Origin of the sequence: Pseudomonas sp. 24 E 13 (assembly GCF_900004715.1) — a bacterium.
GTDB classification, from domain to species: domain Bacteria; phylum Pseudomonadota; class Gammaproteobacteria; order Pseudomonadales; family Pseudomonadaceae; genus Aquipseudomonas; species Aquipseudomonas orientalis_A.
Window position 1 is genome coordinate 1 of record NZ_CVTO01000156.1, and the last position, 112211, is coordinate 112211.

Genomic DNA, 112211 nt, shown 5'->3' on the forward strand with positions numbered 1-112211 from the left:
GCGCCGACCTGCTGGCGCAGATCCTCACCCAGCGTGGGTGTGACGTGAAAGACACCGAAGTCGCTCCACCTGAGCCGCTGTTCCTGCCGATTGCCGAATTCGAGACCGAGCTGCTGCCACCCGCGCCTGCGCCGTTCCCTGACGAAGACATCATCGCCCAGCAACGCCAGCAGCATTTCGAAAGCGGCTGGGTACGGCCGATTGTCCTGAATGCGGGCCAACCCGTCGCTGAACCCGGCCCGGCGCCGCAGCCCCGCCCGCTGCATCTGCCGATTGCCGAGTTCGAGCTGGACTTGTTGCCACCGCCCGCGACCCCGTTCACCGAACAGGACCTGGTCGAACAACAGAAGGCCCTGGATTTCGACTACCACTGGGCGCGTCCGTTGATCGTCAACAACCTGCGCCTGGCCGCCTGACGCTTAGCGACACACCCACCAGCGTCCCATGTCCAGATGAAAATGGTTACGGTGTGCAGCGTTGTAGTCGGGGCTCAACACCCCGTTGAACGCGTTACACGCGCTGTCACGCACCTGACGCAGAAACCGTGCGTCAGCGTCGTCGCCCGGCCAATCCTTGAGCACACTGATACGGCGTCCATCGGCCAGGCGAAACCCGGCGATATCCAGGGCATTGGCCGAGGCGTGCTGACTGAGGCGGCCTTCGGCGCGGTTGTAGATATTGCGACAGGCAAAACTGCCCAGGTGATCGACCCGCGTCACCGCCTCGCCATAGATCGCCTGAGCCGCCGGCTGCAGGCTGTGCCGCTCGAACAACGCAAAGGCTACGGCCAACGGGCAACTGGCCAGAAAACTGCTGCTCAAGCCCACCTCCCCGCCCTGTACCCGCAATGTGTTGCGCAACGGGCAGGCGGCGCCGGGGGCTGAGTCCGCCTGGCGGGTCACCCGCAACCCCGAGGTTTTCAGCACTTGGTCGCACAGCAACGGATCATCCTGCAACCGCCCCAGCTTGTAGCGCGTCAACAGGTTCGGACTGGCGCGTACATCCAGCGGCGCCCAGGGGTTCCACTCGTCCGGCACCGGCACCCAGCCCCGCCATGCGCCCACCGCAACAGCGCCGCCGAGCACCAACAACGCGCCCATCCACCCGATCGACCGCACGGCTTAGCCCTTGAAGAATTGATTGGCCTGGTCGAACGGCATCTTGCGTTCGGTAAAGGTGAAGGTGCCCGATCCATAGACCTCCTGCGCCGCCCGATAAAACTCGCCATAGGCCGCCAGGGCCAGGGCCGAGCCCACGCTGATGCGCCGCACGCCCAGCTCGCTCAACTGCGCAACGCTGAGGTTCAAGCCACCGGACATCAACACGTTAACCGGCTTGGGCGCGACGGCCTTGACCACCGCCAACACCTCTTCGGCACTGCGCAGGCCCGGCGCATACAGCACATCGGCGCCCGCCTCGGCGTAGGCTTGCAGGCGGCGAATGGTGTCGGGCAAATCCAGGCGGCCATGCAGGAGGTTTTCTGCGCGCGCTGTCAGCGTGAAGGGAAAGGCCAGGCTGCGGGCAGCGGCAACGGCAGCCTCGACGCGCTCGACGGCCAGGTCGAAGGGGTAGATAGGGTCGGCGGCAACGCCCGTGGCGTCTTCGATGGAGCCACCGACGATACCGGTGGCGGCGGCTCGCAGAATGGTCTGGGCACAGCCTTCTGGAGTGTCGCTGAAACCGTTTTCCAAGTCGGCGGCGACCGGCAGCGCAGTCGCCCGGACGATGCTGCCGGCATTGCCCAGGGTGTCCTCCAGCGACAGCGCGCCTTCGGCATCCGGCCGCCCCAGGCTGAACGCAAAGCCCGCGCTGGTGGTGGCCAACGCTTCGAAGCCAAGGCTGGCAAGCATGATGGCGGAACCTGCGTCCCACGGGTTGGGCATCACAAAGGCACGATCACGTGTGTGCAGGGCTTTGAAGGTTTCGGCGCGAAGGGTTTGGGCATCCATGACGGGCTCCTGGCGGGGAAAAGAGCCCTAGAGTAACCCCAGTTGCTCCGCCACGGGTTCTCGATGCAAGGTCGCCAGCGGCGCAAGCCCCGGCAGACGTGCCATCAACTGGTCATGGAAACGCAAGGCCAATTGGGCGGCGAGGCGGTTGTCCGAGGTGTGCAGGAACATGTAGGGGGTGCGCCCCTCTTCGATCCAACGGGCGATCTTTTCGACCCAGGGCATCAGGAACGGATCGTTGGCTTCAAGTTCGGGGTGCCCGATAAAGCGCACTTGGGGACATTGAGTCAACGCCGCCGGGCGCGGTGGCACCCTGGGCTTTTTCGATTGGGCATGCAGGACGGCCGCCGAGGTGGAGGTGCAACTGAACAGCGCACGCGAATCGAGGCACACGCGCTCGACGCCACGATCACGCAACAGGCGGTTGAGCATGCGCTCGGCCTCGCCTTTGGCGAAGAACTCATCGTGACGCACTTCAACCGCCAGTGGACGGTCAATGCCATCGAGGAATCCGGCCAGCTCTCCGAGACGCTGCGGGGTAAAACCCTTCGACAGTTGCAGCCACAACGGCGACACACGCTCGCCGAGAGGGCTCATCAAGCCGATAAAGTTTTCCGCCGCCGGCAGTTGTTCGCGCAAGTCACCGGCATGGCTGATATCACCTGGGAATTTGGCGGTGAAGCGAAAGTCATCGGGCATGATGTCGGCCCAGCGCTGCACGGTTGCGGCCGAGGGTCGAGCATAAAAAGTGGTGTTGCCTTCAACGGCGTTGAAGACCTGGGAATAGAGGCCGAGGTAATCGTTGGCGCGTGCATCGGCGGGGTACAGGTACTCGCGCCAGGCGTTTTCACTCCAGGACGGGCAGCCGATGTAGTAAGGCAGGCGCATCAGATGTGGATATCGAGACCCAGCACTTCCATATCCCATTCGACAAAACCGGCGGTGGTCAGGTAGCTGGCCAGGGCCGTCGCGACGCTTTTGCTCATGGAGCGGGGGAAGACCATGTCTTGCTGACGGGCGGGAAGACCGCTGATGCGTGCTTGAGTGCCGGCCTGCGCGTCGGACTGGACTTCGATGAAGTCCGGCGAGTCCTCGACGGAATCGTCCACCGTCGCGTTAGCCTTGCGCGGCTTACGCTTGATCGGGTACGACTGTGAGGAAAAGCCATCAATACGCATGGACGCGAACTCGCTATCAATAGTGGCATTTTAGTGGCGCAATCCGTAACGCGCAAATGCTCTGGTGATAACTAGAACACATAATTGGTAAAAGGTTTAAAAACCGCTGCAAATTCTGACGATTGGCGAAATTTGCCTCAAAATGCCATCATTTTTGACGTCAAATAATCCCGCGTTCCGCCTTGGTTTGCGCAACCTTATCGCGCAAGTACACCGGCGCCGCCTGATCAGCGGCAATGGCCTCGCCACGCTCGAATGCAAAGCGCGCCAAGGTCAGCAAATCCTCTGCATGGGGCAGCATCGCAGGGTCCTGGCCGACCAGCTGAACGCCGATCCGCTCGCCATACCCCCAGCCGGTACCGGCGCCGAACCACTCACCGCTGGCATCTTGCGGCAACACCGATGACTCCGGTGCCTGCACGGCCTCAACGCCCACCAGGCGCATTTCACCGGCGCTCTCGCGATAGCACCCCCAATACACTTCATCCATCCGCGCATCGATCGCCGCCGCCACCTGGGAAGTACCGTGTTCACGCAGCGCACGTTGGGCCAGCACCGCGAGGTTGGACACCGGCAACACCGGACGCTCCAGCGCAAACGCCAGGCCCTGCACCACGCCAATGGCAATGCGCACGCCGGTAAACGCGCCGGGGCCACGGCCGAAAGCGATGGCATCCACGGCGGCCAGGCTGGTGCCGGCGTCTTCCAGCAGTTGCTTGATCATCGGCAACAGCTTCTGCGCGTGCAGGCGCGGGATCACCTCGTAGTGGCTGGTTACTTTGCCATCGTGCAGCAAGGCAACCGAGCAAGCTTCAGTCGCGGTGTCCAGGGCCAGCAGGGTGCTCATGGGTGTGGGTGTCCAAGTCGAAAAAAGTGCGCCAGTATAAACAACAACGGCCCGCAAGCGGGCCGTTGTCAATGCAGCCGATCAACGCATCAGCTCAGTGCTTGCAGCACCTTGGCTGTAATCGCCTCCACGGAGCCGACGCCAGGGATATGGCTGTACTTCGGCTTGCCCTGGGCAGCGGAGAGCTTCTGGTAGAAGTCCACCAGCGGCTTGGTCTGGGAATGGTAGACCGACAGGCGATGACGTACGGTTTCTTCGGTATCGTCCTTGCGCTGCACCAGGTCTTCACCGGTGACATCGTCCTTGCCTTCAACCTTCGGTGGGTTGTAGACGACGTGGTACACGCGGCCCGAGCCTTCGTGCACGCGACGACCGGCAATGCGCTGGACGATTTCTTCGTCCTCGACGGCGATTTCAACCACGGCGTCCAACTCGACACCGGCTTTGACCAGGGCTTCAGCCTGGGGAATGGTGCGCGGGAAGCCGTCAAACAGGAAACCGTTCTTGCAGTCTTCCTGGCTGATGCGTTCCTTGACCAGGTTGATGATCAGGTCATCGGAGACCAGGCCACCGCTGTCCATCACACTCTTGGCGATCAGGCCCAGCTCGGTGCCGGCCTTGACGGCCGCGCGCAGCATGTCGCCGGTGGAGATTTGTGGAATGCCGAATTTTTCAGTGATGAACTTTGCCTGAGTACCTTTACCGGCCCCGGGAGCTCCCAGCAGAATGACGCGCATCGATGTGCTCCTCAATTTTTTATAGAGATGACGCTCGGATTCGCCGCGTGGGGCCAATCTCGTAAAAATGTGGTTCCAGGCCGATCAAACGGCCAAAGGCTGATCAAGATACACAGCGGGCCCTTGCCACACAAGCCGCCCAAAGTAGGAGAAACCCGCGCCAGGCGTGCGTCGGCCAACGGGTTTGCCTGAGCGCAACCCCGCCCCTCAAACAACGACCGCCCTTTTCCGGGCGGTCGTCGCAGTTCATTCGCAAGCCGTTGAGAACACGCGAAAAACCTCAACCGGTGTTGCGCAAACCTGCGGCAATACCGGCTACGGACACCAGCAGCGCCTGTTCCAGAGGGCTGTCCTGCGCCGCTTCGCGTTGGCGCGAGCGGGCGAGCAATTCAGCCTGCAACAGATGCAGGGGGTCCAGGTAGGTGTTGCGCAGGCGGATGAACTCCAGGGTGTCCGGGCTGTGGGCCAACAGTTGCGACTGGCCGGTCAGGCCAAGCACCACCTCGCAGGCCTGCGACAATAGGTCGCGTAAATGCGCGCCCAATGGCAGCAAGTCAGGCTGCACCAGGCGCTCATCATAGAGCCGGGCGATATCGGCGTCGGCCTTGGCCAGCACCATTTCCAGCATATCGATGCGGGTGCGGAAGAACGGCCACTGTTCGCGCATCTGCCCAAGCAACTCACCCTCGCCGCGCTCCAGGGCCTTGCTCAATGCCGCTTCCCAGCCGAGCCAGGCGGGCAGCATCAAGCGGGTCTGGGTCCAGCCGAAGATCCATGGAATCGCGCGCAGGCTTTCAATACCGCCGGCACGCCGCTTGGCCGGGCGGCTGCCCAACGGCAAACGGCCCAGCTCCTGTTCCGGTGTGGACTGGCGGAAATACTCGACGAATTGCGGATTTTCCCGCACCACCGCGCGGTAGGCGCTGACGCCGTCGGCCGCCAATTCGTCCATCAAGTGACGCCAGGCCGGTTCCGGGGGCGGTGGTGGCAACAGCGTGGCTTCGAGCACTGCGGCCAGGTAGAGGTTGAGGTTCTGCTCGGCAATGTCCGGCAGGCCGAACTTGAAGCGGATCATCTCGCCTTGTTCGGTGGTGCGGAACCGCCCCGCCACCGAGCCCGGCGGCTGCGACAGAATCGCCGCATGCGCCGGGCCACCGCCACGGCCGACGGTGCCACCGCGACCGTGGAACAACAGCAACTCCACTTGCTGCTCACGGCAGATGTCCACCAAACGCTCCTGCGCCCGGTACTGCGCCCAGGCGGCGGCGGTGGTGCCGGCATCCTTGGCCGAGTCCGAATAGCCGATCATCACTTCCTGCGGGCCTTGCAACCGCGCGCGATAGCCCGGCAGCTGCAACAACCGCTCCATCACCGGCCCGGCGTTATCCAGGTCGGCCAGGGTCTCGAACAGCGGCACCACACGCATTGGCCGCTGCACGCCGGACTCTTTGAGCAGCAATTGCACCGCCAGCACATCCGAGGCGGCACCGGCCATGGAAATCACATAGGAGCCCAGCGATGCGGCCGGTGCAGCGGCGATTTCCCGACAGGTGTTCAAGACTTCCGCCGTGTCTGCCGACGGCTTGAAATAACCCGGCAGCAGCGGTCGACGATTGTCCAGTTCCTTGCTCAGGAAGTCGATGCGCGCTTCTTCGTCCCAGTCCTCATAACGTCCGAGGCCAAGGTAGTCGGTGATTTCAGTCATGGCCGACGCATGGCGAGTGGAGTCCTGGCGCACATCCAGGCGTACCAGGAACAGGCCAAAGGTCACGGCGCGGCGCAGGCAATCGAGCAACGGGCCATCGGCGATCACGCCCATGCCGCACTCATGCAGCGACTGATAGCACAGTTGCAGCGGACCGAGCAGGTCGCGATTGTCCTGCAACACCTGCTCCGGTGCCGCTGCGGTGCCATTCAACGAGGCATGGGCCCACTGGCGCGTGGCGCGCAGACGTTCGCGCAACTGCTTGAGCACCGCACGGTAGGGTTCGACGCTGTCTCCCGCCTGGGCCTGCAATGCCGCGCTGGCCTGTTGCATGGACAACTCGGAGGCGAGTTGATCGATATCGCGAAGATACAAATCCGCCGCCATCCAGCGCGCCAGCAACAGCACTTCACGGGTGACCGGCGCGGTGACGTTCGGGTTGCCGTCACGGTCGCCGCCCATCCACGAGGCAAATCGAATCGGCGCCGCCTCAAGCGGCAGGCGCAAGCCGGTTGCGGCATGCAAGGCCTGGTCGGCCTTGCGCAAATAATTCGGGATGGCCTGCCACAATGAATGCTCGATGACGGCAAAGCCCCATTTGGCCTCATCCACCGGCGTAGGCCGCACGCGACGGATTTCCTCGGTGTGCCAGGCCTCGGCGATCAAGCGTTGCAAACGTTCACGGATATGCTCGCGTTCGGCACGGGTAAGGTCACGGTGATCCTGCAGCGCCAGTTGGGCGGCGATCGCGTCGTACTTCTGGATCAGGGTGCGACGTGCGACTTCGGTGGGGTGGGCGGTGAGCACCAGTTCGATTTCCAGCCGCGCCAATTGGCGCGCCAGGGATTCATCGCTGTGCCCTTCACGCTGCAGACGGGCCAACAGTTCCGGCAACACGCGGGACTCGAAGGGCGCAGGTTGCGACTCATCGCGCCGGTGAATCAACTGGTACTGCTCGGCAATGTTGGCCAGGTTGAGGAACTGGTTGAAGGCCCGGGCTACGGGCAGCAGTTCGTCTTCCTGCAGTTGATTCAGGCTCGTGCTGAGTTCATCGCCCGCGCCGCGCCGGTCAGCCTTGGCGCCTTTACGGATCTGCTCGATCTTGTCGAGAAAATCACCGCCGTATTGCTCTGCAATGGTGTTGCCCAACAGTTCACCCAGCAGGTGAACATCCTCACGCAAGCGTGCATCGATATCACTCATCAGCCACTCTCCAGCCAGAAATCCGGGACGCGCAGGGGGTCCAGAGTGCCGTCGGCGCAGGTTTCTGACAAGACACTTTAAACCTTGCCGCTTCCCGCTAGTCTCAACATCAGGTCGCCGCGTTATGCACACCGGCGGCTGGACACTCATTATTGAGGTTGCCATGAAAATTCGAGACCTGCCCCAGCATTGGGAAGAGACCGCCAAGGGTCAACTGACCAAAACCGAATACGCCATTCATCTGGATGTGGAGGCCGCCGCGAGACTGGCCGCCCTGGCCGAGATGTACCCCAAGCGTCACGCCGAAGAACTGCTCGGCGAGCTGATCGGCGCCGCCCTTGAAGAATTGGAAGCCAGCTTTCCCTACGTCCAGGGGCAGCAGGTGATTGCCACCGATGAGGAAGGCGATCCTCTGTACGAAGACGTTGGGCCCACACCGCGATTTCTGACCCTGTCACGCCGCTATCTGCATGATTTGTCAGCCGGTAATGACGAACAGCAGCACTGATCACTGTTTTACCCACCCCAATTTAACCCCTGTATTCCGGGCCTTTCAGCGGCCCGGAGTACCGTTGTGCGTGGTGAAAGTTCCAATTTTCTAGAGCTGACCAATCAGTCAGATATTTTTTTAGGCAAATCGCCATCTTCGCTGAACTTTTGAAAAAAGCCTCCGGTCACAGCCAGTAAGCCATCACTTGGAACGCTCGTTTGAACTGGCGTCATGTGCTTTACCGCCGGGCCCGCAAACGAACACCAAGATGGATTTTGATGTTTTTCAGGAGCTACCCAATGGAGTTGAAGACGATGAAGACCAGCACTGCCAAATCCTCGTTTAACCACCTGCGCGGGCTTAAATTGGCCGCGCTGGCAATCGGCACCAGCTTCGTTCTGGCAGGTTGCGCCGGTAACCCGCCGACCGAGCAGTACGCAGTGACCCAGTCTGCGGTCAATAGCGCGGTCAGCGCCGGCGGCACCGAGTTCGCAGCCGTGGAAATGAAGTCGGCCCAGGACAAGCTCAAAGAAGCTGAAATCGCCATGCACGACAAGAACTACGACAAAGCCCGTATGTTGGCTGAACAAGCCGAGTGGGATGCTCGTGTCGCTGAGCGTAAGGCCCAGGCTGCCAAGGCCGAGCAAGCGGTGAAGGATTCCCAGAAAGCAGTTGATGAGTTGCGTAAGGAAGGCATGCGCCCAGCTGCTATCCAGCAGAAGTAAGCCGCTGCCCCTTGATTGCATCGCACCTGATATCGAATTGAAAGGACGACACGACTATGCGTAAACAATTGATGATCCCTGCCCTGTTGGCGATGAGCGTTGCCCTGGCAGCCTGCTCCACTCCGCCGAACGCGAACCTGGAAAACGCACGGACCAACTTCACGGCCCTGCAAACCAACCCGCAGGCGACCAAGCTCGCAGCCCTTGAAACCAAAGACGCCAGCGAGTGGCTGGACAAGGCAGACAAGGCCTACCGCGACAAGGAAGACGAGAAGAAAGTCGACCAACTGGCTTACCTGACCAACCAGCGTGTAGAAGTGGCGAAAGACACCATTTCCCTGCGTGAGTCCGAAGCCAAGCTGAAAAACGCTGGCGACGAACGTGCCCGCGCCCTGCTGGACGCCCGTGACGCGCAGATCAAGCAACTGCAAAACAGCTTGAACGCCAAGCAAACCGATCGCGGCACCCTGGTGACTTTCGGTGACGTGCTGTTTGCCACCAACAAGTCCGACCTGAAATCCAGCGGCCTGGTCAACATCACCAAGCTGGCTCAGTTCCTGCGCGACAACCCGGACCGTAAAGTGATCGTCGAAGGCTACACCGACAGCACCGGTTCCGACTCGTACAACCAGAGCCTGTCCGAGCGCCGCGCCGCTTCCGTACAGCGCGCACTGGCCCAGCAAGGCGTGGACATTTCGCGCATCGTGACCCAGGGTTACGGCAAGGAATACCCGGTTGCCGACAACGGCAGCGTCTCCGGCCGTGCGATGAACCGTCGCGTCGAAGTGACCATTTCCAACGACAACCAGCCAGTCAAGCCACGCTCGTCCGTTGCTAACTGATTGATTGAAGCGGCATAAAAAAACCCACCTTATGGTGGGTTTTTTTTCGGCTCGTCGAACTGTACGGTTCGACCGGTATCTTCAGCCGGCATTTGAATCTGCGGGCCCGCCTGCTTGTCTGCCTGGCTCTCAAGCCTGTTGCGGCGAGCAGCTTCCTGTTCAATCGCCACATGCTGCCTTGCCATGATCAGCATATTTTCCAGCACTGGAATCTTGAATTCCATCCTCGCCTCAAACCGTGTGAGTGACAACGCTTTGTGTGGTATCTGACGAAATAAGGTTCCAGGCATTCCTGCCCAGACCGACGACTGGCCATCCGATGCACGAAAAAAAACCGCCCCTGCAGGCTAATGCCGTTCAGTTAAGGCTTTTTGTAGGAGCGAGCTTGCTCGCGAAAAACCACAGGCGCCGCGTTCAACCAGGAAACACGCGTTATCGTTGACGTTTTTCGCGAGCAAGCTCGCTCCTACAGAGGGCGATGTACGCTTAACTGAACAGCATTAGCCCCTGCAGGCGGCTTTTCCATGAGGCTTGATCAGTTGCCGATTTGGCCTGAACCTTGATAGTCCGGCTGCTGGATCTGCCCCTGCCCCTGGCCCGCGCTCTGCCCACCGCTTTGGCCATCTTCGGCACCTTGACCGCCCTGGGCACCTGGAGCGCCCTGCGCACCGCCCGCCTTCTGCGCGAGCAACTTCTTCAGCAGCTCCTCCAATTCCTTGAGGGGATCTTCACCACCGGCACCACTATTTCCCTGGCTGCCTTGAGAACCTTTGGCTTTAATATCCTGGATCTGCTTTTGTACATCTTTAATCTGCTGGTCGAGGCCTTGCGAGCTTCCCTGGCCATTGCCAGCGCCGCCCACACCCCCCATGCCGCCCATGCCACCCATGCCACCCATGTTCCCGCCGCCCGAGATACCGTTGATTCCTGCCATAAATGCTAACTCCAACCTATGAATTAAGGGACCGATCAGCCTTGCCAATCAGTGAATAATCAGTGGTGGGTGAGTCAGGATGGTTCCGGCCTGTCGAGTGGCTGACATGCGTGAAATCAATAGTCTGTAAAGACTAGGGTGGTTTCCCACGGCTGGGAGGCAGAATTCACTGTTGCAGTTGCGGAGTTTCTTGCCCGATGCAACGCACTGCCTGTTTCTTGTTGTTCACCAGTACGCCGCTCAAGCCTTTCTGGTCGGTATCGAACATCACCAGCACACCGTCCACACACTGCGCCACTTGAGCGGCGGGGGTCAGTGAGACTTTGTAATCCTCCCCCGGCACGGTCTTGAGCATCGTGAATTCACTGAGCAGCAGCGCATCTTCCGGCTTGGCGAAGTGCAGGTAGCCGTAGTACCACAAACAGCCGACCGTACCGATGATGGTGCCGATCCCTGTGAGAATCAGCGGGATCATGTTGCGCTCTTCACTCATTGCGGGCTCTCTGATGGGTCAACCTTGGAAAGGGGGTAATTCGGTATTTCGCCCAGACGCCGCAGGCCGTTGAAATGCTGCGGGTCATCCAGGTAACGCAACATGACGGTTTGCCAGGTCTTGTCGGCAAACGTCTGCACATGCCCGCCTCGCGTCAGCTGCAGCACCCTGGGCGGCGGCGCCGCTTGGTACAGGCGTATGCCGTTGGACAAGGGCACGATCGGATCATCCAGGCTGTGAAACAGCAGTTTGGGAACGCCCTTGAGCTGGGGCATGGCGTTGATCGCGCTGTCGGCGTCAGGTACCAGCCAGGACAGAGGGACCTGAAACGGCCATGTTAACCAGGATGTGCTCAGGGCAAATTGTCCCACGTCACGATAACTGGCGGGCACACCGTCCAATACCAGGGCCTTGAGCCGGGACTGGCGCTCGGGGTGAGCCGCCAGATAATGCACCGCCAATGCGCCGCCCAGGCTTTGGCCAAGCACGACCAACGGCTGCCCCTGGGCTTCGGGCGCCTGATCCAGCCAACTGAAGGCTGCGTCCACGTCCTGGTAGATAGCCGGCAGTGACGGCTTGCCTTGCGAAAGCCCATAACCGCGATAGTCGAGCAACAGCACCTGGTAGCCCTGCTCCGGCAACCACCAACTGCCGCCCAGATGCCACGCCAGGTTGCCGCCGTTGCCGTGCAGGTGCAGCACCGTGCCTTTGAGGGGCACGCCAGGCTTGGCCGGCAGCCACCAGGCGTGCAGTTTCACGCCGTCGGCAGTGGTGAGGGTGACGTCGCGATACGCCAGGTGGGCTTTTTCCGGCGTGAACGGCAGGCCGGGCTCGGGGTAGAACAGCAGGGAGCTGCAGCCGTTCAATGTGAGTAGCAGGCACAGAATGCCGAGGATTCTCATCCGTTGAGCCTCGTGAGTGAGATGAAATGGGCGGACGTGGGAGATCCCAGGTGAGTCGACGTCCGGTCAAAGGATATTGGAATAGTCCGCCTCGATCCGGTCCAGGCTCAAATGGTTGAGGAAGTTGGAAAAGCACATCCAGGCCGCCAGTGCGTTCATGTCGCGAAACTGTTCGGGCAGGTACTTGGGCGGCACTACCAGGCCTTCGTCGACCAGTTGGCGCAAGGTGCGCATATCTTCGAGCGTGGTCTTGCCGCAGAACAACAACGGCACCTGTTCCAGCTTGCCCTTGCGCACGGCCAGCTGGATGTAGTTGTAGACCATGATAAAGCCCTTGAGGTAGGACAGGTCCTTGGTGAACGGCAGGCCGGTCGGCACCGAGCCACGGAACACTCGACTGGCGTTGCCGTAGCTTTCCGCCATTTCAAAACCCTGCTCGCGGAAGAACTCGAACACCTGCAGGAAGTCGGCGCCCTCCTCCACCATATGGATGGCGCGGGTGCGGTTGGTCAGTTTGCGCAGCCGGCTGGGGTAGGAGGCAAACGTGATGATCTCCATCAGGATCGCCAGGCCTTCCTGGGTCACGGTGGACGAGGGCGGCCCCTTGGACAGGAACGTGCAGATCGGCTGGTTCTGGCCATTGAGGGTGGTGCCCACATGCACCAGGCCTTCGTGCACTTCCAGGGCGCGCACGTCACGCTCGTTGAACATCGCGTCGGCGCGGATCTTGATGTAGTCGGCGCCCGCCGCTGCGTCGGCGACGATGCCATCGGACTCGAATACGCGGATGGTCTCCTCGGCCTCGCCGAATACCTTGTTCAAGCGGGTCTGCAGCAGGCTCACCGCATCCTTGGCGGTCAGGGTCTTGGCTTCGTCCTTGAGGTCGCCCCGGCCATCGATGTTGTTCAGGTAGTCCGAAAGCATCAACCCCAGGTCCGCCAGCGTCGGGTCGCCGGCGTGGAAGGCGTCGGAAGCGGCGCCGTAGAGTTCCTGGGAAATCAGGCCGAAGTCCTCGGTGCCACGGGCTTCGAGCATCCGCACGACCATGCGGTACTCCCGGCACATGCGGCGCATGATCTGCCCCACCGGGCTGAACTGGCCGAGGCGGCGGGTAATGTCGCGCTCGATGTTCTGGAACTCCAGCTTGACGGCGCTGGAATCGAACGACAACGGCCGGTTCAGGTAGTAATCGCGATCCACGGCGGGCATGGCCTTGCCCTTGGCCTTGAGAAAGCCCTGGCGAATGTTCTCGTCCCACTTCACCGCATCAAGGACGCGGATCGGTGTTTGCGCCAGCACAATGCGATCGGACAAGCTGCGTATCGTCTGCTGGTAATCGTCCACCCGGTGCTTCCTCTTTGAACGTGGCCTTTCTGGTATCAGACTGAAGCCAATACCAGGTGCATGTAACGCTTGAGTATCTCCAGCATTTCTTCACCGGTCAGCGGCTCTGCGCCGCCCAACAGGCCCTGATATTCCATCCGACTGATAATCGCCGTCAACACCTTGGCATCCTGCTGCGGCTCGCGGGAGCCCAAGACCTGGAAAAACTGCCCGGTGCCTTGCAGCAGGATCTGTTGGTGGGAGCGTACCAGTTCGGCAAGGCGCGGATTGAGCAAGGCTTCCTGGCGGAAGGCCTGCTCGGCCATCAGGTATTCGCGACGGTTGATCAGTTGGCGCTGCACATAGTCGGCGGTCAGTCGCGCAATGTCATCGGCCAGCTGCGAGCGCGACGCCGGACTGCCGTCGCCGTAAGCGACCATCTCGCGCAGCAGGCCTTCGTTGCGCACCCACAGCTTGCCCATGAACGCGGCGCTGCGTTCGACGTATTGGGCGAAGGTGTCGGTGAGCAGGTCATCGATATCCTTGAAGTAGTAAGTGGTGGCCGACAACGGCACGCCGGCCTCCGCCGCCACGGCCCGGTGCCGCACGGCACGTACGCCATCGCGTACCACGATGCGCATGGCCGCATCGAGAATGTCCTGCCGGCGCTGTTCACTGCCCCGGCGGCTGGCCTTGCGGCCTTGGTACTGGACGCTATCGGCCACGGCAGCGGCAACGCCGGCGGCGCCTTCTTGAGCCATTACGCGGTTCACCACATTTCCCTCTTCTAAGTGTGACGCGCAGCGTCACAGGATGCATTTCCACGCAGAGCGTGGGAACGAGCAACCGATCAACAAAACCTGGCGCTGTTTGTTTGACGCGAATTTACGCCACATAAAAAAGCCGCCTTATAAAAGGCGGCTTCGGATTTCGCTACGGTTACGCTTGTGGCCGCATGTGCGGGAACAAGATCACATCGCGGATCGACGGCGAGTTGGTCAACAGCATCACCAGCCGGTCGATGCCGATACCTTCACCGGCGGTGGGCGGCATGCCGTATTCCAGGGCCCTTACGAAGTCGGCATCGTAGTGCATGGCTTCGTCATCACCGGCGTCCTTGTCGGCCACCTGGGCCATGAAGCGCTCGGCCTGATCTTCCGCGTCGTTAAGCTCGGAATAGGCGTTGGCGATTTCACGGCCGCCAATGAACAATTCGAAACGGTCGGTAACGTTCGGGTTGTCGTCGTTACGACGCGCCAGCGGCGACACTTCGAACGGGTACTGGGTAATGAAGTGCGGCTGTTCCAGCTTGTGCTCCACCAACTCTTCGAAAATCATCACCTGCAACTTGCCCAGGCCTTCGAAGCCCAGCACTTTGGCGCCGGCCTTCTTGGCGATGGTGCGAGCCTTGTCGATGTCGTTCAGGTCGTCAGCGGTCAGCTCAGGGTTGTACTTGAGGATCGAGTCGAACACCGACAGACGCACGAACGGCTCGCCGAAGTGGAACACTTTGTCGCCATAAGGCACGTCAGTGCTGCCCAGCACCAGCTGCGCCAGTTCACGGAACAGTTCTTCGGTCAGGTCCATGTTGTCTTCGTAGTCGGCGTAGGCCTGGTAGAACTCCAACATGGTGAATTCAGGGTTGTGCCGAGTCGAGACGCCTTCGTTACGGAAGTTGCGGTTGATCTCGAACACCTTCTCGAAGCCGCCGACCACCAGGCGCTTGAGGTACAGCTCCGGCGCGATCCGCAGGAACATTGGCAGGTCCAGCGCATTGTGGTGGGTTTCGAACGGCTTGGCTGCGGCGCCACCGGGGATGGTCTGCAGCATCGGCGTTTCCACTTCCAGGAAGTCACGCTGGGCCAGGAAGCTGCGGATGTGGGCGATGACCTGCGAACGCACGCGGAAGGTCTGGCGCACGTCTTCGTTGACGATCAGGTCAACGTAGCGCTGGCGGTAGCGCTGCTCGGTGTCGGTCAGGCCGTGGTGCTTGTCCGGCAGCGGGCGCAGGGACTTGGTCAGCAGGCGCACGCTGGTCATCTCGACATACAGGTCGCCCTTGCCGGAACGGGCCAGGGTGCCCTCGGCTGCGATGATGTCGCCCATGTCCCAGGTTTTCACCGAGGCCAGGGTTTCTTCGGAAAGGGTCTTGCGGTTGACGTAGACCTGGATGCGCCCGGTCATGTCCTGGATCACCATGAACGAGCCACGGTTGAGCATGATGCGACCCGCCACCTTGACCGGGATCGCCGCTTCTGCCAGCTCTTCCTTGGTCTTGTCCGCGTACTCTTTCTGCAGGGCATCGCAGTAGTTGTCGCGGCGGAAGTCGTTGGGGAAGGCGTTACCCTTGGCGCGCTCGGCAGCAAGCTTTTCCTTGCGCAGGGCGATCAGGGAGTTTTCTTCCTGTTGCAGGGCTTGCGGGTCGAGTTGTTGGTCGCTCATGTCTTAAATTTTCCATCAGGTTCGTTGTCCCCGGCCAGTGGCCGGGGATCGCCTACAATCTTTACAGCCCCGATTTCAGGCTGGCTTCCAGGTATTCGTCGATATCGCCGTCGAGCACCTTGTCGCAGTCGCTGCGCTCGATGTTGGTGCGCAAATCCTTGATCCGCGACGCATCGAGCACGTAGGAACGGATCTGGTGCCCCCAGCCGATGTCCGACTTGGTGTCTTCCAGCGCCTGGGACGCGGCGTTGCGCTTCTGCATTTCCTGCTCGTACAACTTGGCCCGCAGCATTTTCATGGCGGTGTCCTTGTTGGCGTGCTGGGAGCGCTCGTTCTGGCAGCTGACCACGGTGTTGGTCGGTACGTGGGTGATACGCACGGCCGAGTCGGTGGTGTTTACGTGCTGGCCACCGGCACCGGAGGAACGGTAGGTGTCGATGCGCAGGTCGGCCGGGTTGATCTCGATTTCCACCTTGTCGTCGATCTCCGGGGAGACGAACACCGCCGAGAAGGACGTATGGCGACGGTTGCCGGAGTCGAACGGGCTCTTGCGCACCAGGCGGTGCACGCCGATCTCGGTACGCAACCAGCCAAAGGCGTATTCACCCTTGATGTGCACGGTCGCGCCCTTGATACCGGCCACTTCGCCGGCGGACAGCTCCATGATGGTCGCGTCGAAACCGCGCTTGTCGGCCCAGCGCAGGTACATGCGCAGCAGGATGTTGGCCCAGTCCTGGGCCTCGGTGCCGCCGGAACCGGCCTGGATATCCAGGTAGGCGTTGTTCGGGTCCATTTCGTGGCTGAACATGCGACGAAATTCAAGCTTGGCGAGGTTTTCCTCGAGACGGGCCAGCTCGGCGACAACATCGCCCACGGCGCTTTCGTCATCTTCCTCGACGGCCATGTCCAGCAGGTCACGGCAGTCGGCCAGGCCGGTGTTCAGTTCGTCGAGCGTGTCGACGATCTGCGCCAGCGCAGCGCGCTCGCGCCCCAGTTCCTGGGCGTACTCAGGTTTGTTCCAGACACTCGGATCTTCAAGCTCGCGATTGACTTCGGTCAGACGCTCATGCTTTTGATCGTAGTCAAAGATACCCCCGAATAGTTTCGGAGCGCTCGGACAGGTCCTTGATGGTGTTAAGGATCGGGTTGATTTCCATGGCGGGCAGCACTCGTTGGCGAACTTTTGAAAGCCGGCGAGTATAACGGCAAACGCCTGGAAACGGCAGTCCACCCGGCCGAAAAGGCCAAGGTTTGTACACAATCCCAAGACCGATGAAGAGCCCCCTCCCACGGGTTGGCGATACCCCGCGTTAGAAAACCAGCACTACTACTAGCCAAAACTACTAGCCAAAACTGACCGTTCATCTGTTTATACAAATATTCTGAAAATCAAAATTAGGGACTGCTTGGAAGACCACAAACCAGCCCACTTCAACAAAAACAAACAATTAGGTTTCTTTCAAAATTATCCTAAGACTTGAACTGCAAACATACAGGAATACAAACACACCAGTTTCAGAACCGTCTTACAAAGCCTCCTACAGACATCAAGTCAAACCAAAACGCCATCAGTTTTTAATTCCGCCCCTCTCAAATAAGTTTGATCAAAGCAACTGAGATTTTTCTTCAGGACGAACAAACTTTCGAACCCGATCACGCTTACATACGGACGGAGAGACCCCATGGCACAACAAGGGTGGCAGCCAGGACAACCGTTACAACTCAAACCGACAATAATTACCGCCGGGAGACGAAATACTTATTGGGGTGGTGAAGGTGGAGGCTACGTAGGAAGTGGAGATGGGTGGGGCCTTCAAGAGGGGCCACGTCGAGGCGAAGGAGACCGTAGCCGCTTCAAGCATTTTGACTTCCCTAGCACCACCGCCGATTTCATTGGAGAGCAAAAGTACAACCAATCCTTGATTGACGCAGAGTACAGTGCACGGTTTGCGACGCTCGCCGCTGAAACTGAACGCGAACTCGCAGAAAAACAGCAAGCAGCGAAACTTTCACAGCCACTCACAGAAAGTGCCTCAGCCATTATCGATCAAAAAATCACATTTGAAATAATCGACGCAAAAAAAACCAAATACACACGTACTGCACCACTCATTTATGGGCTCTATGATCAAAGCCCTTTTTACCTGATGGAAAACCTAACCTATACAAAGCTACGTGAAACACTTGCCTCTTCTGACCCGATAACAAATCTGGGCGGCGCGTACGCACTTTACGACAACGTATGGAGGGCCGCACAGGAACTCAAGGCTCTCTCGCTCTCCATAGATATTCTGACTAAAAAACTTTCAGGGCTGGCAAAGACCAGGCAAGCGCTGGAGACCCACTTAGCCGAACATGATCCCGCCTGGACGAATTTACACATTGAGTATCTGAAGACCATTGCAGATGAATTGGACATTCACGTGCAGTTGCTGCCGGAATACCTGCAGGTGGAACTCGCTTCTCTTGCCGGTTCGGTCGTTGGATTGACACCCGACCAAACCCTCATGCTTTACAAAACCACGCTGGACAAAATGATCGAAGAAACGATGGCTGCGATCAAACCTATTGATCCACCGTTAGCCATAAACCAGAACGGGTTGATCATTTACTACGCCGCAGCCAACCCACTGGTTACACCGCCATTGAGCAAACCTGAGCTTGAAGGGCTGAAACAACTTATTTATCTGCAGCAGAACACCACGCTTGGCGTGAAATGGCTCAGTCATCATGATTTTGTGCTCAAGTCAGAGTCCGCGAGGTATCTGGCCAATGCCTCCAATGCAATCAGTGACCTCGCAGAACGTGCGCAGCAGGTAGCAACGGCGCAGGCGCGTATTGAAGCGGTACGAGTAGCCAATACCTATCGCCTGTCGGGCCCCGCTTCTGCGACTCAAGCGGTAGTCATGACCTCAGTTGGGACTATCGCTACAGCGGAAGGGATTACTGTCACGCTGCAAGCCGCCATTCGTGCAGCCGTGGCCGCATTGACGGAGTTGGTTGCCAGTACCTCCAGTGGCTTAATGGTAGGTGTTTCAGCTCTGATCTATTCCCCAAAACTCGCGAATGGAGAGCTTCCAGAGCGTTATGCGCTTGGCACACCGGTCTCAACCTTCGTAGCAGACCTTAACGAGTCAACGATAACCTCGGCAGTCAACGGCACAATTGACCTTCCGGTTCGCATGAGCTCGAAGACGGCTGCGGATGGGCGCTCACAAGTATTCGTGGTCAACGCCGACGGTACAAGCGTGCCTTCCAAGGTCAAGGTGGTTGCTGCGACCTATGATCCAGCGCAGAAGGTGTACACCGTTACTACGGGTGACGCTCCACCAAAATTCTTGATCTGGACACCTGTCGTCGTCCCTGGGAATAGCTCAACAACACTGCCCGCTAATCAGTCTGAGCCGTCCATTTATATTGGTGCTACGGTCACTCCGGTTGAAGGCAGAATTGATTCGTTTCCAGGAGTCAGTGAGGCGAGCTTTGATGACTTCATAACAGTCTTCCCTATAGATTCAGGACTACCTCCGCTCTACATAATGTTCAGGGATCGGCGGGAAGATCCCGGAATTGTGACAGGTGGCGGGCAAGCTGTAACGGGTTCTTGGCTAGGAGCGGCCTCACAAGGTGAAGGTGCCCCTATACCATCGCAAATTGCCGATAACTTAAGAGGCCAGGAATTTAAAAATTTCAGAGCGTTTCGCGAAGCCTTCTGGAAATCGATTGCGAACGACTCGGAACTGGCGAATCAGTTCAACCGTCAAAACCTACTAAGAATACTTAACGGCAAAGCCCCATATACGAGCAAACTTGAGCATGCAGGAAAATCTGGTAAATTCGAGCTCCACCATAAGATATTCATCTCCAAAGGCGGAGAAGTTTTCGACATAGACAACATCTACATAGTCACTCCAAAACTCCACAAACAAATTCATGGCAAAGGTGATTAGGATGAAAACTTCAATTTCCGAGTACACAGAAACCGAATTTTTAGAATTCGTAATTTCCCTTTGTGACGCGAGTGCTCGTACTGAGGAAGAAGATGACGAAATGCTATTAGAGTTCACGCGCCTTACAGAACATCCTGACGGATCAGATCTCGTCTACTATCCAAGAGCTGACAGAGAAGACAGCCCGGCGGGCATTGTAGAAGAAGTTAAACAGTGGCGTGTGGCTAATGGCAAGCCTGGATTTAAAATAGAATAATCTCTCTGCTACCTCCTGCCATCGACTCTACATAGATGGCGGGCTTCTTCGTCCAACCACGTTCATGTGCACTTAATTTGGATGAATACCAAGCTCACAATGTGGGAGGGAAGCCCCTCCCACATTTAATGGGTTACAGTCTGAACTCACTCGATGCCGACTTGATTACGCCCATTATGCTTGGCCATATACAGTCCCTTGTCCGCCGCCATGATCAACTGCCGGCAATCGGTGCCCTGTACGGGTGTCAACGTCGACAGGCCAATGCTGATGGTCAGGCTCGAACCTTCCGCCGGCGCGATATGCGGGATTTTCAGGGCGGCCACCGCCATGCGCAGTTTTTCCGCCACCAGCCGCGCACCGCCCGGCGAGGTGTTGGGCAGCACCAGCGCGAACTCTTCGCCGCCATAGCGTGCCGGCAGGTCCGAGGGACGGCTGCTGGCTTCGCGGATGGTATTGGCGACTTTGCGCAAGGCCTCGTCACCCTCGACGTGGCCAAAACTGTCGTTGTAGGTCTTGAAGAAGTCCACATCGATCATCAGCAAGGAGAGCTGGGTCTGGTCGCGCATGGCTCGGCGCCATTCCAGTTCCAGGTATTCGTCGAAGTGGCGCCGATTGGACAGCCCGGTCAGGCCATCGGAGTTCATCAGCCGTTGCAGCACCAGGTTGGTGTCCAGCAACTGTTGCTGGCTGACCCGCAGCGCACGGTAAGCCGCGTCGCGCTGCAACAGGGTCATGTAGGAGCGCGAGTGATAGCGAATGCGCGCCACCAGTTCGATATTGTCCGGCAGCTTGACCAGGTAATCGTTGGCCCCGGCCGCAAACGCTGCGCTCTTGATCAGCGGGTCTTCCTTGGTGGAAAGCACGATGATCGGGATATTCGCCGTGGCCGGGTGATTGCGATACTCGCGCACCAGGGTCAAGCCGTCGAGGCCGGGCATGACCAGGTCCTGCAGGATCACGGTCGGCTTGATGCGAATTGCCTGCGCGATCGCCTGGTGCGGGTCGGCGCAAAAGTGGAAATCGATGTTTTCTTCATGGGCCAGGCCGCGCCGCACAGCTTCGCCGATCATGGCCTGGTCGTCGACCAGCAGCACCATGGCGGCGTTTTCGTCGGTCTTGAAGTCGTCAAGTTGTAGATCATTCATGTGCGGTCACCTGAATTACGCCTGCAAACCAGCACGGCGGGAGATTGTCGATCATGTTGCAAAGACCTCCTGCAATCGCGGCGCAATTCTTTCCAGTGGGCGAATTTCAACAGCGGCGTCAATCGCCGCCGCTGCTTTGGGCATTCCATACACCGCCGAACTCGACTGGTCTTGGGCGATGGTCAAATATCCTTGTTCGCGCATCAACTTGAGGCCCTGGGCGCCGTCGCGCCCCATGCCGGTCAGCAGTACGCCGACGGCGTCACCGATCCAATAGCTGGCGACACTTTCGAAAAATACGTCGATGGACGGCCGGTAAATCTCGTTCACCGGCTCTGCGGTATAGGCTAGCGTGCCATTTTTCAACAAGCGAATATGGTGGTTGGTACCGGCCAGCAAGACCACGCCGCTCTGCGGTGGCTCACCCTCTCGCGCCAGGCGCACCGGCAGGCCGGACGCACTGCTCAACCACTCGGCCATGCCCGCGGCGAACACCTGGTCCACATGCTGGACCAGCACGATGGCGGCGGGAAAGTTGCGGGGCAATCCCTTGAGCAGGACTTCCAGAGCAGCCGGGCCGCCCGCCGAAGATCCGATCGCCACCAGGCTCTGGCGTTTGCCGGTGCTGCGCTCGGGCGCGGTTTCGGCGCGCACACGGCTACCGCGCTGGCCGATCAGCCAGCCGATATTGAGGATCTTGCGCAACAACGGGGCTGCCGCATCCCTGGGGTTGCCCACGCCGAGTGCCGGGGTGTCCACCACATCCAGGGCGCCGTGGCCCATGGCTTCGAACACCCGGCTCATATTGGCCTGGCGGTCGACGGTCACCAGCAGAATCGCGCAGGGCGTCTCGGCCATGATCTGCCGCGTGGCCTCCACGCCGTCCATTACCGGCATGATCAAGTCCATCAGGATCAGGTCCGGCAGCCGTTCGGCACAGCGCTGTACCGCTTCCAGGCCATTACTGGCCACCCATACCACCTCGTGCGCGGGTTCCAGGTTCAAGGCGCGCCGCAACGCCTCGACGGCCAGGGGCATGTCATTGACGATCGCAATCCTCATGCCCGGGCGCCCCCGATCAGCTCAACCACGGCGTCGAGCAAGGCATCGTCGTGGAAGCTGGCTTTGGCCAGGTAATAGTCGGCGCCGGCGTCGAGGCCTCGGCGTCGGTCTTCTTCCCGATCCTTGTAGGAAACCACCATCACCGGCAACGATTGCAGGCGACTGTCACGGCGCAAGAGTGTGACCAATTCAATACCGTCCATGCGGGGCATATCAATATCAGTGATAAGCAGGTCGAAATCCTCGGAACGCAATGCGTTCCAGCCATCCATGCCATCGACCGCAACGGCCACTTCATAACCGCGATTGAGTAATAACTTGCGTTGCAGCTCACGCACGGTCAGCGAGTCGTCCACCACCAGCACCCGCTTGCGCGGTGCTTCGGTGGCCTGCTGGGTGCGCCGGGCGATGCGTTCCAGGCGGCCGGTGTTGAGCAACTTGTCCACCGAACGCAACATGTCCTCCACGTCGACGATCAGGACCACCGAGCCATCGTCGAGCAAGGCGCCGGCGGAAATATCCTGGACCTTGCCCAGGCGATCATCCAGCGGCAATACCACCAGGGTGCGCTCACCGATAAAGCGCTCGACGGCGATCCCATACACGGCATCGCGCTCGCGTATCACCACCACTTTCAAGGTATCGCCAGGGGTTTGCCCCGGTGGACGCTGCAACAGCTGACTGGCGGCGACCAGGCCGACATGCCGGCCCTCGTGCCAGAAATGCTGGCGACCTTCCAGTTGCACAATGTCCTCGGGCGCCAGGTCGCACATGCGTTCGATGTGTGCCAGCGGGAAGGCGTAGGCCTCTTCACCGACCTCCACCACCAGGCTGCGCACCACCGACAAGGTCAACGGCACCTCAAGATGAAAGCGACTGCCCTGCCCCGCCGTCTGCTCCAGCACCACGGCGCCGCGCAGTTGACGCACCATATGCTGCACCGCATCCAGGCCGACGCCGCGACCGGACACTTCGGTCACCTTGTCGCGCAGGCTGAACCCCGGCAGGAACAGGAACGTGAGCAGTTCTTCCTCGCTCAGGCGCAACGCGGTCTCCACGGGGGACAGGTGCCGGTCGACAATGGTGCCGCGCAGGCGCTCAAGGTCGACGCCGTTACCGTCATCGCTCAACTCCAGCACCAGCAAGCCGGCTTGATGGGATGCGCGCAGGCGAATCAAGCCTTCCGCCGGCTTGCCCGCCAGCAGCCGCTGCTCGGGCATTTCGATGCCGTGATCGACGGCATTGCGTAATAAATGCGTGAGTGGCGCCTCGAGCTTTTCCAGCACATCGCGGTCGACCTGGGTCTTTTCGCCCTCGATCTCCAGGCGCACTTGCTTGCCCAGGCTGCGGCCAAGGTCACGCACCATGCGCACCTGCCCGGCCAGCACATCGGCAAACGGGCGCATGCGACAGGCCAACGCGGTGTCGTAAAGCACCTGGGCGCGCTGGCCGGCCTGCCAGCCGTACTCGTCCAGCTCGGCGTTCTTCTGCGCCAGCAGCGCCTGGGCCTCACTCAACAAGCGGCGGGTATCGGCCAGGGCTTCCTGGGCTTCAAGATTCAGGTCGATGACCTTGAGGTGACCGTCCAGGGTATCCAAGGCGCGCAGGCTGTTGCTTTGCAGGCGCTTGAGGCGCTGCAGGCTCGCCAGGTAGGGCTTGAGTCGCTGGGTTTCCACCAACGATTTGCTGGACAGGTCCAACAGGCTGTTCAAGCGTTCGGCCGTGACCCGCAGCACGCGCTCACCGCCTTCGGTCATGCGTTTGCCGTGGCGCGGCGGCTCGCTGATGACGGCGGGCGCCGGCTCAGGTTCGGGCGCCGGCGCTTCGATCACCGGCATGGGAGCCGGTTCGGGTTTCGGCGCGACCATGGCGCTGGGTTGCGACGGGTCCAGCAAGCGCTCCATCAGCGCCACATAGGCCTGGATATCCGCCGCCCCTACGTTATTGCCCGGGGTGGCGATGCGCATCAGCAAATCCGTACCCTGCAGCAACGCGTCGATATGTTCGGGCTGCAGGTACAAGCGCGCTTCCTGGGCGCTGACCAGGCAGTCTTCCATGACATGGGCCACGCTGACGCCGGCATCCACCCCGACAATCCGCGCCGCGCCCTTGAGCGAGTGCGCGGCGCGCATGCAGGCCTCAAGCTGGTCGGCCTGGGTCGGGTTGCGCTCCAGTGCCAGCAGGCCTGCACTGAGCACCTGGGTCTGCGCATCGGCTTCCAGACTGAACAGTTCCAACAGCGAGGCATCGCGCATCTGGTCGGGGGTCATGCGAGGCTCCGGGTCACGGCGGACAACAATTGAGCCTCGTCCAGCCAACGCAGGCTGCGGCCTTTCCACTGCAATACACCCTGGGTGAAACGCGCGCTGGCCTGGGTACCGGAGGCCGACGCGGCGCTCAAGGTGCGCTCATCGATGGCATGGATGCCATCCACTTCGTCCACCGGCACGACCACCGGGCCATCCTGCGCCGCAATGATCAGCATGCGCGGCATGATGCGCCCGCCGGTGGCGCCGGTATTGGCGCTGTCCAGGCCGAGCAGTTCCACCAGCGACAGGCAGGCCACCAATGCGCCGCGTACGTTGGCCACGCCCAGCAAAGCCCGGGAGCGCTGGTGCGGCAAGGAGTGGATCGGTTGCAGGGGCGCGACCTCCACCAGGCAACGGGTCGCGATGCCCAGCCACTCCTCGCCGAGGCGGAACATCAGCAAGGAGCGGGTGACCACCTGGTTGTCGAGCTCGCCGGCGGCTTGCGCGGGACGCTCGTCCTGCGCCAGCGCATAGCGGTCGAGCAGGCGCGTGGCCGCGGCCGAATACACCGAGCAGTTACGGCAATGGATGTGCTCCACCAGCAAGGGGCAGGATTTGTCGCCATGGATGCCGATGCGGTTCCAGCAGTCGTCGATGGCTTGGGTGTCGGCCAGGGTCAGGTCCAGGCCAGCGGTATCCAGCGCGTCAGGGCTACTCATCGTTTGGACTCACTGTCAGCTCGCTCGCTACGCGCGGCGCGCGCCTGCAAACGACGCGCCCCCGCACTGTCGCCCTGGGACTCGAGCAACGCGGCCAGGTGCATCAAGGCCTGCGGATGCTGCGGTTCCAGGTATAAGGCTTTACGGTAATACCCTTGGGCTTGCGGGGCGTTGCCGGCTACATCGCTGAGCAAGCCCAGCCAGTAGAACACCTGGGCCACCGGCGGATGGCTGCCCAGATAGCGTTCGCACGCAGCGCGGGCCTCGGCACTCTTGCCCTCATTGGCCAAGGTGGCGATCTGGTTGAGCAGCTCGCCGGCCTCCGTATGCGCTGCCTTGACCGGCGCCGCCTGGGCGCCAACCGTACTGAACGGGCGCGGCTTGAGCGTAACAGGCGCCGCACTGCGCGGCGGCGTGGGTGCCGGTATCGGTGCAAACACCGGGGCTGGCGCGACCGACTCCGCGTGCCGGCTGAACGCAAAGGATTGCGGCACACCAATCGAACGCATGCCATGGCGTCCCAGCAGGCTGCCTTCGGCCGGGCCGATAAACAACACGCCGTCCACGTGGGTCAGTTCCTTGAGCACATCGAAGACTTGCTTCTGGGTGGGCTGATCGAAATAGATCAGCAGGTTGCGACAGAACACAAAATCATAACTGGACTCATTGGCCAACAGCGCCGGGTCGAGCAGGTTGCCGACTTGCAGGCGTACTTGCTCGCGCACCCGGTCGGCGATGCGGTAGGCGCCGCCGTCTTCAGTGAAATGACGGTCGCGAAATTCAAGGTCGGCACCGCGAAAGGAGTTCTTGCCGTACACACCGCGGCGGGCACGCTCCACGGACAACGGGCTGACGTCCATCCCTTGCACTTTGAACTGGTGCGGCGCCAGGCCGGCGCCGAGCAGGGCCATGGCAATCGAATAGGGCTCTTCGCCGGTGGAACACGGCAGGCTGAGAATGCGCAAGGCGCGCATCTGCTTGATCTCGGCCAGGCGTGCATGGGCCAGGCGGGCCAGGGTCGCAAAGGACTCGGGGTAGCGGAAAAACCAGGTCTCGGGAACGATCACCGCTTCGATCAGCGCCTGCTGCTCATCGTGGGAGCTTTGCAGGAGCTGCCAGTACGCGTCCGCTGTGGGCGCCTGGGACAGCTGGCAACGCTGGCGCACCGCACGCTCAATGATCGCCTCGCCCACCGACGCGACGTCCAGGCCGATACGTTCCTTCAGGAAGGCCGAGAAGCGCGGATCACTGCTCATAGGCTCAACTCGCTGGAAAACAGCAACGCACGCACGTCATCGCTCAACAACTCGGCCACGCCGATCCATTGCATCAAGCCCAGCGCATCTTCGCGCACCGGCCCCAGGTAGGGCGCCTGGCGGTTATCCAGGCCATAGGGCTGGAACTCGGCGGGGTCGCACCGCAGGGTGTCGGTGGCCTGCTCCAGGATCAGGCCCAGCCACCGCGCCTGGCTCCCGGCTTGTGGCTGATAATTGACCAGCACCAGCCGCGTACTCGTACGGGCCTGGGCCACGGTACCGAAGGTCAGCGCGCTCAGGTCGATCACCGGCACCAGCGCGCCGCGATGGGCAAAGATGCCCGCCACCCACACAGGTGCCTGGGCGATGGGTTTGAGCGGCAGGCGCGGCAGTACCTCGACCACTTCCGTGGCCTTGAGGGCAAAGCGCTCAGTGCCGATGTGGAACACCAGGAACAACGCCTTTTTCGCTGCCGTAACGGCGCCGCGTTTAGCCGCGAAGTCGCTCATCAGACTTTGAAACGCGACACGCCGCTGCGCAGACCCACCGCGACCTGGCTCAGTTCATCGATGGCAAAGCTGGCCTGGCGCAGGGACTCGACGGTCTGGCTGCTGGCATCCCCCAACTGCACCAGCGCGTGGTTGATCTGCTCGGCGCCGGTGGCCTGGGCCTGCATGCCTTCATTGACCATCAACACCCGCGGCGCGAGGGCCTGCACCTGGTGGATGATTTGCGACAGTTGCTCGCCCACTTGCTGCACCTCGAACATGCCGCGGCGCACTTCCTCGGAGAACTTGTCCATGCCCATCACGCCCGCCGACACCGCCGACTGGATCTCGCGCACCATCTGCTCGATGTCGTACGTCGCGACGGCGGTCTGGTCGGCCAGGCGACGTACTTCGGTAGCGACCACGGCAAAACCGCGCCCATACTCACCGGCTTTCTCGGCTTCGATGGCAGCGTTGAGGGACAGCAGGTTGGTCTGATCAGCCACTTTGACGATGGTCACCACCACCTGATTGATGTTGCCGGCCTTTTCATTGAGGATCGCCAGCTTGGCGTTGACGAGGTCGGCGGCGCCCATGACCGAATGCATGGTTTCTTCCATGCGTGCCAGGCCCTGTTGACCGGAACCGGCGGCGACCGAAGCCTGGTCGGCGGCGGTCGACACTTCGGTCATGGTGCGCACCAGGTCCTTGGAGGTCGCGGCGATTTCACGCGATGTGGCGCCGATTTCAGTGGTGGTGGCGGCGGTTTCGGTGGCCGTGGCCTGTTGCTGCTTGGAGGTGGCGGCAATCTCGGTCACCGAGGTGGTGACCTGCACCGACGAACGCTGCGCCTGGGAAACCAGCGCGGTCAGCTCGGTCATCATGTCGTTGAAGCCGGTTTCGACCATATTGAATTCGTCATTGCGCTCCAGGTTCAGGCGCTTGCTCAGGTCGCCCGTGCGCATGACTTCGAGGATATCGACGATGCGCTTCATCGGCGCCATGATTGCGCGCATCAACAGCAGGCCACACAGCGCGGCGGCAAGCACCGCCAGCAGCAGCGAGACGCCCATGCTGATCTTCGCGGCCTCGACCGCGTCATCGATAGCGGCGGTGGCCTCGTCGGCGACCTGCTTGTTCTGTTGGATGATGTCATTGAGCTTCATGCGGCCCGCTACCCAGACAGGCGTCAGTTGCTCGCTGAACAACCTGACGGCCTCGGCGGCGTTGTTGCTCTGCTGAGCCTGGAGCACTTGGGCAAGGATCTGGTTGTAGTTCTGATGCATTTTTTCGAAGGCATCGAACTCGCTGCGGTCCTGGGTGAAATTGATCGTCTGTGCGTAGTCGGCCATGTATTTCTCAAGGCGAGCCTCGAAGGACTTGTAGTCCTGCTTGTCCTCCTCGGAAATGCCCTGGTTTTTGTGGATGCCCACCAATTCCTGGGTTTGCAGGTAGCTGTCGACCCAGGCGCTGCGAATCATCGAGCTGAAAAACACGCCAGGCACAGCGTCATCGCGCACGGAGCTCTCACTGGTTTCGATTTTCAACAGGCGCGAATACGAGAGCACGACCATCAGCAGCATGATCGCGATAATTACCGCAAAGCTCGCCAAAATCCGTTGGCGCAGGGTCCAGTTCTTCACAGTAATTCCTCGCAGATCCATTCAAATGGAGGGGAGTATAGCTGAGCGATGGCGTGTATTAACCAATGGTTTGCGGGGACACTGCAGGCGCCCTGGCGCTTGGAACCAAGCCGGGTTTGAAGGTGGGAGCAGGCCCGCTCCCACCTGTGGACAGGTAGGCGGTTTTATTCGAGGTTAAGGCGCACCTGTTTCTCCAGCTCCGCCTTCAGGCCCGGCTCCAGCTTCAGCTGGCGCGCCAGTTCGTCCAGGTAGGCCTTCTCCATGAAGTTTTCCTCGTCCACCAGCATCACACTGGCGATGTACATCTCGGCGGCCATTTCCGGAGTACCGGCGGCGCGGGCGACATCGGCCGGGTCGAGGGGTTTGTTCAACTCGGCGTGCAGCCAGGCTTGCAGTTCGCGGTCATTGTCGAGCTTGGTGAACTCGCCTTCGATCAACGCCCGCTCACGCTCATCCACATGCCCGTCGGCCTTGGCGGCAGCGACCAGCGCCTTGAGAATGCCCTGGCTGTGTTGCTCGACCTGGGCCGGCGGCAGACGATCAATGGTTTGCGGCTCGCCCTGGGGCGCGTTGGCTTGCTGCGCCTGCCAGTTGCCGTAGGCTTTGTAGGCAATGACTCCCAACGCGGCCAGGCCTCCGTAGGTCAGAGCCTTGCCGCCGAATTTGCGCGCCTTTTTATTGCCCAGCAGCAAGCCCATGGCGCCAGCCGCCAATGCACCACCGCCTGCACCACCGAGCAAACTGCCGAGCCCGCCACTGCCAAGCAGCCCGCCAAGGGCGCCTTTGTCAGCTGATTGACGCTGGCCGCCGGCCTTGTTCTGCAACATATCCTGGCCAGACTTGAGCAACTGATCGAGCAATCCACGGGTATTCATTCGTAGCCTCCAGACACTTGGGTTCGTAGGACCAATAGGCCCCCAGCGTAAAACTAAGTGCCAAAAACGCTCTATCTAGAGTGCTTCCAGATGTAACGCCCTGCCCTGGCGTCGGAAATGTCTTGTTGCACAGCGGCGCCATCATGCTGCCATCAATGATTTTTCCTTCACCATCGAACCGCTTAAGCTATCCGGCGTCTGTTTAATGTCCGTTGCGTTTGGCCGAAGGCATGTCCGAACCGTTATTTCTGATCCGTTACGTGCCAGGAACGGCGCGGGATTCGCTCACGACAGGTTGTCTCTATGCACCGCAGGAATTTGCTCAAAGCGTCCATGGCCATTGCGGCCTACACCGGTTTGTCGGCCAGTGGCCTGCTGGCCGCGCAGGCCTGGGCCGGGAACCGTGCCGCCGACGGCAAGGCCGTAGCATTCGATTTCGACACGCTCAAGGCCCAGGCCAAACAGCTCGCCGGCGCCGCCTACAAAGACACCCGGCAAGTGCTGCCGCCCACGCTGGCAACCATGACCCCGCAGAACTTCAACGCCATTGGCTACGACGGCAACCATTCGCTGTGGAAGGAACTGAACGGGCAACTGGACGTGCAGTTTTTCCACGTCGGCATGGGCTTCAAGACGCCGGTGCGCATGCACAGTGTCGACCCCAAGACCCGCGAGGCCCGCGAAGTGCATTTTCGCCCTTCGCTGTTCAAATATGAAAAAACCACGGTTGACACCAAACAGCTGACCGGCGACCTGGGCTTCTCCGGGTTCAAACTGTTCAAGGCACCGGAGCTTGACCGCCATGATGTGCTGTCGTTCCTGGGTGCCAGCTACTTTCGCGCCGTCGACTCCACCGGCCAGTACGGCCTGTCGGCGCGCGGCCTGGCGATCGACACCTACGCGAAAAAACGCGAGGAGTTCCCCGACTTCACCCAGTTCTGGTTCGAAACCCCGGACAAGGATGCCACCCGTTTCGTGGTCTACGCCCTGCTCGATTCCCCCAGCGCGACCGGCGCCTATCGCTTCGATATCGACTGCCAGGCCAATCAAGTGGTGATGGCGATCGATGCCCATATCAATGCGCGCACCGCCATCGAACAACTGGGCATTGCAGCCATGACCAGCATGTTCAGTTGCGGTACCCACGAACGCCGGATGTGCGACACCATCCACCCGCAAATCCACGACTCGGACCGCCTGGCCATGTGGCGCGGCAACGGCGAGTGGATTTGCCGTCCGCTGAACAACCCGGCGAAGCTGCAGTTCAACGCCTTCGCCGACACCAACCCCAAAGGCTTCGGCCTGGTGCAGACCGACCACGAGTTCGCCAGCTATCAGGACACCGTGGACTGGTACAGCAAGCGCCCCAGCCTCTGGGTAGAACCCACCACCGCCTGGGGCGAAGGCTCGATTGACCTGCTGGAAATCCCGACCACCGGGGAGACCCTGGATAATATCGTGGCCTTCTGGACCCCGAAAAAACCGGTGATGGCCGGTGATTCGCTCAACTACGGCTACAAGCTCTACTGGAGCGCCCTGCCGCCGGTGAGCACGCCGCTGGCCCAGGTCGACGCGACCCGTTCGGGCATGGGCGGATTTACCGAAGGCTGGGCCCCAGGCGAGCATTACCCTGAGGTGTGGGCACGCCGCTTTGCGGTGGACTTCAAGGGCGGTGGTCTGGACCGTTTGCCAGCCGGCACGGGCATCGAGCCGGTGGTCACCTGCTCGCACGGCGAGGTAAAAGACTTCAGCGTGCTGGTGCTCGACAACATCAAGGGCTATCGCATTCTGTTCGACTGGTACCCCACCAGTGACAGCGTGGAGCCGGTAGAGCTGCGTCTGTTTATCCGCACCCAGGACCGTACCCTGAGTGAGACTTGGCTGTATCAGTATTTCCCGCCTGAGCCGGGCAAGCGTAAATACACCTGAGACGGCGGCCCACCCCTCAAAACCGCGACACGGTTTTCATCGCCCCAATCAAATACCGCATCGCAACCTGATCGCTCTCGGTCAGGGTGCGATAATGCGCCAGCAGTTCGACTTCATCCGAACTCAACCTGCGGCCACGCAAGGACATCCTGCGGATCAGAAAAGACGCCATCACACCCGCTACACCATAGGACTTGGCCATGGACTGCTTCTCCTGATATCGATCCAATACTCCTGCTGCCCATTATCCGCGTGACGTGAAGCGGACTGACTTCCTGGGCCGAAAATCAGGCTTACCTTAAGCGTAGAAACAATCTGGTTACGTGTGGGATTTTTTTAGAGTATTCACTTAAATAATTGCGTCGGTAATAAATACCTACAACCCTTTCTCACGCCTTCACCGACCACTCAGATCGATCTGCGTCATCACCACGAGCAAAAAAAACCCACCGTGTCAGGGTGGGTTGTGTGGGCATACGCTAAGGGTCAATCCCTGAGATCCGATTCATGAATCGGCTGGTCGCGGTGCGTCGCCCGTTGATATTGCGCCGGCCAGATCGCCTTGCGCCCGCCCAGGTCATCGTCGGCATGCAGCGGCCAGTACGGGTCGCGCAACAATTCGCGGGCCAGGAAGATAATGTCGGCCTGGCAGGTGCGCAGGATGTGTTCGGCCTGGGCCGGTTCGGTGATCATGCCGACCGTGCCGGTGGCGATGCCCGACTCTTTGCGTACCCGCTCGGCAAAGCGCGTCTGGTAACCGGGGCCGGTAGGGATTTCGGCGTTGGCGGCGGTGCCGCCGGAGGACACGTCGATCAAGTCCACGCCCAGGTCCTTCAGGCGGCGCGCCAGTTCCACGGTTTCATCGGGGTTCCAGCCGTCTTCCACCCAGTCGGTGGCTGACACGCGCACAAACAGCGGCAGGTTCTGGGGCCAGACTTCGCGCACCGCGCGGGTCACCTCCAGGACCAGGCGGATGCGGTTTTCGAAGGAGCCGCCGTACTGGTCCTGACGCTGGTTACTGATGGGCGACAGGAACTGATGCAGCAGGTAACCGTGGGCGGCATGGATCTCCACCACTTCGAAACCTGCGGCCAGGGCACGCTTGGCGGCGGCGACAAAATCGGCGATCACTTGGCGGATCTGTGCCTCATCCAGCGGCTTGGGTTGCGTGTGCTGAGGGTCGAATGCGATAGGCGACGGGCCTACCGGCACCCAGCCACCGTCCTCTGGCTTGACGCTGCCATGCTTGCCGATCCACGGCCGATAAGTGCTGGCCTTGCGCCCGGCGTGCGCCAATTGAATACCGGCCACCGCGCCTTGCGCCGCGATAAAGCGTGTAATGCGTTGCAACGGTTCGATCTGTTCGTCTTTCCACAACCCCAGGTCCTGGGCGGTGATGCGGCCATCGGCGGTCACGGCGGTGGCTTCGGTGAAGATCAGCCCGGCGCCGCCCACGGCACGGCTGCCCAGATGCACCAGGTGCCAGTCGTTGGCCAGGCCATCATCGCTTGAGTATTGGCACATCGGTGATACCGCGATGCGGTTCAGCAGGGTGAGTTGACGCAGGGTATAGGGTTCGAGCAGCTGACTCATGGCGCACCTCTTCGGGTTCTGTGGGCAAGCTCCAAGGCTCTCTTCATGGTGCTTAGAGCCTAGTCGACAACGAACAATCGCACTGGGTTCAGAGGTAAAGAGTTCAGAGGTAGGGTTCAGAGGTAGGGTTCAGAGGTAGGGTTCAGAGGTAAACCGGGAGCCGATTGCCGGCCCCCGTGCTGCAGCGCCTTACATCTCGACCTGGGTGCCCAGCTCGATCACCCGATTGACCGGGAGTTTGAAGAAGCGCAGGTTGCCGTTGGCATTCTTCAACATGAACGCGAACAACGCTTCGCGCCAGCGCGCCATGCCTTTGATACGCGAGGCGATCACGGTTTCGCGGCTGAGGAAGTAGGTGGTGCGCATCGGGCTGAAATCCAGTTCGTCCAGATGGCACAGTTTCAGTGCCTCGGGCACGTCCGGCTCATCGGTAAAACCAAAGTGCAGGATCACCCGGAAGAACCCTTCGCCATAGGCGTCCACTTCGAAACGCCGCGTCGCGGGCACACGCGGGATGTCTTCGTAGACCACCGTCAGCAGCACCACCTGCTCGTGCAGCACCTGGTTATGCAGCAAGTTGTGCAGCAGCGCATGGGGCACGGCATCGGGCCGGGCTGTGAGGAAGACCGCCGTGCCCTGCACGCGATGGGGCGGCTGCACGCGGATACTGCCGATAAATATCGGCAGCGGCAGGCCGCCCTCGTCGAGGCGCTCGACGAGCAATTGCTTGCCGCGCTTCCAGGTGGTCATCAGCACGAACAGCACGATCCCCGCCAACACCGGAAAGGCGCCGCCCTGGATGATCTTCGGCACGTTGGCGGCAAAGTACAGCCCGTCCACCAACAGACAGCAGAGCAACACCGGCACCGCCAGCACCGGCGGCCATTTCCACAGCAGCAGCATCACCGCAGACACCAGGATCGTGGTCATCAGCATGGTGCCCGTCACCGCCACGCCATAGGCGGACGCCAGCGCACCGGAGGATTCAAAACCCAGCACCAGCAGGATCACGCCCACCATCAGCGACCAGTTCACCGCGCCAATATAGATCTGGCCCTGTTCGGCGCTGGAGGTATGTTGAATGTGCATGCGCGGGATATAACCCAGCTGGATGGCTTGGCGCGTCAGGGAGAACGCACCGGAAATCACCGCCTGGGAGGCAATCACGGTGGCCAGGGTCGACAGCACCACCAGCGGAATCAGCGCCCAGCTCGGCGCCAGCAGGTAGAACGGGTTGCGCGCCGCTTCCGGATCGCCCAGCAACATGGCGCCCTGGCCGAAATAGTTGAGCACCAGCGCCGGCAGCACCAAAATGAACCAGGCACGGGCGATGGGTTTGCGGCCGAAGTGGCCCATGTCGGCATACAACGCTTCGGCGCCGGTCAGTGCCAGCACCACCGCGCCGAGGATGGCCACGCCGATGCCGGGGTGAGCCTCGAAGAAGCGCACGGCCCACATCGGGTTCATGGCGCTGAGCACCTCAGGGTGCAGGGTGATGCCATACACGCCAAGGCCGCCCAGCACCAGGAACCAGGTCACCATCACCGGCCCGAACAGTTTGCCGATGCGGTCAGTGCCGTGTTTCTGGATCAGGAACAGCGCCACCAGAACCACCAGCGCGATGGGCACGACCCATCGTTCCAGGCCGTCGAACGCCAGCTCAAGGCCCTCCACGGCCGACAACACCGAAATCGCCGGGGTGATCATGCTGTCGCCGTAGAACAGCGCCGCGCCGCACAAGCCGCACACCACCAGGAAACTGCGCAATTTCCTGCGCTCCCCGGCCGCACGACGTGCCAGGGCGGTCAGCGCCATGATGCCGCCTTCGCCCTGGTTGTCGGCACGCAGCACGAACAGCATGTATTTGATCGACACGACCCAGATCAGCGACCAGAAGATCAGTGCCAGGATCCCCAACACCCCGTCATGGTTGACCTGCACCCCATAACCGCCATTGAACACCTCTTTAAGGGTGTAGAGCGGGCTGGTCCCGATATCGCCATACACCACCCCGACCGCTGCTACCAGCATGCCAATCGGCTTGGCGTTCGAATGCTCGGCACCCGCTGCCTGACTACTTGCCTGACCCATCAACCACTCCTGCCCTTTGACCTGAGGTCGCTTATAAACAACGTGCTAAAACTGACCGTAGCATGCGCTGTTTTACTTCTCGTAACAGACGTTTTGTTGACCTTCGGATTTTACCTACGCGCAACGGCGCGAAGCATAGCGCAGCGCTGGTCGCATTTCTCTGCATTAAAACAGGCGTCTTTTTGCCTGCATTGACGTCACTGAGTACCAACGCTACGTTTTCGCGTGTTAAAGGCACCGTGATTCCGACGTATGGGTGGCCGGGCGTCACGCTTGGAGCAAAAAGCGTTTGCTCGGTTTTGACGGGTTGATCCATACTCAAGACGTAGCCACAATGTAGCTACGTTTTTGATAGGGAGTCACGATATGTCTGCATTACTGAAAACCACTGATGTGCGTTGTCGCATAGACGAGGATTTGAAGGAGCGTGCCACTGCTGTGCTCAATGCCTGTGGGCTTAGTCTCAGTGACGCCATGCGTCTTTTTCTCCGTCAGGTAGTGACGACGCAAGGGCTGCCTTTCGAGGTACGCATCCCTTCGGAGAAAACCGCTCGCGCCATGAAGCAAGCGCATGCTATCCGTCGCCAGTTCGACTCGATCGATGACATGCTAAGGGACGCCGATGGCGAAGCAGGAGAAGAAGCAAAAACGCGCTGACATACCCAAGCAATGCGCACAGACACCTGAGTTTAAAAAATCCTGGGAGCGCTATAAACGCGCCGGGCGTCGAGACATGAGTGAGGTCAGGGTAGTGATGGTTTCGCTTTTTTTGGGCGAACAACTACCCGCCGAGTATCGAGACCATGCGCTTACCGGAAACTGGGACGGGTTCAGAGAATGCCATATTGGTGGTGATTTCCTGCTGATATACGAACATTCGCGGGCTGACCTGATCACCTTTGTGGACTTGGGGAGCCACGCTGAATTATTTGCTTAGGCATTGGGGTATTGAACAGCACAGCGCTCGTCGCATTTCCCCGCATAAAGCTGGTCAAGCGCGCTGCCCGCCCTTCACGGTGGCGGCGTCATTCGATACCGAGGTTAGACATGTCCACCACCATCGAAAAAGCCAACCCCAAGGTTGGCTTTGTTTTCCTGGGTTGCCCCTAAGATCTTTACTCTACACTTTCATTTTCTTGATCTTTAGTAACACCCCCTTAAAGGCAAGGCCATAGGCGGTTAGCAAAAATGGGATAGAATGAAGGCTGACGGAGGAATACAGAGTGAACAAAGCAGCTCAGCAAAAAAAACATACCCGAATTACGCACGGCAAAATGGTGTCAGTGACCATTCGTGGCCGGAACGGAAGCTTCAAGGCTCTCCTTTCAAGCGCGGACGATGTGGTTGAACGGCATGTCACGAAAAGCCTCTCGAGCAGCGTGTTGAATCAAAAAGACTCAACGCATCGTCCAATGCGTGCGCCCCACCTGTCGGGCCTTGAACGCGATCTGGAAGAGTTGAAGAAGGTTGTTGCAGCACTGGCCGTGCGCTCTGTCGCGCATGAAGAGAAGGCCGCTGATTTTGATGTCGAGGGCATAACCGTGCTTGACGCCAACACAGCGTACAAACTGCTAGATAATCCCCCTGAGCCCACTGACACACTCCGCAACCTGCTGGCCTTGCGCTAAGGGCTTTCAATGGATTTCATCACCGTCGACTTCGACAGGTCGATTGACCGCTCTGCATTTGATTGCGGGCCGCACCCAGCCTTGAACACGTACATTGCCCAGCACGCAGGGCAAGACCAAAAGCGAAACGTCTCCCGCACATTCATGTACGTCGAAGATGGGGCACTGCTGGGCTATTACACCCTAGCGAATGCCTCTGTAGCCCTGCAAGAGTTAAGCGATGACCAAAAAAAGAAAATGCCTCGGTATCCTATGCCGGCAGTGCTTTTGAGTCGTCTGGCGATCGACAAGGGCACTCAAAGCAAGGGACTCGGCCAGAGATTGATGTCTGACTTCTTCCGTCGCGTGTACACGGTTTCCAAGCAGTCTGGTGTAGCGTTTGTGATCGTCGATGCAAAAGACCAAGATGCTGCGGATTACTACCAGCGTAAGTTAGGGTTTGTGCCATCCACGAATAACCCCCTTCGCTTGGTACTTTCTACCGCAACCTTCATCCAGACGTTAGAAAGTAACTTGCCGCAGGCATAGCTCGTACCTGGTCATCCACAGGCCAGCAATGTGCACATTTGTGCAAACCGGTGAACCTGGAACATTTGGCGATAGACCACGTAAACCGTGGTCTTCCTTCTCCCAAGCCATCTACCAAGCTTTGACTTAGAGCGCCTTTGCGCAAAAGAGCTCGCCAGCAGTGCTTTGGCTTATGCGGTGAATAAAGCGTCTTGAAGAGTCAGGCAACGTTTAAGCGAGAGCTTTATGTGCATATGCTGGTCACACCGATGCGGTGCAAGGGCGTGCCGCTTACACCTCAAGAAAGGCGTCGTTACCCGCCCATAGCAGGAGACATGCGCGTAGACTCGGCGATATCCGGCGAGTTAGGGCGCAGCTCTAATATCCGATGCATGTACGGATAATTGCCGATCTAGCGCTCGTCGCATTTCCCCGCATAAAGCTGGTCAAGTGCGTTGCCCGCCGCTAGAATTGCGCACTTTTTGATCAGAGGCGCACCAAGCGCCCGTCCGCTGCCTGCCCTTCACGGTGGCGGCGTCATTCGATACCGAGGTTAGACATGTCCACCACCATCGCAAAAGCCAACCCCAAGGTTGGCTTTGTTTCCCTGGGTTGCCCGAAAGCTCTGGTCGACTCCGAGCGCATTCTCACGCAACTGCGCATGGAAGGTTATGACGTCGTCTCCACTTACCAGGACGCGGACGTGGTGGTGGTCAATACCTGTGGTTTCATCGACTCGGCCAAGGCGGAGTCCCTGGAAGTGATCGGCGAAGCCATCAAGGAAAACGGCAAGGTCATTGTGACCGGCTGCATGGGCGTGGAAGAAGGCAATATCCGCAACGTCCACCCAAGCGTGCTCGCCGTGACCGGCCCGCAGCAGTACGAACAGGTGGTCAACGCCGTGCACGCCGTGGTGCCACCGCGCCAGGACCACAACCCGTTGATCGACCTGGTGCCGCCGCAAGGCATCAAGCTGACGCCGCGTCACTACGCCTACCTGAAGATTTCCGAAGGCTGCAATCACAGCTGCAGCTTCTGCATCATCCCGTCGATGCGCGGCAAGCTGGTCAGCCGCCCGGTGGGCGATGTGCTGGACGAGGCCCAGCGCCTGGTCAAATCCGGCGTGAAAGAGCTGCTGGTGATCTCCCAGGACACCAGCGCCTACGGCGTCGACGTGAAGTACCGCACCGGTTTCTGGAATGGCGCGCCGGTGAAAACCCGCATGACCGAACTCTGCGAAGCGCTCAGCAGCCTGGGCGTGTGGGTGCGCCTGCACTACGTTTACCCGTACCCGCACGTGGACGAGCTGATTCCCTTGATGGCCGCCGGCAAGATCCTGCCGTACCTGGACATCCCGTTCCAGCACGCCAGCCCCAAAGTGCTCAAGGCCATGAAACGCCCGGCCTTCGAAGACAAGACCCTGGCGCGGATCAAGAACTGGCGCGAGATCTGCCCGGAACTGATCATCCGTTCGACCTTTATCGTCGGCTTCCCCGGTGAAACCGAAGAAGACTTCCAGTACCTGCTGGACTGGCTGACCGAAGCCCAGCTGGACCGCGTCGGCTGCTTCCAGTACTCGCCGGTCGAAGGCGCGCCGGCCAACCTGCTGGACCTGGCCGTGGTGCCGGACGACGTCAAGCAGGACCGTTGGGAGCGTTTTATGGCGCACCAGCAAGCGATCAGCTCGGCGCGCCTGCAACTGCGCATCGGCAAGGAAATCGAAGTGCTGATCGACGAAGTCGACGAGCAAGGCGCGGTCGGCCGTTGCTTCTTCGATGCGCCGGAAATCGACGGTAACGTGTTTATCGACGATGCCAGCGGTTTGAAGCCGGGCGACAAGGTCTGGTGCACCGTGACCGATGCCGACGAATACGACCTGTGGGCGCAAAAGCGCGACTAAAGCTGTAAAAAATTGAAAAAGCCCTGCTTCTGGACAAGATGCGGGGCTTTTTTAGGTCTATCGTTTTGCCCATTGTTACCTGATTAAAAAAGAGACCGCAGGCATGCGTGAGCATTCGGTTATCCACACCCCCAACAATAGCGATTACCCCGAGCTGGCGAGGATCTGGGAGGCCTCGGTGCGCGCCACTCATGACTTTTTGCCGGAAAGTTACATTGTGTTGCTCAAAGAGCTGGTGCTGACGCGCTATCTGGATTCAGTGATGCTCGTGTGTACCAAGGATTCGAGCCAGCGCATCACTGGGTTTGCCGGCGTAGCGGCGGGCAAGGTGGAAATGCTGTTTATCGATCCGCTGCACCGTGGCCAGGGCCTGGGGCAGCAATTGCTGCGCTACGCGATCAACTGCATGAATGCCGATGAGCTGGATGTGAATGAGCAGAATCCGCAGGCGCTGGGTTTTTACCTCAAGCAAGGCTTTGAGGTGATCGGACGCACGGAGCACGATGGCCTGGGCCAGCCCTATCCGTTGCTGCATCTGCGCCTGCGCCAGCAGCAAATACGCAGTGGCTGAAATGGGGCCGGGATTAACCGGCGCCAGGCAGGTACAATAGCCGCCCCCTTTTGTTACGGCCCTTGTCATGACTGACCCCATACGCCTCTCCAAACGCCTTATCGAACTGGTCGGTTGCTCCCGTCGGGAGGCTGAGCTGTTTATCGAAGGCGGCTGGGTCTCGGTGGACGGTGAAGTGATCGACGAACCGCAGTTCAAGGTCACCACCCAGAAGGTCGAGCTGGACCCCGACGCCAAGGCTACCGTGCCGGAACCGGTGACCATCCTGTTGCACGCCCCGGCGGGGATGGATGCCGAGACGGCCATGGCGTCGATCAGCGCCGAAACCTTGTCGGAAGAACACCGCTTCAGCAAGCGCCCGCTAAAAGGCCACTTCCTGCGCCTGACCGCCAGCGCCGACCTGCAAGCCAAGGCCAGCGGCCTGCTGGTGTTCACCCAGGACTGGAAAATCCTGCGCAAGTTGACCGCCGATGCGGCCAAGATCGAGCAGGAATACGTGGTGGAAGTCGAAGGCGACATGGTCGCCCATGGCCTCAACCGCCTGAACCACGGCCTGACCTACAAAGGCAAGGAGCTGCCGGCCGTGAAAGCCAGCTGGCAGAACGAAAACCGTCTGCGCTTTGCGCTGAAAAACCCGCAGCCAGGCGTTATCGCGCTGTTCTGCGAAGCCGTTGGCTTGAAAGTCGTCGCGATCCGCCGCATCCGCATTGGCGGCGTGTCCATTGGCAAGGTGCCGGTGGGCCAGTGGCGTTACCTGTCCGGCAAAGAGAAGTTTTAGGCCGTTACCCTTTTCCCGACACTGCCTGACTGGGCGGTGTCTACCCGCTGAAAACCAGGATTGCCCACCATGATTCACAACGACGTACTGCGCAGCGTGCGCTACATGCTCGACATCAGCGACAACAAGATGGTCGAGATCATCAAGCTCGGCGGCATGGACGTGACCAAGGAAGACCTGCTCACCTACCTCAAGAAAGATGAGGAAGAAGGCTTTGTGTTCTGCCCGGATGAGGTGATGGCGCATTTCCTCGACGGCTTGGTGATTTTCAAGCGCGGCAAGGATGAAAGCCGTCCGCCGCAGCCGATCGAAACCCCGGTGACCAACAACATCATCCTGAAAAAACTGCGCGTGGCCTTCGAATTGAAGGAAGACGACATGCACGCCATCCTCAAGGCCGCCGAGTTCCCGGTGTCCAAGCCCGAGCTGAGCGCGCTGTTCCGCAAGTTCGGTCACACCAACTACCGCACCTGTGGCGATCAGTTGTTGCGCAACTTCCTCAAGGGTCTGACGCTGCGGGTCCGTGCGTAAGCCATGAGTTATCAGGTCTCGCCCATCGGCTTCGTACGCTCCTGCTTCAAGGAGAAGTTCGCCATCCCGCGTCAACCGCACCTGGCCCCGGCCGCCCGCGGTGTGCTGGAGCTGGTGGCGCCGTTCGATGGCGGCGAGGCGGTGCAGGGACTGGAGCAGGTCAGCCATGTGTGGCTGCTGTTTCTGTTTCACCAGGCGCTCGAAGACACGCCACGCCTGAAAGTGCGACCGCCGCGCCTGGGCGGCAATACGTCCATGGGCGTGTTTGCGACCCGCGCCACCCATCGCCCCAACGGGATTGGCCAGTCAGTGGTCAAGCTGGACAAGGTGGAAGCGGGCCGGCTGTGGATTTCCGGGATCGATTTGCTCGATGGCACGCCGGTGCTTGATATCAAGCCGTATGTGCCGTACGCCGATATCGTCGACACGGCCACCAACAGCATCGCCAGCGGTGCGCCGCCCCTGATTGGCGTGCAGTGGCTCAAGACCGCGCTGCAACAGGCGCAGGGCCATGCCCAGCGTCTGGGTGAGCCGTTGGTGGAGTTGATTGACCAGTGCCTGGCGCAAGATCCACGGCCGGCGTACCAGACGCCCGGGCCGGAGCGCGAATACGGCGTGCAGTTCTGGGATGTAGATGTACGTTGGCACTATCCCGAGGCAGGGATGATTTGCGTATTGGAAGTGGTGCCTGCTGGATAAACCGGAACCCAAATGTGGGAGGGGGCTTGCCCCCGATAGCAGTGTGTCAGTCAACTCATCTGTGACTGATCCACCGCAATCGGGGGCAAGCCCCCTCCCACATTTTTTTGATCGCGTTTATTTTTCGACGAACGCACGCTCAATCAGATAGTCACCGGGCTCACGCATGCGTGGCGAAACCTTCAGGCCGAAGCTGTTCAGCACTTCGCTGGTTTCGTCCAACATGCTCGGGCTGCCGCACAGCATGGCGCGGTCGTCCTCGGGGTTGATCGGTGGCAGGCCGATGTCGCTGAACAGCTTGCCGCTGCGCATCAGGTCGGTCAGGCGACCTTCGTTTTCGAACGGCTCGCGGGTCACGGTCGGGTAGTAGATCAACTTGTCACGCAACGCCTCGCCGAAGAATTCGTTCTGCGGCAGGTGCTCGGTGATGAACTCGCGGTAGGCGACTTCGTTGACGTAACGCACGCCGTGGCACAGGATCACTTTTTCGAAGCGCTCGTAGGTCTCCGGGTCCTGGATCACGCTCATGAATGGCGCCAGACCCGTACCGGTGCTGAGCAGGTACAGGTGCTTGCCCGGCTTCAAATCGTCAAGCACCAGGGTGCCTGTCGGTTTTTTGCTGATGATGATCTCGTCGCCTTCCTTCAAGTGCTGCAACTGGGAAGTCAGCGGGCCATCCGGCACCTTGATGCTGAAGAACTCCAGATGCTCTTCCCAGTTCGGGCTGGCAATGGAGTAAGCGCGCATGAGCGGGCGGCCATTGGGCTGTTGCAGGCCGATCATCACGAACTGACCGTTCTCGAAGCGCAAACCCGGATCGCGGGTGCACTTGAAGCTGAACAGAGTGTCGTTCCAGTGATGAACACTGAGGACACGCTCGTGGTTCATGTTGCTCATGTACGGGGGACTCCTGGAAATGGGTCTGCGCCAAATGTGAAGTGCGCAATTGCACAGCATTCTAATGGCGGCGACAATATCTGTTAACTGGATTATTAAGATAAGGGTTATCGGTTATATCGATATGCGATTTACTCTCCGTCAACTGCAAGTCTTCGTCGCCGTCGCCCAGCAGGAAAGCGTGTCCCGCGCTGCTGGCCTGCTGGCCTTATCTCAATCCGCCGCCAGCACCTCGATCACCGAGCTGGAGCGTCAATCCAGCTGCCAGTTATTCGACCGCGCCGGCAAACGCCTGAGCCTCAACGCCCTCGGTCATCAACTGTTGCCCCAGGCGGTGGCACTGCTGGACCAGGCCAAGGAGATCGAGGACCTGCTCAATGGCAAGTCCGGCTTCGGCTCACTGGCGGTGGGCGCCACCCTGACCATCGGCAATTACCTGGCGACCCTGTTGATCGGCAGCTTCATGCAGCAGCATCCCGAGAGCCAGGTGAAGCTGCATGTGCAAAACACTGCCCATATCGTGCATCAGGTGGCGCATTACGAAATTGACCTGGGTCTAATCGAAGGCGACTGCAGCCACCCGGACATCGAGGTGCAAACCTGGGTGGAGGATGAGTTGGTGGTGTTTTGCGCACCCCAGCATCATTTGGCCAAACGTGGCGTGGCCAGCATGGATGAGCTGACCCATGAAGCGTGGATCCTGCGCGAACAAGGCTCGGGCACGCGCCTGACGTTTGATCAGGCCATGCGCCATCATCGCAGCGCATTGAATATCCGCCTGGAGCTGGAGCACACCGAGGCGATCAAACGGGCAGTGGAATCAGGTCTGGGGATTGGCTGCATTTCGCGGCTGGCACTGCGCGATGCGTTCCGGCGTGGCAGCCTGGTGCCGGTAGAAACCCCGGATTTGGACCTGGCCCGGCAGTTCTACTTCATCTGGCATAAGCAGAAATACCAGACCTCGGCGATGCGCGAGTTCCTGGAGCTGTGCCGCGCGTTTACCGCCGGGGTTCAGCGCAGCGACGAAATCGTACTGCCGAGCATCGCCTGATCGTCAGATCAGAATCACCGCCCACACCAGCGTGATCATGGTCAAGGCCACGAATTGCGCGGCGCTGCCCATGTCCTTGGCGTTTTTCGACAGTGGGTGGCGGTCCAGGGAGATGCGGTCGATGGCCGCCTCCACTGCTGAATTGAGCAATTCGACGATCAGGGCCAACAGGCACACGGCAATCAGCAATGCGCGTTCGACGCGGCTGACCTGCAGGAAAAAACTCAACGGAATCAGGATGACGTTCAGCAGCACCAACTGACGGAACGCCGCCTCGCCGGTGAAAGCCGCGCGCAGGCCATCCAGGGAATAGCCCCCTGCGTTGAAAATACGTTTGATACCGGTTTGACCCTTGAAAGGCGACATAGATGTAGGCAACTGAACCAAAAGGAGTGGGAAAACTAGAGCACGCAAAGTCAAAAAAGCGTGAATCGGTAACAGCTTAATGCTGCGAAATTGACTCAAGTTGTTGCAGGAGTAACGCCGCCTGGGTGCGCGTGCGTACGCCCAACTTGCGGAAAATAGCGGTGACATGGGCCTTGATCGTCGCTTCCGACACGCTCAGCTCGTAGGCAATCTGCTTGTTCAACAGGCCTTCGCAGACCATGGTCAACACGCGAAACTGCTGAGGCGTCAAGCTGGCCAGGCCATCACGGGCCGCCTTGGCTTCCTCGGACACGTTGATTTCTTCAAATGCTTGCGGTGGCCAGGACACATCACCGTCCAATACCGTGCGCACAGCCTTCTGGATATCTTCCATCGCACTGGACTTGGGAATGAAGCCGCTGGCGCCGAACTCCTTGGAACGCACCACCACGTCAGCCTCTTCCTGCGCCGAGACCATCACCACGGGTATCTGCGGATATTGCCCGCGCAGCAGCACCAGCCCCGAAAAACCGTAGGCGCCGGGCATGTTCAGGTCGAGCAGCACCAGGTCCCAGTCGGATTTTTCGGTCAAGCGGGCTTCCAACTCGGCAATGCTGGCGACTTCGACCAGTCGCACATCCGGGCCAAGGCCCAGGGTTACGGCCTGATGCAACGCACTGCGAAACAGCGGGTGGTCATCGGCTATCAGGATGTCGTATGTGGCCATTGATTAAATGATCCTGTTTTTACGGGAGCCCTGATGGGTTCAGGGTTCACCAGTACACAAGGCAACGGCCAGGCAGCCATCGCCACGGGGCACGCTCAACGTCAAAAACACGCAAAACAACGTCGAAAAACCAAGGTAGCGCCCCAATCGGCGCCCAGCATGCCCAGCGCAGCCTGGGGGGTCAAGCACTACGCCCATGGGGATTTTAGCGGGTTGCGTGATTAAGGTGCCATCATGCAAACGTCGATGGGTCATACCGCCGGGATATAGGGCGCCAAACGTGTGTGGACAATGTCCGTCTCATCCACAGGCAACTGAAACTTGGCGGCCAGGTAGTGCGTGCTGAAAACATCGAGGTAGGCGTCCAGCACTTCGCTGGCGGCCTGATCACCGGCTAACTCCAGGCACAACGCGGCCACCTCGGCGGTGCAGAAATGATCATCACGCTTGGAACGGCGCAACTTGTAACGTGACAACTGCTCCGGCGCCAGGCTCAGCACCGGCAGATGTTCCAGGTACGGGCTCTTGCGAAACATCTTGCGCGCTTCGCTCCACGTGCCGTCCAGCAAGATGAACAGCGGGCGCTTGCCCTCCTCTGCATCCACCACGCTGACCACCCGTTCAGGCGCCACGAATTCCCCGGGAAACACGATGTACGGTTGCCATTGCGGGTCGGCGAGCAGGGTGAGCAGAGCCGGGTCGACCTCGGTCCGCGACCAGGCAAACGCGCTGGTGTCGTCAATGACATCGGCGATCAGCCAGCCGGTGTTGCTGGGTTTCATCGGTTCGACGTCGTGCATCAACAGGCACATCGCCGATTTGGCCTGAACCGTTGGTCGCCACGCGCACAGGCAGTATTCGGGAATCACTCGGCAGCCGGTGCACCGCTCGGCGCGCGATCCCCGATTCAGGAACGGCCTGACGGCCCGGGCCAGGCGCTGGGTGCGCAAGCGGGAGACAGCGTGGCTCATTGGATACGCCACAGAAACGGGTCAATCGACACGGGATAACTCGAAAGCAATTGGAGTGGGCGCAGTTTACCAGCGATACGCCTGGCTGTAGTGGCCGGCGCTCACCTATAATTGCGCGCCACTGAACGCACAGCGCAGTGGCTGGTCTATGCACCAGTAACCGAATCAGGAGAATTTGATGCTGCGTTCCATGCTGCGCCTCGTTGCCCCATCCGTCGCTATTGCGCTGGCCTTGCCCATGGGCGCCCACGCGGCCTCGCTGCTGGAGGCTCAAATGAACCGTAAGCTGCAAAGCGTCGCGACCGAAAGCAACAAGGACCTGCCCCGGGAAATCGATGAGAAAACCCTGGAAGTGGCCTACACCGTTGAAGGTATGCAACTGATCGATCATCTCAGCGTGCAGCCAGACCGCGCCGAGCAGATGCGCGCCAACCCCAAGGCCGTGTATTTCCAATTGGGCCGCAGTGTCTGCACCAACCCAGGCTACCGCGAGCTGATGGCGAAGGGCGCGGTCATGCGCTACGAAATCACCGAGAACAAGACCAACCGTCCTGTCGCATCGGTCAAGTTCGCCGAAGCCGACTGCCCGGCTCCGTCCAAGAAGAAAAAGTAACCCTGCCTTGCATCTTGCGCGTTGCTGCCCGGTGACGCGCCACTCCCCCGCTCCAGCGCCCGCCTGCAGCTGAACGCCGTGATCAATCACCAATAAGCGGTTGCCAGCCAAGGGTTTTCCAGCCCATGATCAGCTCATCCCATGCGCCCGCCAGAGCAGTCTTCCCTGCTGTTCTGTAATACTTTCAGGGCAAAAGAGGCCTGCCCTCCTGCGGCAAGCAACGACACATGCAGTGTCGTGCCCCCCTGACGACACGCGTCGGCTGGCCAGGCCCTGTGAAGAAGGAGAAAGTTGAATGCCTTATGAATCGAATGCCTCCCTGCTCGATCTTTTTGAACACAACGGTACCGACCTCACGCAGCAGGTTGACGCGCAGCTCCAGCTGGTCGCGCCAAACAGCCCGAACATTCCCCTTTATCGCGATATGATTCTCACGGTCCTGCGCATGGCGCAGGACGACCGTGACCGCTGGAATGCCAAGATCACCCTGCGTGCGATCCGTGAGCTGGACCATGCTTTCCGCGTGCTCGAACAATTCAAGGGACGACGCAAGGTGACGGTGTTCGGTTCCGCACGCACGCCGATAGAAAGTCCCCTGTATGCATTGGCTCGAGAGGTCGGCGCGGCATTGGCACGTTCCGACCTGATGGTCATCACCGGCGGCGGTGGCGGCATCATGGCTGCGGCGCATGAAGGCGCGGGCCTGGAGCACAGCCTGGGGTTCAACATCACCCTGCCGTTTGAACAGCATGCCAACCCGACCATCGACGGCACCGACAACCTGCTGTCCTTCCACTTTTTCTTTACCCGCAAACTGTTCTTCGTCAAGGAAGCCGACGCACTGATTCTGTGCCCGGGTGGTTTTGGCACCCTGGACGAAGCCCTGGAAGTGCTGACCCTGATCCAGACCGGTAAAAGCCCGCTGGTACCCGTGGTGCTGCTGGACGCACCAGGCGGCGGGTTCTGGCAAGGCGCCCTGGACTTTATCCGCAGCCAGTTGGAAGCTAACCGCTACATCCTGCCGACCGACCTCAAGCTCATACGCCTGGTCTACAGCGCAGAAGAAGCCGTGGACGAGATCAACCGGTTTTATGCCAACTTCCATTCAACCCGCTGGCTCAAGCGTGAGTTTGTAGTGCGTATGAACCATCCGCTCAGTGATCAAGCCCTGGCCCATCTGCAGGAAGAGTTTGCCAGCCTTCGACTGAGCGGAGAGTTCCAGCAGCTTGCCTACACAGGCCAAGAACACGACGACCCCAGGTTCAGTCATTTGACGCGGCTGGTCTTCAATTTCAATGGCCGAGACCAGGGGCGTTTGCGCGAGTTGGTGGACTACATCAACTTGCCGGAAAATTGGGTGCAGCCTCAGGGTGAGGTACAACAGCGAGGGGTGCCACAGCCTGCGTGATTTTTTGCAGGCGAAAAAAAGGCCCACTATTTTCATAGTGGGCCTTTTGTTTGATCGTTCCCACGCTCTGCGTGGGAATGCCACCTGGGACGCTCCGCGTCCTGCTTTCAGCGAAAAAATCAGGCACCTGCGCAATGGTGACGCGGAGCGTCACGGGATGCATTTCCACGCGGAGCGTGGGAACGATCAGTCAGGCTTTTGTTTTGCGTTCAGTCGTCCATATCACGGCCGCTTAGCAAGCGACTGATCATGTCCATCGAAAACCCGCGATAACTCAGGAAACGCCCCTGTTTCGCACGCTCCCTGGCGTCAATCGGCAGATGCCCAGCAAACTTGCGCCGCCAAGTCTCTTCCAACTGCGACTGCCAACTGATACCGCACTCGCGCAAAGCAAGGTCGATATCGGCACGTTGCAGGCCACGCTGGCTCAACTCTTCGCGAATCCGCGCTGGGCCATAACCGGACCGCGCGCGGTAGGACACAAAGCTTTCGAGGTATCGGGACTCCGACAACAGCCCCTCTTCCGTCAACCGGTCAAGGGCTATTTCGATCATTTCAGGCTCTGCGCCGCGCTGACGCAATTTACGCGTCAGCTCGACTCGACCATGCTCGCGGCGAGCAAGCAAGTCCATTGCAGTGCGCCGAACGGCGACGAGTGTATCCAGTACAACAGTCATCGTTTGCTTCAGATGTCAGTGTCGGCTTCTTCCATCTCGTCAACCGGCTCGCGGTTGGCGGCGGCCTTGACGTCCGGTGCTGGGGTGAGCAGCTTGTCGCGAATCTGCTTCTCAAGCGTGGCAGCGATATCCGGGTTGTCTGCCAGGAACTTGGCCGAGTTGGCCTTACCCTGACCGATCTTGCTGCCGTTGTAGGCATACCAGGCACCGGACTTCTCGACAAAACCGTGCAGCACGCCCAGGTCGATCATCTCGCCGTTCAGGTAGATGCCTTTGCCATAAAGAATCTGGAACTCTGCCTGACGGAAAGGCGGGGCCACCTTGTTCTTCACGACTTTAACGCGGGTTTCGCTACCGACAACCTCGTCACCTTCCTTCACCGCGCCGGTACGACGGATATCCAGACGGACCGAAGCGTAGAACTTCAGCGCGTTACCACCGGTGGTGGTTTCCGGGCTGCCGAACATCACACCGATTTTCATACGGATCTGGTTGATGAAGATCACCAGGCAGTTGGCGTTCTTGATGTTGCCGGTGATTTTACGCAGCGCCTGGGACATCAGACGGGCTTGCAGGCCCACGTGCATGTCGCCCATTTCGCCTTCGATTTCTGCCTTCGGTACCAGCGCTGCCACGGAGTCGACCACGATCACGTCGATGGCGTTGGAACGCACCAGCATGTCGGTGATTTCCAGGGCTTGCTCACCGGTGTCCGGCTGCGAAACCAGCAGGTCGTCAACGTTGACGCCCAGTTTGCCGGCGTATTCAGGATCCAGGGCGTGCTCGGCGTCGACGAACGCGCACGTGGCGCCCATTTTCTGAGCCTGGGCAATCACCGACAGGGTCAGGGTGGTTTTACCGGAAGATTCAGGACCGTAGATCTCAACGATACGGCCTTTTGGCAGGCCGCCAATGCCGAGCGCGATATCCAGACCCAGAGAGCCAGTGGAAATAGCCGGGATCGCCTGACGGTCGTGATCGCCCATACGCATTACGGCACCCTTGCCGAATTGACGTTCGATCTGACCCAGGGCCGCAGCCAAGGCTTTCTTCTTGTTGTCGTCCATTAAAGTCCTCACGTAATCAATAAGGCCTGACGGCCAACACCTGTATAAGTAGACAGTATTGTTCCACAAAGATCGAAGATCGCCTACCCCTGATTGTCTATTTCTGCTGCAGCTCGTCGCAACAAGCCTTCGAGCGCGGCCTTTACCGTTTGTCGACGGACCTCGTCGCGGTTGCCGGGAAAGTGCGCACGTTCGGCCGTGACCTCATCGCCCACGCCAAACGCCAGCCATACCGTGCCCACCGGCTTGTCCGGCGAACCGCCGTCCGGGCCCGCCACGCCGCTGACCGCCACGGCAAAGCGCGCCAGGCTTTTTTCCTGCGCCCCTCGCGCCATGGCTTCCACCACTTCCTGGCTGACGGCGCCGACTTTGGCAAACAGCTTTTCCGACACATTCAGTTGCCGGGTCTTCTGGCGGTTGGAATAGGTGACATAGCCCGCCTCGAACCATGCCGAACTGCCCGGAATCCGCGTAATGGCTTCGGCAATACCGCCGCCGGTGCAGGACTCGGCGGTGGTGACATGGGCATTGAGCACCTGCAAACGGCGCCCCAGTTCAGCAGCCAGTTGAGTGATTTCCTTCACGGTCGTCTCCAGGATTGGGCGGGGGTTCGCCTACCCTACAGCAGCCCATCGGCCATGCAAGTTGCAGAGTGCATCAAAAGACTAACGCGTGACGGCTCGCACATAGGCCTGACAGGCACCCAAGGCGATCAAGGCGTTATCGCCGTCGTCGGTGATGCGGATAATTCGTTGAGCATGCGCCGGGTCAAGTCGGGCGCGTGGGGCTGCATGAACCACGCCGCCGGGGGTGGTGGCGGCTGGCACTGGCGTGCAGCCGGCGGTATCGGTGGCGTCGAGAAGGACTGACAGCCGCACATCAGCAGTGGCCAGGCGGTCGCGCAGAGCAGCTTGGTGACGTTGGGCATCGCTCAACTCCTGAGTGTGTTGTTGGTCGCTGGCAGCGAGTTGGCGCTCCAGGGCCAGGCGCTTTTGCTGTTCTGCCTGTTGCTGTTCGAACGCGGCCTGCTGTTGCTGGCTGAGCGCCAGCGCCTGCCCGGCCGCCTGACGCTCCAGCTGCGCGCCATAGCGCCAGGCCTGTACTTGCCACACCAATGCAAGCAGCAGGCAAACGCCGACCCAACGCAACGTGCCTAGCCAACGCATAGCACCGCCTTCGCCCTCTCCCACAATTGCACGCGCGCCTGCAGGCCATTAAGGCCGCCGTTGATACGCCGGGTAATGGTGGTGAATTGATCTTTATCCGCCAGCTCGTTGAGGTCGTTGCTGTGCCAGAACCAGGCGGCGGACTCACACGCCCACTGCGGTTGTTCCAGCAATTGCGGTTGTTGCAACAGGCGCTCATCGCCAAACAGTGCCTGGCTGCATGCCAGGTAGTTGCGCCGCCCCGTGACCTGAATCAGCCCCCTGCCCCGGTATTTCTGGCCATCGCCATCCGCCTCGGGGGTATTGCCCAGGCGGGTGGCCAGGGTGCCGGTGTCGTACTTGCTGAGGTATTGATCGCTGCCCAGTTCGCGTACGTAGCGCAGTTCGGCGGATTCGTGACCGATTTGGGCGAGGAAGGCGGCAATGCGCCTGGCACTGTTGAGCTCGTACCGCACGAAGGCTGCATTTAACGGGGACAAAAAAATGCCCGCTCGAAGGCGGGCTCCCGGCATCACATCAAGAAGCTGGGTAAGGGTAATCTGCATGGGATCTACTCTGAAAAAATGTCTACACCGACAAACCACTGGCCTGGATCGTGCTTCGGTAGCCGCCGGTGCGTTTACCGCTGGCCGTCACCGTCTTGATCGACCAGCGTCCCTGCATGAAGCCCGGCCACGACTCGTCCAGCAGCAGCAAGCCCTCAGCGGCCAGCGACGGGTTACCGGGGCACACCACATCGATCTGCAGTACTTCTCGGCCCACACGGCGCATCTCGCCCTGCGCCGCCGAGCGCGCTTCGTCCTCGCTTGGATAACGCTGCGCCACCACCTTGAACGGTGCGATCCCCAGCTCTACCACCTGCTTTTTGCCGCCCGCCGCATCCCACCAGGACGTCTGCACGCCTTTATATTTGGCGCGACTGGTTTCGGTAAGGGTGGCGCTGATGAAGGCGTGGTCGCCCGGGTGATTGTCACGGGTGACGGACAAGCGCACATCCGGCAGCGCCTTACCCGACAAGGACTTGATCTGACCCTTGCGCCCGAGCACATAGAGCGCGTCCACAGGCTTGGCCACTGCATCGAAGCGTTTGGCCAGCCGGGTCAGAAATGCCATGTCACTTTCGTGGGTCTGGTCGATATGCGCGATCCGCTCGCCATCAAGCTCAGGCGCCACACGCGGGGAAAACCCGTAGCGACTGGTCAATTGACGAAACAGTGCACCCAGGGTTGTCGGCCCATGGCTGACGGTGCGGCGCTGTTTGAACCCATGCTCATCGAACGGCGCCGCCGTGGCCACCAGCACCAGGCGCATCGGGAACAGCGACGGCTTACGCTGAGTGATCTTGAACATGCCCTTATCCAGCAGGCCGGACTCCAGATAACCGACGCGCAAGCCGACTTTCCCGCCCAGATCGGGCAGGCCTTCAAGGCCCTCGATGTCGAGAGTCAACTTGAGTTGGTCGGACACAAATCCCGCCGTGTCAATATGCTCCCACTCCAATAGCCGCTCGTTGAACAAGGCGGCATTGGCGCCGTAAAGCTCCACCACCGGTGTGAATCCAAGTGCCATGATCGCTCCTTAATCCCAGGCTGAAACCGGCCGACTCGCGACAGGTTTTGCATCCAGTTCGGGCACCAGCACACTGACGCCGGCCGGCAATATTGCGCCCTTCTCCGCCAGCTCCGGATTCAAGCGCCACAGCGCCTCCTCCGCAGCATCATCACAGCGGCCGAGCTCTCGGTAGAGCAGCAGGTTTACCGAATCGCCCGCAATACTTCGCACTCTACGCATTGACGAACTCCTCCAATACCAGCGACCAGGCGATCGCCATGGCGGTGCCGTCGTCGATGACGCTGGTTTGTTTTTCGCTGATCGACTTGATGGTCCACAACCCCCAGTTGCGCCCCAGGCCGTCCACCAGAGGCAACGGCACGCGCAGGTCCTGCAGGGCCCGCAGTTCATCCAGGCGTTGCATGCCATTGGCCCGCGCGGCCTTGCCGCCCACTGCCAATGTTTCGAGACCCTGCCCCACCTGGCTGGATTTGGGTTTGCCGGCGATGATGTCCAGGCTGACCCACCCACCACTGCTGCCACGATCGAGGCTGTCGTAGGCGAACCCGCGGGACAGCCCGAAAATAAACGTGCCCAACACCATCTGTTGTCGCATCACACAGCTCCATCGGTCAGTGCTGCGCCACGTCGCGTCGCCAGCAGGTTGTCCATCGACAGCGGCGTAAATTGCGCTTCGATCTGTTGCACCACGAGTGTCGCCAATTGCTGATAGCTGGCTTGTTCCGGCGCGTTGATAGTGATTTGCGGGGCAAAATTGATTTGACGGTTATCGGCTTGGGGGTTGTTGAGGTTGTGGCTGACATCCGTGGGAGACGGCAAGCGATCCCCGGAACCCATTACTTTCTCGGCAAGCCATGCCCCCACGTCACTGCCGACAAACGTACCGACGGCGCCGCCCACCACGTTGCCGATCGCGCCACCGGCGACGCCGCCCATGACCCCGCCCAGCACCGTACCGGCACCCGGCACCACCGAACCGATCACCGCTCCGGCAAGCGTGCCGACCGCTCGGCCAATCGCCATGCCGGCGAACTCACCGGCAACGCCACCGGCGACGGCGCCGCCTACCGAACCCACGCTGGAGCCCAGCGCTTGACCCGTATTCCCCGTCAGCGCGCCCTGTGTGACATCAACTCCGGCCTGTGCCAGCACCAACCCCAACGAAGCCTGTCTGGCGACTTTGCCGGCCTTCTCCGTTTTGCTTGACCGGTCAGGACCGGACGCCGAACCCGGCGTGGGTTTATCTGTAGGGGTGTCGTCACTGCGAGTGTGCTGCGGGCGGGCGGAAGGGTCAGCGGCAGGTCCTTCGCGGAGAATTTTCCCCGCGACCTTTTCAAACACCTTGTCCTTCACGGCATCGAACACGCCGGAAAGCACAGCCCCCAGTGCAGCCCCTGCCACCGTGACGGCGGCGGTGGTGTGAGGCAGCGCTTCAGCCAAGCCACTCACGCCGTTGACCAAACCGGTCATCGCTGTCAGCGAGGCATCCACGGCGGGCGCCAGGGCCACATCGGAGGCAGTTTGCAAGCGCGTGGTACTGGCCTCATAGGCCTGCCGTCGAGCCTGGGAGGAATCGGCGCGAATCGCTGCAACGCGCTGAACAGAGCCTTGATCGCCTAACGCCGAGGTGGCGTAGGTGGACGTTTCGGCCACCTGCGAAAAGGCGTGTTTAACGCTGTCAATAATCGGCACCAGGCTCAGAATCGACTGGTTACCGTCGAACAGTTGCGCCGCCAGCGCCGCCTGCTTTTCAGCCGGTTGTGACTTGAGGGCCTCCAGCACGGTAACCAGGGTCTGCGGGGCATCCTGTTTCATGCCACCGGCCAGCTCTTTGGGATCAAGCTTGAGCGCTGCCCAGGCACTGCGCTGCGCGGGAGAAGCGCTGTCGCCTTTGGCCAGGGCGAGACTGATTTTTTCCAGCCCGAGCTCCGCAGCACCTTTGCTGTTACCGGCACTCAACAAAACCGCCGAAAGCGCTGCCGCCTGCTCGGGAAGCATGCCCGCAGTCGTTGCGGCGGCGCCGCGACGTTGCACGATCGCTGCAATGTCCGCTGACTCGGCCTTGAGCGAGACATCGTTGCCCAGCACATTTGTCGCGTCAGCCAAATCCAGGGCTTGGGCGCGGTCAAGGTGCATAGACTCACGCCATCCGCCGATGAGTTCGCTGGCATGCTTCACATCGATTTTGAACGCCGTCGCCATGATCGCCGCGTCGCGGGCGAATTGCTGCAAGTCTGCCTGGCGCCCGGCTTGGTCGATATTGCCTGACGCGTCAACTCGCTCGCTGCCGATACCCGACTTGGCCGCAACGTACTCGACCTTCGCCAGGTCCACCGCGCTCGCGCCGCTGGCCGCCACCATGGGCTCGGTCGCCATGGCGAGGTTGGCTTCGCGCATTGACTTGCGCTCACGCCCGACGAAGTGCAGCAGTTGGTCCAGGTCGGTCATCGCGGCATCCAGTGCCTGCGATGGCGTACCTGCGGGGGCCGCCGTGCGGGTGCTCGTATCGCCCGTGCCCGCCGCCTCGATGGCGTCGGCTTGCCGGGCGTCCATCATCTTGAGCAATGAGGCGTTGAACAGCTCAAGCGTGTCCACAAGCCGCGCCTGACCTTCAGCCAAATGGTTGATCTGCAGGCTGGCATCGGCCAATGCCAACACCAGGTTCGCGGCACCTCCCGGCACCGCCTCAGCCGGACTCGCCAGGGTTTGCGCGATGGGGTTGAGGCTGGCCTGTGCGCCGGCCATTTCGGGTGAGCGCTGAATCATCACGCCGTCCCTGGCGATGGCTGACTCAGCGCCTTTATTACTGTCTGCCATCCCGCTCTACTCCTGTTTAACGCCAAGGCGATTGATCGCGATGTCGTAGCGGCGCAATGCCTTGCCGGCGTCCCAGTCGAGGATTTCCGCTTCGGTTACTGAGTAAACCAGCGGTACTACATCGAGGATCACTTCGATGTCGCGTTCCGAAAGAAGTCCGCCGGTTTGTTTAAAAAATCGTCGATGCGCCCCTGCAGTTCGGTCCAGTCGGGCACGGTCAAGCCGGCGAGATCGGGAATCATCAGGCCGGCGCAATGGGCGGTGATGAACTCGGCACGTTCTTTGTTGGTGGGCAGTTTTTTCATCACTTTGGTGGCGCGCAGGGCGGGCATTTCCAGGGTGACGTGGGTGAGCGTGCGACCGCTTGCCTGAAGGGGAAGCAGCAGCGCGACCTGCTCGCTGGTCAGCGATTGGCGCGGCACATCGGCCTGATCGAGAAAAAACGATGCAGGCTGGGTCGACATCTCGTGTACGTATTGCGCAATGCTGACGTAGTCCGGGCGCTTGAGTTGGTCGAGTTCTTTTTCCGACAGGCCGGTGGCGAGCTTGGCCAGTTCGAAAAACTGCTCATCTTCATCGTCGCCAGCGCGCGCCAGGGCTTCTTTCTGTGGCGCGTAGAACAAGGGTTTGAGTTGAATCTGCTCGATCACGGCACCGGTGTCGGCGGTGATCGGGGAGAGCAGGACGTGTAGCGCAGGCATCCAGGCCATGGGGTGATTCCTTGATCAGGTATGGGGGCGAGCGAACCCGCCCCCGGGGGGTTACGGCATCAGCACGGCGCGGCGGGCGTCGCCGAGAATGTCGACGCCGTTGAGCACGAACTTCTGGGTACGCACGTCGATATCGATCACCGAAATGCCGTTTTCCAGACGGTTATAGGTACGGCAGGACAGTTCCAGGGTGGTGACGGGCTTGGCATTCATCGTCAGCGCGGTTTCGGTCAGCGACTTCAACTTGCCGCCCACGGTGTGGTAGGTGAAGTAGGTCTTGCCATCCTGATCCTGCCCGGCTTCGCGCACGTTCAACAGGATGTCATCGCCCCGCGTGACGCCAAGCGCCAGCAACACTTCTGCACCCACCCCTTGCAGTACCAGGGTTGCGCCCATCACCTTGGCGCTTTTGGCCACCTCCTCGGCGATGAAGCGCCCGCCAGTCATCGGGTCCATTTCGAACTCGATCTTCGGCGGCGTAAAGGAATCGACCGTGGCCGACAACGGCAGGCCTTGGAGGGTGGCCGCAATGGCCTGTCTGACTCGGTTGGTAAACATTAGAGAACGTCCTCCAGGAACTGCTCGATGATTTCATCGCGGGCGTTGAGTTGATAAACCATGTGTTCGTTCGGCGCGTAGCGGCCGTAGTCGATGACGATGAACCAGGTGCCGTTCTTGTACTTCTCGACGCTGTTCAACTCCGGGTGCAGGTAGACGCTGCCGCCAGGGATGGTTTCGTCGGCCACCAGGGTTTGCAGCCAGTCGTTGATGCGCTTGACCTCCTGGTCCATGAAGGATTTGGTGAGGTTCTTGGCCATGGCCTTCTGGCCGGCCTTGACCAGCTTGCGGCTGATGGCGTCTTCCAGGCCGACGTAGCTGATGAATTTGCCGGTGATGGAACGGTTGCCCAGCAGCGAGAAACCGCCGAGCACCGTGCGGGCGTAGTAGCTCACGCCATAACGGTTGAGCAGGTCGCCTTCGGTGGAGGTGTCGAGGATGTTGTACTCGACGACGCGGGAAACGTCTTCGGCGAAGGTCACCTGATTACCCGGGCTTTCCCACTGCTTGACCTTGGCCAGCGCAGCGATGGCCAACGAGGACGGCGACAGGAACACGTTCTTTTTCGCAGCCTTGGAATACACCGACGGCATGTTGTGCACCAGCAGGCAACGGTCGAAGCCCAGGTCTGCACCGCCCAGTTCGCCGCTGTAGGTCACTTGGTCGGCGACCGAAGCGTCCTTGCCATCGAGTACCACACGGGCCTTGATGCGCTTGCCGAAGGAGGCGAACTCGCCGGCCACGGCCTTGGTGCCGGTGAAGCCCGGGGCACCGATGATGGTCAGGTCTTCAGGCACGCTGCTCAGGGCAGCCAGGCCGAGTTTGCGACCGGTGACCGGGTCGTTGCCGCCGATCACATTGTTGAGCGTGTCGGCCGGGGTGGCGCCTTCTTCGACAATCACCACGTAGACCGGCACCTTGACCACTTTGAGGATCTGGTACACCGCCTGGAACAAGGTGCCCGACTCGCTACCAGTCGGGTCGAGCAGCGCCTGGGTGGTGAAGCTGTTGATACGAAACGGCGCGTTTTTCGGGATCGATGCATGGGCATTGGGGGCAGTGCCCACCAGGCCGATGACATTATCGCCCAGGCCACCCATGGCCTCGGGCGACTCGGTGGCATTGACGGTGATGCCGTTGTGCTCGAAGTTCAAAACCTCAGCCATGATTATTCAGCCTTCTTGGGGGTGGAATTGAGGACGCTGGTCAGTTCCAGGCGGCCGGCGGTGCGCAGGGCGGATGCTTCGACGTCCAGCAATTCAAGCTCCTCGCCAGCGGTGGACCAATGGCCGTTACCGATGGGAAAAGGGATGAGGACGGTGTAGGTTTGGCGCGTGGGCATGGGTAGGATTCTCCGGGTGAGAAATGCCTAAGCCCCTGCGGGAGGGGCTTAGGAGAGGCGAAAAAAAACCGCTTTCGCGGTGGGGGTCAGGTGCGATCAGGCAAGGGGTAGAGCGCCTTGATTTCGGCGACTTTGTCGCGCCAGGCCTTCTCTTTTTCGGGGGTTTCGTCGTATTGCCATTCCAGAAACAGAGGATCGGCTTCGGTTACATAGAGTGTGCGACGTGCCGCGATAGAGTTTTCAAGCTGGACGGTTCTAGCGGCCTCATTACAAAGCGCTGTCGCTTGATCAGCGGAAAAGCCGAGACTTTTAAGAATTTCGGGATCAGCTGGAATATTAATTAACTGCTCGCCGCCGGGTGTGACTGCGGACTTGATGGAAATAGTCATTTACGCCCCCTTCGTCGCGTAGATTTTGTCATTGTCATAAGCGTACGCCATGCGTTTTTCCGGCAATGTAGCGCCCAAGACCGCGTCGGCCTCTGAAAGACGATATGGACGAACACACCAACGGATTTCCCAATCACCTTGGCTACTTTCGCCCATAGCCACTTCAGCGTCCAAGCGACTGAAGCCAATAGCGCCCGGGAACGATTTGTTAACGGTGTAGCTCAACCCGCCGCGCAGATAAAGACCCGAGTGAATGGACGACTGAATAATCTGCCCATCGTACACATTCAAGTACAAAGGTCTAACACCCGTTACGTGTCGAGCAATACACGTCATCCCGAAACTGATACCTCGGACCGTTTCACGGTAAGTCTGCGAAATACGTTTTACCGTCAGGTAGTTTCCGTCTCCACTCCATATATGCCCGCACCCCTCCATCTGCAGATTCAACCCCGCAATATGGACGATCCCGCTCCCAAACGGCCAAACACCAACATCGCGATTGTAGATACGAGAAAACGTGACCTCAGTCTCGCCGCTATCATTACCGGGCATCGTCCACCACACCGGGTAGAACGTATCCGTCGGCAATCCCGTCAAATCAATATCCTGACTGTAGAGCGCGCGACCGTTGATATCTTTTGCCTGGACAGTGCTGCGCCAGGCAGTGAATTGGCTGGAAGCGGCATCCACCTGGGCATTTATTTTCCCAATCTGATTAGTCACCGTTTCCGTGAGCTTATTGCACGCATCCACAACCTTCGTAATAGTCGTTTCAATTCCCATCATTGACTCCCTGTCAGTTAATCTTTCCAGCACTTTTGTCAGTGCAACTACTTCGCTTCAAGATGCATCACTCGAAACATCAAATCCACGTGCCGCGACATATTGCCCACCGACGCGGCCGCCATAATGGCGATCTCCTCAGCCAGCAACACATTCAGGTTTTCACTGCCCACTACAATCGTCACGCTATCAGCCGGCAACGGCGAAATATCCAGCGTGAACTTCTGCAGTACCCGAGCCGCCGCTGCTTTATACGTCAGCAACTTCCCCGCTACGGAATACACCGCCAGCAAGGTCCCACTGGCGAGGTAAAAGCCGAACTCGCCAATTTCATACTCATCGTCGCCGTCAAACAGCGCGGCCATCCTGAGTTGGCGCTCGCCCAGGTCTTCGTAATCCACAATGGCGACCCGTTGGCGCTCATCGCGCAAGGCCACTTCCGTGCCATCGGGGTTGTAGCGGCCGGTACCGGCGCCGATGTGGGTGATTTCGCCTTTTAGGCCCTGGTTCCTGGCCTGCAGCACTTCATCCAAACCCTTGGAAGTGAAGCGCACCAGGCGCGTGATTTCATCTGTCATGGCTGCGCCCTGAGGTCGTAGTCGTTAATGGTGTAGTGCCGGGCAACCCCGGCACTGTTAAGCCGGGCGCCAAGCCCGAGTTCCGGCAGCACGCCTTCAAGCAGCAACTCGCCATCGTTGAACGGGGCGTGAGTGGCGCTGCTGAGGGAGAACGCACCGTGTACTTTCATTTCGGGCAAGGCGCCGGGCGGGCTGTCTTCGCCGATGCTTAAACCAGGATCAGCCGCGCCAGCCAGTCGCACACCCTGGGAGGTTTCATGCACGATCGTAATCGTGGCCTGATCCCGCTCGCTTTTGGCCGCGTTGACACGGCGGATCAGCCGGTTGTGGTCGCCACTGGACCAACTGCGCCCAATGATCGCCTGCACGTCAAAGGTGTACGGCATACCGGTTGGCCGCTGCTGATACCAGGCGCTGATGTTGGGAGTAAACCCCAGTGACTCCACCGCATGGCTCAAGGCCTTGGGTGTGCCGGCCTGGCGCTGGATCTGCCAGGACAAGGCCACGGTCAGGCGCTTTTCCGATTCGCTGGCTTGGGCATCCCATTCGCTGACACCTCGGTCGGCGGCCAGGTAAGGCAGAAATTCGCTGGGGGTTTGCAGCGGGTTCATCAACGCTGGAAACGGCGGTGCGACCCGGTCAAGCAGCTTGCCGAACCCTGTATCCAGCGCTTTTTCCAGCGGTGAACTGTTGGCCGGCAATAAACTCGCTTTGGGTTCACTCATAGCGTACGCACCTCCACCTCGACACCTGTGCAATACGGGGCCTGGAACGCGCTGCTGACAATCGGCGCCAGCGGCTCCAGGATTTGCAGTTGCGCCGCCCCTGCACTGTGAATGGCGTAGTCGATCCAACTCGGGTCGACGCGCCCTTCCAGGCGATGGCAGGAGTCAGCGTAAGTCTGCAGCAGTTGCTGCGCCGCCATTTGGGTCAAACCCGAGTCTGGCCCGGCGTTGATCCTGGCGATGACGCGAATCTTGTAGGGTTGAATCTGTGCGCCCTGGACGGTGACGAGATCGGTTTCCGGGCATACATCAGGCCGTGCGAAATGTCGGCGCACACCGTCAAGCAAATCGGCGGATGGGGTACCGTCGCCGTCACGCGACAGCACGGTGACCATCACTTCGCCGGGCGCGATGCGTCGGCCGTTACCGTCCTTGACCTGGGCCGCATAGCCGTCCGGATCGAAGGTGTAGTTGACGGTCACCACGCCCGGCGATGCGCTCTGGACCTTGACCGCCGGCCGCTCGCCGAGGGTGAACACTTCGCGGCGGTACTGCATCCGCGAACCCGCCGCCGGGGCGTGGGGTGCCAGGTAGTAGCGCAGGCGGGCATCGTCGTCGCTTTCAAGGATCGGCGGCACCGGCGGGAAAGCCGCAGGGTCACCGGGATCGAGTACCTGGCGTTCCAGACCCATATCCCCCAGCCGTGCATCCAGGTTACTGCCGGTGGCCCACCACGCCAGCATCTGCTTGATGCGAGCATTGTATTTGCGCTCATGGGTTTGCAGGCGCACGCAGAAAGCTTCCAGCGCCAGGGTCAGCAGCTCGCTTTCGTTGTCGAGGCTGACCTTGAGTTTGGCCGCGCTCTGCGGCGCACTTGCTGCAACGTAGTCGACCACGAAGGCCTTGAACTCGGCCAACAAGGGTTCGAACTCGTCAACCGCGATAATCGCCGGCTCGGCCAGTTGGTTCTGGCCAGGGATCAGCATGCTCATGTCACGACCTCAAAGGTTTGTTGGCGGTTTTTCCAGGTGCCGGCAAAGCGCAGCAGCAGGCCGGCGCCCTGGCGGGTGGCGACGATGACCTGGGGCTGAAAGTCGCCGATGCCGTTCTGAGCGTTGTAGAACGCCTGGGCGGCATGGCTCTGGGCGAGCAGCAGCAGGTCGTCGCCCAGGTTTTGTCCGAGCAACTGCGGGATCAGCGAGCCATACAGCGGACGCTTCTGCCGTGTGCCAATGGGCGTGGTCAGCGCTCGGGTGGCGCGCTGGACGAATTGCAGCCAGTCATCGACGGCCGCCCCGGTGTTGCGATCGATGCCAATCATGGAGTGTCCTTGTCAGGGGCTGATGACCCGACCTTGGTGGTCTATCACCGGGCCGCTGAAGTGAGCACCGCCGGCATCCAGCAACAGTGCGGTGCCGCCGATTTGCAGGGTGATGCCCTGCGGGTTGAGGGTCAGGCTGGCGGCGCCGACCTTGAGGTCGACCTGTTCGCGAGAACCGGTGACCATCGTCGGCCCGTTGGCCCAGTTGAAGGTGTGGCTGGCGTCGTCGTAATCGCTTTGGGTACCGTCTTGATGGCGTCGTCGGGTCACCGAGGGAACCGTCGAGACTGGCGGAAAGAGACTACTGTTGAGGCCGAAAAGAGCCACGGACTGCGCCCCCCCTTCCCCACCGCCGTAGTTGAGCAACAGACATTGCTCGCCTACGGACGGAATACGGGTTTCGGTTTGCGCACCGGCGCTGGGGTTGAAAAAGCGGATGGCCGGCGTGAGCAACTCACCGTGGCTGACCCGGCAGGTATTGCTGGCGGCGTCGACCTGTTGGCAAACGCCAATCCGGCAGAAGCTTTCAGCGCGGCGGTACAAGTCCTCCAGCTGAGCCTCCATCTCCGCCAGCCGCTCGACGATTGGCCCCAGTTGCATGCGTAACAGCGCGTCGAACATGGGCTACTCCGCCAGTGGTCTGTATTGATCGGGGTCATCGATGTTCAAGACGTCCCAGGTACAGGCAAACAGCGGTTGGCCCGTAGGATCGTTGAGTAACTCGGGCCCGAGATAGAGGGTTTGAGTGAAGGAAACAGTCCAGGTGTCGTAGTCCGTCGCTACGGTGGAAACCCTAGAAGGAGCGGCGACCATATTCGTCGGCAAATCGCACTGGGACTGAGGCAAGTTCCAACGGTTGTCCAGCACCAGGTCCATCAGTTGGCTGGCCAGGTCACAGGCATCGAACGGCAATGCGCCGGGGGCAACCATGGCCCTGAGCGAAATGGCCAGGACATGGGCCTTGCGCCCTTCGCGGGAGCGAATGCCCGGACCGTTGCCTTCAACCGTGATCATGACGCCGGTATTCTCCAGGTCACTCTGGAAGTCCCGGTGGCTGCCGACCTTGAGGTCCGGGTAGGCCGCATGCAGCGCCGCGCCGATAGCCTGGGGTAGTTGGGATGGCTTTTCGATAAGGGTCATTTGGGTAGCGTCCTTGCGGTTACTGCGGGTCCTGACGAGACCCTTCATTGATCCCGATGCGCTTGGCTGCCCAGCGCTCATACAGGCCGATGGCCACGTCGGCGCCGGCCATGGCGGTCAGGCAACCAATGGCGCCGGCAGTCCAGATCGACATACCGGCGGCATAACACAGCATCAGGGCCGAAACCCCGCAGACCATGCACGCGCCGGACCTGAGCGCCAGACGGCGGATCAACGACCAGCCGCGGGCGCCCTCCTTGTCGGCGCGCCACATCTCTCCGGAAACGCCGCCGACCAAGGCCAATATGATCACCAGCCAGATAGGCATTTCCGCTAACGCTTGTTGTTCGTTTGTCATGTCACGCCTCCTGGCTGAGCACTGAATAGTCCGTTTTTCAATTACACACACTTCGATAGGTAGGCATTCCAAAAAGCCCGGTAGCCCGGGCTTTTCAGTAATGATGTCCTCGGACTTTCGGCGCTACTGGCGCGGTACGGTCCTTTCCTGAATGTTTTTCCGACCACGATCCCTGTCTGCCGGATAACTGTTTCTGGTGCTTTACGCTGCACACCCGGGTCAGTTGCCAACCCTCTGAACCGTTAAGGCCGGTTCATCGCTGCCTGTTTTTGAAGCTGGGTGAAACTAAAGAGCGTCGGCATCCTTGCCGGTGTTGCCTGGCATCCCTGCCACCGCTTCGATGGCGTCCTTGCCGATGTTGCGTGCCTTCCTTGTCTTCCTTGGCGGCATCCTTGCCGCCTCCACCAGGCCTTGTTGGCTGGCTTGAGACGAATAATATGCATGTATGCATATACAGTCAATGCATAAATGCATTTATTTTTCCGGCGAATATGCATTGGCGCATTCAAAGCCTTATGTGCTCGGGGTTTGGAGGTGTGCTGCAGGCGAAAAAAAACCCGCTCATGGGCGGGTTTCGTCTTACGCGATGAGGTTAGCGGGCGTACATCCCCCACCAGAAAACATGACCGAGGATGCTGATCTGCTCATCCTGAATATCCTGGAAGCTATAGTCTTCATCCGGATGCTCATCACGGTTGAAGCTGCGCAGGCGAATCCCGGAAGGCAGACGGTAGAGCTGCTTCACCCGTAGCTGGCCATTATGATTGATGGCATACAGGTCACCATCGACGATGTCGCCAATCCCGCTCTTGCCGGCATTGACCCCCACCGTCGCGCCATCGCGCAGCACCGGCAACATACTGTTGCCGCGCACCGTCACGCATTTGGCCTGATCGAACTGCACGCCGTTATGCCGAAGGCTGCGCTTTCCAAAGCGCAGGCTGGCTTTCTCACTTTCCTCGATGACGAATCTTCCTGATCCAGCAGCCAATTCAACCTCGCGCAGAAAGGGGATCGACACCTCGTCATCATTAACGGGCGTGTCGTCGTCCCACAGGCTTATGTCCTTGAGCTCCGAATGCATCGGGTCGCGCCCATCATCTCGCAAAGCACCCATACCGGCACCGGCGCGCCCACGCAGGTGATCGGTGCTGACGCGGAAATACTCGGCGATGCGAGAGATGTGTTTGTCCGACGGGTCAACGATCTTGCCGCTGAGGATCCGGGACAGTGTGGATTGAGGCACACCGGTGCGTCGGTGAAGCTCCGTGGGGGAGATCCGATCGCGATCCAGCAGCTCTTTCAAGACGATAGAAACGTTGCGTTTTTGCATAACGCGGATATTGCCGGGAGTCTTGAACGTTGGCAAATGCTAATTTGCATATTTATGCATTAAACAAACAATTTTGTTTAGATTGAAACAAAATACTGTATATGCAAACAGTTAATTGCTTTCTATCATTCAGAACCGCTTGATATCGCCGCAGGGTAGCCTGATGCCACACCGAGCGGATGGACAGGCGCCCTTGCTTATCGACAATTCAGGGCCTATGTATAAGACTCTGGAACAACATGGCCAGCAACGACGGAGGTGCTCATGGCTTATTCAGCGCTAGCTGTCGCTAACGCCTTCATTGAACGCGCGAAGGAAGGCAAGCTTTCGGGCCTGACGCCCATGAAGCTGCAAAAACTGCTGTTCTACACGCAGTCCTGGCATCTGCGTGAACGGGATCAGCCGCTCATGGATGACCACTTCGCCCGCTGGCAATATGGCCCGGTCATCCCGTCGCTGTACCATGAGTTGAAATCCTACGGCAGCCGTCCGGTCACCTCGCTGCTCAGCAATTTGAAGCCGGACGACGAAGACATCATCTTCGTAACACCGAGGATTCCCGACAGTGACACCTATGCCCACCGCCTGATTGATCGGATCATCAGCAAATACGGCAAATGGTCAGGCACCCAACTGTCCAACCTTTCCCACGAGAACGGCACAGCCTGGGCGCTCAAGGGCGCCGACGGTTCCGCCATCGACTGGCAAGACATGGCAGCACTCATTCATCCCAAGAGTCGCATCCGTGAGTGAAGAACTCGACAGTCTGGAACTCACCCTACCCCCCGAGGCAGGACCTGACCAGGACTCACAAGCCGGTGGCGAGCAAGCCATAGGCACCGATGATGAAAGAAACCAGAACCTCAAAGACCAGAAGGCCGAACGGCAACTGCGCAAGAAATATGCGGGGCGTGCGTTCTGGTTTGCTGCCTGCGGAGTGATCTTCTGGGCGGTACTGCTGGTGTGGAATGGGTGGTCGACGTATTACTCGGGTAAGGCGCCGTTCTCGGATAACGTGCTGATTGCCATCACCACGGCGACTTCAATCAATTTGTTTGCGGCGTTTCTTGGGGTGATCAGAGGGTTGTTTCCGGCAAGTGGGCGTAGATCCAGATAGCCTGTTGAACCGCGCGGTAATTCCAACTTTGAAGGATTAATATGCTGCGAAAAAGCCAGATCATCACTCTCCCGGCATTGATCGCATCGGTACTTTTACTCACAGGCTGTCCGCCACCTGCTGAATTCACACAGTGGCGGCGTACCTCCACGAACGTCGATGATGTTAAGGCTGCGATGGCGGAATGTGGTGACCCTGTAGGCGGCTCATTGACTCAATTACCCATAAATGAACAGGTACTCCAGTTTCAATGCATGCAACTTCTGGGTTTTAAGCGTAAAGACGGTTTTGAGTTCTGTGATGTCATGAAAGACACTCCGGCCTGCGTTGAAGCAAAAAAAGGTCGTCCACTAAGCGTGTCCGAGCTTGAGGCTTTGCCGTTTAAAGATGATGACGGTTTCTACCCGATAAAACCCGATTCTGGCCGGTTTGAAGACATGCAGGTCACCTGGCGTAAAGTAGGCGCATCGACGCACCACTCCGTGCAACTGGTCAATGATAAAGAAGCGCTACCGGTCATGTACGCCTGCGGATACCCAAAACCGCTGGGGTCGAACCTGGCCGTCGCCAGCATCGGGCGCACAGCCAAGGCACAACGCTGCATGATTGATCATGGTTTTGAACCGAAGAATAAAATGATTCTGGTCTGCCTGCCTTATCCCACCGTGACGGGTTGTAAAAATGGCGCTGGAGAGAATGAGTGATCAGAGCGATAAATCGCTGAGTTTATGGCGGTGTTACTGCTTGGTGATTTGGCGCGTACTGCTTTCAGGGCGCCCGGTAGCTAATCATTCAGAAACGCAGAAATAGACTTAGCTGAAGTCAAGCGACTCGAAAACTCCTCCCGTAGCCTCACCCGAGGAGATGCAGACTTTGAACGGATACCAGCAATCGTCTACATACCATCCCTCCCCTGTAATAATCCCATCCGCGAGCGAGACTTGGATATTTCTAATCCCGTCCAAAGACAGGCGCTCAGAGCACCAGACCTCAGCCTCGCCTTTAACAAGCCTGAGCCACAACCCATTTGAAACAAGAACACTGTCTAATTCTGGAATGCTGACCAAATACTCGATATCCCCACCGAAATGCTTCAAGAGAACGCCGCTACGAATGTCCACGATATAACCCTGACCACCGGCAACTATCATCACATGGAAAGTTGAACCCAGCTCCAGAACGCAACTGAAGCGGCAAAAACCCGGTTGAAAATTCCCCACCCAAGAAGGCATCGCCTCCGGCGAGAACCTGATGACGACTCCTTCACTATGGTGCCCTTGGCCGGTAGCGCTGAACTGTAAAGGAAGAGGTCCTTCGCCTGGTAGCCCAGCAAGAATCTGATACTTCAGGGTACTCGTCATAAGTTTCCGGGTTGCGAAATTCAAACTAGTCGAATCATGACATTACCTGCCACATCGTTCTAGGAGGCGTGATTTGCCAATGGTGCCTACTGGAGAAAAGTGGACGCATCTATTTCCAGGACACAATTTTCCCAGTTGCACCCTCCCTATCACCACGCTACCCTTCCATTCGTCGCTGCCAATTCAGCGATCGGGCCTGAGAACCCGGCAAGATGCAGGCGCAAAGCGCCCCCAAACCCGATCTGCAGGCGTTTTTTTTCGCCCATCATTTCGTGCAATGGCGGCTGTGCGTGGGAGACCTTCGGGTCTGCCGGGTTCCTGTATCTCCGGTTTCTCAGCCTGCGCACAGCTGCCACCCATTCGCCTGAGAACGAACGTGGTAGCTCTCACTTGATATGGGAGTTTTACCGATGACTGCTACAAATCCGCCTGCGTTAACCACCCTCGGCGTCACCCCCTTCTCCTTTCACTCCGACCAGCCTCTATTCCGCGTCAACAGCGGTGTTTCCCTGCAGGAAGCCTTGCATCACGCCTCCGATCTTCTCCATGTCGCCAAGCTGCTCGCAGAAGATGCGGCGATGACCAAGGAGACGGACCGTTACGCATGGGCGTCGCATTACTTGCAGGAGATGGTCAAGGCGGTGATTTATGATGTGGTGAAGGTGTTGGATTCCCCCAACAACATTCCGTAAGGGCCGATAAAAAGAAGGGGGCGGTGTATTTGAATGGACGCGCTGCGCCCTTCTTCTATTTCTACCTGGCCGTTTGCAACCTGCGAACCCCCGACCTCGCGTGTTAACCTTGCGCCCATTGCAACAAATGCTGGGCCAAGCGCCCCCTTTGCCCCATCACTTTCAACGAATTTGCCTACTACCCAATGAGTAAAAACACCTCCGATCTGTCCTCCCACACGCCAATGATGCAACAGTACTGGCGCCTGAAAAACCAGCACCCTGATCAGTTGATGTTCTATCGCATGGGCGACTTCTACGAGATCTTCTACGAAGACGCGAAGAAGGCCGCCAAGCTGCTGGACATCACCCTGACCGCGCGCGGGCAGTCGGCGGGGCAGTCGATTCCGATGTGTGGGATTCCTTACCATTCATTGGAAGGTTATCTGGTCAAGTTGGTGAAGCTGGGCGAGTCGGTGGTGATCTGTGAGCAGATCGGCGACCCGGCCACCAGTAAGGGGCCGGTGGAACGGCAGGTGGTGCGCATTATTACGCCGGGCACGGTGAGTGATGAGGCGCTGCTGGATGAGCGGCGCGATAACCTGATCGCTGCGGTGTTGGGCGATGAGCGTCTGTTCGGCCTGTCGGTGCTGGATATCACCAGCGGCAATTTCAGCGTGCTGGAGATCAAGGGCTGGGAGAACCTGCTGGCGGAGTTGGAGCGTATCAATCCGGTGGAGTTGTTGATTCCGGATGATTGGCCCAAGGACTTGCCGGCAGAGAAGCGCCGTGGGACCAAGCGTCGTGCGCCGTGGGATTTTGAGCGTGATTCGGCGCTGAAAAGTCTGTGCCAGCAGTTCTCGGTGCAGGACCTTAAAGGCTTCGGTTGCGAAACCCTGACCCTGGCCATCGGCGCTGCCGGCTGCCTGCTCAGCTACGCCAAGGAAACCCAGCGCACGGCCCTGCCGCACTTGCGCAGCCTGCGGCATGAGCGGCTGGATGATACCGTGGTACTGGATGGCGCCAGCCGTCGCAACCTGGAACTGGATACCAACCTGGCGGGCGGGCGTGACAACACGCTGCAATCGGTGGTCGACCGCTGCCAGACGGCCATGGGCAGCCGCTTGCTGACCCGTTGGTTGAACCGTCCGCTGCGGGATTTGACCGTCCTCCAAGCACGTCAGACTTCCATTACCTGCCTGCTTGACGGCTATCGCTTTGAAAAGCTGCAGCCGCAACTGAAGGAAATCGGCGATATCGAGCGCATCCTCGCGCGGATCGGCCTGCGTAACGCGCGGCCTCGTGACCTGGCGCGCCTGCGTGATGCCTTGAGTGCCCTCCCCCAGTTGCAAGTCGCGATGACCGAACTGGACACGCCGCACCTGCAACAGCTTGCAGTCACCGCCGGCACTTACCCGGACCTCGCGGCGCTGCTGGAAAAGGCCATCATCGACAACCCGCCAGCGATCATCCGTGATGGCGGTGTGCTGAAAACCGGCTATGACAGCGAGCTGGATGAGCTACAATCGCTGAGCGAAAACGCCGGCCAGTTCCTGATCGACCTGGAGGCCCGCGAAAAAGCCCGCACCGGGCTGGCCAACCTGAAGGTCGGCTACAACCGCGTGCATGGCTATTTTATTGAGCTGCCGAGCAAGCAGGCGGAGTCGGCGCCTATCGATTATCAACGTCGCCAGACGCTCAAGGGCGCCGAGCGCTTTATCACCCCCGAACTCAAAGCGTTCGAAGACAAGGCGCTGTCGGCCAAAAGCCGCGCCCTGGCGCGGGAAAAAATGCTCTACGAAGCCTTGCTTGAGGACTTGATCAGCCGCCTGGCGCCGCTGCAGGACACCGCCGCCGCCCTGGCGGAACTGGACGTGCTGAGCAACCTGGCCGAACGTGCGCTGAACCTGGACCTCAACTGCCCGCGTTTTGTCAGCGAGCCGTGCATGCGCATCGTGCAAGGGCGCCACCCAGTGGTGGAGCAGGTGTTGACCACGCCATTCGTCGCCAACGACCTGTCGCTGGACGACGACACTCGCATGCTGGTGATTACCGGCCCGAACATGGGCGGTAAATCCACCTATATGCGCCAGACCGCGCTGATCGTGCTGCTGGCACACATCGGCAGCTTCGTGCCGGCGGCCAGTTGCGAGCTGTCCCTGGTGGACCGAATTTTCACCCGGATCGGTTCCAGCGACGACCTTGCCGGTGGGCGCTCGACGTTTATGGTGGAAATGAGCGAAACCGCGAACATCCTGCATAACGCCACCGACCGCAGTCTCGTGTTGATGGACGAAGTGGGTCGCGGCACCAGTACGTTTGACGGCCTGTCGCTGGCATGGGCGGCGGCCGAGCGTCTGGCACATTTGCGCGCCTATACGTTGTTTGCCACCCACTACTTCGAACTGACGGTGTTACCGGAAAGCGAGCCGCTGGTAGCCAACGTGCACCTCAATGCCACCGAGCACAACGAGCGCATCGTGTTCCTGCACCACGTGCTGCCGGGCCCGGCCAGCCAGAGTTATGGCTTGGCGGTCGCGCAGTTGGCCGGCGTGCCCAATGATGTCATCACTCGCGCCCGCGAGCACCTGAGCCGCCTGGAAACCACGGCCCTGCCCCATGAAACCGTGGTCGCCAGCCCTGCCAAGGCCAGCAGGAAACCCGCCGCGCCGCACCAGAACGACCTGTTCGCCAGCCTACCCCATCCGGTACTCGATGAGCTGGCCAAGCTTGACCTGGACGACGTGACGCCGCGTAAAGCGCTCGAAATGTTATATGCACTGAAGACTCGGATATAACGCACACGCGTGCAAGCTGGTAGACTCTCGCGCGGTTTGGGATGCTGCGGGCTTTTAGCCTGGCCCGCAGACTATCGCTCCCGAACCTCGCGAGCCCTGCCACACAGGGTTTCGCTGCCGCCGCCTGAGGAGAAAATTAGAAATGACCTTCGTCGTCACCGACAACTGCATCAAGTGCAAGTACACCGACTGCGTAGAAGTGTGTCCGGTGGACTGCTTCTACGAAGGCCCGAACTTCCTGGTCATCCACCCGGACGAGTGCATTGACTGCGCCCTGTGTGAACCAGAATGCCCGGCTAACGCCATCTTCTCTGAGGATGAAGTACCTGCGGGTATGGAAAACTTCATTGAGTTGAATGCCGAGCTGGCGGATATCTGGCCGAACATCACGGAAAGAAAGGATGCTCTGCCCGATGCGGAAGAATGGGATGGCAAACCCGGCAAGATTGCAGACCTCGAACGCTGATAGCAGCGTCGTTGCCAAAAAAAAGGCCCCTTGCGGGCCTTTTTTGCGTTTTCATGTAGCCGCTTTCACTTTTCTACAGGCGAAAAAAGGGGCGGTATGACCCGCCCACATTTTTTCCCTAGTCCCTTTAATCCTTTTCATCGTCCTGATGAATCGCATCCTGCGACATTCCTTCAAACCACCGTTCCTTGATGGCTGTGCCAATCCGTGGACACAGGGCTGATGTTAGAGCCTCCCAAGATAAGTTCAACGGGATCCAAACGGATGGCGGCCAATCGGCGATGTTCAAGTGACATTAAATAATTGTTTTATTTCAACAAGTTAGAAATATCGCTCGCAGACTTGAGACGCTCATTCCTGGTAAAAAAACCGAATACCTACATGAAGGTAAGCGAATGCTTACACGACTGATTGGGAAAAGAGCGTCACAAGCCTATGCGGTACTGTTCCTACAGCACGATTCAGTCGTCGCTGACGGTGATCGTCGGCATCGCGGGGCTGCTCGCCTCCTGCAGCACTATCCGCGCGCCCACATGGCGGGCCAGTTCCTGATACACCATGGCAATCTGGCCATCGGGCTCGGCAGCCACGGTGGGCTTGCCGCCATCGGCCTGTTCGCGGATGGACATCGACAGCGGCAACGAGGCCAGCAGTTCGACGCCGTATTGAGTCGCCAGCTTCTCGCCACCGCCCTCGCCGAAGAGATGTTCGGCATGGCCACAGTTTGAGCAGATGTGCACCGCCATGTTTTCCACCACGCCCAGCACCGGAATGTTGACCTTACGGAACATCTCCACGCCTTTCTTCGCGTCCAGCAATGCCAGGTCCTGGGGCGTGGTGACGATCACCGAGCCGGCCACCGGGACTTTCTGCGCCAGGGTCAACTGGATATCGCCGGTACCGGGTGGCATGTCGATCACCAGGTAGTCCAGGTCGCCCCAGGCGGTCTGGGTGACCAATTGCAGCAGCGCCCCGGAAACCATCGGCCCGCGCCAGACCATGGGCGTGTTGTCATCGGTCAGGAACGCCATGGACATCACTTCCACGCCCAGGGACTCGATCGGCACAAACCACTTCTGGTCCTTGACCTTGGGTCGTGTGCCTTCGGCAATGCCGAACATCACACCCTGGCTCGGGCCATAGATATCGGCGTCGAGGATGCCCACGCGGGCACCTTCACGGGCCAGGGCCAGGGCCAGGTTGGCGGCGGTGGTGGATTTACCCACCCCGCCCTTGCCCGATGCCACGGCGATCACGTTCTTGACGTTGGCCAGGCCAGGGATCTGTGCCTGGGCCTTGTGCGAGGCGATCACACATCGGATGTCGACCTTGGCCGAGCGCACGCCGTCGAGGCCTTCGATGGCCATTTGCAGCATCTGCGCCCAGCCGTTTTTGAACAGGCCGGCGGCGTAGCCCAGCTCCAGCTGGACCGATACCTGGTCAGCCTGTACCTCGATGGCCCGCACACAGCCGGCACTGACCGGGTCCTGGTTCAAATAGGGGTCGGTGTACTGGCGAAGGACGGCTTCCACCGCTGCGCGATTGACGGCGCTCATGGGCAACTCCCGAAAAAGACTGACTGAAACAGGCGGCTATCCTAACCGTTCCAGGCCACCAGCGGCATGCTTTCGCAGGATCGGAAGATGCTGAAACAGCACCACGGGGTGAAATAAATTTCCCGGCGCTTTATAGTGGCCGACCTCCGTTTCATCAAGTAGCCGAGCCCCATGTCCGAGCCACGCAAGATCCTCGTCACCAGCGCCCTGCCCTATGCCAATGGTTCCATCCATCTTGGCCATATGCTTGAGTACATCCAGACCGATATGTGGGTGCGCTTCCAGAAGCATCGCGGCAATCAATGCATTTATGTCTGCGCGGACGACGCCCACGGTTCGGCCATCATGTTGCGCGCCGAAAAGGAAGGCATCACCCCGGAACAACTGATCGCCAATGTGCAGGCTGAACACAGCGCCGACTTTGCCGAGTTCCTGGTGGAGTTCGACAACTTCCATTCGACCCACTCCGACGAAAATCGTGAGCTTTCGAGCCAGATCTACCTGCGGTTGAAAGACGCCGGGCACATTGCCACGCGTTCGATCACCCAGTATTTCGACCCGGAAAAGAAAATGTTCCTGGCCGATCGCTTCATCAAGGGCACCTGCCCGAAATGCGGCACCGACGACCAGTACGGCGACAACTGTGAGAAATGCGGTGCCACCTATGCACCCACCGACCTGAAGAACCCGAAGTCGGCCATCTCCGGCGCTACCCCGGTACTCAAGGATTCCCAGCACTTCTTCTTCAAGCTCCCGGATTTCCAGCAGATGCTGCAAACCTGGACCCGTAGCGGCGCCTTGCAGGATGCCGTGGCCAACAAGATCGCCGAATGGCTGGATGCCGGCCTGCAACAGTGGGATATTTCCCGCGATGCGCCGTACTTCGGCTTTGAAATTCCGGGCGAGCCGGGCAAGTACTTCTATGTCTGGCTGGACGCGCCGATCGGCTACATGGCCAGCTTCAAGAACCTCTGCGACCGCACACCGGCGCTGGACTTCGATGCGTTCTGGGGCAAGGATTCCACTGCCGAGCTGTACCACTTCATCGGCAAAGACATCGTCAACTTCCACGCGCTGTTCTGGCCGGCGATGCTCGAAGGTTCGGGCTACCGCAAGCCGACCGGCATTGCCGTGCACGGCTACCTGACGGTGAACGGGCAGAAGATGTCCAAGTCCCGCGGCACCTTCATCAAGGCGCGCACCTACCTGGACCATCTGTCGCCGGAATATTTGCGTTACTACTATGCGTCCAAGCTGGGCCGTGGCGTCGACGACCTCGACCTGAACCTGGAAGACTTCATTCAGAAGGTCAACTCGGACCTGGTCGGCAAAGTGGTCAATATCGCCAGCCGTTGTGCCGGTTTTATCCACAAGGGCAATGCGGGTGTGCTGGTCGCTGAAAACGCCGCGCCGGAACTGACCGATGCCTTCCTGACCGCCGCGCCGAGCATCGCCGACGCCTATGAAGCCCGCGATTTTGCCCGCGCCATGCGCGAAATCATGGGCCTGGCCGACCGCGCCAACGCCTGGATTGCCGACAAGGCGCCATGGTCGCTGAACAAGCAGGAAGGCAAGGAAGCTGAGGTCCAGGCGATCTGCGCCACGGGCGTCAATCTGTTCCGTCAGTTGGTGATCTTCCTCAAGCCGGTGCTGCCGCTGCTGGCCGCCGATGCAGAGGCGTTCCTCAACGTCGCGCCGCTGACCTGGAACGACCACGCCACGCTGCTCGGCAACCATCAGTTGAACGCGTTCAAGCCATTGATGACCCGCATCGACCCGGTGAAAGTCCAGGCCATGACCGACGCCTCGAAAGAAGACTTGGTCGCCAGCCAGACCGATACCGGCTCGACCGCGCCAGCCGATGACAGCGAGTTGGCCAAAGACCCTATTTCCGAGGAAATCGAGTTCGACGCTTTCGCCGCCGTGGACCTGCGGGTTGCACTGATCGTCAAGGCCGAAGCCGTGGAAGGCGCCGACAAGCTGTTGCGCCTGACCCTGGATCTGGGCGGCGAGCGACGCAATGTGTTCTCCGGCATCAAGAGCGCTTACCCGGACCCGTCCAAGCTCGATGGTCGCCTGACCATGATGATCGCCAACCTCAAGCCACGAAAAATGAAATTCGGTATCTCTGAAGGCATGGTGATGGCGGCCGGTCCTGGCGGCGCAGAAATCTATCTGCTCAGCCCGGACAGCGGCGCCAAGCCAGGTCAACGCATCAAGTAACCCCTGCAGGATGCCCCGGCGTTTCGACGTTGGGGCTTTTCAGCCCGCCTGCATCGGCGGGCCGGGCGTCAACGCAATGATCAAAGCATGAACCTGATTCAACGTATCGACGCGCTGCTACCGCAGACTCAATGCGGCAAGTGCGGGCACCCGGGCTGCAAGCCTTACGCCGAAGGCATCGCTAACGGCGAGGCGATCAACAAGTGCCCGCCCGGAGGCCAGGAAACCATCGCCGGGCTTGCGCAATTGCTGCGCGTGCCGGTGCTGGCCCTGGATACGAGCCGCGGCGACGCGCCGGCCCAGATCGCCTACATCCGTGAGGCTGAATGCATCGGTTGCACCAAATGCATCCAGGCTTGCCCGGTGGACGCCATCATTGGCGCCGCCAAGTTGATGCACACGGTCATCATCGACGAGTGCACCGGTTGCGACCTGTGCGTCGCGCCCTGCCCTGTCGACTGCATTGAGATGCGTCCACTCACTCAAGTCCTGCCAATTGTGGGTGACCTGGCGCGCAGCGACGACGAGCGGCGCGAACGTAGCTTCAAACGTGACCGGGCACGTCGGCGCTTCGAACAGCGCAACGCACGCCTGCAACGTGAGCAAGCCTGCAAACTCGCCGAACGCGTGGCGCGGGCCAAGCGCATTGCGCCCGTGGCAGCGGTATCAGCCGATAGCCATCAGGCCGCTCAGGATGCAGCGATCAAGCAAGCCAAAATCAGTGTCGCCATGAGCCGTGCGCAGTTGCACAAATCCCTGAAGGCGTTTGGTCACCCCCCGACCTTTGAGCAACAGTCGCAATTGATTGCCCTGCAAAGGCAGTTCGAAGCCTCGGAGCAGGCGCTTGCCGCGCTGGAGGTCAACGTCCCGCCACCGCTGCCTACAAGCAAAAGCGCTGAACTCAAGCGCGCGAAGATCCAACTGGCAATGCGCCGGGCAGCATTGAAAAAGGCCCAGGATCAACAGGCTGACGAACAGCAACTGGCACACTTGAGTGCCGCGCTGGACGCCGCCGAGCAGACGCTGCATGACGCCCAGGCCACTTGCGACGCCAGCGCCAACGGTAACGCCTGACCCACAACCGACGCTGCGTTGTGTATTGCTACAATTACGTCGACAGCCTGCAAGGAAACGTCCCTCCCTATGAACGCTGCAAAACGCCTGGAAATTTTCCGCAGGTTTCACGAAGACAATCCGGAACCCAAGACCGAACTGGCCTACTCCTCCCCGTTCGAGCTGCTGATCGCAGTGATCCTGTCGGCCCAATCCACAGACGTCGGCGTCAATAAGGCCACAGCCAAGCTGTTTCCGGTGGCCAATACGCCGGAGACGATTTATGCCCTGGGTGTGGAAGGGTTATCGGCGTACATCAAGACCATCGGCTTGTACAACAGCAAGGCCAAGAACGTGATCGAGACGTGCCGCCTGCTCATGGAACTGCACGCCAGCGAAGTACCGCAAACCCGCGAAGCCCTCGAAGCATTACCCGGCGTGGGCCGCAAGACCGCCAACGTTGTACTCAATACGGCGTTCCGGCAGCTCACCATGGCGGTGGATACGCATATTTTTCGCGTCAGCAACCGTACCGGCATCGCTCGCGGAAAAAATGTTGTGGAGGTCGAGAAACAGCTGATGAAGTTCGTGCCCAAGCCCTATCTGCTCGATTCCCATCACTGGCTGATTCTTCACGGGCGCTATGTTTGCCAGGCGCGCAAGCCTCGGTGCGGCAGTTGTCGGATCGAAGATCTATGTGAATACAAGGACAAGACCTCCGACGATTGAGGGTTGTCGGGTTTTGCCTATGAATCGATTGAAAAAATCTTTTTTACGCGTCCGTGGTTTATCGCTATAAGGAGCGCCAATGGCAGTCTTAGCCTGGAGTGAACCTTATGAGCACTGGCAAAGAACAACTGGAAGTAGATGACGAACCGGTGGAGCTGGAAGACGATGAGGCGCCAGCGCCTGTCCCGGAGGTGGCCAAGACCAATTTGAGCAAACGCCTGATTATCGACAACCTTCTGGAAGAGCGACGCTTGCAAAAACAATTGGCCGATTACGACTTCGACCTCTGACCATCCGACAGCCAGCCGGAAGCCTCCCTGACGGAGGCTTTTTTGTGCCGGATCTTACAGCGGTGTCAGAAGGGTGAACGCCCCCTCCTCCTCACACCAAGCCATTGCGCTGGGCCAGCTCTATCAGGTCGACCAGTGACCGGGCATTGAGCTTCAGCAGCAGGCGCGTCTTATAGGTGCTGACGGTCTTGTTGCTCAGGAACATACCGTCGGCAATCTCCTTGTTGGTTTTGCCACGGGCCAGCTGTTGCAGCACCATCATCTCCCGCCCCGATAAACGTTCCACCATGTCAGCCTCACTGGCGTTGCCCATGGTGGACCGCACCGAGTTGAGCGCCTGGTTCGGGAAGTAGCTGTAGCCGGAAAGCACCGCCTTGATGGCGCTCAACAACTCGGTCAGGTCCTGTTGCTTGCACACGTAGCCGGCGGCACCGGCCTGCATGCAACGCATGGAAAAATGACCAGGTGCCTGGGACGTCAGCACCAGCACCTTGAACGACACGGCTTGCTTGGTCGAGGCCAGCCGGCAAATAACTTCAAGGCCATCGAGTTTGGGGATTCCAATATCCAATATGACAATATCCGGCATATGTTCCCGCGCAAGTTGCAGCGCATCGACACCGTTATCAGTCTCGGCAACAACCTCATAACCATGACGCTCCATTAGCATGCGCACAGCTAGCCGAATGACGGGATGATCATCCACGATCAGCACTTTATTCATGAGAAAGTCCAATTTCGCTGTTCGAATTATTTAGAGAAAGCACAATAGCCTAGTCGCCTGCTAGTTGGCATAGCGTGCCCCCCCGAGCAACAGCAGGCAGAGACCCAACCCACAACAAGAAAGGAATTAGCCTACAAAAATTCGCCAACTTTAGTGTATTGGGCTTTATGGAACCCTTCAGACCTTTCCCTGCTCGTACATATTTTGAGTGAAATATCCTCATCCCGAGGCCTATGCCGTAAACGTTGCGCACAGCGCTCTCAGGAAATACCCCTTGCTTACCGTTGCGGCTTATACAAAGGGCTGAAAAAACCCCGTCAGCTTCAGTTCCATTTAACATATTTATATACATCCAATTTTCCTACAGAAAATTCCACAAATTACAGATCCTTTGCGCCTATATGAGTGAATTTTCTGTAAGACATGGTTCCTGTCTAGATGTAAAAAACCTTTCCGTAGGAGAGTAGATTTCTGAAACTGAAAAAATCTCGAAAGACTTGAATAAAACGCTTAAACACATACCAAACACTTTTAAACGTTGCCCACGCCTGATTAATGTTTGTATCGGTATATTCAGGGCAAAAAAAAGCCCCTTGCATAAGGGGCTTTCTCACAACAGGCAAAACACTCAGAACAACTTGCGTCCCTTGTTGGCCGCGATGCGCATGCGCAAGGCGTTCAACTTGATGAAGCCGGCCGCGTCCGCCTGGTTGTAGGCACCGCCATCTTCCTCGAAGGTCGCGATGTTGGCGTCAAACAGTGACTCATCGGACTTGCGACCGGTCACGATCACATTGCCCTTGTACAGCTTCAGGCGCACCACGCCGTTCACGTGGGCCTGGGAGGCGTCGATCATCTGCTGCAGCATCAGGCGCTCAGGGCTCCACCAATAGCCGGTATAGATCAGGCTGGCGTACTTGGGCATCAGCTCATCTTTGAGGTGGGCCACTTCACGGTCCAGGGTAATGGACTCGATGGCGCGGTGAGCACGCAACATGATGGTGCCGCCCGGTGTTTCGTAGCAGCCACGGGACTTCATGCCGACGTAACGGTTCTCGACGATGTCGAGACGACCGATGCCGTGTTCGCCCCCGATACGGTTCAGGGTCGCCAGCACGGTGGCGGGTGTCATCTCGACACCATCCAGCGCGACGATGTCACCGTTGCGGTAGGTTAGTTCCAGATACTGCGGCTTGTCTGGAGCATTCTCCGGGGAGACGGTCCATTTCCACATGTCTTCTTCGTGCTCGGTCCAGGTGTCTTCCAGCACGCCGCCTTCATAGGAAATGTGCAGCAGGTTGGCATCCATCGAGTACGGGGACTTCTTCTTGCCGTGACGCTCGATCGGGATCGCGTGCTTTTCAGCGTAATCCATCAGCTTTTCACGGGACAGCAGGTCCCATTCACGCCAAGGCGCAATCACTTTCACGCCGGGCTTGAGGGCGTAGGCGCCCAGTTCGAAACGCACCTGGTCGTTGCCCTTGCCGGTGGCGCCATGGGAAATGGCATCGGCGCCGGTTTCGTTGGCGATTTCGATCAGGCGCTTGGCGATCAGCGGACGTGCAATGGAGGTGCCGAGCAGGTACTCGCCTTCATAGACGGTGTTGGCGCGAAACATCGGATAAACGAAATCGCGGACGAACTCTTCGCGCAGGTCGTCAATGTAGATCTCTTTCACGCCCATGGCTTGCGCCTTGGCACGTGCAGGTTCGACCTCTTCGCCCTGACCCAGGTCAGCGGTGAATGTCACCACTTCACAGTTATAAGTATCCTGCAGCCACTTGAGGATCACCGAAGTGTCCAGGCCGCCGGAATACGCGAGAACGACCTTGTTTACGTCGGCCATGCCATCACTCCACGGGGTTGTACGGAAAGGCAACGATTCTACCGATCAAAACCGCGAATTTACAGGGGCGCGACAGCAAATGAAGATAAAGCGACAGATTGTGTCGAACGAGCGACCGATGACCGCGCCTTACGAGGTCGCAGCAGGGTTGCTCGGAGTTGCGGCCTGGGGTGCCGGTTTCTCGGGCGCCGCCACGCGTTCGAGCTGCACGTTGACCCGACGGTTGCGCGCTCGATTGGCGGCGTTGGTGTTGGGCGCCAAGGGGTAGCTTTCACCATGGAAACGCATCGTGATCTGGGATTCCGGGATGCCGTTGGCCTTGAAGTAGTCCACTACCGCCAAGGCACGGCGTCGTGAAACATCACGGTTGGTCAGGCGGTTGCCGCTGTTATCCGAATGGCCGTTCAGCTCGATGTGGTTGACCGTAGGGTCGGCTTTCATGAACGCGACAATGACCGACAGTTTCTTCCGGGCCGCTGCATCCAGTTCGATGCCACCACCGGGGAAACCGACTTCCGTTTGTTTAACCTGATCGTAGTTCATCGGCAACAGCTTGGTAGTACACAACTGATAGTCGTTGTAGGCCTTGGAGAATTTCACCGGCAGCAGGCGAATTTCCGAATAACCGCCTTCGCGTCCGTAGTGCCGCACGGTCGGGCTGCGGCCTTCGAGCAAACCGGTGAACAGACGCCCGGCCTGGGCCTGGGAGCTGTTAAACAGCACATCACCACTGCCGACGCGTACCGCACCGAGGTTGATGTCGCCACGGCCCGGTTGCCAGGGCGCGGCGGCGGCCAGCAACGTGGCGGAACCGGCACCGAGCGAACCACTGTAGGCTTTCAGGCGAAAGGTCGCCTGCTCGCCCGCCCGGCGCACAAACTCACCCGAGCCGAAATCAGTGATCGGCTGGGTCAGGCGGCACTCGAACTGATCGCCCTCCACTTTCCACTCAATATTCTCCAGGCGTGTCTGGAACGTGAGGGCCATCGCGGGCAGGCTGGCGAACACACTGAGCAGGGCTAGATAATGCTGGCGCACGGGAGGCTCCACTGGTTTCTACAACACTTCAAGGCGTCATACATCGTTAAGGCATACCCAGTGCTATCGGTTGCATCCTGCAAAACTTGATAGCGAGTGCCTGCACGAGTCTTTTCCGGTAGCATTCCCACCAGATTGACCCGCCTGGAATCCCCAATGTCCGACCGCCTGACCCTGCTGCGTCCCGACGACTGGCATATACATCTTCGTGATGGTGCTGTGTTACCCCACACCGTGGCCGATGTCGCGCGCACATTTGGACGCGCCATCATCATGCCTAACCTGGTACCTCCGGTGCGTAACGCCGAGCAAGCCGATGCCTATCGCCAGCGTATCCTCGCTGCACGACCGGCCGGCAGCCGCTTCGAACCGCTGATGGTGCTCTACCTCACCGACCGCACCCAGCCTTCGGAGATTCGCGAGGCCAAGGCCAGCGGTTTCGTGCACGCCGCCAAGCTGTACCCGGCCGGCGCGACCACCAACTCCGACTCCGGCGTGACCAGCATCGACAAGATACTGCCGGCCATCGAAGCCATGGCCGATGTGGGCATGCCGCTGTTGATCCACGGTGAAGTCACCCGTGGCGATGTCGACGTGTTCGATCGCGAAAAGATCTTCATCGACGAACATATGCGCCGCGTGGTCGAGCTGTTCCCGACCCTCAAGGTGGTGTTCGAACACATCACCACCGCAGACGCCGTGCAGTTCGTCACCGAGGCTTCGGCCAACGTCGGCGCGACCATCACCGCACACCACCTGTTGTACAACCGCAATCACATGTTGGTGGGCGGTATTCGGCCGCACTTCTATTGCCTGCCGATCCTCAAGCGCAACACCCACCAGGTGGCGTTGCTGGATGCCGCGACCAGCGGCAACCCGAAGTTCTTCCTCGGCACCGATTCCGCGCCCCACGCCCAGCACGCCAAGGAAGCCGCCTGCGGTTGCGCGGGATGCTACACCGCGTTTGCCGCCATCGAGCTGTACGCTGAAGCGTTCGAACAACGCAACGCCCTGGACAAGCTTGAAGGTTTCGCCAGCCTCAACGGCCCGCGCTTCTATGGCCTGCCGGCCAATACCGACCGCATCACCCTGGTTCGTGAAGACTGGACCGCCCCCGCCAGCCTGCCGTTTGGCGAGCTGACCGTTATCCCGCTGCGCGCCGGTGAAACACTGCGCTGGCGCCTGCTGGAGGAAAGCAAGTGAGTGAAGACCATTACGATGAAGACCAGGAACATGGCGGTGGCGGCGGTTCGCGCCACCCGATGGCCGAGCGTTTCCGAGGCTACCTGCCTGTCGTTATCGATGTAGAAACCGGCGGTTTCAATTGCGCCACCGACGCGTTGCTGGAAATTGCCGCGACCACCATCGGCATGGACGAGCAGGGCTTCGTGTACCCGGATCACACCCACTTCTTCCGCGTCGAGCCGTTTGAAGGGGCCAACATCGAAGCAGCGGCCCTGGAGTTCACCGGCATCAAGCTTGATCACCCGCTGCGCATGGCGGTGAGTGAAGAAGCGGCGCTGACCGACATCTTCCGTGGCGTACGCAAGGCGCTGAAGGCCAACGGCTGCAAGCGCGCGATCCTGGTAGGGCACAACAGCAGTTTCGACCTGGGCTTCCTGAACGCCGCCGTGGCGCGGCTGGACATGAAACGCAACCCGTTTCATCCGTTCTCCAGTTTCGACACCGCCACGCTCGCCGGCCTGGCCTATGGCCAGACCGTGCTGGCGAAAGCCTGCCAGGCCGCCGGCATCGACTTTGACGGCCGCGAAGCTCATTCGGCGCGCTACGACACCGAAAAGACCGCCGAGCTGTTCTGCGGCATCGTCAATCGCTGGAAACAGATGGGTGGCTGGGAAGACTTCAGCGACTGAGACTCGTCCCGCCAGGTCTGTAGGAGCGAGCTTGCTCGCGAAAAACGTCAACGATAACGCGTGCTTGCTGAATGAACGCGGTGCCTGTGAGTTTTTCGCGAGCAAGCTCGCTCCTACATGGCATTGGGGCTTGCGGCGTGTCAGTGACGTATTTATGGGCTGATACTGCGCAATCACGCGCAAGTCGAATCGTCGCACCGCACCGCCCATAAAAAAACCGGCCCTCACAGGCCGGTTTTTTTCTACCTTGAATCCGGCTTACAGCTTGCCGGCGTTCTCGGTCAGGTAAGCCGCCACACCTTCGGTGGAAGCGGTCATGCCTTTGTCGCCTTTTTTCCAGTTGGCAGGGCAGACTTCGCCGTGCTCTTCGTGGAATTGCAGCGCGTCGACCAGGCGAATCAGCTCTTCCATGTTACGGCCCAGCGGCAGGTCGTTGATGATCTGCGAGCGCACAACGCCCTTATCGTCGATCAGGAACGCGCCACGGAAAGCCACACCGCCTTCGGACTCTACGTCGTAGGCCTTGGCGATATCGTGCTTCATATCGGCAGCCATGGTGTATTTGACTTTACCGATGCCGCCATCGTTGATGGCTGTGTTGCGCCAGGCATTGTGGGTGAAGTGGGAGTCGATGGAAACGGCGACCACTTCAACGTTGCGTGCCTTGAAATCGTCCATGCGGTGATCCAGAGCGATCAGCTCGGATGGGCAGACGAAGGTGAAGTCCAGCGGGTAGAAGAACACCAGGCCGTATTTGCCTTTGATGGCTTCAGACAGTTTGAAGCTGTCTACGATTTCGCCATTGCCGAGGACGGCAGGTACGTCGAAATCCGGGGCTTGTTTGCCGACGAGTACGCTCATTGGATATCTCCTGATGAAGGGGTGACGATTGAAGTAACAGGACCAGCGTCGAGTCTGCCGTGTAGTGGCGACAGACCTGTGACGCGGTCACGCTTCGTGAAGACCGACCATCATACACCGAAAAAACCGTTCGTCAGCGCGCAGGCAATACCCAAGGGACAGTCGACGAAACTATTTTGACAATCATTCTCGTTAACATTAAGATCCATCGCACTTAAGCCCTAAACCCGCGACGGTTCTCCTTATGTATGTGTGCCTCTGTACTGGCGTCACCGACGGACAAATCCGCGAAGCAATCTATGAAGGTTGCTGCAGCTACAAGGAAGTGCGTGAAACCACCGGCGTTGCCAGCCAGTGTGGAAAATGTGCATGCCTCGCCAAGCAAGTGGTACGGGAAACCCTTACGCAGTTGCAGACAGCCCAGGCTGCGGCACCGTATTCAGTAGAATTTACACACGCTTAAATAGGCGTGTTTTAAAGAACCGGACCCTGTGTCCGGTTTTTTTATGCCTGAAATTCAATTAGTTAGCGTCAAGACGCGGAACACAAACATTCTTATTCCGATTAATTTTCATTTATTATTCAATAACTTAGGTTTGACACCGGGATTGTCGCCGCTCAAACTCCGCCCATACACAGCTATTACAGGGCAGGACCCCAGTCATGAAAGGCGACATCTCAGTCATCCAGCAACTCAACAAAATCCTTGCCAATGAACTGGTCGCGATCAATCAGTACTTTCTGCATGCACGCATGTACGACGATTGGGGCCTGGAAAAGCTGGGCAAGCGCGAATACAAAGAATCGATCAAGGCCATGAAAGACGCCGATGCGCTGATCAAACGCATCCTGTTCCTGGAAGGCCTGCCGAATGTGCAGGACCTGGGCAAGCTGAATATCGGCGAGCACACCCAGGAAATGATCAGCAGCGACCTGGGCTTTGAACGCAAGAGCCACAGCGACCTCAAGGCCGCCATCGCTCACTGCGAAGCCACGGGCGACTATGGCAGCCGCGAATTGCTGGAAGATATCCTTGAAGATCAGGAAGAACACATCGACTGGCTGGAAACCCAACTGGGCCTGATCGACAAAGTCAGCCTGGAAAACTACCTGCAATCGCAGATGGGCGAATAACCCCAAGCGTTCAGGTACAAAAAAGCCCCGCTCTCTGATGAGAAGCGGGGCTTTTTATTGCAGGCCAATCAAGCGTCGGTCTTGGCCGCCGCGTTTGCTGCTGCGTCTTTGATCAGCGCCTGCAACGAGCCATCAGCTGCCATTTCAGTGATGATGTCGCTACCGCCGACCAGTTCACCGGCTACCCACAGCTGCGGGAACGTCGGCCAGTTGGCGTACTTTGGCAGGTTCGCGCGGATTTCAGGGTTTTGCAGAATATCCACGTAAGCGAACTTCTCGCCACACTGCATCACAGCCTGGGAAGCCTTCGCGGAAAAACCGCACTGGGGAGCGTTTGGCGCGCCTTTCATGTAAAGCAGAATGGTGTTGTTGGCAATCTGCTCTTTGATCGTTTCGATGATATCCATGGAACACCTCTGCAGGAACTTTGCGACTCACGGGTCGGCACGGTGCCGCATTGTAACGCAAAAAACCTGCTGGATGCTCGGGCGCGCCGACAGCCAACCTCAAGCTGCCGAAACGTTCACCGGTACGCCGTTGAGCGCCGCATTGCCCGACAGCTCGTCCAATTGCCGCTCGTCGGTCAAGTCGTTGGCACTCGCCCCGGGCTGGCCGCTGGCGATGCTCATCTGCACACCCGGGCGCCCGTGCCCCCAGCCGTGGGGCAGGCTGACCACGCCTGGCATCATGTCGGTGCTGGCCACCACCTCGATTTCGACCATGCCGATGCGCGAACTGACCCGCACCCGCTGACCGTCGCTCAATTGCCGACTGGCCAGGTCGTCGGGGTGCATCAACAGTTGGTGGCGCGGTTTGCCCTTCACCAGTCGGTGATAGTTATGCATCCAGGAATTATTACTGCGCACATGGCGACGGCCAATCAGCAGCAGTTCGTCAGCCGCCGGTTGCGGTTGCGCGGCAAAGCGCGCCAGGTCAGCCAGGATCACCGCCGGCGCCGCCTGCACCTTGCCGTCGACGGTTTTCAGCCGCTCGGCCAGGTTGGGCTTGAGCGGCCCCAGGTCAACACCATGGGGATGATCGGCCAGCATCGCCACTGACAGCTTGTGCGCAGAGGCATCGCCGTAAGTCCCGGCGCGCAGTCCAAAGTCGATCATCTGCGCGGGCGGCATCGTCGGTTTGAGCACCACGCCGGTATGCGCCGCAAACGCCTTGGCCAGGCCGACGAAAATTTCCCAGTCGTGCAGCGCACCGTCAGGCTTGGGCAGGATCGCGCGGTTGAAGCGCGTGACATTGCGCACCGCGAACATATTGAAGGTGGTGTCGTAGTGATCATTCTCCAATGCCGATGTGGACGGCAGGATCAGGTCGGCATAGCGCGTGGTCTCGTTGATGTAGAGGTCGACACTGACCATGAACTCCAACCCCTCCAGCGCCTGCTCCAGCTGACGGCCGTTGGGCGTCGACAGTACCGGGTTGCCGGCCACCGTCACCAGGGCGCGGATTTGCCCCTCACCTTCGGTGAGCATTTCCTCGGCCAAGGCAGACACCGGCAGCTCGCCGCCGTATTCAGGCCGCCCGGATACGCGGCTTTGCCAGCGGTTGAAATGCCCGCCTCCGGTCGACGCCACCAGGTCCACCGCCGGCGTGGTACACAAGGCGCCGCCCACGCGGTCCAGATTGCCGGTGACCAGATTGATCAACTGCACCAGCCAATGACACAGCGTGCCGAATGCCTGGGTCGAGACGCCCATGCGCCCGTAACACACCGCCTTGTCCGCTGCGGCGAAGTCACGCGCCAACTGGCGGATCTGTTCGGCAGGCACCGCGCACTGACGGCTCATGGCCTCGGCGGTGAACCCGGCGATCGCCTGGCGCACACTTTGCAGCCCCTCAACCGGCAAATGGCTGTCGCGGGTCAACACTTCTGCAAACAGCGTGTTGAGCAGCCCGAACAACAAGGCCGCATCGCCGCCGGGGCGCACGAACAGATGCTGATCGGCAATCGCCGCCGTTTCACTGCGTCGCGGGTCGACGACCACCACTTTTCCGCCCCGGGCCTGAATCGCCTTGAGGCGTTTCTCAACATCGGGCACGGTCATGATGCTGCCATTGGAGGCGAGCGGGTTACCGCCCAGGATCAACATGAAGTCGGTGTGGTCGATGTCCGGAATGGGCAGCAACAGGCCATGGCCGTACATCAGGTGACTGGAGAGGTGATGGGGCAGTTGGTCCACCGAGGTTGCGGAGTAGCGGTTACGGGTCTTCAGCAGGCCAAGAAAGTAGTTGCTGTGGGTCATCAGCCCGTAGTTATGCACGCTGGGGTTGCCTTGATACACCGCCACCGCATTCTGCCCATGCCTGGCCTGGATGCCCGCAAGGCGTTCGGCGACCAGCGCAAACGCGTCTTCCCACGGGATCGGTTGCCACTCGCTGCCCACGCGCAACATGGGCTGGTGCAGGCGGTCCGGATCATTCTGGATATCCTGCAATGCCACGGCTTTGGGACAGATGTGCCCGCGACTGAACGTGTCCAGCGGGTCACCCTTGATTGAGGTGATCGACAGGCCGCCGTCGTCGTCTCGGGTGGTTTCCAGGGTCAGGCCGCAGATGGCTTCGCACAGGTGGCAGGCACGGTGATGGAGAGTCTTGGTCATGGCCAGTCTCTTTTATAAGGGCTTTGTTCAACTATGGGCCGCACCTACGCGGTGCGCCAGCAACGTTCGCGCGGTGAATCGGCGGCTATAGGCCAGGGCATGGCTAAACGTGAGCAAATGTTTCAGAAACCTCCTGCAAGCGCCGTAAACCGACGCAACACGCGCCACAGGCGCCCCTGCGCATTGCCAAAGGTCTCGGGGCCAGTGTACAAATGGGCCGCTGCTGTCAGGAAACCGTCTTCAAACGCGCTTCGGCGCCCTGCTTGAACACCTCTAAAAATCGTAGCCCTATTGGTAAGACGCGACATTTAATGTCAATATCGCGCCTTCCCCTATTTCGTCGCCCCGTGCGGCTTTCGCCGCAGGTCTCGCCCGTTGTCACAATAAACAAGGCTTTGAGTATCTGCGGTCTGTTGCAAAAAGGTAGTTAATGATGAGCGCAAGGCACTTTCTCTCCCTGATGGATTGCACGCCCGAAGAGCTGGTCAGCGTGATCCGTCGAGGCATTGAGCTTAAAGACCTGCGTAACCGCGGCGTACTGTTTGAGCCTTTGAAAAACCGCGTGCTCGGGATGATTTTCGAGAAGTCCTCGACCCGCACCCGCCTGTCCTTCGAAGCCGGCATGATTCAGCTGGGTGGCCAGGCTATCTTCCTGTCGCCACGCGATACCCAATTGGGCCGTGGCGAGCCGATCAGCGATTGCGCCATCGTGATGTCGCGCATGCTCGACGCCGTGATGATCCGTACCTTCGCCCACAGCACCCTGACCGAATTTGCCGCCAACTCGCGCGTGCCGGTGATCAACGGCCTGTCCGATGACCTGCACCCGTGCCAGTTGCTGGCCGACATGCAAACCTTCCTCGAACACCGCGGCTCGATCCAGGGCAAGACCGTGGCCTGGGTCGGCGACGGCAACAATATGTGCAACAGCTATATAGAAGCGGCCATCCAGTTCGACTTCCACCTGCGCATCGCCTGCCCCGAGGGTTACGAACCCAGCGCCGAGTTCATGGCCAAGGCCGATGGCCGTGTGCAACTGCTGCGCGATCCGAAAGACGCGGTGGTCGGCGCCCATCTGGTCAGCACCGACGTTTGGACCTCCATGGGCCAGGAAGACGAAACCGCCAGGCGCCTGGCCCTGTTCGCGCCATTCCAGGTGACCCGCGCCCTGCTCGACCTGGCCGCGCCGGACGTGTTGTTCATGCACTGCCTGCCCGCCCACCGTGGCGAGGAAATCAGCCTGGACCTGCTCGACGACCCGCGCTCGGTCGCCTGGGACCAGGCCGAAAACCGCCTGCATGCGCAAAAGGCCCTGCTCGAATTCCTCGTGCCGCCGTCGTATCACCACGCATGAGCCAGCCATTACTGCTGAGCCTACGCAACCTGGCATGCGGCTATCAAGATCAACGGGTGGTGCAGAACCTCAACCTGCACCTCAACGCGGGCGACATCGGCTGCCTGCTCGGCTCCTCGGGCTGCGGCAAGACCACCACCCTGCGCGCCATTGCCGGGTTCGAGCCGGTGCACGAAGGCGAAATCAGCCTGGCGGGCGAAGTGATCTCCAGTGCCGGTTTCACGCTGGCGCCGGAGAAACGTCGTATCGGCATGGTGTTCCAGGATTACGCGTTGTTTCCTCATCTGAGCGTGGCCGACAACATCGCCTTCGGCATCCGCAAACACCCGCACAAAGAGCGTGTGGTCGCCGAGTTGCTGGAACTGGTCAACCTCAAAGACTTGGGCAAACGCTTCCCCCACGAGCTTTCCGGTGGCCAGCAACAACGCGTCGCCCTCGCCCGCGCCCTGGCGCCGGAACCGCAATTGCTGCTGCTGGACGAGCCGTTTTCCAACCTGGATGGCGAACTGCGGCGCAAGCTCAGCCATGAAGTGCGCGACATTCTCAAGGCGCGCGGCACCAGTGCGATCCTGGTCACCCATGATCAAGAGGAAGCCTTCGCCGTCAGCGACCATGTGGGCGTTTTCAAGGAGGGTCGTCTTGAGCAATGGGATACGCCCTACAACCTCTATCACGAGCCGCAGACGCCGTATGTGGCGAGCTTTATCGGCCAGGGCTATTTCATTCGCGGGCAATTGAGCTCGCCCGAGTCCGTCAGCACCGAGCTGGGCGAGCTGCGTGGCAACCGTGCCTATACCTGGCCGACCGGTGGCGCGGTGGATGTATTGCTGCGACCGGATGACATCGTCTACGCGCCGGACAGTGCGCTGAAAGCGCGGATTGTCGGCAAGACCTTCCTCGGCGCGTCAACGCTATACCGCCTGCAACTTGCGACGGGCGCGCAGTTGGAGTCGATTTTTCCCAGCCATGTCGATCAGCAGGTCGGGGCGGATGTGGGCATTCGAGTGGCTGCCGAGCATCTGGTGCTGTTCCAGGCGTAAGCAGCTACCTGAAAAAACTGGTTTAAACCTGTAGGAGCGAGCTTGCTCGCGAAAAACTCACAGGCACCGCGTTCATTCAGGAAGTACGCGTTATCGTTGACGTTTTTCGCGAGCAAGCTCGCTCCTACTGGCATTAGGGCGAGCCCATCAGGCCCGGCCAATCGGCGCGAACCTGGCTTGGGTATGTTCAGCCAACACCTCGGCCGGCAGCTCAACTTCCAGCCCGCGCCGGCCAGCACTGACAAAAATCGTTGCAAACGGCTGCGCGCTCACATCGATGAACGTGCGCAAACGCTTCTTTTGCCCCAAGGGGCTGATACCGCCCAATAGATACCCGGTGGAACGCTGCGCGGCCGCCGGGTCAGCCATTTCGACTTTCTTGACGCCTGCCGCATTCGCCAGGGCTTTGAGATCAAGACTTCCGACGACCGGCACCACCGCCACCAGCAATTCACCCTTCTCACTGCTGGCCAGCAACGTCTTGAACACCTGCGCCGGGTCGAGGCCCAATTTTTCCGCGGCCTCCAGGCCATACGACGCCGCCTTGGGATCATGTTCATAACTGTGGATACGATGTTCGGCGCGAACTTTTTTCAACAGGTCCAAGGCAGGCGTCATGTGGGCTCCGAAAGATCAAACTGACCGTCAATTCTAGGCCAAGCCTGCGCAAAACGCTCTAGTACAGTCGCTCAAGCGCATACACAGCTGACTCCTTCGATGATCATTCACCACACCAATAGTTAGGAAATGACCAACCGTTCACTTTCGACCTTTGACAGCGGTCATTCTTGTCTATATTTTTTCGTTTCCGAATGCTGTAGGAATAACTCCCCAGTACTCGAGCAGTAAGCCGTGACCAGGATGGGGATCCTTGCCACGGTGAAAATCGCGCAACCGCCCGTTGAGGCAGTGCGCCAGACAAGAACAACAACTGAGGTTTTCCATGACAACTGCTCTTCAACAGCCCTCACTTTCGAGCCAATGCATGGCCGAATTCCTCGGCACTGCGCTGCTGATCTTCTTCGGTACCGGATGCGTCGCTGCGCTCAAGGTCGCGGGCGCCAGCTTTGGCTTGTGGGAAATCAGCATTATCTGGGGCGTCGGCGTCAGCATGGCGATCTACCTGAGTGCCGGTATTTCCGGGGCTCACCTCAATCCGGCGGTGAGTATCGCCCTGTGCATTTTCGCCGATTTCGAAAAGCGCAAACTGCCCTTCTATATCCTCGCCCAAATCGCCGGGGCCTTCTGTTCCGCCGCATTGGTGTACACGCTCTACAGCAATCTTTTTTTCGATTACGAACAAACTCACCACATGGTGCGTGGGTCCCAGGCCAGCCTGGAATTGGCCTCGGTGTTCTCCACTTATCCCCATGCGCTGCTGAGCACGGCCCAGGCGTTCCTGGTGGAAATGGTCATCACCGCGATCCTGATGGGCGTGATCATGGCCCTGACGGACGATAACAATGGCCTGCCACGTGGCCCGTTGGCTCCACTGCTGATCGGCCTGCTGATCGCGGTGATTGGCAGCGCCATGGGCCCGTTGACCGGCTTTGCGATGAACCCGGCGCGGGATTTCGGGCCCAAGCTGATGACCTTTTTCGCCGGCTGGGGTGAAATGGCCTTCACTGGCGGCCGCGATATTCCTTACTTCCTGGTACCGATTTTCGCGCCGATTGTCGGCGCATGCCTTGGCGCTGCCGCGTATCGCGGGCTGATTGCCCGTCATCTGCCGAGCGCCGCACCTGCTATAGCTGAAACACCTGACACGGCTGTCAACGGCAAGACCCGTATTTCCTGAAAGCGCCAGCCAGGGTCCCTGCCCTTCGTGACCCCGGCTGATTTCTGACTTCCTTATTTCGTCCAAGGCAATTGACATGACCGACCTTCAGAATAAGAACTACATCATTGCCCTTGATCAGGGCACCACCAGTTCCCGGGCGATCATCTTCGATCGCGACGCCAACGTGGTCTGCACCGCCCAGCGTGAATTCACCCAGCATTACCCGCAAGCGGGCTGGGTCGAGCATGACCCGATGGAAATTTTCGCGACCCAGAGCGCGGTGATGGTCGAAGCGCTGGCGCAGGCCGGCCTGCACCATGACCAGGTCGCCGCCATCGGCATCACCAACCAGCGTGAAACCACCGTCGTGTGGGACAAAGTCACCGGCCGCCCGATCTACAACGCGATCGTCTGGCAATGCCGCCGCAGCACCGAGATCTGCCAGCAGCTCAAACGCGACGGCCACGAGCAGTACATCAATGACACCACCGGCCTGGTCACCGACCCGTACTTTTCCGGCACCAAGCTCAAGTGGATCCTCGACAACGTCGAAGGCAGCCGCGAGCGTGCGCGTAACGGCGAACTGCTGTTCGGCACCATCGACAGCTGGCTGATCTGGAAATTTACCGGCGGCAAGACCCACGTCACCGACTACACCAACGCCTCGCGCACCATGCTCTTCAACATCCACACGCTGGAGTGGGATGCGAAGATGCTGGAGATCCTCGACGTACCGCGCGAAATGCTGCCGCAAGTGAAGTCGTCGTCGGAAATCTACGGCCGTACCAAAAGCGGTATCGCCATCGGCGGCATCGCGGGTGACCAACAGGCTGCCCTGTTCGGCCAGATGTGCGTCGAAGCCGGCCAGGCCAAGAACACCTACGGCACCGGTTGCTTCCTGCTGATGAACACCGGCGACAAAGCGGTGAAATCCAAGCACGGCATGCTCACCACCATCGCCTGCGGCCCCCGTGGCGAAGTGGCGTATGCCCTGGAAGGCGCGGTATTCAACGGCGGCTCCACCGTACAGTGGTTGCGTGACGAGCTGAAGATCATCGCCGATGCCACCGACACCGAATACTTCGCCGGCAAGGTCAAGGACAGCAACGGCGTGTACCTGGTGCCCGCGTTCACCGGCCTGGGCGCGCCGTACTGGGACCCGTACGCCCGTGGCGCACTGTTCGGCCTGACCCGTGGCGTACGCGTGGATCACATCATTCGTGCTGCCCTGGAGTCGATTGCCTACCAGACCCGCGACGTGCTCGACGCCATGCAGCAGGACTCCGGCGAACGCCTCAAGGCCCTGCGCGTGGACGGCGGTGCGGTGGCCAACAACTTCCTCATGCAGTTCCAGGCCGACATCCTCGGCACCCAGGTCGAGCGCCCGCAGATGCGCGAGACCACCGCACTCGGCGCGGCCTACCTGGCCGGCCTGGCGTGCGGCTTCTGGAGCAGCCTGGATGAGTTGCGCGGCAAGGCGGTCATCGAGCGCGAGTTCGAACCGCAACTGGACGAGGGCGCCAAGGAAAAGCTCTACGCCGGCTGGCAAAAAGCGGTCAGCCGCACCCGTGACTGGGAGCCGCACGAAGGCGCTGAATAAGCCAACCTCAGGTTGTAACTGGCAGGGAGCGGATTCCTGCGTCATCATGGGCCACTTTTGTATGGCAGCCCAAAGGACGCCCCATGAATCTGCCTCCCCGCCAACAACAAATCCTCGAACTGGTCCGCGAACGCGGCTACGTCAGTATCGAGGAAATGGCGCAGTTGTTCGTTGTCACCCCGCAAACCATCCGCCGCGATATCAACCAGCTGGCGGACGCCAATCTGCTGCGCCGCTACCACGGCGGCGCGGCCTATGACTCCAGCGTCGAGAACACCGCGTACGCCATGCGTGCCGACCAGATGCGCGATGAGAAACAGCGTATCGGCGAAGCCATCGCGGCGCAGATTCCCGATCACGCCTCGTTGTTCATCAATATCGGTACCACCACCGAATCCATCGCCCGTGCGTTGCTCAATCACCATCACCTGAAAATCATCACCAACAACCTCAACGTCGCCACCATGCTCAGTGCCAAGGACGACTTCGACGTGTTGCTGACCGGCGGCAATGTGCGGCGTGACGGCGGTGTGGTTGGCCAGGCCAGCGTCGATTTCATCAACCAGTTCAAGGTCGACTTTGCGCTGGTGGGTATCAGCGGCATCGATGAAGATGGCAGCCTGCTCGACTTCGACTATCAGGAAGTGCGGGTCTCCCAGGCGATTATCGCCAATGCGCGGCAAGTGATCCTCGCGGCGGACTCCAGCAAATTCGGGCGCAATGCCATGATTCGCTTGGGCCCGATCAGCCTGGTGGACTGCCTGGTCACCGACCAGCAGCCGGTGCCGGCGCTGGTGCAGGTGTTGAATGAGCATAAGGTTCGTCTGGAAGTCGTCTGACTTCTCGTTCCCACGCTCTGCGTGGGAACGCATTGCTGGACGCAGAGCGTCATAGGCTGAATTCCCACGCGGAGCGTGGGAACTATCGGTTCACAAATTTTCCTTTCCCCGCCCTTCGATGAGTTTTTTCAATCGAAGTCGGCTGGCTGTGCCCGCATTTATCAGCTACCATTTTCGCAAATGAACATTAATGTTCGAATTCCAATACGAAAAGATCGCGAGGCCAAGCCGATGAACCCTTCTACCTTGCCTGCCCCACCGCTTGCCGAAGTCTATGATGTCGCCGTTATCGGCGGCGGGATCAATGGCGTCGGCATTGCAGCAGACGCAGCCGGTCGCGGTTTGTCGGTATTCCTTTGCGAAAAGGACGACCTGGCCAGCCACACCTCGTCAGCCAGCAGCAAACTGATCCACGGTGGCTTGCGCTACCTGGAACACTACGAGTTCCGTCTGGTACGCGAGGCCCTGGCCGAGCGCGAAGTGCTGCTGGCGAAGGCGCCGCACATCGTCAAGCAGATGCGCTTCGTGCTGCCGCACCGTCCGCACCTGCGCCCGGCCTGGATGATTCGTGCCGGCCTGTTCCTGTATGACCACTTGGGCAAGCGCGAGAAACTGGCCGGTTCCAAAAGCCTCAAGTTCGGCGCCGACAGCCCGCTGAAAAGCGAAATCACCAAAGGCTTCGAATACTCCGACTGCTGGGTCGACGACGCCCGCCTGGTGGTGCTCAATGCCATGGCCGCACGCGAGAAAGGCGCCCATATCCACACCCAGACCCGCTGCATCAGTGCACACCGTAGCAACGGCCTGTGGGAAATGAACATGGAGCGCGCCGATGGCAGCCTGTTCTCGATCCGCGCCCGTGCGCTGGTAAACGCCGCAGGCCCGTGGGTCGCCAAGTTCATCAAGGAGGATCTGAAGCTGGATTCGCCTTACGGTATCCGCCTGATCCAGGGCAGCCACCTGATCGTGCCGAAACTCTACGACGGGGCGCATGCGCACATTCTGCAGAACGAAGACCAGCGCATCGTCTTCACGATTCCGTACCTGAATCACCTGACCATCATCGGCACCACCGACCGTGAATACACCGGCGATCCGGCGAAAGTGGCTATCACCGAAGGTGAAACCGACTACATGCTCAAGGTGGTCAACGCGCACTTCAAGAAACAGCTGAGCCGTGACGACATCGTCCACACCTATTCGGGCGTACGTCCGTTGTGCAACGACGAATCGGATAACCCGTCGGCCATTACCCGCGACTACACCCTGTCGCTGTCCGGCGCTGCCGGCGAGGCACCGATCCTGTCGGTGTTCGGCGGCAAGCTGACCACGTATCGCAAGCTGGCTGAATCGGCCATGGCGCAACTGGCGCCGTACTTCACGCAAATGCGCCCAAGCTGGACCGCCAAGGCCAGCCTGCCCGGCGGCGAAGACATGACCACGCCAGAAGCCCTGGCCGAGGCCATTCGCAGCAAGTTCGACTGGCTGCCAGGCGAAATCGCCCGTCGTTGGTCGACCACCTACGGCAGCCGCACCTGGCGCCTGCTGGAAGGTGTGCAGACCCAGGCCGACCTGGGTGAGCACCTGGGAGGCGGGCTCTACACCCGCGAAGTCGATTACCTGTGTGCTGAAGAATGGGTGACGCAGCCTCAGGACGTGCTGTGGCGCCGTACCAAGCTGGGCCTGTTCACCACGGCGGCGGAACAGGACAACCTGCAACGCTACCTGTCCCGGGTTGAACAGAACCGCAGCAAGATCGAAGCGGCCTGACCCCCTCCCGACACTGTAGGAGCGAGCTTGCTCGCGAAAAACCCGAGAGCGCCGCGTTTATCCAGAATAACCGCGGCGCTTTTGCGTTTTTCGCGAGCAAGCTCGCGCCTACCGTCAGCGGATGTGACATTCGGTTTTCCGAACGTTATACCTCCTCTCTATTCGGTTAGCCGTACCTGCGATGCAGACAGCGACTGTCACACAAAGTTAATTTCCATGTAATTCAATACGTTAAGCTTTTGTTTTCGGTATGGCACGACTCATGCTCTACACTTCCTCACGATTGCCCGAGACGCCTCAGGAGCCGTCAAGGCATTCGCTGTACAAGAGAGCCGTTTAGCTGGCTTCATAAAAAAAACAAATGTCGAGGAAGTATTGATGCGCATCGTTCCCCATATCCTGGGCGCAGCTATCGCTGCTGCTCTGATCAGCACTCCAGTTTTCGCCGCCGAACTCACCGGCACGCTGAAGAAAATCAACGACTCCGGCACTATCACTCTCGCTCACCGCGACAGCTCCATCCCGTTTTCCTACATTGCGGATGGTTCGGGCAAGCCTGTCGGCTACTCCCATGACATTCAACTGGCCGTCGTCGAAGCCCTGAAAAAAGACCTGAACAAGCCCGACCTGAAGGTCAAGTACAACCTGGTGACCTCGCAAACCCGCATTCCGCTGATCCAGAACGGCACTGCGGACCTTGAGTGCGGCTCCACCACCAACAACGCCGAACGCGCCCAGCAAGTTGATTTCACCACCAACATCTTCGAAATCGGCACCCGCCTGCTGGTCAAGAAAGACAAGGAAGGCAAGCCGTCCTACGCCGACTTTGCCGACCTGAAAGGCAAGAACGTCGTGACCACCGCCGGCACCACGTCCGAGCGCATCATCAAGGCGATGAACGCCGACAAGCAGATGGGCATGAACGTCATCTCCGCCAAAGACCATGGCGAATCCTTCCAGATGCTCGAAAGCGGCCGCGCCGTAGCGTTCATGATGGACGACGCCCTGCTGGCCGGTGAAGAAGCCAAGGCCAAGAAGCCGGACGACTGGGTCATCACCGGTACTCCGCAGTCCTTCGAAGCCTATGCCTGCATGGTTCGCAAAGGCGACCCGGACTTCAAGAAAGCCGTGGATGACGCCATTGTCAGCCTGTACAAATCCGGCGAAATCAACAAGATCTACGCCAAATGGTTCGAAAGCCCGATCCCACCGAAAGGCCTGAACCTCAACTTCCCGATGAGCGACAAGGTCAAGGAGCTGATCGCCAACCCAAGCGACAAACCAGCGCCAGAAGTAAAAATCTGATACCTGACTAAGCTTATCCCCTGAGGGAGCCACCCCTCCCTCAGGCGTCTGTTACTACCTGCTGGCTTTAACTTGGAACACTCGACCTGGCGGTTTTCGAGCCGATCGTGTGTGCCTGGCGTTCAACGTCAGGTGGGAAATGGCATTCCCCAAGCGGGTGCTTGTACATCGATCGATTTCGGGGGAGACCCTAATGAATTACAACTGGGACTGGAGCGTGTTCTTCAAGTCCACTGGCGTTGGCAGCGAGACTTATCTCGACTGGTACATCGCCGGCCTGGGCTGGACCATCGCCATCGCTGTCGTGGCATGGATTGTCGCCTTGCTGCTGGGCTCCATTCTGGGAGTCATGCGCACCGTGCCAAACCGCCTCGTCGCGGGCATCGCGACCTGCTACGTGGAACTGTTTCGAAACGTGCCGCTGCTGGTTCAGCTGTTTATCTGGTACTTCCTGGTACCCGACCTGCTGCCGCAGAACCTGCAGGACTGGTACAAGCAAGACCTCAACCCGACCACCTCGGCCTACCTGAGCGTCGTCGTGTGCCTGGGCCTGTTCACCGCCGCCCGTGTGTGTGAGCAAGTGCGCACCGGCATCCAGGCGCTGCCCCGTGGCCAGGAGGCCGCAGCCCGCGCCATGGGCTTCAAGCTGCCGCAGATCTACTGGAATGTGCTGCTGCCCCAGGCCTACCGCATCATCATTCCGCCGCTTACCTCCGAATTCCTCAACGTGTTCAAGAACTCCTCCGTGGCGTCCCTGATCGGCTTGATGGAACTGCTGGCACAAACCAAGCAGACCGCCGAGTTTTCGGCCAACCTGTTTGAAGCCTTCACCCTGGCCACGCTGATCTACTTCACCCTGAACATGAGCCTGATGCTGCTGATGCGCGTGGTCGAGAAGAAAGTCGCAGTGCCCGGCCTGATCTCCGTGGGGGGTAAATAATGGACTTCGATTTCAGCGGCATCATCCCCGCGATCCCGGGCCTGTGGAACGGCATGGTCATGACCCTGCAGCTGATGGTCATGGGCGTGGTCGGCGGCATCATCCTGGGCACGATCCTGGCGCTGATGCGCCTGTCGTCCAGCAAGCTGCTGTCCCGCGTGGCCGGCGCCTATGTGAACTACTTCCGTTCGATCCCGCTGCTGCTGGTCATCACCTGGTTCTACCTGGCGGTGCCCTTCGTGCTGCGCTGGATCACCGGCGAAGACACGCCGATCGGCGCGTTCACTTCGTGCGTCGTGGCGTTCATGATGTTCGAAGCGGCGTACTTCTGTGAAATCGTGCGGGCCGGCGTGCAGTCGATCCCCAAGGGACAGATGGCTGCCGCTCAGGCGATGGGCATGACCTACGGCCAGACCATGCGCCTGATCATCCTGCCCCAGGCGTTCCGCAAGATGACGCCGTTGCTGCTGCAACAGTCGATCATCCTGTTCCAGGACACCTCGCTGGTCTACACCGTGGGCCTGGTGGACTTCCTCAACTCCGCCCGCTCCAACGGCGACATCATCGGCCGCTCCAATGAGTTCCTGATCTTCGCCGGTGTCGTCTACTTCATCATCAGCTTTTCCGCCTCGCTGCTGGTCAAGCGTCTGCAAAAAAGGTTTGCCGTATGATCTCTATCAAGAACATCAACAAGTGGTATGGCGACTTCCAGGTGCTGACCGACTGCAGCACCGAGGTTAAAAAAGGCGAAGTGATCGTGGTGTGCGGGCCGTCCGGCTCGGGCAAATCCACGCTGATCAAGTGCGTCAACGCGCTGGAACCGTTCCAGAAGGGCGACGTCGTCGTGGACGGCACCTCGATTGCCGACCCGAAGACCAACCTGCCGAAACTGCGCTCGCGCGTGGGCATGGTGTTCCAGCACTTCGAGTTGTTCCCGCACCTGACCATCACCGAAAACCTGACCATCGCGCAGATCAAGGTGCTTGGTCGCAGCAAGGAAGAAGCCACCCAGAAGGGCCTGCAACTGCTTGAGCGCGTAGGCCTGTCGGCCCATGCCCACAAGCACCCGGGGCAACTGTCCGGTGGCCAGCAGCAACGTGTCGCGATTGCCCGCGCCCTGGCCATGGACCCGATCGTCATGCTGTTCGACGAACCGACCTCGGCGCTGGACCCGGAAATGGTCAACGAAGTGCTCGACGTGATGGTGCAACTGGCCCACGAAGGCATGACCATGATGTGCGTGACCCACGAAATGGGCTTTGCGCGCAAAGTGGCCGACCGCGTGATCTTCATGGACGCCGGCAAGATCATCGAAGACTGCCCGAAAGAAGAATTCTTCGGCGACATCAGCGCCCGCTCCGAACGTGCGCAGCACTTCCTTGAGAAAATCCTGCAGCACTAAAAGCAACTCGCTTCTCCCCTGTAGGAGCGAGCTTGCTCGCGAAAGACGACAACGTTAACGCGTGTATCCAGAATTAACGCGGTGCCTTTGAGTTTTTCGCGAGCAAGCTCGCTCCTACAGTTGGCAGGCGAGAAGTAGCTGACCCAAGGCATCTGTGATGAAATGCGACCCCACTCAATATCGCGCCGCGCCGCCATCACTTGCCGTGAAGCCTCGTCTGATACGCCAACTGTTCCTGCCACCGTTGATCATCGCCCTGATGATCGGCCTGGGTTTTATCGGCTTCTGGGTCAGTGAGTACTACGGCATCCGCACCCTCAGCGACAATAGCGGACGCCAGCTGGAGCTACATGCCCGCACCGTCGAAAGCGAACTGAGCAAATACACCTACCTGCCCAGCCTGCTCGAGCTCGAATCCAGCGTTTCGCTGCTCCTGGCCGATCCCAACCAGGAAACCCGCAAGACCGTCAACGATTACCTCGAAGGCCTGAACCGCCGCAGCCGCAGCCGGGCCATCTACGTCATGGACACCACCGGTCGGGTACTGGCCACCAGTAACTGGCGCGACGCCGACAGTTATCAGGGTGAAGACCTGTCCTTTCGCGCCTATTTCCAGAACGCCGTACGCGGCCAGCCCGGTCGTTTCTACGGCATTGGCAGCACCAATGGCGAACCCGGCTATTACCTGGCCCACGGCCTGGAAGAGCACGGCAAGATCATCGGCGTCGCCGTGGTCAAGGTGCGCCTGGAAGCGCTTGAGGAACGCTGGCAGCGCGCGCGCCTCGAAGCCTTCGTCAGTGACGAAAACGGCATCATTATCCTGTCCAGTGACCCGGCCCGCCGTCTCAAGGCGGTGCGCCCCCTGAGCGATGACACCAGGGACCGACTGGCGCACAGCCTGCAATATTACTGGGCGACCCTGAGTGCGCTGGAGCCCCTGGCCCGCGAGCGCTTGAACGAAGGCAGCGAAAAGCTGACCTTCCCGGCCAACAGCGAAGTGGTCAGCGACAAGCACGAAGTCAGCTACCTGGCGCAAACCCGCCCGCTGAATGACACGCCGTGGAATTTCACCCTGCTTACCCCGCTCAATGACCTGCGCCGCGCCGCCATCAACCAGGGCATCCTGGTCGCCGTCGCGTTCGGCCTGGTCGCGTTTTTGTTGATTGCCTGGAACGAGCGGCGCAAGGTCATCGCCACCCGCCTCGCCGCGCGCGAAGCCCTGCAGGAAGCCAACAGCCAGTTGGAGCGACGGATTGCCGAACGCACCGCCGACCTGCGCGCCAGCAACGATCGCCTCAAGGGCCAGATCCGCGAACGGCGCCAGGCCGAAGAGACTTTGCGCCACGCCCAGGACGAGCTGGTGCAGGCCGGCAAACTTGCGGCAATCGGCCAGATGTCCACCAGCATCGCCCACGAATTGAACCAACCCCTGGCCGCGCTGCGCACCCTGTCCGGCAACACCGTGCGTTTCCTCGAACGCGGGGCCCTGGACACCGCGAGCGCCAACCTCAAGACCATCAACGAACTGATCGACCGCATGGGCCGCATCACCGCCAGCCTGCGCTCGTTTGCCCGGCGCGGTGACGACCAGGGCGAAGCGAGCCTGGCCAAGGCCGTGGACGCCGCGTTCCAGGTGCTCGGCGCGCGCCTGGACAGCGTGCCGCTGGCCGTGCACCGTGAGTTCGCCAATGTCCAGTTGCAGATCGACCAGACGCGCCTGGAGCAGATCCTGGTCAACCTGATCGGCAACGCCCTCGACGCGATGCAGGCGCAACCGGCGCCGCAGTTGTGGCTCGAAGGCCAGAGTGCCGAGGGCAAGTATCGCCTGCGGGTGCGCGATAATGGCCACGGCATCGACCCCGAGGCGCGCAAGCATCTGTTCGAGCCGTTCTTTACCACCAAACCCGGCGAGCAAGGCCTGGGCCTGGGCCTGACCTTGTCTGCAAGCCTCGCGGCGGCCACCGGCGGCAGCCTGGCGGTGGAACATCCGGCCAGTGGTGGTACCGCGTTTGTCCTGAACCTGCCGTTGGCGGGCGCCGAAAAAGTTGAGTCGACATGAATATGCAAGCCCAAGCCCTCACTGTTCTGATCGTCGAAGATGACCCCCATGTGCTGCTCGGTTGCCAGCAAGCCCTGGCGCTGGAAGACATTCCCAGCGTTGGCGTGGGCAGCGCTGAAGAAGCCTTGACGCACATCGGCGAGAACTTCGCCGGGATTGTCATCAGCGATATCCGCCTGCCGGGCATCAATGGGCTGGAGTTGCTGACCCGCCTCAAGGCGCTGGATAAAAGCCTGCCGGTGGTGCTGATCACCGGGCATGGCGACATTTCCATGGCGGTCGGTGCCATGCGCAACGGCGCCTACGATTTCATGGAAAAGCCCTTCTCCCCCGAGCGCCTGGTGGACGTTGCCCGGCGTGCCCTGGAGCAGCGCGGGCTGGCGCGGGAAGTCTGGTCGCTGCGCCGCCAGCTGGCCGAGCGCGACTCACTGGAGGGTCGCATCATCGGGCGCTCGCCGGCCATGCAGGCCCTGCGCGAACTGATCGCCAACGTCGCCGACACCTCGGCCAATGTGCTGATCGAAGGCGAAACCGGCACCGGCAAGGAGCTGGTCGCGCGTTGCCTGCATGACTTCAGCCGGCGCCATTCCCACCCGTTCGTCGCACTGAACTGCGGTGGGCTGCCGGAAAATCTGTTCGAAAGCGAGATATTCGGCCACGAAGCCAACGCCTTCACGGGCGCCGGCAAGCGCCGCATCGGCAAGATCGAGCACGCCCATGAGGGCACGCTGTTTCTCGATGAAGTGGAAAGCATGCCGATCAACCTGCAGATCAAACTGCTGCGGGTGCTGCAGGAACGCACCCTCGAACGCCTGGGTTCGAACCAGAGCGTGGCCGTGGACTGCCGGGTGATCGCCGCCACCAAGTCCGACCTCGACGAACTGAGCCGCGCCAGCCAATTCCGCAGCGACCTGTACTACCGGCTCAATGTGGTCACCCTGGAACTGCCGCCCCTGCGCGAGCGCCGTGAAGACATCCTGCAGTTGTTCGAACACTTCCTGCAGCAATCCTCGCTGCGCTTTGATCGCACCGCGCCGGAATTGGACAACCAGACGCTGTCGAGCCTGATGAGCCACGATTGGCCGGGTAACGTGCGCGAACTGCGCAACGTCGCCGAACGCTTCGCCCTGGGCCTGCCCGCGTTCAAGAAAAGCGGCACGGGCGGCAGCACCCAGGGCCTGGCCTTTACCGAGGCGGTGGAAGCCTTCGAGCGCAACTTGCTCAACGATGCCCTGCAACGCAGCGGCGGCAACCTGACCCAGGCCAGCCAGGAACTGGGGATGGCCAAGACCACGCTGTTCGACAAGGTCAAGAAATACGGGTTGAGTCACTGATGGATCTATTTCTGAAAGCCGCGCTTGGCGCTGCGGTAGTGCTGATATTGGCGGCACTGGCCAAGACCAAAAATTATTACATCGCAGGCTTGGTGCCGCTGTTTCCCACCTTTGCGCTGATCGCCCACTACATTGTCGGCAAGGGCCGCTCGGTGGAGGACCTGAAGACCACGATACTGTTCGGGATGTGGTCGATCATTCCGTACTTTGTGTACCTGGCCACGTTGTATGTGGTGGTGGATCGGATGCGGCTGGAGGCGTCGCTGGCAGTCGCCGCAGTCGCTTGGTTGATGGCCGCGACGATACTGGTCAGCATCTGGGTACGCGTCCACACCTGACACACCACAGTCCAACTGTGGGAGGGGGCTTGCCCCCTCCCACATGTTAACCACGCCGTGTCAGCGGACTATTTTGTCGACCTGGATGCCAAGCTTCTTCAGGCGGTACCAGAAACTGCGCTCTGAAATCCCGATGCGCTGCGCCGCGGCGGCCTGTACCCCGTTGCTCTCCTGCAAGGCCGCCAGGATGTACGACTTCTCCACCTCCGCCAGCGCCGCATCCAGGTCCTGCGGTACACCCGGCCCATCGGCCAGGATTGTCGCCGCGCCGACATCGGCGGGCCTGGAGGCGAACAGGTAACCCGGCAAATCGATATCTTCGATCACCGACGACGCCGCCACGATGGTCGCCCGCTCCACGCAGTTTTGCAGCTCGCGGATATTGCCCGGCCAGTGGTACGCCGCCATGGCCTGCAAGGCTTCGGGGCTGAACCCGCTGATGCGTTTGCCGGTGGTCGCGCTGAGGGTGCGGGCGAAGTGCCGGGCCAGGGGCGTGATATCTTCCACACGCTCGCGCAGGGCCGGCAGCGGAATCGGGAAGACATTCAGGCGGTAATACAGGTCTTCGCGAAACTCCTTGTTGGCCACGGCGTCCAGCAGGTTCTTGTTGGTGGCGGCGATCACCCGCACGTCCACCTTGCGCTCGCGGGGGTCGCCCACCGGTTCGATAACCCGTTCCTGCAAGGCGCGCAGGATCTTGGCCTGCAAGGCCAACGGCATATCACCGACCTCATCGAGGAACAGCGTGCCCTTGTCGGCCTGCATGAAGCGCCCTACCCGATCAGCCACCGCGCCGGTGAACGCGCCTTTGCGATGACCGAACATCTCGCTTTCCAGCAAACCTTCAGGAATCGCCGCGCAATTGACCGCCACGAACGGCTGGTCGGCACGGCTGCCGTGCTTGTGAATGGCGCGGGCGACCATTTCCTTGCCGGTGCCGCTTTCGCCGGTCAGCAGGATGGTTGCGCTGCTGTCGCGCACCGAGTCCACCGCTTGCAGCACTTTGCGAAACGCCGGGCTGTCGCCCACCAGGCTGTCGAACTGGGCGTGCTCATCCAGCTCGGCGCGCAGCCGTGCGTTATCGCGCATGATGTCGCGAAATTGCAGGGCCTTGGCCACGGTGATATCGAGCTCGTCGATATCGAACGGCTTGGCAATGTAGTCGTAGGCGCCATTGCGCATCGATTGCACGGCATTTTTCACCGTGCTGTAGGCCGTCATCACGATCACCGGCACGTTTGGATAGCGCTGCTTGATCTCGGCCAGCAATGCCGGCCCGTCCATGCCCGGCATGCGCCAGTCGCTGATGACCAGGTCGATGTCCTCCTGCTCCAGCACTTTGAGCGCGTGCAGGCCATTGCCGGCGGTAAACACCTGGATGCCGTTCTGGCTCAGTGCGGACGACAGCAGTTCACAGAGCTTGGGCTCGTCATCGACCACCAATACGTTATGCGTCATGCCCGTCCTCATCCTCGCCGTTGTCTTCACCGTTAGCCGGAATGTACAGGTTGAAGGTGGCGCCGGCATCTTTCTCGGTGACGCACTCGATGCTGCCGTCGTGACTTTCCATGATCGAATAGACCTTGGCCAGGCCCAGGCCTGTGCCCGAGGCCTTGGTGGTGACAAAGGGCGTGAAGATGCGCTCGACCATATCCGCCGGGATGCCCTCGCCGGTATCGGCGATGCTGATCACGGTATTGTCGCCTGCGCTGCGGATACCCAGGGTGAGGCGCCCGCCTTCGGGCATCGCGTCGATGGCGTTGAGAATCAGGTTGAGACAGGCCTGCTTGAGCTGCTTGGCGTCCGCGTAGATCGTGGCGTCGGGCGCCTGGTCGTCAATCTGGGCGTCGATGTTGTGGGTACTCAATTCCGGGGCGCAGAAACCGAGGATTTCCTCCACCAGCGAGCGTGCCGGTTGCAGGACGCGCATCGGCGGATTGGGCTTGGCGAAATCGAGGAATTCGGTGATCAGTTCGTTGATCCGGCTGACCTCGCTGATGACGTACTCCAGGTGGCGCTTGTCGGTGTCCGGCAGGTCGGCGCGACGATGCAGCAGTTGGGTGGCGGTCTTGATGATGCCCAGCGGGTTGCGGATTTCATGGGCCAGGCCCATGGCGACTTCACCCAGGGCATGCAGGCGGTCACGCCGGCGTAGCTGGGCTTCCAGATGATGCAATTCGCCCAGCCGTGCAGTCATGTGGTTGAACGTGCTGCTCAGTTGCGCCAGTTCGTCGCCGCCGCTGACCACGACGCGGTGCGTGTAGTTGCCGGAGATCACCGCGTTCACGCCCTGGGACAAGTCGCGCAGGGGCTGGGTCAGGCGTCGTGACACCCACATGCCTGCGGCCAGCGACAGCGCCGAGCTGACCAGGAAAATCAGCAGGAACAAATTGCTCTGGTTCACCAGCCCCACCAGGCTCGTGTGGCGCAGCAGGCCGCTGAAGATCACGCCTTGCAGCTCGCCGTCGTCGTTGAAGATCGGCCAGTACAAGCCGCTGTACTGAGTGGTGAACTGCTCGCTCGGCTGCCGGGTGCTGCGCAGCTCGGCTTCGACGTCTTTGGGAATGCGCGACGGGTGATTTTCGAAACGCTGAGTCGAGAATATCTCGGAAAAACCCGACGGGTTGGCCAGGTACAAGCGCAGGTCGAGGGAATGCACGTCGGCCACGCTGGTAAGGAAACTGCTGTCCAGGTAAGTCGCCACCAGCAGCAGATAATCGACCCCATCGCGGGTGGTCTCGAAGGTCGACACCACCAGGCCTGTGCTCAAACCGGCCACCTGTATGGTCTGCAACACCGCATTGCTGGTGAGGCTGATCTGCTTGACGATATCGTCGGCGGCGGTGCTGAACAGCACCTTGCGGTCGCTGGTACGAATCAGTGCCACCACATCGATGTCGGTGGCGCTGGCGATGTCGGCGGTGAGCTGGTCATGCCGTTCAGCCTGCCTGGATGAGGGTGGGCTGGCGTAGCGCAGGAACAGCTTGGCCATGCGCGCGTTATCGTGAAGGATATCGCCGATCTCGTCCTTGACGATCTTGGTCGACTCCTGCAGCCAGATGCGCACGTTACTGTCGAAAATCTGCGACAGCGTGGTGGCGGCCAGTTCCGCCGCGATCATGGTCGGGATCACGCTGACCAGCCAGAAGGCCAGCACCAGCTTGCGCTGCACGCTCCAGCGTGAAATGGCAAAGGGGCGGGCTTTCTGGCGGGTCTTGGTAATCATCAGGTTTCGCTTGTCGCAGCAGCCATGGCAGGGTCGGAACGGTCCGGTCGGATAAACAGTTTTACAAGCGCGAGCAAGCCGTTGACCAGCCGATTGCGGTGGCGGAAAAACAGGCTGTTGCCCTGGAACTGGCAACCCAGGCGCAGTTTACTGGCATAACCGGCCTGGCCGCATTCGTACAGCGCAATATTGTGTTGAATACAGTAGTCGACATTGGTCAGCCAGCTGCGAAAGTACAGGTTGTACTCACGGCTGAACGTGATGTCATGCCCGAAAAACTTGTCGATCAGCCGATGCTCGTCAAGCAGCATCAGGTTGAACGCCACCAGGTGCTCGTCCACCCAGTAAAGAACACACACCGCACGCTCTTGCAGTTGCTCGAGAATCCCCGTGAAGTAACCGGCGGGCAGGCGTTCGAACTGCAAGTCCGCGCGTGTGAGTGTCGCTTCATAGAGGCGCATCACCTCGGGCAGCACGTCATCGATGTTGTGCCGCCACTCCACCCGTGGCCCCGGCGCGCGCAGTTTGCGCCGCAGGTCCTTGCGGGTGGATTTGCCCAGCGAGCCCAGGTAGGCGTCCACCGACCCATAGGGTAGCGGCAACACGCCGGTGGGCAGGCTCGGCATGCTTTGAAAGCCTGCGGCGCGACAACTCTGGGCCCAGTGCGCATCGTGGGTCGGTGCGTCCTTGACCGCCAGCAGGCCGATGCCGAACCCGTCGGCATCGCGCCGCGCCGCGATGAGCAATTGCTCGAGCAACAGGGGCCTGCGCCCCTCGGGCACGTGGCTGGCGACACCCGCGTCACACCGTTCGGCCACCGGCGAGCCGATCGCGTACAGGGCCAACTGCAAGGCCCCCGGCCACAGGCGTTGCAAGCGCTCGGTCAAGCGTTTGCCGACCCCGGACACCGTGGTGTCGAGGCGATAATGGGTCATGAACGCGACCGCCACGGCCACCAGCGTTTGATCTTCGTAGACGGCCAGGTAACGCCACTGGAAGTCATCGATCGCGGCGTTTTCCACGGCGAGGTAATAGTCCCAGTCCTCCAGGGCACCGGGGAAACAGTCATTCCAGGCATCGCGCTGGATAGCCCGGATAGACGGGTAGGCTTGGGTGGTTATCACAGTTTTTCCTTATCAACACCGCCCCTGCTGCAGGAGCGAGCGTGCTCGCGAAAATCGCGCAGAGACCGCGTTCAGCCTGGCATTACGCGTTATCGTGAACGACCTTCGCGAGCAAGCTCGCTCCTACAGGTCAGCGAATCAGGCCACACGATTGAGATGCATCGAATGCCGCTCGACAAACTCGGCGCTCAACTCGATCACACGGCGGTATTGCAGGTCGACGGTAATCATGTGATAGCAGTTATCCAGCAGAATCTTGGTCACCGGGCCACCGAGGTGGCGCTCCACGTAATCGGCGTTCCAACGGCTGGTGATGTCGTCCTCGATGGAGTGCAACACCAGCGCCGGTGCCTTGATCGCCGGCATGCGCTTCTTGACCACGGCGTTGAGGCGATGCAACTCGCGCACGGTGACGCCTTCCATGGTCAACAACCCCGCCTCGCTGCTCTCGCCCTCCTTCATCTGCCGCTCGACGACGGCCCGCAGGCGTTCGTTCTTGATGCCATAGGGCGGCTTCTCCTCGAAGCTGCAGACGTGCACGCCGAACGGAATCTTCATCAGCAACGGCGTGAGAAACGCCAACTTGTTGATGCTCCAGCCGTCGTACTTCAAGGTGGTTGAATACATCAGCAGCCCGGCGACCTGCCCCGGGTGTTCGGCCGCCACGTACATCGACATCACCGCGCCCATGGACAAGCCGCCGACGAACACCTGCGCGTGACGCCGCTTGACCTGTACGAAGGTCTTGCGCACCCCTTCGTACCAGTCGCGCCAGCCGGTGGCCTGCAGGTCGCTGTTATCGCCGCAGTGCCCGGCCAGGGTGGGCACGTACACCGTGCAATTGCCCGCCTTGACCAGCCCCCTGGCGACCTGGCGCAATTCCGTTGGAGTGCCGGTCAGGCCGTGAATCAACAGAATCCCGACCGGACCCTCACCGAGAACGAAGCCGGCACCGCCTTCACCGAGGTCGATCTCGCCGGTACTCACCGGTTGGTCGCTCGCACCAGCAGTTGCTCGAGCAGCTTCAGGCCCAGGTCGATTTCCGGGTAGCTGATTTCCAGGGACGGTGCCAGGGTGATCACGTTCTTGTAGTAACCGCCCACGTCGAGGATCAGGCCGAGTTTCTGGCCATCGACCACCATGTCGCCTTTCATGCCTTCCTCGACCATGTAGTCCAGGGTCGCCTTGTCCGGGGCGAAGCCATCCGGCCCGCAGATTTCGCAGCGCAGCGCCAGGCCCAGGCCGTCGACGTCACCGATGATCGGAAAACGTTTCTGCAAGTCCTGCAGGCCTTCGAGGAAGTATTTGCCCTTGGCCATGACCATTGCGCCGTAGTCGATTTCGCTGGTCATCTTGAACATTTCCAGGCCCACCGCCGTGCCCAACGGGTTGGAGGCGAAGGTGGAGTGGGTCGAGCCTGGCGGGAAGATCTTCGGGTTAATCAGCTCTTCTCGGGCCCAGATGCCGCCCAGCGGGTTGAGGCCGTTGGTCAGCGCCTTGCCGAACACGATCACGTCAGGCTGCACGTCGAAGTGCTCGATCGACCAGAGTTTGCCGGTGCGGTAGAAGCCCATCTGGATTTCATCCGAGACCATCAGGATGCCGTGCTGATCCAGGACGTGCTTGAGTTCGCGATAGAAGTTCATCGGCGGGATCACGTAGCCGCCGGTGCCCTGGATCGGCTCCACATAGAACGCCGCGTATTCGCACTGGTTGGTTTTCGGGTCCCAGACGCCGTTGTATTCGGTCTCGAACAAACGCGCGAATTGCTGCACGCACTGGCTGCCGTACTCTTCCTTGGTCATGCCTTTGGGGCCGCGGAAGTGATACGGGAACGGAATGAAGTTGGCGCGCTCGCCAAAGTGGCCGTAGCGACGACGGTAGCGGAAGCTCGACGTGATCGACGAGGCACCGAGCGTACGGCCGTGGTAGCCGCCTTCGAAGGCGAACATCAGGCTCTTGCCGTTGCTGGCGTTGCGCACCACCTTCAACGAGTCTTCAATCGACTGCGAACCGCCGACGTTGAAGTGCACGCGACCGTCGAGGCCGAATTTTTTCTTGGCGTCGACCGCGATCATTTCCGACAGCTCGATCTTGCCTTTGTGCAGGTACTGGCTGGCGATCTGCGGCAGCGTGTCGATCTGCTGTTTCAAAGCATTGTTCAGGCGCGGGTTGGCATAACCGAAGTTGACGGCCGAGTACCACATCTGCAGGTCGAGGTAGGCCTGGTCTTCGGTGTCCCACACGTAGGAGCCTTCGCAGCGACTGAAAATACGCGGCGGCTCGATGTAGTGAACGGTGTCGCCGTAGGAACAGTACTTGGCTTCTTTATCCAGAAGGATCTGGTCTTCGGCGGTGGCGATGCGGATATCAGACATGATGGAAGAGGTCCTGAGTGTCGGAAGAGGTGTTGAAAGTCGCGGCGTTGGCGGCGATGCCTTGCGGCAGTTGCGCCAGCAGGGCAGGCACCTCGGCAAAGGTGTCAAAGCGCGCATGAGGAATCTGGTGGGCGACGCAATACTCGGCGAGGCTGCCCTTGGCGAACACGAAGTCGGCGGTGGAGGCCACGCACATGTCGGATTTGCCGTCGCCGATCACCAGCACGCGCTTGTTGCCCGGCGTGGACTTGCACTTGCAGTTGCCGGAAGCGGCGCGGCAGGCATCGCTGGCGTACGGAAAGTCGATGCGCCAGCTGTTCTGGTCGATCTGGCGCAGGCGGTTGGCGAGGATCGGCAGCAAAGTCACGTAGTTGCGCGACAGAATGCGTGCGATGCCCTGCTCGATGCCGTCGCTGACCACTTCGATAGTCGCGCCCAGGCCCATGACGTGATCGACGAAATCCGGGAAGTCCGGGTCAATCTCGACGCTGTCGAAATACGCCAGCAGTTCGCTGGGGGTGGCCTTGATCAGCGCCAGCTGGCGGCTCAGGCATTCGCGTGAACCGATATGTCCATCCAGCCATTGCTGTTCGATGGTTTCCCACTCGGGGCCGGCGAAGCGTTGGAGGACGTTGTCGATGACATCGGTGGGGGTGATGGTCCCGTCGAAGTCACACACGATATGCCATTGGATCATTGCGTCTACCTTTGGAAAGAGGCGCGCTGTATGCGCTTGCATAACCGGTAGAGCAGGGAGCGTGCCAACAGGCCAGGGCCCCGCGGGGCTGGGGTTTTCTCAGGGTTTGCAGAGGATGTGGGTTCGGCGAGCTACAATTTTTGTAGCTTGCTACAAACAAGATGAGTGCTTGCGCGCGAGGCGGCGTCTGCGCGTTCATGCGCGCATGAACTCATCAGGAAAGCGTGCCATGTCCACCTTCACGTCTGTCGTATGCGCAGGGTTTCTCGGGCTGTGCGGCCTCTCCAGTGCCGCCTGCGCGCAAGGCATCAGCGGCGACGTGGGCGCCGGCCTCAGCTACCAGCCCCATGACCCGACGGGCAGCCGCTACGAAACCCGCCCCGTGCCCTACCTGGACCTGGACTGGGGCGACGTCAGCCTGGGCACCGATGACGGCTTGACCTGGAGCGCGTTGAACGCCCATGGCATCACCGCCGGCCCGTATATCAATTACCTGTCGGGGCGTACGTCCAACGGCGCGCTGCAAGGTCTGCGCAATGTGTCGGACATGGCTGAGGTCGGCGGGTTCGTCCAATACGCCCCGGCCGATTTCTGGCGGGTCTACGCGCAGGTGGGCCAGGCCGTGGGCGGTGGGAATACGCAAAGTGGCGCGCTCGGCAAACTGGGCGGCGAACTGGGCTATCCACTGGGTGGCGGGATTATCGGCAGCACCGGGCTGGTCGCGCATATTGCCGATGCACGCCAGGCCAATACCTTCTTCGGCGTGGACAACCACGAGGCCGCCGCCACCGGCTTTCGGCCCTACACCGCCAGCGGTGGCGTGCAGAACGTGGCGCTGAGCCAGAGCTTCGCGTTCCCGGTGGCAACGCACTGGTCATTGCTGACCAGCGCCAGTTGGGTCCACCTGGTCGGTTCGGCAGCCAAGAGCAGCATCGTCAGGCAAGCCGGCAGCGTCAACCAGCGCCAGGTGCAGACGGCGATCAGCTACAGCTTCAATTAAAAGCCACCACCGATCTACCTGATGTATAGAGATCAACATGTGGGAGGGGGCTTGCCCCCGATGAGGGAGTGTCAGTGAGTGCATCTGCGACTGACCCACCGCCATCGGGGGCAAGCCCCCTCCCACATGTTGAACCGAGCTGGACACACCAGACCGGTCAGTTCTCTTCTCCCTCCGCCAACAGCGCAATCCCCGCCACAATCACCGCCACACCCACCCAGTGCAAAACGCTGATGTGCTCCCCCAGCCCAAGCCAGGACCCCAGCAACACCGCCACAAACACCAGCGAACTCAGCGGAAAGGCCAAAGACAAACTGCTGCGCCGCAGGATCAGCATCCACACAAAAAAAGCGCCGAGATAACTGGCAATCGCCGCCAGAATCCCGGGGTTGCGCGCCACCTGTGTCAGCCACTGCCAGTTGAAATCCATCTGGCCCAATTGATCACCGGCCACCTTGGTAAACAGTTGCCCGGCACTTTCAGTGGCGATCAACAGCGCCCACAGCACCAACGTGCCAAGACGCCCATGCAGCCAGCCCGTATCGAGGGTTTGCGTACTCATGCCTGGCCTCCCGCAATCGCCACCAACATCACACCGAAAGTAATCACCAGCGTGCCCAGCCAACGCCGTCGGCTGACGGTTTCCTTGAGCACGACCCTGCCCGCCAGCACCACCAGGCAATAGGCCAACGCCGCCAGCGGAAACAGCAGGCTCAACGGCGCACGGGACAAAGCTTCGAGCCAGACGAAAAACTCGATCACATAAGCCCCGACGCCGGCCCAGAGCAGCGGCGCATTGAACACCTGGCCCCAGAACGCGCGCAGGCGAAAACCGCCCTCAAGTTGCGGTAAACGGTCCACGCCCAGCTTGAAACACAACTGGCCAATCACATCGAGAACAATCGAAAACGCCAGCAACAGCACCACGGTCAGGGTCACGGGAACAGCTCCTCAAACAGGTCGATCAAGGCTTCATTGGTCGCCGCATTGCGCTGCAAATCCTGCGCGCTCCACCGCTCGGGCGGTGGCTGGTCGGACTTGGCCTCCCAGCGCTTGAAGGCGTTGCTGAAGGCCGGCGGCGCAAACTCGCCGCACACGTCGATGCCAAGGATGCGTTTATGCGCCGCCAACGCCCGCAGGGCCTGGAGCAAGTGGCTCAGGCGCATGCCACCCTGGTCCCAATTGGTGGCGGCGTCTTCGCTGGCCAGTACGTCTTTGTCGATGGTGATCCAGATCGCTTCGGTGGGCAGGCTGGCGATCATCTCCTTGAGGAAGGCCGCCCAATCCAGTTCCGCCAGGTTGCGCCAGTGCAGGTGGTTTTCCTGCTGTTGGTGCCCGGCGCCATCGCCGATCCGCCCCCACACCTGCGACGGCGGGTGCTGCCAGGGAAACAGCTGCAATTGCCCGCGCTTGAGGGCGCCAAGGTTACCGCCGCGCAGTTGCGGGTTATGCAG

Annotated in this window: 119 protein-coding genes (1 of these 119 running past the window's edge); 47 read left to right on the forward strand and 72 right to left on the reverse strand. The window is 60.0% G+C overall.

From position 1 onward, the window contains the following. On the forward strand, positions 1-416 hold a 416-nt coding region (locus BFP90_RS24435), incomplete at its 5' end, for an energy transducer TonB (protein ID WP_065898175.1). Positions 417-419: 3 nt separating this feature from the next. Here BFP90_RS24435 and BFP90_RS24440 read toward each other — a convergent pair. The 7 genes from BFP90_RS24440 to ppc all read right to left on the reverse strand — a co-directional run bounded on the left by BFP90_RS24440 (position 420) and on the right by ppc (position 7619). Continuing rightward, positions 420-1100 carry an extensin-like domain-containing protein gene (locus BFP90_RS24440; RefSeq protein ID WP_065898176.1) on the reverse strand — a complete coding sequence of 227 codons (681 nt, stop codon included), beginning with the start codon at positions 1098-1100 and terminating at the stop codon, positions 420-422. Between the two features lie 21 nt (positions 1101-1121). Next, positions 1122-1949 carry an isocitrate lyase/PEP mutase family protein gene (locus tag BFP90_RS24445; RefSeq protein WP_065898177.1) on the reverse strand — a complete coding sequence of 276 codons (828 nt, stop codon included), beginning with the start codon at positions 1947-1949 and terminating at the stop codon, positions 1122-1124. A gap of 27 nt (positions 1950-1976) precedes the next feature. Continuing rightward, positions 1977-2837 carry a DUF72 domain-containing protein gene (locus BFP90_RS24450; RefSeq protein WP_065898178.1) on the reverse strand — a complete coding sequence of 287 codons (861 nt, stop codon included), beginning with the start codon at positions 2835-2837 and terminating at the stop codon, positions 1977-1979. Further along, a complete protein-coding gene (locus BFP90_RS24455; protein WP_065891953.1) occupies positions 2837-3127 on the reverse strand; it encodes a hypothetical protein in 291 nt (96 codons plus the stop codon). The genes BFP90_RS24450 and BFP90_RS24455 overlap by 1 nt, the downstream gene beginning before the upstream one ends. A 160-nt stretch (positions 3128-3287) precedes the next feature. After that, positions 3288-3974: a tRNA (adenosine(37)-N6)-threonylcarbamoyltransferase complex dimerization subunit type 1 TsaB gene (gene tsaB, locus BFP90_RS24460; RefSeq protein ID WP_065886060.1), complete on the reverse strand. Its 687-nt coding sequence runs from the start codon at positions 3972-3974 to the stop codon at positions 3288-3290. 89 nt (positions 3975-4063) lie between these two features. Then, entirely contained in the window at positions 4064-4711 is a 648-nt protein-coding gene (gene adk / locus BFP90_RS24465; RefSeq protein WP_003172225.1) for an adenylate kinase, read from the reverse strand. A gap of 280 nt (positions 4712-4991) precedes the next feature. Then, positions 4992-7619, reverse strand: a complete 2628-nt coding sequence (gene ppc, locus BFP90_RS24470) for a phosphoenolpyruvate carboxylase (RefSeq protein WP_065886059.1) — start codon at positions 7617-7619, stop codon at positions 4992-4994. A 163-nt stretch (positions 7620-7782) separates the two neighbouring features. On the opposite strand from ppc, the gene BFP90_RS24475 reads away from it, so the two are divergent. The 3 genes from BFP90_RS24475 (at position 7783) to BFP90_RS24485 (ending at position 9676) form a co-directional block, all read left to right on the forward strand. Next, complete coding sequence (locus BFP90_RS24475; protein WP_065891951.1) at positions 7783-8127, forward strand: pilin assembly protein; 345 nt, start codon at positions 7783-7785, stop codon at positions 8125-8127. A gap of 281 nt (positions 8128-8408) precedes the next feature. After that, complete coding sequence (locus BFP90_RS24480; RefSeq protein ID WP_065886057.1) at positions 8409-8834, forward strand: DUF4398 domain-containing protein; 426 nt, start codon at positions 8409-8411, stop codon at positions 8832-8834. A 56-nt stretch (positions 8835-8890) separates the two neighbouring features. Then, complete coding sequence (locus tag BFP90_RS24485; RefSeq protein ID WP_065886056.1) at positions 8891-9676, forward strand: OmpA family protein; 786 nt, start codon at positions 8891-8893, stop codon at positions 9674-9676. 29 nt (positions 9677-9705) lie between these two features. Here the strand turns inward: BFP90_RS24485 and BFP90_RS24490 are convergent, their stop codons facing one another. The 8 genes from BFP90_RS24490 to prfB all read right to left on the reverse strand — a co-directional run bounded on the left by BFP90_RS24490 (position 9706) and on the right by prfB (position 16927). Then, positions 9706-9900 carry a hypothetical protein gene (locus BFP90_RS24490; protein ID WP_065886055.1) on the reverse strand — a complete coding sequence of 65 codons (195 nt, stop codon included), beginning with the start codon at positions 9898-9900 and terminating at the stop codon, positions 9706-9708. 311 nt (positions 9901-10211) lie between these two features. Next, positions 10212-10610, reverse strand: coding sequence for a type III secretion protein (locus BFP90_RS24495; RefSeq protein ID WP_122561479.1), 399 nt, complete (start codon positions 10608-10610; stop codon positions 10212-10214). Positions 10611-10776: 166 nt separating this feature from the next. Next, the gene (locus tag BFP90_RS24500; RefSeq protein ID WP_065886054.1) at positions 10777-11103 is read right to left on the reverse strand and encodes a hypothetical protein; all 327 of its coding nucleotides are present in this window, start codon (positions 11101-11103) and stop codon (positions 10777-10779) included. Beyond that, positions 11100-12005, reverse strand: coding sequence for an alpha/beta hydrolase (locus BFP90_RS24505; protein WP_065898179.1), 906 nt, complete (start codon positions 12003-12005; stop codon positions 11100-11102). Before BFP90_RS24505 ends, BFP90_RS24500 begins: the two co-directional genes overlap by 4 nt. 66 nt (positions 12006-12071) lie before the next feature. Next, the gene (locus tag BFP90_RS24510; RefSeq protein ID WP_065898180.1) at positions 12072-13349 is read right to left on the reverse strand and encodes a flavohemoglobin expression-modulating QEGLA motif protein; all 1278 of its coding nucleotides are present in this window, start codon (positions 13347-13349) and stop codon (positions 12072-12074) included. Between the two features lie 35 nt (positions 13350-13384). Next, the gene (locus BFP90_RS24515; RefSeq protein ID WP_083203333.1) at positions 13385-14101 is read right to left on the reverse strand and encodes a TetR/AcrR family transcriptional regulator; all 717 of its coding nucleotides are present in this window, start codon (positions 14099-14101) and stop codon (positions 13385-13387) included. Positions 14102-14267: 166 nt separating this feature from the next. Then, positions 14268-15770, reverse strand: a complete 1503-nt coding sequence (gene lysS, locus BFP90_RS24520; RefSeq protein WP_065891949.1) for a lysine--tRNA ligase — start codon at positions 15768-15770, stop codon at positions 14268-14270. Between the two features lie 61 nt (positions 15771-15831). After that, positions 15832-16927 (reverse strand): peptide chain release factor 2 gene (prfB, locus tag BFP90_RS24525; protein ID WP_104501908.1). Its coding sequence is split into 2 segments (ribosomal slippage): positions 15832-16854 and positions 16856-16927, totalling 1095 coding nucleotides; the frame shifts between segments, so codons are not numbered across the junction. A gap of 525 nt (positions 16928-17452) precedes the next feature. On the opposite strand from prfB, the gene BFP90_RS24535 reads away from it, so the two are divergent. Beyond that, the gene (locus BFP90_RS24535; RefSeq protein ID WP_065898181.1) at positions 17453-19720 is read left to right on the forward strand and encodes an S-type pyocin domain-containing protein; all 2268 of its coding nucleotides are present in this window, start codon (positions 17453-17455) and stop codon (positions 19718-19720) included. 1 nt (position 19721) lies between these two features. Next, the gene (locus BFP90_RS24540; protein WP_065891947.1) at positions 19722-19976 is read left to right on the forward strand and encodes a bacteriocin immunity protein; all 255 of its coding nucleotides are present in this window, start codon (positions 19722-19724) and stop codon (positions 19974-19976) included. Between the two features lie 146 nt (positions 19977-20122). On the opposite strand, the gene BFP90_RS24545 is transcribed toward BFP90_RS24540, so the two are convergent. The 8 genes from BFP90_RS24545 to BFP90_RS24580 all read right to left on the reverse strand — a co-directional run bounded on the left by BFP90_RS24545 (position 20123) and on the right by BFP90_RS24580 (position 29416). After that, on the reverse strand, positions 20123-21124 hold the full coding sequence (locus BFP90_RS24545; RefSeq protein ID WP_065891946.1) for a response regulator: 1002 nt from the start codon (positions 21122-21124) through the stop codon (positions 20123-20125). 51 nt (positions 21125-21175) lie between these two features. Then, entirely contained in the window at positions 21176-22186 is a 1011-nt protein-coding gene (locus tag BFP90_RS24550; protein ID WP_065886049.1) for a chemotaxis response regulator protein-glutamate methylesterase, read from the reverse strand. Further along, a complete protein-coding gene (locus BFP90_RS24555) occupies positions 22183-24456 on the reverse strand; it encodes a hybrid sensor histidine kinase/response regulator (RefSeq protein ID WP_065891944.1) in 2274 nt (757 codons plus the stop codon). The genes BFP90_RS24550 and BFP90_RS24555 overlap by 4 nt, the downstream gene beginning before the upstream one ends. Then, the gene (locus tag BFP90_RS24560) at positions 24453-25154 is read right to left on the reverse strand and encodes a chemotaxis protein CheW (RefSeq protein WP_065891943.1); all 702 of its coding nucleotides are present in this window, start codon (positions 25152-25154) and stop codon (positions 24453-24455) included. The genes BFP90_RS24555 and BFP90_RS24560 overlap by 4 nt, the downstream gene beginning before the upstream one ends. Continuing rightward, positions 25151-26410 (reverse strand): CheR family methyltransferase, encoded by a 1260-nt coding sequence (locus tag BFP90_RS24565; protein ID WP_065898182.1) that lies wholly within the window; start codon positions 26408-26410, stop codon positions 25151-25153. Before BFP90_RS24565 ends, BFP90_RS24560 begins: the two co-directional genes overlap by 4 nt. Continuing rightward, positions 26407-26919: a chemotaxis protein CheW gene (locus BFP90_RS24570; protein WP_065886045.1), complete on the reverse strand. Its 513-nt coding sequence runs from the start codon at positions 26917-26919 to the stop codon at positions 26407-26409. Before BFP90_RS24570 ends, BFP90_RS24565 begins: the two co-directional genes overlap by 4 nt. Continuing rightward, the gene (locus BFP90_RS24575; RefSeq protein ID WP_065891941.1) at positions 26919-28541 is read right to left on the reverse strand and encodes a methyl-accepting chemotaxis protein; all 1623 of its coding nucleotides are present in this window, start codon (positions 28539-28541) and stop codon (positions 26919-26921) included. The genes BFP90_RS24570 and BFP90_RS24575 overlap by 1 nt, the downstream gene beginning before the upstream one ends. Positions 28542-28705: 164 nt before the next feature. Continuing rightward, the gene (locus tag BFP90_RS24580) at positions 28706-29416 is read right to left on the reverse strand and encodes a tellurite resistance TerB family protein (RefSeq protein ID WP_065898183.1); all 711 of its coding nucleotides are present in this window, start codon (positions 29414-29416) and stop codon (positions 28706-28708) included. Positions 29417-29719: 303 nt separating this feature from the next. Between BFP90_RS24580 and BFP90_RS24585 the strand changes: the two genes are divergently transcribed. Further along, a complete protein-coding gene (locus BFP90_RS24585) occupies positions 29720-31345 on the forward strand; it encodes a glucan biosynthesis protein D (protein WP_065898184.1) in 1626 nt (541 codons plus the stop codon). 16 nt (positions 31346-31361) lie between these two features. Here the strand turns inward: BFP90_RS24585 and BFP90_RS24590 are convergent, their stop codons facing one another. From BFP90_RS24590 to BFP90_RS24600, 3 genes are all read right to left on the reverse strand, one after another. Continuing rightward, complete coding sequence (locus BFP90_RS24590) at positions 31362-31547, reverse strand: hypothetical protein (protein ID WP_065886041.1); 186 nt, start codon at positions 31545-31547, stop codon at positions 31362-31364. Between the two features lie 284 nt (positions 31548-31831). Next, on the reverse strand, positions 31832-32938 hold the full coding sequence (locus tag BFP90_RS24595) for an NADH:flavin oxidoreductase/NADH oxidase (RefSeq protein ID WP_065898185.1): 1107 nt from the start codon (positions 32936-32938) through the stop codon (positions 31832-31834). 189 nt (positions 32939-33127) lie between these two features. Beyond that, a complete protein-coding gene (locus BFP90_RS24600) occupies positions 33128-35029 on the reverse strand; it encodes a potassium transporter Kup (RefSeq protein WP_065898186.1) in 1902 nt (633 codons plus the stop codon). 366 nt (positions 35030-35395) lie between these two features. Here BFP90_RS24600 and BFP90_RS27815 point away from each other — a divergent pair, with 366 nt between their 5' ends. From BFP90_RS27815 to tsaA, 9 genes are all read left to right on the forward strand, one after another. After that, positions 35396-35686, forward strand: a complete 291-nt coding sequence (locus BFP90_RS27815) for a type II toxin-antitoxin system RelB/DinJ family antitoxin (RefSeq protein ID WP_057723256.1) — start codon at positions 35396-35398, stop codon at positions 35684-35686. Beyond that, a complete protein-coding gene (locus BFP90_RS24610; RefSeq protein WP_065898188.1) occupies positions 35652-35966 on the forward strand; it encodes a type II toxin-antitoxin system YafQ family toxin in 315 nt (104 codons plus the stop codon). Before BFP90_RS27815 ends, BFP90_RS24610 begins: the two co-directional genes overlap by 35 nt. Before the next feature lie 286 nt (positions 35967-36252). Beyond that, positions 36253-36657: a hypothetical protein gene (locus tag BFP90_RS24615; protein WP_065898189.1), complete on the forward strand. Its 405-nt coding sequence runs from the start codon at positions 36253-36255 to the stop codon at positions 36655-36657. A 9-nt stretch (positions 36658-36666) separates the two neighbouring features. Continuing rightward, positions 36667-37185 (forward strand): GNAT family N-acetyltransferase, encoded by a 519-nt coding sequence (locus BFP90_RS24620; protein WP_065898190.1) that lies wholly within the window; start codon positions 36667-36669, stop codon positions 37183-37185. Between the two features lie 538 nt (positions 37186-37723). Continuing rightward, the gene (rimO, locus tag BFP90_RS24625) at positions 37724-39064 is read left to right on the forward strand and encodes a 30S ribosomal protein S12 methylthiotransferase RimO (protein WP_065886038.1); all 1341 of its coding nucleotides are present in this window, start codon (positions 37724-37726) and stop codon (positions 39062-39064) included. A 103-nt stretch (positions 39065-39167) separates the two neighbouring features. After that, on the forward strand, positions 39168-39635 hold the full coding sequence (locus BFP90_RS24630) for a GNAT family N-acetyltransferase (protein ID WP_065891933.1): 468 nt from the start codon (positions 39168-39170) through the stop codon (positions 39633-39635). Positions 39636-39702: 67 nt separating this feature from the next. Then, positions 39703-40413: an rRNA pseudouridine synthase gene (locus tag BFP90_RS24635; protein WP_065886036.1), complete on the forward strand. Its 711-nt coding sequence runs from the start codon at positions 39703-39705 to the stop codon at positions 40411-40413. A gap of 69 nt (positions 40414-40482) precedes the next feature. Next, positions 40483-40944: a DUF1456 family protein gene (locus BFP90_RS24640; RefSeq protein WP_005785469.1), complete on the forward strand. Its 462-nt coding sequence runs from the start codon at positions 40483-40485 to the stop codon at positions 40942-40944. Positions 40945-40947: 3 nt separating this feature from the next. After that, positions 40948-41643, forward strand: a complete 696-nt coding sequence (tsaA, locus tag BFP90_RS24645; RefSeq protein ID WP_065898191.1) for a tRNA (N6-threonylcarbamoyladenosine(37)-N6)-methyltransferase TrmO — start codon at positions 40948-40950, stop codon at positions 41641-41643. A 117-nt stretch (positions 41644-41760) separates the two neighbouring features. Here the strand turns inward: tsaA and fpr are convergent, their stop codons facing one another. After that, positions 41761-42540: a ferredoxin-NADP reductase gene (fpr, locus tag BFP90_RS24650; RefSeq protein WP_003189055.1), complete on the reverse strand. Its 780-nt coding sequence runs from the start codon at positions 42538-42540 to the stop codon at positions 41761-41763. 124 nt (positions 42541-42664) lie between these two features. Between fpr and BFP90_RS24655 the strand changes: the two genes are divergently transcribed. Continuing rightward, positions 42665-43591, forward strand: a complete 927-nt coding sequence (locus BFP90_RS24655; RefSeq protein ID WP_010212678.1) for a LysR family transcriptional regulator — start codon at positions 42665-42667, stop codon at positions 43589-43591. Between the two features lie 3 nt (positions 43592-43594). Here the strand turns inward: BFP90_RS24655 and BFP90_RS24660 are convergent, their stop codons facing one another. The 3 genes from BFP90_RS24660 to BFP90_RS24670 all read right to left on the reverse strand — a co-directional run bounded on the left by BFP90_RS24660 (position 43595) and on the right by BFP90_RS24670 (position 45655). Beyond that, the gene (locus tag BFP90_RS24660) at positions 43595-43957 is read right to left on the reverse strand and encodes a diacylglycerol kinase (RefSeq protein WP_003189051.1); all 363 of its coding nucleotides are present in this window, start codon (positions 43955-43957) and stop codon (positions 43595-43597) included. A gap of 76 nt (positions 43958-44033) precedes the next feature. Continuing rightward, on the reverse strand, positions 44034-44684 hold the full coding sequence (erdR, locus tag BFP90_RS24665; protein WP_065891931.1) for a response regulator transcription factor ErdR: 651 nt from the start codon (positions 44682-44684) through the stop codon (positions 44034-44036). A gap of 251 nt (positions 44685-44935) precedes the next feature. Next, positions 44936-45655 carry a tRNA-uridine aminocarboxypropyltransferase gene (locus BFP90_RS24670; protein WP_065891930.1) on the reverse strand — a complete coding sequence of 240 codons (720 nt, stop codon included), beginning with the start codon at positions 45653-45655 and terminating at the stop codon, positions 44936-44938. 178 nt (positions 45656-45833) lie between these two features. Here BFP90_RS24670 and BFP90_RS24675 point away from each other — a divergent pair, with 178 nt between their 5' ends. Both BFP90_RS24675 and BFP90_RS24680 read left to right on the forward strand, forming a co-directional pair. After that, positions 45834-46268: a PA3611 family quorum-sensing-regulated virulence factor gene (locus tag BFP90_RS24675; RefSeq protein WP_065886032.1), complete on the forward strand. Its 435-nt coding sequence runs from the start codon at positions 45834-45836 to the stop codon at positions 46266-46268. 295 nt (positions 46269-46563) lie between these two features. Next, a complete protein-coding gene (locus BFP90_RS24680; RefSeq protein ID WP_065898192.1) occupies positions 46564-47676 on the forward strand; it encodes an LOG family protein in 1113 nt (370 codons plus the stop codon). Positions 47677-47885: 209 nt separating this feature from the next. On the opposite strand, the gene recX is transcribed toward BFP90_RS24680, so the two are convergent. The 24 genes from recX to BFP90_RS24795 form a co-directional block, all read right to left on the reverse strand. Beyond that, entirely contained in the window at positions 47886-48353 is a 468-nt protein-coding gene (gene recX, locus BFP90_RS24685) for a recombination regulator RecX (RefSeq protein ID WP_065898193.1), read from the reverse strand. Between the two features lie 8 nt (positions 48354-48361). Next, the gene (recA, locus tag BFP90_RS24690) at positions 48362-49420 is read right to left on the reverse strand and encodes a recombinase RecA (protein ID WP_005785454.1); all 1059 of its coding nucleotides are present in this window, start codon (positions 49418-49420) and stop codon (positions 48362-48364) included. Positions 49421-49503: 83 nt separating this feature from the next. Next, positions 49504-50004: a CinA family protein gene (locus BFP90_RS24695; RefSeq protein ID WP_065891928.1), complete on the reverse strand. Its 501-nt coding sequence runs from the start codon at positions 50002-50004 to the stop codon at positions 49504-49506. Between the two features lie 81 nt (positions 50005-50085). Further along, positions 50086-50586 (reverse strand): lysis system i-spanin subunit Rz, encoded by a 501-nt coding sequence (locus tag BFP90_RS24700; RefSeq protein ID WP_065891927.1) that lies wholly within the window; start codon positions 50584-50586, stop codon positions 50086-50088. Next, positions 50574-51131, reverse strand: coding sequence for a glycoside hydrolase family 19 protein (locus BFP90_RS24705; protein ID WP_065898194.1), 558 nt, complete (start codon positions 51129-51131; stop codon positions 50574-50576). The genes BFP90_RS24700 and BFP90_RS24705 overlap by 13 nt, the downstream gene beginning before the upstream one ends. Before the next feature lie 22 nt (positions 51132-51153). Then, entirely contained in the window at positions 51154-52155 is a 1002-nt protein-coding gene (locus BFP90_RS24710) for a contractile injection system protein, VgrG/Pvc8 family (protein WP_065898195.1), read from the reverse strand. Positions 52156-52164: 9 nt separating this feature from the next. Beyond that, entirely contained in the window at positions 52165-52377 is a 213-nt protein-coding gene (locus BFP90_RS24715) for a tail protein X (RefSeq protein ID WP_065886025.1), read from the reverse strand. Further along, positions 52370-52753 carry a phage tail protein gene (locus BFP90_RS24720; protein WP_065886024.1) on the reverse strand — a complete coding sequence of 128 codons (384 nt, stop codon included), beginning with the start codon at positions 52751-52753 and terminating at the stop codon, positions 52370-52372. The genes BFP90_RS24715 and BFP90_RS24720 overlap by 8 nt, the downstream gene beginning before the upstream one ends. Beyond that, positions 52753-54975 carry a phage tail tape measure protein gene (locus BFP90_RS24725; RefSeq protein ID WP_065898196.1) on the reverse strand — a complete coding sequence of 741 codons (2223 nt, stop codon included), beginning with the start codon at positions 54973-54975 and terminating at the stop codon, positions 52753-52755. Before BFP90_RS24725 ends, BFP90_RS24720 begins: the two co-directional genes overlap by 1 nt. A 6-nt stretch (positions 54976-54981) precedes the next feature. Next, positions 54982-55107 (reverse strand): hypothetical protein, encoded by a 126-nt coding sequence (locus BFP90_RS29355; protein ID WP_256095160.1) that lies wholly within the window; start codon positions 55105-55107, stop codon positions 54982-54984. Beyond that, positions 55104-55685 carry a phage tail assembly protein gene (locus BFP90_RS24730; RefSeq protein WP_065891923.1) on the reverse strand — a complete coding sequence of 194 codons (582 nt, stop codon included), beginning with the start codon at positions 55683-55685 and terminating at the stop codon, positions 55104-55106. Before BFP90_RS24730 ends, BFP90_RS29355 begins: the two co-directional genes overlap by 4 nt. A 51-nt stretch (positions 55686-55736) precedes the next feature. Continuing rightward, positions 55737-56243, reverse strand: coding sequence for a phage major tail tube protein (locus BFP90_RS24735; RefSeq protein ID WP_065886021.1), 507 nt, complete (start codon positions 56241-56243; stop codon positions 55737-55739). Beyond that, entirely contained in the window at positions 56243-57409 is a 1167-nt protein-coding gene (locus tag BFP90_RS24740; RefSeq protein WP_065891922.1) for a phage tail protein, read from the reverse strand. The genes BFP90_RS24735 and BFP90_RS24740 overlap by 1 nt, the downstream gene beginning before the upstream one ends. 2 nt (positions 57410-57411) lie before the next feature. Beyond that, on the reverse strand, positions 57412-57585 hold the full coding sequence (locus BFP90_RS28895) for a hypothetical protein (RefSeq protein WP_003189022.1): 174 nt from the start codon (positions 57583-57585) through the stop codon (positions 57412-57414). An 86-nt stretch (positions 57586-57671) separates the two neighbouring features. Further along, positions 57672-57974 (reverse strand): hypothetical protein, encoded by a 303-nt coding sequence (locus BFP90_RS24745; protein WP_083203328.1) that lies wholly within the window; start codon positions 57972-57974, stop codon positions 57672-57674. Next, positions 57975-58760: a phage tail protein gene (locus BFP90_RS24750; protein ID WP_065898197.1), complete on the reverse strand. Its 786-nt coding sequence runs from the start codon at positions 58758-58760 to the stop codon at positions 57975-57977. 47 nt (positions 58761-58807) lie between these two features. Then, a complete protein-coding gene (locus BFP90_RS24755) occupies positions 58808-59338 on the reverse strand; it encodes a phage tail protein (protein ID WP_065898198.1) in 531 nt (176 codons plus the stop codon). After that, positions 59335-60063: a phage tail protein I gene (locus BFP90_RS24760; RefSeq protein WP_065898199.1), complete on the reverse strand. Its 729-nt coding sequence runs from the start codon at positions 60061-60063 to the stop codon at positions 59335-59337. Before BFP90_RS24760 ends, BFP90_RS24755 begins: the two co-directional genes overlap by 4 nt. Next, positions 60060-61055, reverse strand: a complete 996-nt coding sequence (locus BFP90_RS24765) for a baseplate J/gp47 family protein (RefSeq protein ID WP_065898200.1) — start codon at positions 61053-61055, stop codon at positions 60060-60062. Before BFP90_RS24765 ends, BFP90_RS24760 begins: the two co-directional genes overlap by 4 nt. Next, positions 61052-61384, reverse strand: coding sequence for a phage baseplate protein (locus tag BFP90_RS24770; protein WP_065886015.1), 333 nt, complete (start codon positions 61382-61384; stop codon positions 61052-61054). Before BFP90_RS24770 ends, BFP90_RS24765 begins: the two co-directional genes overlap by 4 nt. A 12-nt stretch (positions 61385-61396) precedes the next feature. Then, positions 61397-62005, reverse strand: coding sequence for a phage baseplate assembly protein V (locus tag BFP90_RS24775; protein ID WP_065886014.1), 609 nt, complete (start codon positions 62003-62005; stop codon positions 61397-61399). A gap of 3 nt (positions 62006-62008) precedes the next feature. Then, on the reverse strand, positions 62009-62524 hold the full coding sequence (locus BFP90_RS24780; protein ID WP_065898201.1) for a hypothetical protein: 516 nt from the start codon (positions 62522-62524) through the stop codon (positions 62009-62011). 19 nt (positions 62525-62543) lie between these two features. Further along, positions 62544-62882: a phage holin family protein gene (locus tag BFP90_RS24785; protein WP_065886012.1), complete on the reverse strand. Its 339-nt coding sequence runs from the start codon at positions 62880-62882 to the stop codon at positions 62544-62546. Between the two features lie 592 nt (positions 62883-63474). Beyond that, the gene (locus BFP90_RS24795) at positions 63475-64224 is read right to left on the reverse strand and encodes a LexA family transcriptional regulator (protein WP_170876040.1); all 750 of its coding nucleotides are present in this window, start codon (positions 64222-64224) and stop codon (positions 63475-63477) included. Positions 64225-64479: 255 nt separating this feature from the next. Between BFP90_RS24795 and BFP90_RS24800 the strand changes: the two genes are divergently transcribed. From BFP90_RS24800 to BFP90_RS24810, 3 genes are read left to right on the forward strand one after another with little or no spacing between them, the layout of a single operon-like run. Further along, positions 64480-64968 (forward strand): Panacea domain-containing protein, encoded by a 489-nt coding sequence (locus tag BFP90_RS24800; protein WP_065886011.1) that lies wholly within the window; start codon positions 64480-64482, stop codon positions 64966-64968. After that, complete coding sequence (locus BFP90_RS24805; protein ID WP_065886010.1) at positions 64961-65332, forward strand: hypothetical protein; 372 nt, start codon at positions 64961-64963, stop codon at positions 65330-65332. The genes BFP90_RS24800 and BFP90_RS24805 overlap by 8 nt, the downstream gene beginning before the upstream one ends. 41 nt (positions 65333-65373) lie before the next feature. Continuing rightward, positions 65374-66036: a hypothetical protein gene (locus BFP90_RS24810; RefSeq protein WP_065891916.1), complete on the forward strand. Its 663-nt coding sequence runs from the start codon at positions 65374-65376 to the stop codon at positions 66034-66036. Between the two features lie 108 nt (positions 66037-66144). Here BFP90_RS24810 and BFP90_RS24815 read toward each other — a convergent pair whose 3' ends face one another. Further along, positions 66145-66693: a hypothetical protein gene (locus tag BFP90_RS24815; RefSeq protein ID WP_065891915.1), complete on the reverse strand. Its 549-nt coding sequence runs from the start codon at positions 66691-66693 to the stop codon at positions 66145-66147. Between the two features lie 410 nt (positions 66694-67103). Here BFP90_RS24815 and BFP90_RS24820 point away from each other — a divergent pair, with 410 nt between their 5' ends. The 3 genes from BFP90_RS24820 to fdxA all read left to right on the forward strand — a co-directional run bounded on the left by BFP90_RS24820 (position 67104) and on the right by fdxA (position 70628). Then, a complete protein-coding gene (locus tag BFP90_RS24820) occupies positions 67104-67385 on the forward strand; it encodes a DUF3077 domain-containing protein (RefSeq protein WP_065898203.1) in 282 nt (93 codons plus the stop codon). Positions 67386-67570: 185 nt separating this feature from the next. Further along, complete coding sequence (gene mutS / locus BFP90_RS24825; RefSeq protein ID WP_065898204.1) at positions 67571-70162, forward strand: DNA mismatch repair protein MutS; 2592 nt, start codon at positions 67571-67573, stop codon at positions 70160-70162. Between the two features lie 142 nt (positions 70163-70304). Further along, positions 70305-70628: a ferredoxin FdxA gene (fdxA, locus tag BFP90_RS24830; protein ID WP_065886008.1), complete on the forward strand. Its 324-nt coding sequence runs from the start codon at positions 70305-70307 to the stop codon at positions 70626-70628. A gap of 461 nt (positions 70629-71089) precedes the next feature. Here fdxA and apbC read toward each other — a convergent pair whose 3' ends face one another. Continuing rightward, a complete protein-coding gene (gene apbC, locus BFP90_RS24835) occupies positions 71090-72184 on the reverse strand; it encodes an iron-sulfur cluster carrier protein ApbC (protein WP_065898205.1) in 1095 nt (364 codons plus the stop codon). 171 nt (positions 72185-72355) lie between these two features. Between apbC and metG the strand changes: the two genes are divergently transcribed. The 4 genes from metG (at position 72356) to BFP90_RS24855 (ending at position 76479) form a co-directional block, all read left to right on the forward strand. Continuing rightward, a complete protein-coding gene (gene metG / locus BFP90_RS24840; RefSeq protein ID WP_065898206.1) occupies positions 72356-74407 on the forward strand; it encodes a methionine--tRNA ligase in 2052 nt (683 codons plus the stop codon). Positions 74408-74494: 87 nt separating this feature from the next. Then, entirely contained in the window at positions 74495-75481 is a 987-nt protein-coding gene (gene rsxB / locus BFP90_RS24845; protein ID WP_065898207.1) for an electron transport complex subunit RsxB, read from the forward strand. Positions 75482-75550: 69 nt separating this feature from the next. Further along, on the forward strand, positions 75551-76189 hold the full coding sequence (gene nth / locus BFP90_RS24850; RefSeq protein WP_065891910.1) for an endonuclease III: 639 nt from the start codon (positions 75551-75553) through the stop codon (positions 76187-76189). Positions 76190-76296: 107 nt separating this feature from the next. Beyond that, a complete protein-coding gene (locus BFP90_RS24855; RefSeq protein ID WP_065898208.1) occupies positions 76297-76479 on the forward strand; it encodes a PA3496 family putative envelope integrity protein in 183 nt (60 codons plus the stop codon). A 91-nt stretch (positions 76480-76570) separates the two neighbouring features. Here BFP90_RS24855 and BFP90_RS24860 read toward each other — a convergent pair whose 3' ends face one another. From BFP90_RS24860 to BFP90_RS24870, 3 genes are all read right to left on the reverse strand, one after another. Next, positions 76571-77203 carry a response regulator transcription factor gene (locus BFP90_RS24860; RefSeq protein WP_003188986.1) on the reverse strand — a complete coding sequence of 211 codons (633 nt, stop codon included), beginning with the start codon at positions 77201-77203 and terminating at the stop codon, positions 76571-76573. Positions 77204-77831: 628 nt separating this feature from the next. Beyond that, complete coding sequence (locus tag BFP90_RS24865; protein WP_065886002.1) at positions 77832-79049, reverse strand: argininosuccinate synthase; 1218 nt, start codon at positions 79047-79049, stop codon at positions 77832-77834. A gap of 129 nt (positions 79050-79178) precedes the next feature. Then, the gene (locus BFP90_RS24870; protein WP_065886001.1) at positions 79179-80087 is read right to left on the reverse strand and encodes a flagellar protein MotY; all 909 of its coding nucleotides are present in this window, start codon (positions 80085-80087) and stop codon (positions 79179-79181) included. Between the two features lie 156 nt (positions 80088-80243). On the opposite strand from BFP90_RS24870, the gene pyrC reads away from it, so the two are divergent. Together pyrC and rnt are read left to right on the forward strand one after the other, a co-directional pair. Beyond that, positions 80244-81290: a dihydroorotase gene (pyrC, locus tag BFP90_RS24875; protein WP_065886000.1), complete on the forward strand. Its 1047-nt coding sequence runs from the start codon at positions 80244-80246 to the stop codon at positions 81288-81290. Continuing rightward, positions 81287-81961 carry a ribonuclease T gene (rnt, locus tag BFP90_RS24880; RefSeq protein ID WP_065885999.1) on the forward strand — a complete coding sequence of 225 codons (675 nt, stop codon included), beginning with the start codon at positions 81287-81289 and terminating at the stop codon, positions 81959-81961. Before pyrC ends, rnt begins: the two co-directional genes overlap by 4 nt. Positions 81962-82219: 258 nt before the next feature. On the opposite strand, the gene BFP90_RS24885 is transcribed toward rnt, so the two are convergent. Continuing rightward, positions 82220-82822: a peroxiredoxin gene (locus tag BFP90_RS24885; RefSeq protein WP_057724790.1), complete on the reverse strand. Its 603-nt coding sequence runs from the start codon at positions 82820-82822 to the stop codon at positions 82220-82222. Positions 82823-83066: 244 nt separating this feature from the next. Here BFP90_RS24885 and BFP90_RS27820 point away from each other — a divergent pair, with 244 nt between their 5' ends. Both BFP90_RS27820 and bfr read left to right on the forward strand, forming a co-directional pair. Then, a complete protein-coding gene (locus BFP90_RS27820; protein WP_083203330.1) occupies positions 83067-83285 on the forward strand; it encodes a bacterioferritin-associated ferredoxin in 219 nt (72 codons plus the stop codon). 200 nt (positions 83286-83485) lie between these two features. Continuing rightward, complete coding sequence (gene bfr, locus BFP90_RS24890) at positions 83486-83956, forward strand: bacterioferritin (protein ID WP_065891908.1); 471 nt, start codon at positions 83486-83488, stop codon at positions 83954-83956. Positions 83957-84024: 68 nt separating this feature from the next. Here the strand turns inward: bfr and grxD are convergent, their stop codons facing one another. Together grxD and BFP90_RS24900 are read right to left on the reverse strand one after the other, a co-directional pair. Continuing rightward, positions 84025-84363, reverse strand: a complete 339-nt coding sequence (gene grxD, locus BFP90_RS24895) for a Grx4 family monothiol glutaredoxin (RefSeq protein WP_027604591.1) — start codon at positions 84361-84363, stop codon at positions 84025-84027. Between the two features lie 99 nt (positions 84364-84462). Further along, the gene (locus BFP90_RS24900; protein WP_065898209.1) at positions 84463-86571 is read right to left on the reverse strand and encodes a molybdopterin oxidoreductase family protein; all 2109 of its coding nucleotides are present in this window, start codon (positions 86569-86571) and stop codon (positions 84463-84465) included. 433 nt (positions 86572-87004) lie between these two features. On the opposite strand from BFP90_RS24900, the gene argF reads away from it, so the two are divergent. Together argF and BFP90_RS24910 are read left to right on the forward strand one after the other, a co-directional pair. Next, positions 87005-87925 carry an ornithine carbamoyltransferase gene (gene argF / locus BFP90_RS24905; protein WP_065885995.1) on the forward strand — a complete coding sequence of 307 codons (921 nt, stop codon included), beginning with the start codon at positions 87005-87007 and terminating at the stop codon, positions 87923-87925. Next, complete coding sequence (locus tag BFP90_RS24910; protein ID WP_065891905.1) at positions 87922-88965, forward strand: ABC transporter ATP-binding protein; 1044 nt, start codon at positions 87922-87924, stop codon at positions 88963-88965. The genes argF and BFP90_RS24910 overlap by 4 nt, the downstream gene beginning before the upstream one ends. A 147-nt stretch (positions 88966-89112) precedes the next feature. Here the strand turns inward: BFP90_RS24910 and ybaK are convergent, their stop codons facing one another. Further along, entirely contained in the window at positions 89113-89583 is a 471-nt protein-coding gene (gene ybaK / locus BFP90_RS24915) for a Cys-tRNA(Pro) deacylase (RefSeq protein WP_065891904.1), read from the reverse strand. A gap of 325 nt (positions 89584-89908) precedes the next feature. Here ybaK and BFP90_RS24920 point away from each other — a divergent pair, with 325 nt between their 5' ends. The 11 genes from BFP90_RS24920 (at position 89909) to BFP90_RS24970 (ending at position 102332) form a co-directional block, all read left to right on the forward strand. Then, positions 89909-90763 carry an MIP/aquaporin family protein gene (locus tag BFP90_RS24920; protein WP_065891903.1) on the forward strand — a complete coding sequence of 285 codons (855 nt, stop codon included), beginning with the start codon at positions 89909-89911 and terminating at the stop codon, positions 90761-90763. A 76-nt stretch (positions 90764-90839) separates the two neighbouring features. Beyond that, positions 90840-92345, forward strand: coding sequence for a glycerol kinase GlpK (gene glpK / locus BFP90_RS24925; RefSeq protein WP_065891902.1), 1506 nt, complete (start codon positions 90840-90842; stop codon positions 92343-92345). 83 nt (positions 92346-92428) lie between these two features. Beyond that, complete coding sequence (locus BFP90_RS24930) at positions 92429-93184, forward strand: DeoR/GlpR family transcriptional regulator (protein WP_057724781.1); 756 nt, start codon at positions 92429-92431, stop codon at positions 93182-93184. Positions 93185-93415: 231 nt separating this feature from the next. Next, the gene (gene glpD, locus BFP90_RS24935; RefSeq protein WP_065898210.1) at positions 93416-94954 is read left to right on the forward strand and encodes a glycerol-3-phosphate dehydrogenase; all 1539 of its coding nucleotides are present in this window, start codon (positions 93416-93418) and stop codon (positions 94952-94954) included. 378 nt (positions 94955-95332) lie between these two features. After that, the gene (locus BFP90_RS24940) at positions 95333-96259 is read left to right on the forward strand and encodes a glutamate/aspartate ABC transporter substrate-binding protein (RefSeq protein ID WP_065885989.1); all 927 of its coding nucleotides are present in this window, start codon (positions 95333-95335) and stop codon (positions 96257-96259) included. A gap of 193 nt (positions 96260-96452) precedes the next feature. Then, positions 96453-97199 (forward strand): amino acid ABC transporter permease, encoded by a 747-nt coding sequence (locus BFP90_RS24945; protein WP_065885988.1) that lies wholly within the window; start codon positions 96453-96455, stop codon positions 97197-97199. Next, on the forward strand, positions 97199-97870 hold the full coding sequence (locus BFP90_RS24950; RefSeq protein ID WP_046071144.1) for an amino acid ABC transporter permease: 672 nt from the start codon (positions 97199-97201) through the stop codon (positions 97868-97870). The genes BFP90_RS24945 and BFP90_RS24950 overlap by 1 nt, the downstream gene beginning before the upstream one ends. After that, positions 97867-98601 (forward strand): amino acid ABC transporter ATP-binding protein, encoded by a 735-nt coding sequence (locus tag BFP90_RS24955; RefSeq protein WP_065885987.1) that lies wholly within the window; start codon positions 97867-97869, stop codon positions 98599-98601. Before BFP90_RS24950 ends, BFP90_RS24955 begins: the two co-directional genes overlap by 4 nt. 157 nt (positions 98602-98758) lie before the next feature. After that, positions 98759-100660: a sensor histidine kinase gene (locus tag BFP90_RS24960; protein WP_065898211.1), complete on the forward strand. Its 1902-nt coding sequence runs from the start codon at positions 98759-98761 to the stop codon at positions 100658-100660. After that, positions 100657-101994: a sigma-54-dependent transcriptional regulator gene (locus BFP90_RS24965; protein WP_065898212.1), complete on the forward strand. Its 1338-nt coding sequence runs from the start codon at positions 100657-100659 to the stop codon at positions 101992-101994. Before BFP90_RS24960 ends, BFP90_RS24965 begins: the two co-directional genes overlap by 4 nt. Beyond that, positions 101994-102332, forward strand: a complete 339-nt coding sequence (locus BFP90_RS24970; RefSeq protein WP_065891898.1) for a GlpM family protein — start codon at positions 101994-101996, stop codon at positions 102330-102332. Before BFP90_RS24965 ends, BFP90_RS24970 begins: the two co-directional genes overlap by 1 nt. A gap of 60 nt (positions 102333-102392) precedes the next feature. Here BFP90_RS24970 and BFP90_RS24975 read toward each other — a convergent pair whose 3' ends face one another. From BFP90_RS24975 to BFP90_RS25000, 6 genes are all read right to left on the reverse strand, one after another. Beyond that, positions 102393-103790, reverse strand: a complete 1398-nt coding sequence (locus BFP90_RS24975; RefSeq protein ID WP_065898213.1) for a sigma-54-dependent transcriptional regulator — start codon at positions 103788-103790, stop codon at positions 102393-102395. Beyond that, entirely contained in the window at positions 103780-105558 is a 1779-nt protein-coding gene (locus BFP90_RS24980; protein WP_065898214.1) for a sensor histidine kinase, read from the reverse strand. Before BFP90_RS24980 ends, BFP90_RS24975 begins: the two co-directional genes overlap by 11 nt. Beyond that, complete coding sequence (locus tag BFP90_RS24985) at positions 105558-106682, reverse strand: GNAT family N-acetyltransferase (RefSeq protein ID WP_065898215.1); 1125 nt, start codon at positions 106680-106682, stop codon at positions 105558-105560. The genes BFP90_RS24980 and BFP90_RS24985 overlap by 1 nt, the downstream gene beginning before the upstream one ends. A 138-nt stretch (positions 106683-106820) precedes the next feature. Further along, positions 106821-107669: an alpha/beta hydrolase gene (locus BFP90_RS24990; RefSeq protein ID WP_065898216.1), complete on the reverse strand. Its 849-nt coding sequence runs from the start codon at positions 107667-107669 to the stop codon at positions 106821-106823. Continuing rightward, the gene (locus tag BFP90_RS24995) at positions 107666-109060 is read right to left on the reverse strand and encodes an aspartate aminotransferase family protein (protein ID WP_065885979.1); all 1395 of its coding nucleotides are present in this window, start codon (positions 109058-109060) and stop codon (positions 107666-107668) included. The genes BFP90_RS24990 and BFP90_RS24995 overlap by 4 nt, the downstream gene beginning before the upstream one ends. Further along, positions 109053-109757 (reverse strand): HAD-IB family phosphatase, encoded by a 705-nt coding sequence (locus tag BFP90_RS25000; RefSeq protein WP_065885978.1) that lies wholly within the window; start codon positions 109755-109757, stop codon positions 109053-109055. The genes BFP90_RS24995 and BFP90_RS25000 overlap by 8 nt, the downstream gene beginning before the upstream one ends. Before the next feature lie 229 nt (positions 109758-109986). On the opposite strand from BFP90_RS25000, the gene BFP90_RS25005 reads away from it, so the two are divergent. Next, a complete protein-coding gene (locus BFP90_RS25005) occupies positions 109987-110757 on the forward strand; it encodes a MipA/OmpV family protein (RefSeq protein ID WP_065898217.1) in 771 nt (256 codons plus the stop codon). Between the two features lie 157 nt (positions 110758-110914). Here BFP90_RS25005 and BFP90_RS25010 read toward each other — a convergent pair whose 3' ends face one another. The 3 genes in view from BFP90_RS25010 to BFP90_RS25020 are tightly spaced (each overlapping or abutting the next) and all read right to left on the reverse strand, a layout consistent with a single transcriptional unit that may run on beyond the window. After that, positions 110915-111319 (reverse strand): EamA family transporter, encoded by a 405-nt coding sequence (locus tag BFP90_RS25010; RefSeq protein ID WP_065885976.1) that lies wholly within the window; start codon positions 111317-111319, stop codon positions 110915-110917. After that, positions 111316-111696: an EamA family transporter gene (locus tag BFP90_RS25015; protein ID WP_065885975.1), complete on the reverse strand. Its 381-nt coding sequence runs from the start codon at positions 111694-111696 to the stop codon at positions 111316-111318. Before BFP90_RS25015 ends, BFP90_RS25010 begins: the two co-directional genes overlap by 4 nt. After that, positions 111693-112211 carry the 3' portion of an arginase family protein gene (locus tag BFP90_RS25020; RefSeq protein WP_065894034.1) on the reverse strand. The gene runs 402 nt beyond the window's last position, so only the last 519 of its 921 coding nucleotides appear in the window; the start codon falls outside the window, past its right edge; it ends in the stop codon at positions 111693-111695. Before BFP90_RS25020 ends, BFP90_RS25015 begins: the two co-directional genes overlap by 4 nt.

Excerpts from the sequence above, each read along its gene's own strand:
- BFP90_RS24440 (WP_065898176.1), bottom strand. The coding sequence starts at position 1,100 with ATGGGCGCGTTGTTGGTGCTCGGCGGCGCTGTTGCGGTGGGCGCATGG.
- BFP90_RS24445 (WP_065898177.1), bottom strand. The coding sequence starts at position 1,949 with ATGGATGCCCAAACCCTTCGCGCCGAAACCTTCAAAGCCCTGCACACA.
- BFP90_RS24450 (WP_065898178.1), bottom strand. The coding sequence starts at position 2,837 with ATGCGCCTGCCTTACTACATCGGCTGCCCGTCCTGGAGTGAAAACGCC.
- BFP90_RS24455 (WP_065891953.1), bottom strand. The coding sequence starts at position 3,127 with ATGCGTATTGATGGCTTTTCCTCACAGTCGTACCCGATCAAGCGTAAG.
- tsaB (WP_065886060.1), bottom strand. The coding sequence starts at position 3,974 with ATGAGCACCCTGCTGGCCCTGGACACCGCGACTGAAGCTTGCTCGGTT.
- adk (WP_003172225.1), bottom strand. The coding sequence starts at position 4,711 with ATGCGCGTCATTCTGCTGGGAGCTCCCGGGGCCGGTAAAGGTACTCAG.
- ppc (WP_065886059.1), bottom strand. The coding sequence starts at position 7,619 with ATGAGTGATATCGATGCACGCTTGCGTGAGGATGTTCACCTGCTGGGT.
- BFP90_RS24475 (WP_065891951.1), top strand. The coding sequence starts at position 7,783 with ATGAAAATTCGAGACCTGCCCCAGCATTGGGAAGAGACCGCCAAGGGT.
- BFP90_RS24480 (WP_065886057.1), top strand. The coding sequence starts at position 8,409 with ATGGAGTTGAAGACGATGAAGACCAGCACTGCCAAATCCTCGTTTAAC.
- BFP90_RS24485 (WP_065886056.1), top strand. The coding sequence starts at position 8,891 with ATGCGTAAACAATTGATGATCCCTGCCCTGTTGGCGATGAGCGTTGCC.
- BFP90_RS24490 (WP_065886055.1), bottom strand. The coding sequence starts at position 9,900 with ATGGAATTCAAGATTCCAGTGCTGGAAAATATGCTGATCATGGCAAGG.
- BFP90_RS24495 (WP_122561479.1), bottom strand. The coding sequence starts at position 10,610 with ATGGCAGGAATCAACGGTATCTCGGGCGGCGGGAACATGGGTGGCATG.
- BFP90_RS24500 (WP_065886054.1), bottom strand. The coding sequence starts at position 11,103 with ATGAGTGAAGAGCGCAACATGATCCCGCTGATTCTCACAGGGATCGGC.
- BFP90_RS24505 (WP_065898179.1), bottom strand. The coding sequence starts at position 12,005 with ATGAGAATCCTCGGCATTCTGTGCCTGCTACTCACATTGAACGGCTGC.
- lysS (WP_065891949.1), bottom strand. The coding sequence starts at position 15,770 with ATGAGCGACCAACAACTCGACCCGCAAGCCCTGCAACAGGAAGAAAAC.
- BFP90_RS24535 (WP_065898181.1), top strand. The coding sequence starts at position 17,453 with ATGGCACAACAAGGGTGGCAGCCAGGACAACCGTTACAACTCAAACCG.
- BFP90_RS24540 (WP_065891947.1), top strand. The coding sequence starts at position 19,722 with ATGAAAACTTCAATTTCCGAGTACACAGAAACCGAATTTTTAGAATTC.
- BFP90_RS24545 (WP_065891946.1), bottom strand. The coding sequence starts at position 21,124 with ATGAATGATCTACAACTTGACGACTTCAAGACCGACGAAAACGCCGCC.
- BFP90_RS24550 (WP_065886049.1), bottom strand. The coding sequence starts at position 22,186 with ATGAGGATTGCGATCGTCAATGACATGCCCCTGGCCGTCGAGGCGTTG.
- BFP90_RS24555 (WP_065891944.1), bottom strand. The coding sequence starts at position 24,456 with ATGACCCCCGACCAGATGCGCGATGCCTCGCTGTTGGAACTGTTCAGT.
- BFP90_RS24560 (WP_065891943.1), bottom strand. The coding sequence starts at position 25,154 with ATGAGTAGCCCTGACGCGCTGGATACCGCTGGCCTGGACCTGACCCTG.
- BFP90_RS24565 (WP_065898182.1), bottom strand. The coding sequence starts at position 26,410 with ATGAGCAGTGATCCGCGCTTCTCGGCCTTCCTGAAGGAACGTATCGGC.
- BFP90_RS24570 (WP_065886045.1), bottom strand. The coding sequence starts at position 26,919 with ATGAGCGACTTCGCGGCTAAACGCGGCGCCGTTACGGCAGCGAAAAAG.
- BFP90_RS24580 (WP_065898183.1), bottom strand. The coding sequence starts at position 29,416 with ATGAATACCCGTGGATTGCTCGATCAGTTGCTCAAGTCTGGCCAGGAT.
- BFP90_RS24585 (WP_065898184.1), top strand. The coding sequence starts at position 29,720 with ATGCACCGCAGGAATTTGCTCAAAGCGTCCATGGCCATTGCGGCCTAC.
- BFP90_RS24590 (WP_065886041.1), bottom strand. The coding sequence starts at position 31,547 with ATGGCCAAGTCCTATGGTGTAGCGGGTGTGATGGCGTCTTTTCTGATC.
- BFP90_RS24595 (WP_065898185.1), bottom strand. The coding sequence starts at position 32,938 with ATGAGTCAGCTGCTCGAACCCTATACCCTGCGTCAACTCACCCTGCTG.
- BFP90_RS24600 (WP_065898186.1), bottom strand. The coding sequence starts at position 35,029 with ATGGGTCAGGCAAGTAGTCAGGCAGCGGGTGCCGAGCATTCGAACGCC.
- BFP90_RS27815 (WP_057723256.1), top strand. The coding sequence starts at position 35,396 with ATGTCTGCATTACTGAAAACCACTGATGTGCGTTGTCGCATAGACGAG.
- BFP90_RS24610 (WP_065898188.1), top strand. The coding sequence starts at position 35,652 with ATGGCGAAGCAGGAGAAGAAGCAAAAACGCGCTGACATACCCAAGCAA.
- BFP90_RS24620 (WP_065898190.1), top strand. The coding sequence starts at position 36,667 with ATGGATTTCATCACCGTCGACTTCGACAGGTCGATTGACCGCTCTGCA.
- rimO (WP_065886038.1), top strand. The coding sequence starts at position 37,724 with ATGTCCACCACCATCGCAAAAGCCAACCCCAAGGTTGGCTTTGTTTCC.
- BFP90_RS24630 (WP_065891933.1), top strand. The coding sequence starts at position 39,168 with ATGCGTGAGCATTCGGTTATCCACACCCCCAACAATAGCGATTACCCC.
- BFP90_RS24635 (WP_065886036.1), top strand. The coding sequence starts at position 39,703 with ATGACTGACCCCATACGCCTCTCCAAACGCCTTATCGAACTGGTCGGT.
- BFP90_RS24640 (WP_005785469.1), top strand. The coding sequence starts at position 40,483 with ATGATTCACAACGACGTACTGCGCAGCGTGCGCTACATGCTCGACATC.
- tsaA (WP_065898191.1), top strand. The coding sequence starts at position 40,948 with ATGAGTTATCAGGTCTCGCCCATCGGCTTCGTACGCTCCTGCTTCAAG.
- fpr (WP_003189055.1), bottom strand. The coding sequence starts at position 42,540 with ATGAGCAACATGAACCACGAGCGTGTCCTCAGTGTTCATCACTGGAAC.
- BFP90_RS24655 (WP_010212678.1), top strand. The coding sequence starts at position 42,665 with ATGCGATTTACTCTCCGTCAACTGCAAGTCTTCGTCGCCGTCGCCCAG.
- BFP90_RS24660 (WP_003189051.1), bottom strand. The coding sequence starts at position 43,957 with ATGTCGCCTTTCAAGGGTCAAACCGGTATCAAACGTATTTTCAACGCA.
- erdR (WP_065891931.1), bottom strand. The coding sequence starts at position 44,684 with ATGGCCACATACGACATCCTGATAGCCGATGACCACCCGCTGTTTCGC.
- BFP90_RS24670 (WP_065891930.1), bottom strand. The coding sequence starts at position 45,655 with ATGAGCCACGCTGTCTCCCGCTTGCGCACCCAGCGCCTGGCCCGGGCC.
- BFP90_RS24675 (WP_065886032.1), top strand. The coding sequence starts at position 45,834 with ATGCTGCGTTCCATGCTGCGCCTCGTTGCCCCATCCGTCGCTATTGCG.
- BFP90_RS24680 (WP_065898192.1), top strand. The coding sequence starts at position 46,564 with ATGCCTTATGAATCGAATGCCTCCCTGCTCGATCTTTTTGAACACAAC.
- recX (WP_065898193.1), bottom strand. The coding sequence starts at position 48,353 with ATGACTGTTGTACTGGATACACTCGTCGCCGTTCGGCGCACTGCAATG.
- recA (WP_005785454.1), bottom strand. The coding sequence starts at position 49,420 with ATGGACGACAACAAGAAGAAAGCCTTGGCTGCGGCCCTGGGTCAGATC.
- BFP90_RS24700 (WP_065891927.1), bottom strand. The coding sequence starts at position 50,586 with ATGCGTTGGCTAGGCACGTTGCGTTGGGTCGGCGTTTGCCTGCTGCTT.
- BFP90_RS24705 (WP_065898194.1), bottom strand. The coding sequence starts at position 51,131 with ATGCAGATTACCCTTACCCAGCTTCTTGATGTGATGCCGGGAGCCCGC.
- BFP90_RS24710 (WP_065898195.1), bottom strand. The coding sequence starts at position 52,155 with ATGGCACTTGGATTCACACCGGTGGTGGAGCTTTACGGCGCCAATGCC.
- BFP90_RS24715 (WP_065886025.1), bottom strand. The coding sequence starts at position 52,377 with ATGCGTAGAGTGCGAAGTATTGCGGGCGATTCGGTAAACCTGCTGCTC.
- BFP90_RS24720 (WP_065886024.1), bottom strand. The coding sequence starts at position 52,753 with ATGCGACAACAGATGGTGTTGGGCACGTTTATTTTCGGGCTGTCCCGC.
- BFP90_RS24725 (WP_065898196.1), bottom strand. The coding sequence starts at position 54,975 with ATGGCAGACAGTAATAAAGGCGCTGAGTCAGCCATCGCCAGGGACGGC.
- BFP90_RS24730 (WP_065891923.1), bottom strand. The coding sequence starts at position 55,685 with ATGGCCTGGATGCCTGCGCTACACGTCCTGCTCTCCCCGATCACCGCC.
- BFP90_RS24735 (WP_065886021.1), bottom strand. The coding sequence starts at position 56,243 with ATGTTTACCAACCGAGTCAGACAGGCCATTGCGGCCACCCTCCAAGGC.
- BFP90_RS24740 (WP_065891922.1), bottom strand. The coding sequence starts at position 57,409 with ATGGCTGAGGTTTTGAACTTCGAGCACAACGGCATCACCGTCAATGCC.
- BFP90_RS28895 (WP_003189022.1), bottom strand. The coding sequence starts at position 57,585 with ATGCCCACGCGCCAAACCTACACCGTCCTCATCCCTTTTCCCATCGGT.
- BFP90_RS24745 (WP_083203328.1), bottom strand. The coding sequence starts at position 57,974 with ATGACTATTTCCATCAAGTCCGCAGTCACACCCGGCGGCGAGCAGTTA.
- BFP90_RS24750 (WP_065898197.1), bottom strand. The coding sequence starts at position 58,760 with ATGGGAATTGAAACGACTATTACGAAGGTTGTGGATGCGTGCAATAAG.
- BFP90_RS24755 (WP_065898198.1), bottom strand. The coding sequence starts at position 59,338 with ATGACAGATGAAATCACGCGCCTGGTGCGCTTCACTTCCAAGGGTTTG.
- BFP90_RS24760 (WP_065898199.1), bottom strand. The coding sequence starts at position 60,063 with ATGAGTGAACCCAAAGCGAGTTTATTGCCGGCCAACAGTTCACCGCTG.
- BFP90_RS24765 (WP_065898200.1), bottom strand. The coding sequence starts at position 61,055 with ATGAGCATGCTGATCCCTGGCCAGAACCAACTGGCCGAGCCGGCGATT.
- BFP90_RS24770 (WP_065886015.1), bottom strand. The coding sequence starts at position 61,384 with ATGATTGGCATCGATCGCAACACCGGGGCGGCCGTCGATGACTGGCTG.
- BFP90_RS24775 (WP_065886014.1), bottom strand. The coding sequence starts at position 62,005 with ATGTTCGACGCGCTGTTACGCATGCAACTGGGGCCAATCGTCGAGCGG.
- BFP90_RS24780 (WP_065898201.1), bottom strand. The coding sequence starts at position 62,524 with ATGACCCTTATCGAAAAGCCATCCCAACTACCCCAGGCTATCGGCGCG.
- BFP90_RS24785 (WP_065886012.1), bottom strand. The coding sequence starts at position 62,882 with ATGACAAACGAACAACAAGCGTTAGCGGAAATGCCTATCTGGCTGGTG.
- BFP90_RS24800 (WP_065886011.1), top strand. The coding sequence starts at position 64,480 with ATGGCTTATTCAGCGCTAGCTGTCGCTAACGCCTTCATTGAACGCGCG.
- BFP90_RS24810 (WP_065891916.1), top strand. The coding sequence starts at position 65,374 with ATGCTGCGAAAAAGCCAGATCATCACTCTCCCGGCATTGATCGCATCG.
- BFP90_RS24815 (WP_065891915.1), bottom strand. The coding sequence starts at position 66,693 with ATGACGAGTACCCTGAAGTATCAGATTCTTGCTGGGCTACCAGGCGAA.
- BFP90_RS24820 (WP_065898203.1), top strand. The coding sequence starts at position 67,104 with ATGACTGCTACAAATCCGCCTGCGTTAACCACCCTCGGCGTCACCCCC.
- mutS (WP_065898204.1), top strand. The coding sequence starts at position 67,571 with ATGAGTAAAAACACCTCCGATCTGTCCTCCCACACGCCAATGATGCAA.
- fdxA (WP_065886008.1), top strand. The coding sequence starts at position 70,305 with ATGACCTTCGTCGTCACCGACAACTGCATCAAGTGCAAGTACACCGAC.
- apbC (WP_065898205.1), bottom strand. The coding sequence starts at position 72,184 with ATGAGCGCCGTCAATCGCGCAGCGGTGGAAGCCGTCCTTCGCCAGTAC.
- metG (WP_065898206.1), top strand. The coding sequence starts at position 72,356 with ATGTCCGAGCCACGCAAGATCCTCGTCACCAGCGCCCTGCCCTATGCC.
- rsxB (WP_065898207.1), top strand. The coding sequence starts at position 74,495 with ATGAACCTGATTCAACGTATCGACGCGCTGCTACCGCAGACTCAATGC.
- nth (WP_065891910.1), top strand. The coding sequence starts at position 75,551 with ATGAACGCTGCAAAACGCCTGGAAATTTTCCGCAGGTTTCACGAAGAC.
- BFP90_RS24855 (WP_065898208.1), top strand. The coding sequence starts at position 76,297 with ATGAGCACTGGCAAAGAACAACTGGAAGTAGATGACGAACCGGTGGAG.
- BFP90_RS24860 (WP_003188986.1), bottom strand. The coding sequence starts at position 77,203 with ATGAATAAAGTGCTGATCGTGGATGATCATCCCGTCATTCGGCTAGCT.
- BFP90_RS24865 (WP_065886002.1), bottom strand. The coding sequence starts at position 79,049 with ATGGCCGACGTAAACAAGGTCGTTCTCGCGTATTCCGGCGGCCTGGAC.
- pyrC (WP_065886000.1), top strand. The coding sequence starts at position 80,244 with ATGTCCGACCGCCTGACCCTGCTGCGTCCCGACGACTGGCATATACAT.
- BFP90_RS24885 (WP_057724790.1), bottom strand. The coding sequence starts at position 82,822 with ATGAGCGTACTCGTCGGCAAACAAGCCCCGGATTTCGACGTACCTGCC.
- BFP90_RS27820 (WP_083203330.1), top strand. The coding sequence starts at position 83,067 with ATGTATGTGTGCCTCTGTACTGGCGTCACCGACGGACAAATCCGCGAA.
- bfr (WP_065891908.1), top strand. The coding sequence starts at position 83,486 with ATGAAAGGCGACATCTCAGTCATCCAGCAACTCAACAAAATCCTTGCC.
- grxD (WP_027604591.1), bottom strand. The coding sequence starts at position 84,363 with ATGGATATCATCGAAACGATCAAAGAGCAGATTGCCAACAACACCATT.
- BFP90_RS24900 (WP_065898209.1), bottom strand. The coding sequence starts at position 86,571 with ATGACCAAGACTCTCCATCACCGTGCCTGCCACCTGTGCGAAGCCATC.
- argF (WP_065885995.1), top strand. The coding sequence starts at position 87,005 with ATGAGCGCAAGGCACTTTCTCTCCCTGATGGATTGCACGCCCGAAGAG.
- BFP90_RS24910 (WP_065891905.1), top strand. The coding sequence starts at position 87,922 with ATGAGCCAGCCATTACTGCTGAGCCTACGCAACCTGGCATGCGGCTAT.
- ybaK (WP_065891904.1), bottom strand. The coding sequence starts at position 89,583 with ATGACGCCTGCCTTGGACCTGTTGAAAAAAGTTCGCGCCGAACATCGT.
- BFP90_RS24920 (WP_065891903.1), top strand. The coding sequence starts at position 89,909 with ATGACAACTGCTCTTCAACAGCCCTCACTTTCGAGCCAATGCATGGCC.
- glpK (WP_065891902.1), top strand. The coding sequence starts at position 90,840 with ATGACCGACCTTCAGAATAAGAACTACATCATTGCCCTTGATCAGGGC.
- BFP90_RS24930 (WP_057724781.1), top strand. The coding sequence starts at position 92,429 with ATGAATCTGCCTCCCCGCCAACAACAAATCCTCGAACTGGTCCGCGAA.
- glpD (WP_065898210.1), top strand. The coding sequence starts at position 93,416 with ATGAACCCTTCTACCTTGCCTGCCCCACCGCTTGCCGAAGTCTATGAT.
- BFP90_RS24940 (WP_065885989.1), top strand. The coding sequence starts at position 95,333 with ATGCGCATCGTTCCCCATATCCTGGGCGCAGCTATCGCTGCTGCTCTG.
- BFP90_RS24945 (WP_065885988.1), top strand. The coding sequence starts at position 96,453 with ATGAATTACAACTGGGACTGGAGCGTGTTCTTCAAGTCCACTGGCGTT.
- BFP90_RS24950 (WP_046071144.1), top strand. The coding sequence starts at position 97,199 with ATGGACTTCGATTTCAGCGGCATCATCCCCGCGATCCCGGGCCTGTGG.
- BFP90_RS24955 (WP_065885987.1), top strand. The coding sequence starts at position 97,867 with ATGATCTCTATCAAGAACATCAACAAGTGGTATGGCGACTTCCAGGTG.
- BFP90_RS24960 (WP_065898211.1), top strand. The coding sequence starts at position 98,759 with ATGAAATGCGACCCCACTCAATATCGCGCCGCGCCGCCATCACTTGCC.
- BFP90_RS24965 (WP_065898212.1), top strand. The coding sequence starts at position 100,657 with ATGAATATGCAAGCCCAAGCCCTCACTGTTCTGATCGTCGAAGATGAC.
- BFP90_RS24970 (WP_065891898.1), top strand. The coding sequence starts at position 101,994 with ATGGATCTATTTCTGAAAGCCGCGCTTGGCGCTGCGGTAGTGCTGATA.
- BFP90_RS24975 (WP_065898213.1), bottom strand. The coding sequence starts at position 103,790 with ATGACGCATAACGTATTGGTGGTCGATGACGAGCCCAAGCTCTGTGAA.
- BFP90_RS24980 (WP_065898214.1), bottom strand. The coding sequence starts at position 105,558 with ATGATTACCAAGACCCGCCAGAAAGCCCGCCCCTTTGCCATTTCACGC.
- BFP90_RS24995 (WP_065885979.1), bottom strand. The coding sequence starts at position 109,060 with ATGTCTGATATCCGCATCGCCACCGCCGAAGACCAGATCCTTCTGGAT.
- BFP90_RS25000 (WP_065885978.1), bottom strand. The coding sequence starts at position 109,757 with ATGATCCAATGGCATATCGTGTGTGACTTCGACGGGACCATCACCCCC.
- BFP90_RS25005 (WP_065898217.1), top strand. The coding sequence starts at position 109,987 with ATGTCCACCTTCACGTCTGTCGTATGCGCAGGGTTTCTCGGGCTGTGC.
- BFP90_RS25010 (WP_065885976.1), bottom strand. The coding sequence starts at position 111,319 with ATGAGTACGCAAACCCTCGATACGGGCTGGCTGCATGGGCGTCTTGGC.